Origin of the sequence: Lascolabacillus massiliensis, assembly GCF_001282625.1 — a bacterium.
Lineage (GTDB): Bacteria > Bacteroidota > Bacteroidia > Bacteroidales > Dysgonomonadaceae > Proteiniphilum > Proteiniphilum massiliensis.
The window spans coordinates 2,501-117,843 of sequence record NZ_CTEJ01000002.1 but is presented as its reverse complement, the minus strand read 5'-3'; the positions used below and the strand labels follow the sequence as shown (position 1 = coordinate 117,843).

Here is a 115,343-nt window from a genome sequence, read left to right as displayed (position 1 = left end):
TTTACTTAGCTAAGAGACAAAGGTAATAATTTTTTCAAAAACCATATGCTGCTTTTCGCATTTGTGCTTGAGATTTAAATGGTTTGGGAGGATTCAGATATCTTTCTAAAAATTTGTGCACAGTATATCTTATATCAGTTGCCTCCTTTGTATCAATCCTGTCAAAACCGTGACCACCTGATGCATTTTCGAAAATCTTATACTCAAATTTCTTATCATATATTTTCAGGGTTTCTATCATAAGTTTCACCTCTTCAACATAAACGTCATTGTCATTTGTGTTAGTGTAAATGAGTAGTGGTTTGCTCAAATTCTTAGCATAAGTTGTTGGGGATCTCCTCAAATACTCATCAGGGTTTTCATCTATCGATTCACCTATATGATATGGAGCAGTAAAATAATCAGAATAGCTCTTGTCATGCGATGCGAGTCTGTTCTCCAAATCACTAACCGGAACTCCTGCAAAAGCACAGCTATATTTATCGCCATATTGCAGGATTTGCATCAGCGATATCATGCCACCATGACTCCAGCCAACAATACCAACTCTTGTAGAGTCAACAATGTTATAATTTTCAATTATGTAATTACGGCTAGCCATAACATCATCATTTTCGCGTCCTCCATAGTCAATGTTCTCATAAGTTGCTTTACCGTAACCAGTACTTCCTCGATATTCAGCAGAAACTACAATATACCCCTGTGAAATAAACTCTCTTACAATATGATAGTAATAGGTTGAGAAGTTAGCATGAATGCCACTATGTGGTAGAACTATAAGTGGATATTTCTTTTTCCTGTTGATGTCTTTCGGAATAAACACATATGAATAAAACTGAAGCTTGTTTTCCGCGAATCTATCATTCTGATCTTTAGGTTTCCAGCGTGGACTGCTGGTTAGTCTAACTTTATCAATAAATGCTACATCACCCAGCCTCTCAAACCAAAGCAGATCATCTATCTGTTTTTCTAGTATATCAAAGCGGTGCTGATAATCCTCAACTGTTTTTTTTAATATGTCTATTGAATTGCGCGCAGAGTCATTTGTCAGAACCGGTGTTTGAGATGTAATCGTTAAACATACTTGTGTGAGTATTACTAAAATCAAGAGTTTTTTATTCATGGAACGATTTTATTATAAATGATTTAGCAAATATATAAATCAATGATAGCTTATGCAAAAAATTTATAAGGTATTTGAATATCAGTGTCATAAAATAATTTAGATATCTTTAACTAAAAGTTATAGTTTAAAAACTATAAGATATAGTTAATAAACTAATAATTATAGTTATGTTTGCATCTGAATTTATTTAGGAAAGTTTTTCTCAAGAAAAAGATAGTTTAAGTAAGTATACAAAATATAATATTATGCAGTCGATAAAAGAATTAACAGCCAAAGAAGAGGAGGTGATGCAATATTTTTGGGAATATGGACCACTGTTTGTTAAAGAGCTTGTTGAAAAATACCCTGATCCAAAACCCCACTTTAATACTTTATCAACTTATGTACGCTCATTAGAAGAAAAAGGTTATTTGTCACACACTACTTTTGGTACTACATACAGATATTTTGTTGTTATAAGTAAGGAAGATTACAGGAAAGGTAACTTAAAAAGTGTGATTAAAAAGTATTTTGATAACTCTTATCTGAGTGTTGTATCATCTTTGATTAAGGACGATAATATTTCGGTAGATGAAGTTCGAAAACTTCTTGATGAAGTTGAAAAATTAAGTAGTAAAACGTCTAAAAAATAATGATATGGAACCTGTTCTGTTATACATGCTTCGATCATCCATAATTCTGTCACTGTTTTATGGTTTTTATAAACTCTTCTTCTGTAAAAATACATTTCACACAGTAAATCGTTGTTTATTAATAATTATACTGTTTATTAGTGTAATACTCCCATTTTTTCATTTTGATTTTTTACCAAATAATGTGCAAGAAGGGAGTTCTTATATAATGGATTTATCTCTACTTGAAAGTTTTGATCAATTGGAGGTTAATCAGCACTCCACTGTAATTCCGTGGATTCTGATTATCTCTACAATATTATTGTCGGGAGCGCTATTCTTTCTATGTCGATACATTATTGGATTGATACAGATCATAAAGATAATTCAAGGTTCTGAGAAGCATCTGATTACTTATAATATAAATCTTTGTATTTCAGACAGTGAAGTGGCTCCTTTTAGTTGGTTAAATTATATTGTAATATCCAGACGGGATTATAACACCGACATAGATGGAGCTATTATTCGCCATGAAAAAGTTCATATTCTAAAGAATCACTCTGCAGATTTGATTCTTGTTGACCTCTTTACATGCCTGTTTTGGTTCAATCCATTTTCATGGTTGCTTAAACGCGAAATACAGTCAGTTCACGAATTTCAGGCTGATGAAGAGGTTATTAATAATGGCGTCGACATAAAACTATATCAACTTTTATTAATCCGCAAAAGCGTGGGGGAACATACGTTTGCTCTGGCAAATAATTTCCGTAAGCGCGATTTGCACAAAAGAATTACTATGATGATTAAAACAAAAACAAACAACCGAAAGAAATGGGCTTATACAGCTGTTTTGCCTGTTTTACTACTTTCTATGATTGTACTTTCAATTCCTAAACTTAATGCCCAAACAGTTGAAGAAGAGCCTGCAAAGCCAATTAAAGTGGTTAGAACTCTATCGATGGATTCTGTGTTAGTTGAAGTTGATACTGACGTTGTGAAAATTAGTGAAACAAAAATTGACACTTTAACAAGAGTCAGAAAAGAAATTCAAACAGAGATTCAATTGAGAGGAGAAGGTGTTGATAATCTACTTTATATTGTTGATGGTGAAAAGGTTGCAAAAGAGGCGATTAAAAAAATCAACCCAAATGATATCCTAGCAGTTAATGTATTGAAAAGCAAAGCATCAATAGAACAATATGGCGAAGAGGGCAAGGATGGAGTAATTATAATAACAACTAAAAGCAATCCGAATATAAGTGAAATTGAAATCAATGAGGGTGTTAAAAAAAATATTGAAAAACGTTTGATTATTATAGATGGAGAAAAAATGCCTAAGGATTTCGACCTGAATATTAAAGATTCAACAGATATAGAAAGTGTAACTGTTTTAAAAGATGAACCTGCAGTTGATAAGTATGGTGAAGAAGGTAATAATGGAGTGATTATAATTAAACGAAAAATCAAAAAACAAACCAAGTAAAAAAAATAATATAGAGGCTATCAATATAATCTTATACTATTATATCAGAAATAAACTAACTCTTGTTTCTTATTCCCGAAGAATATTGTCAATAAGTAACCACCATCTTTAAGAGGGTTTATAGCAGTTTGTTTCTCTATAATTTTTCTAGTTAAGTTATGCTTACTCAGGAAGTCTTTATCCTGACCAATTGTATAGAGGAGCTTTTTACGCTCAGCTTTACTGATATCATCAGACCAATATCCAGTTGGTCTGATTTTAAAATTTGAGTAATAATCTTCACGTAGAAAATCACAAGCATCAATTCCTTTGGATTTAAGAAACTGATCAAGATAGTTAAACAGATCCTCAAGCTGATACCCCATACGTGGTAAATTTTTTACTTTGTAATAATGCCCCATCTCATCAAAAAAATCGAAGTATTTGTCAAAATAGGGACCTTCAAACAAAAAATTCATTGTTGAAGCGAATCTACCGCTATTCCAAAACTTGTCAAGTGCCTCTTCAACATCTCTTATTCTTTCTAACTCTACTTCCGAAATATCATTACCAGAAATAATCTCATATGGTGCTTCATTGTAAAACTTATATCCATAAATCAAAGCATCTCTTCGTAGATTTGTACCTCTCAACAGCTTTAAAAATCCTAACTGCACCTCTTTTGCTCTCAAACGAAATACATCATTAAAAGACTTTCTGAATTGGTCAAAAGTCTCAAAAGGCAAACCCGCAATCAAATCTAAATGGAGATCAATAACATCTCCTTTCATGATTTTCTCTATATTGGAAGATAATAATGAGAAATTCTGATTTCTTTTTACAGCAACATTGGTAGGTTCATGAGTAGATTGAATTCCTATTTCAAATCTGAAATAGTTTTTAGGAACTTTGCTGTTCAGATACTCAATAGTTTCATCATTCAACAGGTCGGCATAAATTTCAAACTGGCAGTTCAGACCAGGTCTGTGATTTTCAATAAGAAAATCAAATACTGTCATGGTATTTTTTTTATTGAGATTGAAGGTGCGATCTAAAAACTTGATCTGTTTTACATCACTATCAATAAGGTACTTTAAATTCTCCACAATATATTCTCCGGGAAAATATCTCACTCCTTTTTCCAGCGATGACAAACAGTATTGGCAAAAGTATGGACAACCTCTTGAGGTTTCGAAATAAGTTATCCTGTTCCTGCGTTCATTATTATCAAATTCCAACCGATATGGAGATGGAAATTTTATCAGTTCAGTAATATCCGCCTGTGCAGTCTTATAACTGATGTTGTATTTTGATGAAACACTATCAATATTCAGGTTATTGCCTTTTTGCAAAGCATCAAGCAACTGCCCCAATACAAATTCACCTTCACCGCTTACTACATAGTCAACATCCCAGTTATTAATAAAAAACTGAGGTTCATAACTAACTTCTGGACCACCAGTAATTATTATTATATCAGGATTTTGCTCTTTTAGTATTTTGGCAAGTTCACGACTTTGTTTCACATTCCAAATAGAGACACTTATCCCTACAACATCATATCCTCCCTCCAAGATAGTATCTGCCACGACAGATACGCTCTCCTTTATAGTATATTCGCTAAAAGACAGGTCAAACCGGTCTTTATTTACAACATAAAGCCAGCGCAATGCCATAGATGTATGAATATATTTAGCATTAAAAGTGGTGAGATGAACTTTCATTGTGGTTTGTTATTTTACAACAACAAAGATAATGAAAACCGTCGCATGAAAGATAGCTTTTTCTTAATTGGTTCTTGATTCGTTCTTATCTGGTTCTTATATTCTCCTTTTATATAAGAGAAAATAGTGGAGTAGGAATAAACTTTTAGTGTCTGAAATAAGGCTAAGTTAACAATGAAGTTTTATGTTAAAAATGTTAATTGTGTTTGATTATTGAAAATAATAATTATATTTGTTAACCGTTAAACTCCTTAAATTACACAAGTTTATAGTTCGTACTGTTAAGGCATCTAACTATAAACATAAAACACCAACGATTATGATGAAAAACAGAGTCTATTTAAAGAAAAACGGAAGGCATCCTTTCAGAATTCCTTTGATGGTGTTGTTTGTCTCACTCCTAACTTTTAACATTACAGATGCTAAAGGCGATGATGTTAAACCAAATGGTAATAATATTACTGTCTCCGGCTATGTAACTTGTCAGGGTGAAAGAATTTCCGATGTTCTAATTGAAGCAGTGTCCACAAGTGAGGAAACAATCTCTGATAAAGAGGGGAAATTTTCTATTGAAGTAGTTAAAGGTGGTGTTATCACCTTTCAGAAAGATGGTTATGTAACTTATGAGTATCTTGCTGATGAGCCTCGTGACAACATGGTTATCTGTTTACAGGTTGTAGTTGAACCGGAAGAAAACAGTGAGGCTGTTATTATTATTCATACCAAGAAAGAGTAGGGAATTGATTAAAACTTTCCCGTAGTAGTATATGCATCGTGATAAAAAATCAGGGTGCGATTATCAGCTTTGGCTTTGTCCATAAATCGCTTTTTCTCCTCCATTGCAACAACCATACTGTTGTCGTATGCACATAACCAACTTAATTGCAGGTTTAGAGATGTAGGTACAACATCACCGGGGAAAGCATATTTACCATCCTCATTTTCAAACAATACGGCAATCTGTCCGGGGGTATGACCATCATACAGTTCTAACCTTATATTTTCATCTAATTGAATATCTTCGAGAACAAACTTCAATTGTCCAGCATCATATACAGGTTCAATATTATCTGCGAAAAATGACCCTTTCTCAAAAAGTGATGGCTTGCGATAATTATTCCACTGTTTTAGACTAACGTGATATGTGGCGTTCGGGTATGCAGGAACAGCTTCATTGTCATCATTTAATATAGTGCTTCCCCCACAATGATCAAAATGCAGGTGAGATATGATCACGTCTGTCACTTCTTCCGGCTCATAGCCTATTTTACGTATTTCATTACGAATATCTACTGTATTGTGTGGTTGAAAGAATTTTAATTTGTTATTGTGTTTATTACCCAGACCGTTATCAATTAGGATACGGCGAGATTCGGTTTCGATAAAAAGGCAGCGCATCGACATAACGCACATATTGTTTTCGTCTGTTTTATACTTGGCAGACCAATACTTTTTTGGTACAGCGCCAAACATAACACCTCCATCTCCCATGAAATATCCCGATTCAATAATATGATACTTGAGCATAATTGTTGTATTTTTGTAGCAAATTTAATATTTCGAAGTGATATTTGATTAAATGATTGTTTGATTTGCATGAATTAATCAGTAGCTGAACGAAAATTTGTAAGAATGAGAATTCCCGTAAAGAGAGAAAATATTGCAGAATATCTGCTATTTATGTGGCAGACAGAAGACCTCATAAGAGCATATAAACTTGATATAGATAAAATTCAACAATCAGTTATCGATTCTGTATATCAGTCTGTTGAAGAAAGAAAGAATGCCAGAGACTGGTACGAAGGTTTAATAATAATGATGAAGTCAGAGGGTGTCCAGGAAAAAGGACATCTTCAGATAAATAAAAATATCATTATTGATCTTACTGATATTCATCTACGTCTTCTGAAAGATCCTAAGGAATCAGAATATATTGGAGTGTATTATAACACTCTACCTTATATAGTTGAACTCAGATCTAAAACTACAGATAAAGAGGTTCCGGAACTTGAGACATGTTTCACAGCGCTATATGGTTATATGTTGCTAAATATTCAAAAAAAAGAAATTTCAAAAGAGACACAGGCTGCTATCACTCAAATTACTTCTTTACTCCGTCTGCTTTCAAAAAAATATAAAGAGATCGATCAGCAGGAGTAATGAGCTACATTTTATAAAGCAATAGGAATAAATTTTTTCATAATGGCAATAATTTCAGAGGCAATTAAATTGTTGGGTAGAACAGGTAAAGAGACCCTGAAGCAGCAGTTTTTTTATGGATTGATTGAGAAAAGAGTACTGGTAACAGGCGCTAATGGTCAGCTTGGTAAAGAACTTAAAGAAATATCACAACAGGTAAATATGCCTTTTAAGTTCTATTTTACTGATATGGACAGTCTGGATATTACAGATCGTGACCAGGTTGATGAATTTGTGAGTGTAAACAAAATAGAATATATAATCAATTGTGCGGCATATACTGCTGTGGATAAGGCTGAGTCCGACAGTGACAAGGCCTTTGCAGTTAATGTAAACGGTATTGAAAACATTGCAATAGCTTCGAGAAAATATAACATAAAGGTAATTCATATCTCAACCGATTTTGTTTTTGATGGTGAATCAAGAATCCCTTACAAGGAGAATGACTCTGTAAATCCATTATCTGTTTACGGTGAATCAAAGTTAGAGGGAGAGAGAGTTCTGCAATCAATGTCACCAGAGTGGATAATAATCCGAACAAGCTGGTTATATTCAACATATGGCGATAATTTTGTGAAGTCGATGATACGCCTCATGACCGAAAGGGATTCTCTCAAAGTTGTAGAGGATGAAATTGGGTCACCCACATATGCAGGTGATCTTGCAGAGATGATTATACATATACTTCAATATTCTGAAGAAAAAGACTGGAAAACAGGTCTTTACCATTTTGCAAACAGAGGAGAGGTATCGAGATTTGATTTTGCATTAAAGATAAAGGATGCAACAGGCATAGAGGATTGTGAAGTTTCTTCTATAACATCAAAAGAGTATGGTGCTCCAGCTAAGCGACCTGCATATAGCGTTTTAGATGTTACAAAAATTTCGGGTGCTTTTAAAGTGGAAATCCCAAACTGGGAGGAAAGTTTAATGCGCTGTATAGAAAAACTTAATAGCTATCAATAGAGATAAACAAAATAAAGAAAGAGAAAATAGAATTTAGAATAACCAGATGGACTTGAAAAAAGAGATATTAAAGAGACGGACATTTGCAGTGATTAGTCACCCCGACGCCGGTAAAACTACACTAACTGAAAAGCTTTTGCTTTTCGGAGGTGCAATTCATGTTGCAGGTGCTGTTAAATCAAACAAGATAAAGAAAACTGCCACATCAGACTGGATGGAGATTGAAAAGCAAAGAGGTATATCTGTTGCTACATCTGTGATGGGTTTTGATTATAATGACTATAAAATAAATATTCTTGATACACCGGGACATCAGGATTTTGCGGAAGATACATTTCGTACACTCACAGCAGTTGATAGTGTTATTGTTGTGGTTGATGTGGCAAAGGGGGTTGAGACGCAGACTCGTCGACTCATGGAGGTTTGCCGTATGCGGAACACTCCTGTGATGGTTTTTGTTAATAAACTTGACAGGGAGGGTAAAGATCCATTTGAAATTCTTGATGAGCTTGAAGAGGAGCTGCAGATAAATGTGCGACCCTTAAGTTGGCCAATTGATATGGGTGACAGGTTTCGCGGTGTATATAATATATATAGAAACAGTCTGGATCTGTATAAGCCCAGTAAACAGGTTGTTACAGAGTCGGTGCATCATGACATCGAATCTCCTGAACTTGAGAAACATATATCTGCCGATCTGGCAGGAAAACTGAGAGGTGAGGTTGAGCTTATTACTGAAGTTTACCCTGAATTCAACCGTGATGAATATCTGGCTGGTAAACTTGCTCCCGTATTTTTTGGTTCTGCTCTTAATAATTTTGGAGTAAAAGAGCTGCTGGATTGTTTTGTGGAAATTGCACCTTCACCCCGAAAAATTGAAGCTGTGGAAAGAGTGGTTGAACCACTGGAGGAGGATTTTACGGGCTTTATCTTTAAAATACATGCCAATATGGATCCAAACCACAGATCACGTTTAGCTTTTGTAAAGGTATGTTCAGGAAAGTTCGAGAGAAATGTAAACTATAAACATGTTCGTTTCAACAGAATGATGAAGTTTTCTTCGCCAACTGCTTTCATGGCACAGAAAAAAGAGATTCTTGATGAAGCATATGCCGGAGATATAGTTGGTTTGCCGGATACCGGAAATTTTAAAATTGGTGATACATTAACTTCCGGTGAAGAACTTCACTTCAAAGGTTTACCGAGCTTCTCTCCTGAAATGTTTAAATATATAGAAAATGCTGATCCTCTTAAATCAAAACAGCTTCAAAAGGGAGTAGAGCAGCTTATGGATGAGGGTGTTGCTCAGTTGTTTACTAATCAGTTTAATGGTAGAAAGATTATTGGTACAGTTGGTCAGCTTCAGTTTGAAGTAATTGAATATCGTTTACTTCATGAATACGGTGCGCAGTGCCGCTGGCAACCAATTCAGCTTTATAAGGCTTGCTGGATTGAGAGCGATGATAAGGAGCAGCTTGATGATTTTAAAAAGCGTAAGTATCAGTATATGGCTAAAGACAAGCAGGGTAGGGATGTTTTTCTAGCAGAGTCAAATTATATTCTTATGATGGCTCAGCAGGATTTCAAGAATATCCGCTTCCACTTCAGCTCTGAGTATTAGCCATATGCACTGTAACCTGCTGTAGGGAAGAGATCATGCCCTTGTCATACAGTTTCTTATAGAACAATTCCGTAAGATCATGATTTACTTCCCACAGATCTCTGCTTTTTGCCCATACCCTAACGGTGAATTCAAGCGATGTGGGATTTATTTTGGTCATTCTTGCAAATGGAGAGGGCTGCTTTAGTACTTTTGGGTGAGAACCAGCAATATCTTTAAGCAATGATTTTACCTCATCAATATTACTTCCATAGTCAACGTTAATCACAATGACAGTACGTAGTGTACCATCCATACTCCTGTTATTGATAATATTGCCTGTGGATAAAGGACCATTAGGAATATATACGGTCTTATTGTCACCTGTCCTGAGAATAGTATGTAAAATGCCAATGCTTTCAACTGTTCCCTCAAGGTTCTGTGTAGTTATATAATCACCACCTTTAAAAGGTTTGCTAAGCAGAATCATTACTCCTCCTGCAAAATTTGCCAGGTTATCTTTCATAGCCAGACCAATTGCCAAGCCAACGGAGGCGATTATTGCCGCAATTGAAACCGTTTTTACACCTACTGCATTAATAATTATCATGAATAGAACTGCATACAGGAATGTTTGAAGCACTGTTCTGAGAAATCCTTTTAGAACTGTATCCCAGGAACTTTTGCTTATCACTCTATTGAAGAAACCAACAATCTTTGATATTATAAAACGACCGATTATAAATATCAGAATTGCAACAAAAATGTATATTATTAATTCTATACTCCATGTAAGGGCATTATCAAGGATCTGATTGATATTACCCTCTTTTACCAATTCTCCAAAAGTTAGTGGAGCATTAACTACCAGGCTGTCGACCGGTATTATAGTCTGCAGTAGTGTAGACATTTACATCTATATTTTAAGGATTTGATAAATATTAAACGCAAAAATACAAAAAAACGTCTATTTTTGTTCTTAATATCCCTTGTATGATAAAAATGAAATATATAATTACCCTTTTACTACTCTGCTCAGCAACCCTAAACTCTTATGCACAATCACTTAGTTACATGGATTGGGTTGATCGGTCTGCTAAATATATCGAAAACAATAAGTTAGACAGTGCTGCCATCGCTTTGTACAATGCTATGTCACTTGAACCTGCACATGAAAGTAATCCTGTATTGCTGTTGAATTTAGGGATACTGCAGCGTCAGCTTGGGCAGTATGACGATTCCTATATCTCATTCACAGCTTCGCTTACGAACAATCCGATTCTTGATATTGTTCTACACAACAGAGCGTCTCTTTTGGTTGATATGGGCAGATATGAAGAGGCAATGGAAGATTATAATGCAATACTTGTGGATTTTCCTCATGATGTTGAAGCCTTTTACCGCAGGGGGGTACTTCATCTGGAAAATCATGACAGGGTAAAAGCAGAGGCTGATTTTAAAAGATCTGAGGAGATTGACCCTGACAATATGTTCACTAAACTGAGTAAGGCATTAATTTTAAAACTTGATGACAGATGGGAGGATGCAGAAAAGATTTACACTAATTTGATTAATAATGAACCTAATCCAGATCCTATTTTTTATATGAACAGAGCAGAGTGTTATGTGAATACTAATCAAATGTTTAAAGCATCTGCCGACTTGCGTTCACTTGGTGATACTCAAAGGAATAACCCATATTTTTACTTTTTAAGGGGGAGAGTGCGACTCGAACAATTTGATAAGGTTGCTGCCAAGGCTGACTTTGAAAAGGCTAAAACACTTGGTTATGACTCATCTATTGTGAACGAGTGGCTTAAGAAAATAGAATGAATATTCAGTATTAACTAAAACCAAACTTTATTTACTATGAAATGGGTCAGAAGAAACGATAGTGAAGCCAACTATGAAGACAGAAGAGGCAGGGGTAGTGGAAGAAAGGCTGCAATAGGTGGAGCAGGGGCTATTATTGTTGCTCTGATAGCACTACTGCTTGGTCAGAATCCTTTTGAGGCAGTAAATATGGTGAATAGTATTTCACCAGGGGGTGAATCGACCGAGATTGTTGATCCTTCAAGAGTAAATGAAAATGAAGAGCTAAAAGTGTTCACACTTGGAGTGTTTAATAGCGCAAATGAGGTGTGGAGTGAGATTTTCAGAACTCAACTGCAACAGAGTTATCAAAATCCAACTCTCGTAACATTTACTGATGCCACAATATCTGAATGTGGAGGAGCAACCTCTTCAGTTGGTCCGTTCTATTGTCCGGGAGATCAAAAAATGTATATCGACCTGTACTTCTTTCATCAGCTGAGAAATGATTTTGGAGCAAAAGGTGATCTGGCGATGGCTTATGTTACAGCTCATGAAGTGGGACATCATGTGCAAAAACTACTGGGCATTCTTGATCAGGTTAATCAGTACAGAGGTAGAATAAGTGAAACAGAATTCAACAAGTTAAATGTGAAACTTGAACTCCAGGCTGATTTCCTAGCCGGTGTATGGGTTTATCATGCACAACGTATGAACATAATTAAATTGGAGCCAGGTGACCTTGAGTCAGCAATTAGTGCTACAACTGCTGTAGGTGATGATACAATTCAAAAACGTTCAATGGGATATACTGTACCCGATTCATTTACGCATGGAACTTCTGCTGAACGTACTTATTGGTTCAGACTGGGTATGGAGACCGGTGATATAAGCAGAGGTGACACTTTTAATAATATCTGAAACTGATATTTCATATATTTTCAATTCTGCCTCTGAATGTGAAATATCAGAGTATATAATAATCTACGTTTGTTCAAACTCATCATAATCATTATAGATGACACTGTAATCTATTCGCTGTGGCTTTCCGATCATATATAATCTTATATCTCTCCCAGATATCTTCACCAATAGTACATACGCTGCTCATAATATTATCACCCTTGGTATGTGAAAAATGACTTGAAACTTTATAGAATGTTTACCAAAATATATTTCCATAATTTTGTAACAATCTTTAAGTGAGGGAGATAAATATCACATAACATACATGTGTGAACTGATCTATGCACTCTATGCCAATGATGCCATTTCGCACGGGAAAATAGGTATCCGTAAAATCAGCTCTATATTTCAAGTCCTCTTTCGTGTTTCACTGAATGACATCCATAACAGTTTCCACCGGATGAAAACCCGTGCTGGCTCACGGACATTGTTTTTGGATCAGCTAAAATTTAGTTTGGAGGAATATATGGACAGGGAAGATAATCTGTAATTCTTATCCCTCTTTTCGACAAATGTGTAATATCAATGAATGTGCAGTATCAATCAGTGCTGCACTTTTTCTGCCCCTTTGCCGACGTATTCCTTTAAATTGGACAGGCTTTCTAAAACAAGATGTATAACAGCTTCTACCCGTTGTATGGAACAATCTGCTTCAATCTCCAACTCGTTGATTGCCGTTTCCAGTTTAGAAAGTATTTCATTGTAAAATTTATCCATTCGGGTTGATTAGAAATCTTGATTTTTGGTTTTCAAAACAAACCTAATCTATCTGTTTCCGACTATCAATAAATATTCTAACGTTCAAGTAACCGGGTAAACGAAAGTGATCCCAATTTCCACTTGCCGTCTATCATTACATACACCTCTGTAACCATGAAAGGATTAACAACCTCATTCCCTCCGACAATAGCTGTTAGCCTGATCTTATCAAGAATGATGGCTGTCGTTCCAACAAATTGAACGGATGTTTCCTGTATATCCGCATGCTTGTACTGAATGCCAACGCTTCTGATAGTATTGAGTTCCTGTTCTTTGTTCATCGTAGCGCCCATATGAACGAACATGGCATTTTCGTGAAAGAGTTCATTGAGCGAGTTTACATCCTTTTCGGCCATCCATTGCCATTTTTGTTTGGAAAGGTTGATGAGTTCCTGTTTCGTTTGTTCATCAAACGTTGTCTGCTGCTGTGCATTTATTGCCTGAATGCTTGCCATGAAAAAGCCAAGTACGATAATAATAGTTTTCATACCAATAGTTTTACTTGTTGTAGCTGTAATAATCTTTATCACTAACCGGTTCGTACCATACCTCAGGCCCCATATTGCTACGGATTCCTATGGCGAGGTGCTCCATTGGGCTGTCGGGTGTTGCTCCGTGCCAATGGACGACATCGGATTTGATTTTTTATAATTCTGTGATTAAAAATTTATTTTTTGTTTTAATTGTTCTGTATATAAATCAATGCGGCGCATTTCATTTGGAATATCAATTGCCTGCGGACAATGCGGTTTGCATATATCACAGCCTATACAATGGTTTGATTGGCGCAACTTGGGAATGCTGCGGTCATACCCGATAAGGAATGCCCGGCGGGCTTCTCTATAATTCTTATCCTTTGCGCTAAGGAGCCTCTGCCCAGCACTTATTATACGATTGTAATGTCCGAAAACCCCCGGAATATTAACTCCATACGGACAAGGCATGCAATATTGACATTCGGTACATTCGATATAATCATCGTTCATCATGATATTCGTTACTTTTTCCAATGCGGTATATTCCGTTTCGCTTATCGGTTCGAGAGGGGAATAAGTACGTATATTCTCCTGTAAATGTTCCATATATACCATTCCGCTTAATACCGTAAGCACGCTTTCCGGTGTGCCCGCATACCGGAAAGCCCAAGATGCGGCGCTATCCTGCGGACGTAGTTCTTTCAGTAGATTTGCTGCGGGAGTACTTAAACGGGATAATCGCCCACCCAAAAGAGGCTCCATGATAACAGCCGGAACATTCTTCTTTTCTAACTCCCCTAACAAATATTCCGCATTGGTATTCCAACCGGAGGCATGCTGCCAATCTATATAGTTTAATTGTATTTGAACGAAATCCCACTGAATACCCATAGCCAGCAAGTAGTCGAAAACTTCAACTTCACCATGATAAGACCACCCCAAATTACGGATACGCCCTGCTTTGCGTTCTTCTAACAGGAAATCAAGTAATCCATTATCAAAAAAACGTTTTTTCAAATCGTCCATTCCTCCCAATCCAACACCATGAAGGAGGTAATAATCGAGATAATCTACCTGCAAATCATGCATGGATTTACGATACATCGCTATTCCCGCTTCCAACGAGCGGGAAGCGTCTGCTCTGTGATTGGACATTTTGGTTGCTATGAAAAATTTATCCCGTGGATGACGTTTCAGGGCAATACCCGTTGCAGTTTCAGACCATCCTCTTACATATACCGGTGCAGTATCAAAATAATTAACGCCATGAGCAATGGCATAGTCCACAAGGTCATTTACTGTGTCCTGATCGACCTCCTCCTCCCCGCTACCATCCGTTTTTTGACGCAAAGGCCAACGCATACAGCCATATCCCAAAAGGGAAACCCTGTCACCGGTATGAGGATTTACACGATAAGCCATTTTATCTGTCGGAACTTCGCCTATTGAACCCCCTTCGGCTGATACTGTATTGTTGGGTTTGCATCCGACAAAGGCAGTAGCTGTTACAACTGAACCTGCGCCTAATGTTTTGAAAAAATTCCGGCGGCTTAATTCTTTTCTGTTTTTATCTTTATTCTCCATATCAGATTTTATACTGCATGATGATTTACGTTTCCTTCCACGTAAATAGCACTGAACGGACGTGCGGGACAGAGGTTCTCACAAGCTCCGCACCCGATACATAGTTCTTTATCAATTACAGGAATTTTCAATGAATCGCTGAAATCAGGGTCGCGAGCCACTAATGTGATAGCACCCGTGGGGCAATGACGTTCGCAGTTATGGCATTGTACTTCATCGGTATTCACCACGCAATTGTCTTTAATCCAAACAGCCAGACCAATTGATATGGCAGATTTATCAGCAACTGTGATGGGTTTTATGGCATTTGTAGGACATACCTGGGAACACTCTACACATTCCGGACGACAGTATCCGTCTTCAAATGTCATTTCGGGTTGCATAAAAGCTGCCAGTTTACCTGAAGGAACTAATATATTGTTAGGGCAAGCCGAAACGCAGAGTTGACAGGCAGTACAATGATTCTTCATGTTTCTTGCACTCAAAGCTCCGGGCGGTACAATAGGTGTTTTCCTGTCGGGAGCCTTCTTGTCCGCTATCTCCGCCAGTCCGCCATCGACATGAAGTTGTTGCGCTTTCAACGTACTGTTGACAGCCAATATCCCCAATATGGAAAGCATATTGCGACGGGAAAAGTCTTCCGTACTATTTTCCATATTTGAAGAATTATCTATGAATATTGGTTTCAGTGCATTCTTTTTCGCTCTTGTTTTCACTGGAACATATTTCATCGCTCCGAATTTGCATTTTTCAATACAGTTGAAACAGGTTACGCAACGGCTATGATCAACACTCATTGTTTTCACATCTATACAGGAAGCCTTGCAACCTCGTTCACAGGCTTTACATTTAGTACATTTCTCTTCGTCAAAAGTTAGCCTGAAGAGGGAGAACTTTGACAGTAAACCAAGAAATGTTCCCACAGGACAGATGGTATTACAATATGTGCGCCCATGTCGCCATGCAAGAACGCCGATTATGATTGTTGTTATTGCTGCTACACCAAATATAATCCACCCTTTAATCCATATATCAGTTGAATAAAACGCATAACTATCTGCGCGTTCTGCAATTAAAGCCAGGATATTGTTCCCCATACGATAAAGTGGAGCAAAGAAGTTTGATGCTATACGACCGTATCCCGCATAAGGATCGAGTAATGAAACTACCACACTTATTCCTGCTATCGTTGCAATAATAAACAACGCCAAAACACCATATCGCAACCATGATTTGGCAACAGAATAGCGGAAACGGTTTTTCTTCCCTTTTCTTCGTCCTGATATATTCGATACACCATCTTGGAAAACACCCAGAGGGCAGACAACAGAACAGTAAATCCTACCGAAAAGCAAAGTCGGAACGATAAGGCTGAGGATCACAACTATATTTGTTGCCAGTATAGCTGGCACAAGCTGTATTTTAGCCATCCATCCAAACCACACATGAAATGTTCCTGTAAAATCAAGGAACAAGAGAGTTAGTAACAAAAACAATATAGAAGCGGTTATTCTTCTGATTTTTTTGAGCATGAAGATTTATATTATGGTTTATTCTTTAACACCAATTTTTTGAATCCACTTAACTACTTCATCTTTTGCAACAGCTAAATTGTTTCGTGAAACGCTGTAACCATCCAAGATTTTAGCTCCTTTTTCCAATTCAGTAATTGTCTTAATAGCTTGTGAAAATCGGCTACCTCCATGTGTACAAAATGGAACAATTGTTTTTCCGCTGAAATCATATTCATCGAAGAAAGAATAAAGAGGCATCGGCATATCATACCACCAATTTGGAAAACCAATAAAAATCACATCATATTTATCTAAATCTTTGATTTTTGTAATGAGCTTCGGACGAACCTTGGATTCATTTTCTTTTTTGGCATAATCAACAAGTTCTTTATGCGTTCCAGGATATTGTTGAACGGTTCTTATTGCAAACAATTCTCCTTTGGTAGCTTGTTGGATAATAGCTGCAATATATTCTGTATTTCCCTGCAGTTTACCGTCTGCAACGATACGGCTTGCTCCCGATGAAGTATCTACACCGTCGGTTTCAGGCATAGTAAAATAAGTGATAAGGATTTTCTTATCACTTTTTGACGATTGAGCCTGCATTTGCAAGCAATTTAAGAGCAGGATAGCTGTAGCTATCAATAATATTTTTACTCTCATTCTATTTTATTCTATATATTTCTTCCTGTTTCATAGGCTTCTTTGACGATTGGTTTCCCATAATAGGATAGGCTATTCAGCCTTGTAGCTGTAATAATCTTCATCACTAACTGGTTCGTACCATACTGCAGACCCCATATTGCTACGGGTTCCTATTGCGAGATGCTCCATTGCACTGTCGGGTGTTGCTCCGTGCCAATGGACGACATCGGGTTTGATAGGGATAATATCTCCTTTTTTGATTAACTGGATAGGTTTGCCTCTCTCCTGATAATATCCCTCTCCGGCTATAACAATCAGAATTTGACCTCCGGGGTGTGAGTGCCAACTGTTGCGGCATCCGGGTTCAAAAGTTACATTTCCAAGTGTACAGTCGAAATTTTCGGTATCAGTCATCAGCCATTGCAGGTAGGCAATTCCCTCGAAGTTGTTGTTGCTAATTTCTTCACCTTTAGGAAAAATCGCATTTAACTGGACATCATTACTACTTTCCATTGTACTTTCATTATTACCGGACTTGTTGCTGCATGCTGTCATGATAACTACAAGACATGCCGAAAAAATCACTTTTAATTTATTCATAATATTTCTTTTTAAAGGTTGGTTTGATAAAAGCTAACCAGTTTCTTTACTGCTTGTGATACATATTCGGGCTTCCAATAGGTTTGTATATGGGTAGCCCCATCAATCAGGAACAGTTCCTTATTTTTTGCATTAGTTGCCTTGCTGAATGCTTCATCCGTCATGTATTTGGTATCGGCCTTGCTACCTGCCATCATCAAAAGGGGTTGATTGATCATATCCATGTTCGTGGCGGCATCCCATGTCATTAAGTCAAGCAAACTGCTCATTGTATAAAGGAATGTTGAATTTGGATGTGCGTGTGTCCTGTAATAATACACATATCCCTCACGATACAGGTCTGTTGATGTTTTAGCGATTTCCTCATCGGTTATGCTTGCCACACCGGCATAAATTATCTCACCTCCGGCAGCTTCCTGTGCACGTGCTTTGGTAGCTTGTTCGAGACGTTCCTGAATGGTGTTCAATTGTGAGTTCTGAAAGCCGTTACGCCTAACCTCACCGGAGTTGAACATACTTAAAGTTGCGACGGCCTTGAACCGCTTATCCGATTGAGCGGCTTTCAGCGTATAACCTCCACCTCCGCATATACCTAATATACCCAGACGATCCGCATCAACCCCTGCGTATCGGGTAATAAAATCAGCCACACCGTGAATATCCTCCGTGCGGTATGCAGGATTATCGGTATGACGGGGTTCACCGCCACTCGCTCCCTGATAGGCTGCATCAGCAGCAATGGTAATATAGCCGTGTTCAGCTAACCGTTGTGCATATAATCCCGAAACTTGCTCCTTTATACCTCCATTGGGGTGCGCAACTACTATTGCCGGATATTTCTTCGATGGGTCATAGTCGGCTGGTGTATAGACATTGGCTGCAATATCTATCCCATTCAGTTTATAGGTAACCGGGTGAATATTCACTTTTCCTTTTTCATTTCGGGTTATTGCACCATCGTACACGAGGCCATAGGGGTTTTGTTGACGCTCATTCTGAACGGACTGTGCTTCTACCATATCTGTAGCTGCTATTGACGTTGCTATTGCGATTATTGACGTTATTTTCTTCATTCCTTTAAAATTTAATTTTTGATACACACTGATCCTTTTTATTATTTATCCAATCCTTTTTCTTTTAACCATCCGGATAACTGGTCGGCAATTTCAACATTGTTTAAATCGGAGAAAGGAAAATGTGTATTGCCTTTAATCCCAATTTCCGGCAAGTGCACCACGGTGGCATCACCACCGTGCTTATTGATGGTAGCCTCCCAGATCCTTGCCATCTCCAGTCCCGAACGCCAATGGTCTTTGTTCCATACGGTTGTCGGTTCCTCGGCAATGTTGTCCCCGTAGTATATGATGATGGGTATTTTCGTCAACCTCTTAAAATCGACAAGCGGTATTTCCACTCCATTCAATGCGCCAAAAAGACCGGATGATTGTATTGGTGAGGGCAATTCTCCCTCGGGGAATACAAAGCCGCTGTACGGCTCATAAGCTACTACCGCCCTGACCTTATCGTTTTTTATTGCCGTAAGCCAACCCGGGCCGCCTCCCTGCGAGTGGGTAACCAGAATACCATCACCCACCTTGTCGAATAACTGCGAAATGGCGTCGGTAACGACATTGGCGTCAAAATTACCCGTGTTGGGGGTCATCTGCCTGAAAAACTGTTCCAGCGAAGCATCATCTTTCGGAAACTGTACACCGGGGAAATAATCGGGATAGTTGCCTATCCTGAATTGTGTAAACCAGAACTGTTCATCAGGGGTAGGCATAATGGTGGCCTCTACGGAGCTTTTACCCGCCTCGCCACGTCTTGGCTGGTCGAGCAAATAAACTCCGAACCCTCTCCTTAGAAAGATATTCTGAAAACCCTCCCGCCCGTCGGGTGTTGTCTCCCACGTTTTCTTTGACTGTCCTGCCCCATGTAGGAAAATCAGGGGTAGCTTCCTGGCCTTTGGTGGAACCTGATAAAATACATAGGCATGGTCGCCGTGAAAGGTCTGCCCGTCGGGGTTCAACGGGTTTGCCAAATCGAAGTTTCCCGGTTCGGAAAATTTTGTTCCACCTACGGCAAAACTGCCTTGCATTTCAATAACCAAAGGTTCCTGTTTGCCTGTATCTTTTACGTTCTCTGTATTTGTACAGGCGGTCAAAGCTCCAATTAACAATAAAAATGATATTTGTTTCATAATACACTTACTCTCATTCTTTTTGTTTTTATTCGGGCAATTCAGAAGTACCTAACCATTTTACCATTGCAGGGTCTCTGTGGCTGAAAAACAATGTTTCTTTGGTGTCCAAAGTTTGGATTACTGACATATCGTCTGCCGATAGCTCAAAATCAAATACGTTAAAATTTTCTTCAATTCTTTCTTTACGCACCGATTTTGGGATTACTGCAACACCTCTTTGAATAAGCCAGCGTAACACTACTTGTGCAATGGATTTGTTGTACTTCTTACCAATGGAAGCCAATAGTTCGTTTTTAAAAAGGTCATTCTTGCCCTCTGCGAATGAAGCCCAAGACTGAATTTGTACTTTGTTTTCTTTTAGGAATTGCTGTGTTTCAATTTGCTGATTGAAAGGGTGCGTTTCTATCTGATTAACGGCCGGTACAATTTCATTGAATATAATCAAATCCATAACCCTGTCTGGGTGGAAATTGCTAACGCCAATAGCCCTTATTTTTCCTGCTTTGTACAGTTCTTCCATTGCCCGCCAAGAACTATGAATATCGCCTATTGGCTGATGAATAAGATATAAATCCAAATAATCCAACTGCAATTTGTTCAGGGATTTTTCAAAGGCTTTTTTTGTCTTTTCGTAGCCTGTGTCCGTTGCCCAAAGTTTGGTAGTGATAAACAGTTCATTTCTCGCCACACCGCTTTTTTTGATTGCATTGCCTACGGCTGTTTCGTTTCCGTAAACTGTGGCTGTATCAATTAGGCGGTAGCCTGTTTGTATTGCGGTTAAAACGCTTTGCTCACACTCTGCAAGATCTGTTACCTGAAAAACACCCAAACCTAAAATGGGCATTTTTACACCGTTATTTAATATTACTTCTTCCATTTTTTACTTTGATTTATGAGTTTTAATTACACCGTCCAAAACTTTCTGTGCTGATTTTGCTTCTTTTTTTCCTATGGTTGATTTAATGATATCTACAAACTGTTGTAACTGTTCGGGTGTTAAACCTACATTCAGGCAAATCGCCAAATGCGAACGGAGCATCGGCTCTGCATTGCCAATCGAGCTGATTACCGAAACTGTTACCAGTTCTCTTTCGGCATAGGTAAGTACATCCCTTTCAAAAATATCCGCGAACAGGTGTTCTTTCAGGAAAGTGTCTATGGTCGGTGCAAAAGCCGAATATCCCGAAAGTGTTTCGGGTTGGGGTGTTTGGGTGAGTTCTCCTAAAATCTTCTTACCCCTTTCATACTTGTTACCATCATCGTTTATGGGAGAGGCATCCGCACCCAATTCATCGGTAATACCGTTGGCTTTCCTCTCGTCCAGCACTTCCATGAAAGTTTGCAGTCCACGGATACTGCGGGGAAATCCGCAATAAGCGTAAAGATGTACCAATGCTTCCTTTATCTGGTTGACAGTAAGTCCGGCATCAAGTCCGGCATTCAGTTCTGTTTTTAACTTCTCCAAATCACCTTTAGCGGTAAGTGCGGAAATGGTGATTATCTTTCTTTGTTTCTCGTCCAACATTTTGTTTTGTGCATTTATATTACCGGATATACCCAGTAACAGCGTGATTATTGCTACGTATAAACTTATTTTCTTCATTTTCTTATATAGTACGTTTGTCTTCCTATTATTAATCCTCCAAAACCATGTTTGAAATCATTCTCTCAAGTTGTTCGATAGGTACATTGTAGAAACGTTGATCTTTATTCAATGAACGCATTACCCCCATCTCTGCATCGCTTAATGTAAAGTCGAATATTCGGATATTCTCCCTGATATGATTTGGATCAGTTGCACCGGGGATTACTGAGAACCCCTCCTGTGTGTGCCATCGAAGGATAACTTGTGCTATACTTTTGTTGTGCGCATCTGCAATTGTTTTGATAGCTGGGTCTGATAGCAGCTCTTCATTTCCGTGACCTAACGGATACCAACATTCCAAAATGATTCCATAAGGTTTTATCTTCTCCCGTATATCTTGCCGTTGGGCATAAGGATGACATTCAATTTGCAGTGCGACAGGTTTAATCTTCATACCATCTACGATGGCACGAAAACCCTCGTCGGTAGCATCAAAATTACTGATCCCTAATGAACGTACCTTTCCTGCTTCAACAGCCTTTTCCATCGCTTTCCAGGCACTTACATAGTCGCCTATAGGTTGATGAATATAAAGTAGGTCGATATATGTTGTTTGAAGCCTTTCCAGCATTTTATCTATTGATTCAAGAGTATTGCCATTGGCATAATCCGATGGCCATAATTTACTTGCAATCCAAAACTCTTCACGTGGAATACCACTTTCAATCATGGCTTCACCGAGAACACGTTCGACCCGATATACATGAGCCGCATCAACATGCCGGAAACCATTCCGAAAGGCTTCAAGACACGCTTCTTTTGCTATTTCCTGGGTTGGAATAGCGAAAGTTCCTATTCCTAATTGTGGCATTTCTAAACCATTATTTAATTTTATCATTGGAACAGTAGCACTCATATCCTGTGCGTATGTGCCATGCACGCTTATTATCTGTAAACCCAACAAAAGAAACGATACGATCAGGTATCTTCTTTTTAATTCTCTATTTCCCATGATGCAAATTTTTATAAATTAATTATTTACTGTTATTACTCCGATTTCATTCAGCCAATTTGTAACATCGGCATTCTTGTCTATTGTCCCAAATCCATCCAGATGCTTGGAATTAGGTGTTAGTTCTACTATTTTAGCCAATGTTTCATCCCTGTAGGTTTCTTCATAAGTACAAAATGGTATAATTGTTTTCCCGGAAAAATCGTAATTATCACTTTTCAGAAAAGACCATATCGCCATAGGTGCAGTATGCCACCATACAGGACAACCAACAAATACGATATCATACTCGTCCATATCTTCTACAACCGTTTTTAATTCGGGACGCACGCCTTTGTCCCGTTCTTCCCTTGCTACTTCGGTACATGTTTTATATTCCGTAGGATATGGTTTGACAGTTTCTATCCTGAACAAAGTACCACCAGTATGCTTTACTATATTTTCAGCAATCTGTTTTGTTGTTCCACCCCAACTAAAGAAAGCTACAAGAATTTTGTGGCCTGTAACCTCCGATGGTGTTTTGTTGTTATTTGTTTCTGAAAACGCAGCTGACGAAAATCCTATTAATGCCATAAGTATTATAAAATAAATCCTCATGATTATTTAACTAAAGCTATTTCCCGTAACCACTCTTTTACGTCCTCTTGTACTTGTTTCTCTTTTTCTCCTTCCATCACGAACAAAATTCCGTCCCTTTCGACACCGCCTTTGGTTGAATAACCCCCCAATAGGGTGCTATTGGGGCATAGTTCCTCTATAGTACGGAAACCGCTACCCACACCGTAACCGGCATGAGTATTAAAAGGAATGATAACCTTTCCGCTTAAATCATATTCGTTCAGAAAACTTTTCATCGGTGGCGGCAATTGCATCCCCCAGGTTGGGAAACCGACAAATATATAGTCGTAGGTTCCGATGTTATCAATCTTTGTTTTGAGTGGTGGCAGATAGCCAGTCCTGTTTTCTTCGGCTACCTGATTAACGGTTGTCTGGTAATGTTCGGGATAGGGGGTTACCAGTTCCAATGCGACCAATGTACCACCCACGTTCTTTTGGATCATTTCAGCTACTGCCTGTGTATTTTTAGTCCGTGACAAATAGACGATCAGTGTCCGTTCGGGATCTATTGTTGATTCTGAAACCGCCGGTTGATCGTCCCTACATGATGAAGTGAGAAGAACAGTCGCCAACCCTATTATATGGATAAATGATGTAAACATTTTCATTATTGTTATTCTTTTTCAGTTCAATCCAAATTCTTTTGTTTCAACCATTCTGACAATAAATCTGCTATTTCGATATTATTGAGGTCTGAAAACGGAAAATGGGTATTACCTTTAATCCCGATTTCAGGCAGATGCACTACTGTTACATCACCACCATACTTGTTTACTACATCCCTCCATTTCCTTGCCATTTCCAGACGGGTGCGCCAGCCATCGATGCCGGGGTTTTCTATCTGTTTTTCAGGAATAAAGTCGCCATAGTATATGATGATGGGGATTTTTGTGAGTTTCATAAAATCCTCCATCGATACACTATTGGCTGTAAGTGCTCCCGAGGAACCGGGTATAGGATCGGGCACTTCGTCCTCGGGGAATACAAACCCGCTTCCGGGTTCATAAGATGCGATAGCCTTTACATTGGGATTACCTATGGCGGTCAACCACCCGAACCCTCCCGAATGGGAGTGTGTTACAAGAACACCTTTACCTATTTTGCTGAAAAGTTCTGAAATTGAGGAAGTGATTACCTGCGTATCAAATTCTCCCATATTCGGGGTCATTTGCCGGAAATACTGGTTGAGTGTTTCTGGACTTCTGTCAAATTGTACGCCCTCGAAAAAATCAGGCCATACACCCAACCGGAACGTACTGAACCACTCCTGCTCGTCCGGGATCGGGTTTATGGTAACCGGTACGGTACTGCGCCCGGCATTGCCCCGTCTGGGTTGGGTAATGAGATATACACCAAAGCCACGACGCAGGAAAATATTCTGAAATCCTTCCCGTCCGTCGGGGGTTGTCTCCCATGTTTTCGAGAATTGTCCTATGCCGTGCCAGAACACCAAAGGCAGTTTGCGGGATTTGACAGGAATTTGATAGGTAATATATGCGTGATCACCGTGGAAAGTCTGTCCCTCCGGTGTACGGGTGATCGGGTTGAATGTCCCCGGATTGGTGATTACACTCCCGCCCACGGCAAAACTACCCTGCTGTTCAATTACCAGAGGTTCCTTTTTCGGATCGACCCACTTTTCAATCACGTCCAATCTTGCTTTCTTCGGGTCATGCGTTCCTGCAGCCGAACCGTCGAGACTGAACTCGATTATTTCGTTACTTTGAGGATTATAAAGAGGCCACTCGGGTAATCCGCTACCGTTAGGATTGCCGGTCTTTGCAAAGTTTGCCCAGTAGGTATTCATCATCCTTGCCACCTCCCTGTCTTCGGGTGTTGGGGTATCTGCGCCACGACGGGTTTCGAGTGTGTTAAAGACATAGGGAATTTCAGAGGCGTGTGGGGCTCCGTTCGGGAAACGTTCACGCATGGCGGCAGGAACGTAGGAGAAAAGATAAACATAGGCAGGTATATCTTTTACAGCAAAGGCTTTTGCTGTAAAACGGGCAGGCTCCGCCCAAACCTTGTCGGTGGTTACCATCGTCATCAATTCGGGAAAATCCCTTGTTCCATCGGGATCATAAGCGGCTATGGCTTCACCTTTCAGATTACCGAAAAGCGACAGCAATTCTTCCTTTGAATTGGCATTGATGAACCCTCCGGGAACTTCCGCACTATTCGAGCCGATAATAATCGGAATATTTGGCTGCCTGCCGCCTTTGTAAGCACTTTCTGCCGTTTCAACCACCAGTTTGCCGTCGAGTATCGGGCCCGAATAAATGGGGATTGAAGCGGAACCGTGGTGTTCTATTCCACCATCCACGATTTCCTCCACACTTAGCGAACGGAGTTTTGCGAGTGCGTTTGCGTCCGTACCGTCGATCCCGTGCTTGCGTGCAAAATTGATACCGATGGTTTCAGCCGAAACGGGATAATGCGGGTCGGCATTTTCCTCACGTATCGGCCTGCCGGTCAATACACCATCACGTCCACCACCGGATTCGATGATTGCTTTATGGAAAAGGCCTTTTGCCGATGGAATGGATAAAAGCGAATGTACCGATACACCACCGGCAGATTCACCGAAAACAGTAACATTATCGGGATCATCACCAAATGCGGAGATATTATCCCGTACCCATTTGAGAACTGCGATCTGATCCATGTAGGCATAGCTGCCTTTCGGTTCTTCGGGATGTTCTTCACTCAAAGCCGGGAAAGCAAAATGACCGAGGCGCCCCAGCCGGTAATTGAAAGTTATCAGGACTACTCCCTGACGGGCAAACTGTTCTCCCCAAGAGGAAGGGTCGGCTCCGCTTCCTCCCACGAAAGCACCGCCATGTACCCACACCATCACCGGAAGTTTCGCATCCTGTCCTGCTCCGGCCGGTAGCCAGATATTAAGGTAAAGGCAATCTTCCGATGATCCCTGCGCTATTTGTCCGGAACCACGTGGCCATCCGGCCTGTGCGCAGTTTGACCTGAACTCGCTGGCATCGAGTTCTCCCTGCCACGGTTGCACGGGTTGTGGCGGTCTCCAGCGGTATTCTCCCATCGGTGGTGCGGCATAGGGTATTCCTTTGAAACTGGCAACACCGTCCTGCGTAATCCCCCTGACAATCCCGGATGAAATACGGACAGTGGGAAACGAAGCCACAACATTGCCGATCACTCTGTTTTGCGCCTGCAAAGAACTTCCGATGATAATTATAAGAACGACAAGTACCTTTTTCATACGATTTTTTTATTTTTTCATTTCGGTGTATGGAACTCGCGATAATCATCATCTTGGGTGTAATGATGTTCATGCTCGTTTCATACTCTTATATATTATTTTATTGCATATACTTTTTATCAATTACAAATTTCGGGCTTTAGGATATTATAGTCGTATACGTATTACTGTTTGTTCTACCAATATTACTGATTATCACGTAAAAATAACTGATTGTCTGTCTGAATGATTAAATTTGTACTAACAAATTATGACGGCAATGAAAAAGGTTCTCAATTTTGATACAATTAGCAAGTATAATGATTTTAACAATCACGAAACGCTACATCCGTTAGTGAGTGTGATTGATTTCTCGAAAGCAAAGGAACGGACAGGAAATAAAATGAATTTCGGTATTTACTGTATTTTTCTGAAAGAGGTTGTTTGTGGTGATTTGAAATACGGACGTCATTATTACGACTATCAGGAAGGGACATTAGTCTTTATTTCCCCCGGACAGTTTATAGACGTTGAAAATAAAACGGACTTATACCAACCGATGGGGAATGCACTTGTTTTCCATCCCGACCTGATACGTGGCACTCCCCTTGCCGGACGTATGAACGATTATACTTTTTTCAACTACAACACCAACGAAGCGTTACACTTGTCGGCAAAGGAACAGCATCTGGTGTTGGATTTGTTTTCTAAAATAAATGACGAACTGCAACATTCGGTTGACAAGCATAGCAAAACGTTGATTGCCTCCAGCATAGAACTTTTCCTGAATTACTGCAAACGTTTTTATGACCGTCAATTCATAACCCGTGAGGATGTCAATAAAGGTATTCTGGAGAGATTTGAAAATTTATTGAACGGTTACTTTTCATCGGATAATCCTACGGAAATAGGGTTGCCTTCTGTGGCTTACTGCGCTGACGAACTTAACCTCTCTGCCAATTATTTTGGAGATTTGATCAGGAAAGAAACGGGAAAATCTGCGCAGGAATACATCCAAGCCAAAATCATTGACGTTGCCAAAGACAAACTTTTCAATAGTGATAAGACTATCAACGAGATTGCTTATGAATTGGGGTTTAAATACCCGCAGCATTTCAGCCGGATGTTTAAAAAAGCGGCCGGCACTTCTCCAAGTGAGTATAGGACAAAGAATTGATATGTGGTTTTAAAGATAATCGTTAAAGACCCCGAGGCATTTAATGAATTTGTTTCTAATAGGACTTTCCGCAATACTGCATATGAGTAATTTGGTATATAAAACAAACTACAGAACTGCCCTTTTCAACTGTTGATTATCCCTGCTGTATCAAATGCTGTAAGCCGGGGTCATTCTTGATACGCTCCAGTTCACTTTCTACAATCTGCATAACGTCCGCTTTAATCTGCCTGTAATTGGCTTCAATTACCTGTTTCATATTGTCGTTACCGTGTTCATTGGTAAAAGATCGTATCTCCGGTATTTTTTTGTAGGCTTTCATTTCGGCAATTACCTTATCATTGTCCACCACGATTTCAGCATGAAATATTTTCTGTTCGATACGCTCGTCAAAGTTATCCGTTACAGCTCCGACGAACTGCCCCTGTGAGAGTGTGGATATTTTGGATGCAGGTATCAGGCTATCCATTTGGGTGGATATGGATGTGGATTTATCATTGCGATTAATACTTATACTTTGACGTTTTTGCAATACCTTACCAAAACGTTTACTTAAATTTTTCGCCGTTTCACCCACTACCTGCCCGCTGAAAATATTTCCAACTATGTTCTGTACAACTCGTGCTTCTTTATCCCCATAGTCTCTACTCAATTGACTAAAATCTTGGAAACCAAGGCATACGGAAATAAAATTGGATCTCGCAGTTGCGATCAGATTGGAAAGTCCCATCCAGAATATGGATGAAAGCTCATCGACTATAACAGAGCACTTTAACTGATGCTTTTTATTGATAATTTTTACAATTCGGGAGTTGTACAAACCCAGAGCGGCGGAATAAATATTTTGTCTGTCGGGGTTGTTGCCTACACACAAAATTTTGGGTTCTTCAGGGTTGTTGATATCTAACGAAAAATCATTACCCGACATTGTCCAGTAAAGTTGCGGCGAAATTACCCTTGACAAAGGAATTTTTGCCGATGCGATCTGCCCCTGCAACTGCTCTGCGGCTCCCCCTTGCCATGCATCCATAAAAGCTGACAGGTAGTTTTCCAATTCAGGATATGAAGTAAGGATGGTAAATACGTCTTCATACTTTTTATTCAGTAGTTCTATCGTGTGCGGAAACGTACAATACTTCCCGTTTTCATAGATTTTCAAATACCAAATGATTGCAGTGAGCAGCACGATTGGGCTTTCCACAAAAAAATCCCCTTGCTTGCTTATCCACGTCCTGTTCAAGTTCAGCATGATGGTATAAGCTGCTTCATAAGCATCGGATATATCCGTCATAAAGGAGGGATTGATTGGGTTGCACCGGTGGCTTCGGCGTGGGTCATCGAAATTGATAACGTAAAATCGGGGTTTTACCTTATATTTATCGGCATGTTTGAGTAGGTGATTGTAGGCAATGGTTGAAAGGTCATCAAATATTTTATCGCTTATCCAACTTTCGCCGATTAATCCGTCAGGGATATTTTCATAGTCCTGAAACATAAATTCGGGGTCTGCCTCGTCATTGTGCAGTTCCCTGCAAGCGATGTAAAATTCTTCCTTGTCTGCATAGTCGGACAGGTTTAACCATTTTCCGAATATTGAACCTGCATTATATTTTCCGTATGTGCCGACATATATACTCGCTTCTGATGTGTTGATTTGATGTGCCATTTCTTTACTGTTTAATTGTTGATTGATTTTTTTTGATTTATTCGGCAATGAGAGGAGATGTTGTTTTGTTTCAATACCATTTTTCCAATGCTTTTAATCCTCATGCCTGACATTTTTTTTATTCGTGTAAAGAGCTGGAGTATGTTATGTTTCGTTTCGTGAGCATGAAAGGTTAGTGTTTAGGCGACAGAAGGTTTTGGAAAAAAAATACTACCCAACGGGCTGGAGATTTTTTTATCAAACTTGCTTGACCTTTTGTCGGCGTTAAGAACACGGTCATACCTTTGCTCCAGTGAAACGAACATAAACCATACAGGCTTTTTGCATAAAAATCAATCGTGGAAGCAATGAGGATGGCATTGGTAGAATGGTTCTAAAAAGGCAAACAAAGCCAAATAATTCTACTGAAAACCATTCTAAAACACACAGTTTATCAACTCTTTAAGTTTGTCGATGCGGAGTTTTCTCCATTTGTAACAAGCAAAAAGAGTTGAATATGGAAGATGATAAAACGAACGATTTAACTCCTGAAAGAGTAGTTCAAATCTTAAAAAAGAAAGGAACGGAGGTCGATATTGAGGAAGCGAAAATTATCTTGGTATTTGTCAAGAAAATTGCTAATATTGCAGTAAATCAATATTTAAGGGGAAACCTTTAGTCTTATAAAAAATGATGTGATGAGAAAAGCTGATTTATATATACGTGTATCCACCGATGAACAAGCAGACAAAGGTTATTCGCAACGTGACCAAGAAGACCGTTTAAGAAAATATTGTGAACTCAAAAGCATTTCAATAAGGAATATCTATGTAGAAGACCATTCGGCTAAATCTTTCAATCGCCCTGAATGGCAAAAATATTTATCAAATCTACGTAAACTAAAAAATAGTAAGGTCGGGACTTTGTTGCTTTTTACAAAATGGGACAGGTTCAGTAGGAATGCAGGTGACGCTTATTAAATGATTAACCAACTGCGGAAATTAGGTGTTACCCCCGAAGCAATAGAACAACCTTTAGACCTGACTATTCCCGAAAACAAAATTATGCTTGCATTTTATCTTGCCGCACCGGAAGTTGAAAATGACAGACGAGCGTTGAATGTTATTCATGGAATGCGCAGGGCGAGAAAAGAGGGACGGTATATGGCTACTGCTCCGTTGGGATATGTAAACAAGATGTCAGAAGACAAAAAGAAATATATTGCACTGCATGAGATTGAAGCCCCTATATTGAAATGGGCTTTTGAAGAATGCCGATGGAGAAATGGCAGATGATGATTTTAAGGAAGTAAAGAAACTGACCAAAGGGAAAATAGAGGTTTTAGAACGAAGATTGAACGACTTGGCAACAGTAGGAACAGAGATTAAGGATCTGATAGCGAGTGCTTTAAAAAAGGTTGCAAATATTGATAGACGGTATGAGAACGGGGATATAGAAGAAAAAAGGATTATATTGGGTTCGATGTTCCCTGATTTTTTGGAGTTTGACGGAACAAAACATCGAACCCCGAGACTAAATTCTGCGATTGCTCTTATCTATCAATCTAACAATAAGTTACAGAGCCAAAAAAACGGGACAAGTCTCTCTTTTTTTGACTTGTCCCGCTGGGTACACCCGGCGAGAATCGAACTCGCATCGTCGGAACCGGAATCCGGTATTCTATCCATTGAACTACGGGTGCATTCTATTTTATCATCTGAAGGAGGAGTTCTCCCATTTCAAAGTGATGGTGTCGCTCTTCAGAAATGGTGTTATTTCTGATATATGATTTTCAGGAAGATGATTTTTGAAATTAAATATCAGCAATAAGTCGCTGTTATACTTGTTTAATACAGCAGATATTGGCGAAATATCCGGCAAAGATAGAGCATATTTGTAATTTTCCGATTCTTTTTGGAAAGAATCAAAGAAAATTTCTGCTGTAATATCTGAAATGAAAGAATCGCTGTTAAGTTTTTCCCATTTATCAGTATAGAATGATATGTTACTATCACAAACATCAGCTTCTATCCCACCACAAACAGTTTTAATGACACATACAATTACAGAGTCGTTAGTCACAGGGAGTAACTTTATTTGAGTGTTTCCAATTCCTGAAGTCTCAATTTTGATGTAATCAGTGCCATGTTCAACCTTTTTTATCTCTCCAAGCATATAAGGTATGGTAGTTTCAGTTGAATCAACCAGTAACATGGTTTTGTTGCCTTCTGAAATTCCTGGCATTAGCTCTTCCGGCATTGATTTGAAAATTTCAGCCAAGTTTTGTGCCTGAATTGAAACTGTTAATAACAGACAGGCGAGTATCATTAATCCTTGTTTGTTAAGCATTTATTTTATTATCATTTATTGTTCTGGAAATAAAAATTATCTCTTTATTTTCTATTGAATATTATAATTTGGGTGCATAATATGCCCCAAATTTTTGAATATTAGCGTTGTCTCTTGTTTCAGTAATTGTTAATCGCAGTTTAGTTGCCTCTGTGTCAGGGAATCTGAGAAGTCTTTTGTACCCTATCGTGGTTCCTTTAGTAAGTTCTCTCCACTCGTTGTTTATTAACCCTTCTACAGTGAATTCTTCAACTCGCTGTCCCTTTTGAATATCTTCCTGTAGCATAACAGTATTTATTGTTTCGCCGGGTATCACATTATATTCTCTTGAATCGCCTGCACGTGCTCTCCATGTAACTTCTCCATCGGTTAGCTTTTCATCACTGAAAGTGTTGTTTATATATACACCAAACTGTCTGAGGCGTTCTGCATCAATTTCATGAATTCTGCCTCTTTTATCAGGAGGAACATTTAGAAGTAAAACAGAATTCATTCCTACAGACTGAAAATAGATATCAACCAGCTCGCGAAGAGATTTTACCTGTTGGTTCTCCTCTGCATGAAAAAACCAACCAGGACGAATAGATACATCTACTTCTGAAGGATACCAATAAATTGTTTTTGATTTTTCGATCAGATCCCTGCTGCCAAGATCTTCTGCGGTAGTTGTGATATTTAGTCGTATATTCTCATTTATTATGGCATCACTTATTCCTGGTTGAAGTGGAGTTACACTCCATTCGGTTTCTCTTCCCAAGCCACTTTCGTTACCAACCCATCTTATATCATTCCCCATTATTGCTTTTACTGCTGTTGGCTGCAGGCTATCAATAACATGATAGAAGCGTGACCAATTGTATTCCTGAACCTTACCATTTGGGCCCTCTCCATTGGCGCCATCAAACCACACTTCATGAATTTCACCATAGTTACTGAGCAGTTCTGTCAGCTGTTGAATGAAAAACTCGTTATATACAGGGGAATCTCCATAACTCTCAGCATTACGATCCCAAGGGGACAAATAGACCCCAAACTTCATGTTGTGTTTTTCACATGCATCACGAACCTCCTTTACGATATCTCCATTTCCATTTTTCCAAGGAGATGAAGCTACTGAATATGATGTGGTGTTTGTAGGCCATAGGCAAAAGCCATCATGATGTTTTGCTGTTAATATTATCATTTTAAAACCAGCATTTTGCAAAGTCGTAACCCATTGCTCAGCATCAAATGCTGTAGGGTTGAAAAGCTCAGGGTCTTCATTACCATCTCCCCATTCTTTTCCGGTAAACGTATTAATCCCAAAGTGTATAAATGCAGTGAGTTCAAGTTTCTGCCACTCAATCTGATTCTTAGTTGGTACGACATAAGCAGCTAACTTTACCTTTTGATCTTGTGTTACAAATTCAGGAAAAGATAGCTCTTTTTCAAAGTAAGTATTTGCTCTTTGACTGCAACCTGAAATAATTAATGTCAGGATAAAAATTAAAATTGCGATTTTCCTCATCAGTTCATCATTATCTGTGGTTAACAAAGTTACTATTTTTGCTCTAACAACAAATAAAAAAACCACCCTTTTGAGGTGGTTTCAACTAAGCAAGCATCTTTTTCTTATAGATTAGAGGCAGCTTCTTCAACAACTTGATTTAATGTGTCTGCAGCTGCTGCAGCTTCAGCTTCGATAACAGCCTGAATGCTGTCTGCCTGAGCTTGTAGGATGCTGTCTACTCTTGCAACTTCGGCAAGACTATCTTGTAGTGCTTTTTCAGCATTTACCTGTGCGTTGTTGCAAGAAACTAAACCCAATGTTGCAATTGTAGAAACCAAAAACAATACTTTTTTCATTTTTTGAAAATTTAAACGATAAATAATTTTGTAACAAAATTAAACTGTTCTTTTCGTAGCGTACTAATAATGAGTTTAACTAGCAGGTAGTCACTTTGTTATTAGAAAACGCTTGTGTAAAAACGATGCAAAAGTACATCAAAAACATGTTATATAGCATGCTTTATTGAAAAAAATGCAGTTAAATAATGTTATATTTTCTTTAAGGTTGATTTACATGCAATTGCAACTATCAATGCTCATGATTATGGGCAGCAATTCCCTCCTCCTGGGTGTGATGTACTGTGCTGTGAGGATGCTCAACAGGTGAGTATATTGAATACACCTTCAACGGTTCATCCGAATCATTTACAAGGTTGTGCCATTTTCCGGCTGGGATGAATATTGCGAAATCGTGCTCAACCCTCTCCTCAAAATTAAAAACACCTTCTTCGTCACCCATGTACATTATTCCGCTACCTGCCTCTACACGAAGAAACTGATCAATCTCAGGGTGCATCTCCTCACCTATATCACCACCAACAGGAATACTCATTACAGTCATCTGCATATTAGATCCTGTCCATATAGAGGTTCTGAAAGTTTCATTTTGCACAGTGTAGTCCTCGATATTAAATACAAATGGCTCTGGTCCGAAATCTCTGAATTCCACTTCTGCATAGGTCTCATGTACAGTAGATTCAACCTGATTTCGATCAGCTGTCTGTTGAGTACAGGAACCTAAAGTTAATAATGTTCCGATTAATAAAATCAATAATGTTTTCCTCATAATTACAATTTTTTTTTTAAGCACTAAAATAAAGCTGTATGTAGCTTAAATGCAGTTATTAGTTTTATTATCAATTAATTCAATAAAGATAGTAAAAACTTTCGGTATCAAAAATTCAGTTAATAATTGAGAATATGAGGTTATCTGTAATTATGGTAAGACAATTATCTGCAAATTACGAAAATGGATTTCTGATCCTTCTGCTTCTAAACAGATGTATCCAATACTTTGTGATGAGTTGGTTATTCCGTTTACAAATTTCCCATTTACAGAAAGTTTTATATTTCCATCAACACAAACTACATCATAAGTATTCCATTCTTTCTTACCGAGAACTCTGTTTTCAACTGACATGCTTCTTTTTCCGCGCGGATTTTCTGGTACAATCTCAACTCCTCCAACACCAAACAGTTCTCCATGTACGTAGGCAATAGGAGGTTCTACACCATCATGAGTATTAAGTTTTACCCATTCTAAATCTAACATCTGTACTTCTACTCCATCGGGTAGACGGTTTTCATCCGGCTCTGCTTTACTCCATACAAAGGTCCCAGAGTTACCTCCTGCTTCCTGATGACTCCATTCAATATGCATGATAAAATTTTCATATTGATGTTCACTTCTGATGACGCCGATTGGAATTCCTGTGCATTTTAAAATATCATCTTCGAGTTTCCAGGTCTCATCGTTTGTATTTACCTGATACCAATTTATGGGTTCAGCTTTGTGTAGTTCACCATTAAGTACATCCTTTAAATTAATAACTGTCCCAAATGATGTAACCAAATCCTGGGATGTTGCTTTTATGGGTATGGATATAAATACCATTAAAGCGCAGCAGAGTATAAAAAATTCTTTTTTCATGTTTATAATTTTAGTTAATAAACGGTCTTATCATTTATTACAAAGATAAACAATTGACACGATTGGTGAGTTTTTAATTTGCTGTTAATTAGTAATGTTATTGATACAGATACCTCTTTATGCTTTTCTTAGGAGTTTTCTCGAATTCATTTTCCATTATCTCAATACTGCTCAATCTTTCATACTTTGCAACAACTTTATTCAGTAAGCCTTTGTTGGTCTCCATTAACTCTATCAGTTTTTCAGCTGAAATATTGTCTGACTTTACGGCTTCTTTGTCGGGGTAAACAAGTGCTACTAATTTGTTCTCACGCAGAATTACCACACTATCAGAAATATAGGGAAGGTTATTTAAGCGGGATTCAATTTCTTCAGGGTATATGTTCTGACCATTGGCAGTTAGAATCATTGTTTTTAAACGTCCTTTTATAAATAGCCTGTTACCTCTCATGACTCCCAAATCTCCTGTTTTAAGCCAGCCGTCATCTGTGAATGCTGCTTTTGTAGCTTCTTCATTTCTATAGTAACCGATCATTACATTTTCTCCTCTGACCTGTATTTCACCAGGTATGTTTTCAGGGTCTTCGGAATCAATACGGGCTTCCATAATGTCTTTTAGAACTGAGCCGCATGAAGTTGGGATAAAATCTTTATTATTATCGTATGAAATCAAGGGAGCGCATTCTGTCATTCCATATCCAACTGTGAAAGGAAACCCCATTCTGTAGAAAAATGATTCAACCTCTGCACTCAAGGCGGCTCCCCCAATAATTACCTCTCTGAAGTTTCCTCCAAGTGATTTTGTTAGCGATTTTTTGATTTTATTCAATATAAGACTGTCCACACCTTTTATCTTTAAGAGGAATTTGATGGTTGGCTGACTAATGATTGGCAATATCTTTTTCTTATATATTTTCTCAAAAATAAGAGGTACGGTAATAATAATATTAGGTTTGACTTCGTCTAATGCACTTATCAGATTTTGAGGTGTTGGTGATACACCAAGTAGTGTAATATGAACGCCTGTTGCAAGTGAGTATAGGAAATCAAATGCACATCCATAAACATGTGCCATTGGTAAGAAAGCCAGAATTCGTTCGCCTGGAAATAGAAGATTCAACTTTCCAGCATAGGCTATATTTCCTGCGAAATTATTTGCAGTAAGCATTACTCCTTTACTGAATCCTGTAGTTCCTGATGTGTAGTTGATGCAAACAACTTCGCTGTTGTCTACATTTGGATATTTTATATCCTCTTTTGTGAAGCTACCGGGATAGGTTTGCTGAAATAATGTGTCTATTGAGTTGACTATGTTCTTAGTCTTGTCTTCTTCACTTTTGAGCAATTTGAATGATGGTGATACAATTGAGGTGACTTTTATATTATCAGAATTGAGATTGTCCCATAGGGTTTTGTTTATAAAAACCAGTTTTGAATTGGAATGATCTATAATTGATTCTATACTTTCTGGATTAAACTCGTGAAGTATTGGTACAATGACAGCTCCATATGTTATGGTTGCCATAAAAATTATCGACCAGGAGGAGTGGTTTTTACCGACCAGTGATATTTTATCACCTTTTTCAATACCAAGTTCTGAAAAAAGAAGATGAAATTTTGCAATTTCATGGGCTAATTCGCCATATGTATAAGATGCATCACCTTTGTAATCAGTTAATGCGGGTAGTTCCCAATTTTTTTTAAAACTGTTCTCGTATGTTTTAATTAAATTCTGCTCAATCATATTTTTCATTTAACGATTGCACACTTTTGCAAATCTTGAGCAAAAATAATCGGTAAATGTCTATTATCAAAGAAAAGATGGCAATAAATTGAGACAAAAATTGTAATTTTGCCGATTATGATCGATCATTCTATATTTCAAAATAAAACCGCTGCCTACTATACACTTGGATGTAAGTTGAATTTTGCCGAAACCTCGGCAATTGGCAGGCAATTGTACAATGCAGGAATTACTCGTGTACGAAAAGGCCAAAAGGCTGATATTTGTGTAATTAATACTTGTTCTGTAACTGAACTGGCAGATAAAAAAGGACGTCAGGCAATCAGAAAAGCAATTCATGAGAATCCAAATGCTTTTGTTGTGGTTACAGGATGCTATGCTCAGTTGAAACCAGATGATATTGCTGAGATAGAAGGAGTAGATTTAGTATTAGGGGCTGAACAAAAGCTCGACGTGGTTAAGTATCTCGATGACCTGAGAAAGAAGGATAAGGGAGAGGTTGTAACTTCTAAAACTCACAGAATAAGATCTTTTGTGCATTCTGTTTCGGCTGACGACCGAACACGATATTTCTTAAAGGTCCAGGATGGGTGTGATTATTTTTGTTCATTTTGTACTATACCTTTTGCCAGGGGCAGGAGCAGAAACGGATCAATTGCTGATTTGGTTAAGCAGGCTGAACAGGTAGTTCAGGAGGGTGGTAAAGAGATCGTATTAACAGGAGTAAATATTGGTGATTTTGGTCACACTACAAAAGAGAGTTTTATTGATCTTTTAAAGGAACTTGATAATGTTGAAGGTATTGAACGCTATAGAATATCTTCTATTGAACCTAATTTGCTGACAGATGAGATTATAGATTTTGTTGCAGAATCAAAAAGATTTGCACCTCATTTTCATATGCCTTTGCAGGCGGGTAGTGATGCTGTTTTATCGCTAATGAAGAGAAAATACGATACTGCTTTATTTCGTCATAAAATTGAGAAAATTAAAACTATTCTGCCTGATGCATTTATTGGGGTAGATGTAATTGTAGGTGTTAGAGGAGAAACTGATAACTGCTTCGATGAGAGTAAGAACTTTATAAAATCACTTGATATATCTAAACTTCATGTCTTTACTTACTCTGAGCGCCCAGGTACTCAGGCTCTTAATATAGATTTTGCAGTGGATCCGAAAACAAAACATGCTCGTAGTAAAGCATTACTGGATATTTCAGATGAAAAACATAGGTGTTTTATGGAGTCGATGAAAGGTACCAGAAAGAAAGTTCTTTTCGAACATACAAAATATGGAAAAAGTATGCACGGATTTACAGAAAACTATATTAAACTTTACTCTAATTACGATCCAGCTAATATAAACAGGGTTATTGAAGTTGAAGTGGGAGAGTATGATGAGGACGAAATGGCAATGAAAGCAATTTTTTAATGGACGACGGTGAGCGAAATAAAAAAAGTATAGGTTATTCACTGCTGTATGCAGTGGCATATCTACATGCCCTTCTGCCATTTTCTGTTCTTTATTTGTTATCAGATATTTTATACTTTTTTATCTATTACATTATAAGATATCGTAGAAAGTTGGTGAGAAGGAATATTAAAAATTCTTTTTCCTTTGAAACTGAGAAGAGAATCATTAGTATTGAAAAAGAATTTTACCATCATCTATGTGACTATTTTGTAGAGACCATTAAAACACTTCATATCTCGGATGAAGAGATACGGAAAAGGATGAAGTTTGAAAATCCTGATATGATTAACCGTCTTACTGCAAGCGGTAACTCATGTATTCTTAGTCTGGGACATTACTGCAACTGGGAATGGGTTACATCAATTGTAAATTATCTAACACCTGGAATAAAACAGGGATTGGTTTATAAAGAACTTCACTCTAAAGCATTTGACCACTTGTTTGTAAGGCTAAGAAGCAGCTTTAAGGCTATTCCGATTGAGATGCGTAGTGTATACAGAAAGCTTATTGAATCAAAGAATAAGGGGGAAACAGTGGTAGTAGGTTTTCTTTCAGATCAGCGCCCTCCAAAAAGCACTGGTCATTACTGGACTAGGTTTATGAATCAGGATACAGTTGTACAAACTGGTATGGAAAAAATTGCTAAACTACTTGGCTTTTCGATTGTTTATCTTGATATTACCAAAGTTAAAAGAGGTCACTATATTGGTAAGTTTTATGTTATTACTCCAGATGCTTCAAATGAGCCTGAATATGAGATAATGGAGCGATATATGAACAAACTGGAGGAAACAATAAAAAAAGATCCGGCATATTATCTTTGGTCACATAATAGGTGGAAATTTAAAAAAGAACCAGAGGAAAAACTATTGTCAGAAGTATATGAATTTGAATCATAATGTTAAGGCATCTGTAGTAATATTAAACTGGAATGGGAAAAGGCTTCTTGAGCAATTCCTTCCTATAGTCATTAAACATACTCAAAGTGATATAAGTAAGGTAATTGTTTCAGATAATGGGTCTACCGACGATTCAGTCAGGTTTATGAAAGAAAATTATCCGGAAATCCAACTTGTAACGCTTGATAAAAATTATGGATTTGCAGAAGGTTATAATAAAACATTACATCAGGTAAACTCTGAATATGTTGTTCTTCTGAATTCTGATGTTGAAACAACTGAAGGGTGGCTGCAAAATTTAATAACCTATATGGATAATCATCCGGAGGTAGCAGCTGTTCAGCCAAAGATTCTTTCATATAAAGAAAAATATAAATTTGAATATGCAGGTGCTTCAGGAGGATTTATAGATAGATATGGATATCCTTTTTGCAGAGGAAGAATCCTAGATAAAGTAGAGAATGATAAAGGGCAGTATGACAATGAGATACCTGTTTTTTGGGCTACCGGAGCATGTTTGTGTATAAGATTAAAAGATTATTTTGAAATGGGCGGATTGGATGGTAGTTTCTTTGCGCATATGGAAGAAATTGATCTTTGCTGGCGATTAAATGCAAGAGGGAGAAAAGTAATGTGTATTCCTTCATCTGTTGTATATCATGTTGGAGGAGCCTCTTTGAGTAAGGATAATCCTAAAAAAATGTATCTCAATTTTCGTAACAATTTGCTGATGTTGTATAAGAATTTACCTAATAGATCCCTGCCTGGTACTTTTTTAGTAAGATTTGTTTTTGATATACTTGCATATTTTCATCTTATATTTAAAGGAGAATTTAAAAACGCATATGCCATTATTGAAGCTTATAGAGATTTCTTTAATATATTTAATTCATATAAGCAAAAAAGAATAGATAACCTTAAGAAAACCACACAAAAGAGTATAGCCACCCAATATAAAAGAAGTATATTGTTGAAATTTTATACTGGAAAGAAATTATTTAATTCTATAATCTGGAAATAATTTATTCAAAATTTAAACAAAGTGTTATCATTCTGCTTTTGGCCATAGAAATTGCATTAGCATACTTAAGCAGTTCTTGATCCTTTAGATCACTCCTCTCTTTATCCAGAATATCTATTAATCCGAAGCTAAATTTTAATTCCGGTGCAAGTTTGAACATGGGTAAATATAGATCACAACCCGTGCCAATTTCAATTCCAAAATCATTTTGTTTCAGTAAAATAGCAAGACCTTTATTACGTGACAATTCTATATTGCTATATCCACCTATAAGCAAATAAGGACGGAAATTATCAGTTCTTCGTGCTGATATTTTAATCTGAGCCGGAATTGAAATATAGTTGTTTCTAATTCTAGTACTGAACTCTTTACCTGAAATCTGCTCTTTAAATATGAATAGTTTATCACCTAAATGTAAAGTTGGTAATATCCTAAAGTTAAGGTAATTACTTATATAAATATCACCTATTAACCCAACAGCAAATCCTGGCGAGTATTTAGGAATCTCAGCAAACCACATTTCTCCATTATCATTAATGTTACCTGAATGTGTCAGTATCAGATCCTGAGCATTCAAGCCAATAGTGAAACCAAGATGAAAAATTCTCCTGTCTGTATAAGGTAGATTTTGAAGTTTTCGGTACTGTGCATTGACACTTAAAGAAAGTGACAGTAACAATAAAATGGTTGCAATTTTAGTATTCATAGTGTTTAAACGATTTAGACTAAAAGATATTGTATTTTTTATATGGATACTTTATTCTAACAGATAAACTTAATATTCAATTGTAGTTATTGAGACCAGTTACAAATAACATAAAATAAATCATAAACATTTCTCTGATTAAATAAAAACAGTAACTTTGCAGAATATAAATTATTTTAATAACTAAACTTTTTATTTATTATGGCTTACGTAATAGACGACACTTGTATTGCTTGTGGAACATGTATCGATGAATGCCCCGTAGATGCAATCTCTGAAGGCGATATTTATGTAATCGACGCAGAAGTATGCACAGATTGTGGCGCTTGCGCTGATGTTTGTCCCACCGAGTCAATTCACCCGGCATAGATTACAAGTATTTAGAAATGAAGAAGCCGGTCATTGCTTGACCGGCTTCTTCATTTCTAAGGTAAATCACCTGAATAGATTACAAAAAAACTCCCTCGTAAGAGGGAGTTTTTAATTTATATAATCTTGTTATACTTATGCGTTAACAGAATTCATATGCGCGATAAGATCAAGCAGTTTTACTGAGAAAGCCCATTCGTTATCATACCATGAAAGTACCTTAACGAAGTTAGGACTCAACTGAATACCACCTTTTTCATCAAAGATTGAAGTGTGAGGATTACCAATGAAGTCGCTTGAAACAACTGCATCACTAGTATAACCAAGAACACCTTTCAATTCCCCTTCTGAAGCTTCTTTCATTGCAGCGCAAATTTCTTCATAAGTAGTCTCTTTTTCAAGACGAGCTGTAAGGTCTACAACAGAAACGTTAAGAGTAGGAACGCGAAGTGACATACCTGTAAGTTTGCCATTTAGTTCTGGTATAACTTTACCTACAGCTTTTGCAGCACCTGTAGAAGAAGGAATAATGTTGCCAGAAGCAGCGCGACCACCTCTCCAGTCTTTTGCTGAAGGACCATCAACTGTTTTCTGAGTTGCAGTTGTTGAGTGTACTGTTGTCATTAATGCTTCAACAATACCGAATTTATCGTGTAAAACTTTTGCGATTGGAGCAAGACAGTTAGTAGTACATGATGCGTTAGATACAAACTGTTCACCTTTAGTGTAAGTTTTGTGGTTTACACCAACTACAAACATACGAGTGTCGTCTTTTGAAGGACCTGACATTACAACATATTTTGCTCCTGCATCGATATGAGCCTGAGCTTTATCTTTTGATAGGAAAAGACCTGTAGATTCAACAACATACTCAGCACCAATAGCATCCCACTTAAGATCGGCTGGGTTTCTTTCTGAAGTTACACGGATTTCGTTACCGTTTACAATAAGTTTACCGTCTTTAACATCGATAGTTCCGTTAAATTTACCATGAATTGTGTCATACTTTAACATATATGCAATGTAATCCACATCTAGTAAATCGTTTATACCCACTACCTGGATATCATTTCTTTCTTGAGAAGCACGGAAAACTAAGCGTCCGATGCGACCGAATCCGTTAATACCTACTTTAATCATACTTTATTGAATTTATTTGTTAAAAGTGTTCTATTTTAAACCCTAAAATCTAATCGAGTTACAAAAATACAATTTCTTTTCTTTTGAATAAAATATTTTATATCAAAAATCTGAAAATTATAGTGCTAACCTCATCATTATACTTTCTCCTTCAATATCTTTTTCATATTTATAACCAAATCGATTATGTAACCTTATAGAGTTTCGGTTCTCTTTTAACATCTTGGAGTATATGGATTCAAGTCCTAAAGTTCTTGCATATTCGTGAATCATATTCATAACATCTACAGCAACTCCTTTTCCCCAATATTCTTTATTACCTATATAACCAAATATCTCTGCGTCTTTCTCCCCAATATTTTTAAGACCGCCTATAACTATTGGCTCTCCATTATGCCAACCTACAGTAATCCAGTAGTCTTTTCGATTCTTAATACTTTCAAACCATTTTTTTTGTTCATCCTTAGAGAAATCGGGTGTTATTGTAAGTCTCTTTATTTCAGGGTCATTAAGCCATTCCCAGGATTTTTCAAGAGCTACTTCATCCATTTCTCTCATATCCAGGTTTACAATTCGTCTGAATTCCATTTTTTTTGAATTTATTAAATTAAAATATTGATATATGCAAAATATAAACAAATAGTATTCATTTTTGTTGAAAATCATATAGCTATTACTACCACTTTTTCGATTCTTAAACTTAAACATAAGTCTCATTTAGAAACTAACATTTGTCTTTTCAAATTTATAAAGTGTAAAGTGCACTGAGTTTTATCTTAATCTAGGTTGAGAAACTTAATATTATTATGGGATTAAATATTTGATTGTTATAGACAGAATATTTCACTTAGTGTTCTTGAAATTATAGTCTTTCTTGTTTATGTATAGCTTATGTAAATGTATTAACTTCCTGACGAATCACTAAATTTAATTATCTTTGTACTCCAATTTTATACAATCAAATTTCACTAGAACAAATATTTAAATTCATATATGGCTGACGATAAAAAGATTATTTTTTCGATGGTGGGGGTGAGTAAAACATTTCCGCCACACAAGCAAGTACTTAAGGATATTTACCTTTCGTTTTACTATGGTGCCAAAATTGGTATAATTGGTTTAAATGGATCAGGTAAATCAACACTTTTAAAGATTATAGCTGGTATTGAAAAGGAATATCAGGGTGATGTAGTTTCTGATAAAAGCTTTACTGTAGGCTATCTTGAGCAAGATCCTAAACTTGATCCTGACAAAACAGTAATAGATGTAGTTCGCGAAGGAGTGAAACCAGTTATGGATTTACTTACAGAGTATGAGGATATAAATCTGAAGTTTGGTTTACCGGAATATTACGAGGATGAAGAAAAGATGAATGGGCTGTTTGCTCGCCAGGCTGAACTACAAGATAAACTTGATGCTTGTGATGCATGGAATATTGACAACCGACTGGAGCGTGCAATGGATGCTTTACGTTGTCCACCCGAAGATCAGTCTATAAGTGAACTTTCCGGTGGAGAACGTCGCCGTGTAGCTCTTTGTCGCCTATTACTTCAGGAACCTGATGTATTGCTACTCGATGAGCCTACAAACCATTTGGATGCTGAGTCAATCGACTGGCTCGAACAGCACTTACAACAGTATAGAGGTACAGTTATCTGTATAACACACGACCGCTATTTTCTCGATCATGTGGCTGGGTGGATCCTGGAATTAGATAGAGGTGAAGGTATTCCCTGGAAAGGTAATTACACCTCATGGCTTGAACAGAAAACAAAAAGAATGGAGCAGGAGGAAAAACAGGCCAGTAAACGAAGGAAAACATTAGAGCGAGAACTTGAGTGGATTAATCTGGCTCCAAAAGCACGTCATGCGAAGGGTAAAGCACGTATTAATTCTTATGAACAGATGCTTAATCAAGATCAGAAGGAACGTGAAGAAAAGCTAGAGATTTTTATTCCGAACGGACCGCGATTGGGTAATAAAGTTATAGAAGCTCATGGTGTATCTAAAGCATTTGGTGATAAGCTATTATTTGATAATCTTAACTTTATGTTACCTCCTAACGGTATTGTAGGAGTTATCGGTCCTAACGGTGCAGGTAAAACTACACTTTTCCGCTTAATTCAGGGTATGGAAAAGCCTGATGCAGGTAAATTCGAGGTGGGAGAGACTGTTGTTACTGCCTACGTAGATCAAGCTCATGAGGCTATTGATCCAAATAAGACTGTTTATCAAGTAGTATCTGGTGGATCTGATTTCGTGAGAGTAGGAGGAAGAGATATAAATTCAAGAGCATATTTGGCTCGTTTTAACTTCTCCGGAGCAGATCAGGAAAAACTTTGTGGTGTTCTTTCAGGAGGTGAAAGAAATAGGCTGCATCTGGCACTTACACTTAAAGCTGGTGCTAACGTTTTGTTGCTTGACGAACCTACAAATGATATTGATGTGAATACTTTGCGTGCATTGGAAGAAGGACTCGAGAATTTTGCAGGTTGTGCAGTTGTAATTTCTCACGACAGATGGTTTCTTGATAGAATATGTACTCATATACTTGCATTCGAAGGTAACTCAGAAGTATTCTTCTTCGAAGGAACTTACAGTGAGTATGAGGAAAACAAGAAAATGAGATTAGGTAATTCAGAGCCTAAGAGGGTAAGATACAGAAAATTGTAATGAATTAAAAAACTGAAATAGAATCAGTATGCCAAAAATAAGAATATTAGTGTATGTTTTGACTTGTGTTTTGAGCTATTCGGTTTATGGTCAGAATATTATGATAAAAGGCAAGGTGTTGGATGCTAAATATAAGACACCAGTACCATACGCAGCTATTTATATTCATAATACACCAAATGGTACAATTTCTGATAATGTAGGGGAGTTCTCTTTCGAGGCTCCCATTTCATTAAAAGAGAGTACACTTGTTATTGCCAGACAAAAATATAAACTTCAGTATATTGAACTTGTTAATCAATTGAATTCTGATTTTTTAGTTTTTCTGGAACCAGACAATTTTGAGTTATTATCTAAGAATCTTCAAGATAGTTTAAATGATAGGTCAAATAAAATAGCTAATACTATTAACAGTTTGGCAAATTTTGTGAAGGATGACTGGATTCCACTTGGTAATCCAGAGTCATATAAGTTTGATTTTGGACGTATACAAACATTGCCTACATATAACCCTATAGAAGGATTACGTCTGAGGATGGGTATTGCATCTAATGGAAGACTAAGCCCTAACATTTTTATAAATAGTTATATTGCATACGGGTTAAAGGATCATAAATGGAAATACAGAGGTGAATTATCATATTCTTTTGATAAGAAAGCCTATCACGAAAATGAGTTCCCAAAGAATAAAGTATCTCTGGTATATGAAAATGATATATATTCTCCCGGTGAAATGCATCCTCTCTCACCTAATAACATGCTTTTAATTACATTTAGAAGATCTGAGAATGAAGCTACTTATCGCAATTTTGGTGAGATTTATTATGAGAGAGAATATAAAAATGGAATATCGCATACATTCAATATTAGAAAATCAAGACTAGTTCCTCAAGGAAATTTAAGATTCGAGCAGTTAACAAGTGATATAACTTCACCTAATGGTGAACTAAGAAGTATAGATAATCAACTTAATACTTTAGAGGCAGGAGTCCATTTCAGATATTCAGCAAGAGAAGCATACGAACAGCAGAAAAGGAGAAGGAGGCCAATAGAGATGGAGAGTCCTGTTTTCTTTCTTTCTCACTCGGTAGGAACATATGAGCAATTTAACAAAACTCATAATTATCATCGCTCTGAGCTCTCAATACAAAAACGTTTTCAAATGGGTTCTGCAGGTAGAGTTGATGCTGTGGGTGAAGTAATGAAAGTGTGGAATAGCGTACCTTTTCCTCTTTTGGTTTATCCAAACCAAAGAATAAGGCATCATATTGAGAATAATGCGTTCTTTTTGAATCGAGCTCTGGAATTTGTTGCTGATGAGCAATATACAATGAGGTTTACTTTTGTGGGAGATGACCTGTTATTATCAAAGGTACCAATATTAGATAAGTTTAGTATGAAAGAATTAATGACAGTTCGTGCATCATATGGTAAACTTAATGATAGAAATAGGCCTACTAGTGGTGCTTTATATGATTTTCCTGAGAGATCATTCGAGTATGGCTCTGTGCCTTATATTGAGGGAGCAATCGGTGTTACAAATATTCTTGGATTAGTACGTATAGAATATGTTCACAGATTTACATACAGAGACCATCCTGAGGCCTTGCTAGGTAAAATCAGATTCGACGTAACATTATAATTCATTGTTCAATAGCTGAATTGATAATAATTTTGACATACTATAAATATTAACAATTCAAATGTCTAAGTTTAATGTGAATAATTCATATTTCTTAAATATTACTTACATTATAACGACTATTACAATTTAATCGAATATCGACAACTTTTTATGATGAGCCTCATAAAAGAAATAAAGAATAGTATCATTGAAGTTTGGATTAATATTTTCTGGAAAAGTCCGAATCATCTGTGGGCTCTGAAAGTTAGCATTTCAATTGCTGCTCTGTTAGTTCCTTCTATACTCATTTTTCAGGATTCTTTTATTGCAACTACCCTAGCTTTAGGAGTTGTTGCTATGGCACTTGGTGAAACAGATGTTCATCCCAGGGGAAGATTAAAATCAGCATCTATTTCACTAATATTGTTTTTTATAACAAGTAGTTTTGTTGAATTGTTTTTTGAGACTCCTGTATATTTCAGCTTGATAATCCTGTGCTCAGCTTTTTCATTGACTATTGCAGGAGGCTTAAATTCCAGAATGCAAGGAGTTACCTTTGGGACTCTTCTTATTTTTGTTTACACGATGTTAGGGGCTGATACTACTGAAATTTGGATCTATCAACCCATACTTTATACAATTGGTGCATTTGCTTATTCAGTTGTTTCGATACTTCTTTTGTACCAAAAGCCTTATCGTTTACTTAAAGAGCAGCTTGCAAGAGGGTTTCATTATCTTGGAGAATATATCGACTTAAAAGCGAGCTTGTTCCCAAGTGATCCGCAATCACAGACACCTATTAGAAATCAGCTTGCACAAAAAAACATTGATTTAGCTCAGCAAATCGAGAGTTGTAAGAATAATCTTTATAGTTATTCTCAGGAGAGTGGAGAAGATTGCCGCTCTGTGGTCAATGAATACTATAAAAAATGGTTTCTGCTGCAAGAGATGCAGGAAAGAGCAATTTCTAGTCATGAACAATATGATTTACTTAGTCGTGAGGTTAAAAATATAGAGCTTATAGAAGGATATGGGCAATTGATGAGAGAACTTGCAAGAGCGATGCATATTTATGCTGATTCACTTTTAACCGGACAGGATTATAAACATCCTCTTTCTCTGCAATGGACACTAAATGCAGTACAAAAGATGCTGGAAGAGGAAAAGGGTGAGCCGCATTACCTTACACTTTCTCTACTATATCGCAATTTATCAGGACTGGAGAGAAACCTGAGAGAGGAGGCGACCATAATTGCTCAGATTGATGTAACTGTTTTTAATAGTCGAAAACCTGAGAGAAATAACTTATCAGCTCTAATTAATCCAGAGCATCCACGTTTTAAATCAGCTTTGCGGCTAACAATTAGTTGGTTATTGGGTTACCTAATAATTCAATTGTTACATATCGATAAAGGTGCGTGGATTTTGCTTACATCACTGATAGTTTTTCAGCAAACTTATAGTGCAACCAGGATGCGACTTTTTAAACGTGTCTTTGGCACCCTGATTGGAGTAATAATGGGAGCTACTTTATCTCAGTTATTGCCTACGATTTCAGGTCAGATTTTACTACTTATAACATCAATTTATCTATTCTTCTATTGGTTAAAAAAGAATTATGTAGTTGCAGCTGCATTTATTACAATATATGTGCTGGCATCATTTAATCTAAATGACAGTCAGGGTCTTATAGTTATGTTGCCAAGGATTACAGATACACTAATAGGAGGAATAATAGCCTATCTTGTGGTTAGGTTTGTATGGCCAGACTGGCAGTATAAACAGTTGCCTAAGCTAATGTATAACGCTGTTTATAAAAATAAGCGCTACTTCGAGAGTATATATAAAGGGTCCGTTTCTGAGGAGGATTATCTTCACAACAGGCGCACAGCTTATAATGCAGACAATTCACTAACAGCTGCCTGGAAAGGTATGCGGCTTGAACCACGTAAGACACGTGTGTTTCAGGAAAGTGCATTTAATCTTACAAATCTAAATCATGCTTTACTCTCGTATATTTCAGCTTTTGGAGTTCATAAATATACTGAAAAATTAACGGTTGAGGAGCAAACCTTCTGCGAATCTGTGAGTTATATCCTTCAGTTTGTTGTCGATCTTATGAAAGGTGATGCAGATATTTCGCAGCTTAATGGTTTAATAACTTCAACAGCTTATTGGGATGAGGAACTTGAAAAAATGCAGATGAAACATGAAAATAAAAGAGCTGCACTAATTTATAATATTGCACATGTTACTCGACAATTGCTTATAGAATCGAAAGAGATAGTTTAATGTAGTTTCTACAGAAGAGATTGTTAATACTATTAGATTTAACTGTGAAGTCCACTCTATTTAAAAAGAATTCTTTTTTATATTATCTTTGTACAATATTATTTTCACTCTTTTACGATAAGTTTGATAAACAGAAAAGATGTTGATATTATAAAAAGTCTGTATAAAATAATAAAGAATATTATAAAAGGCCACTAATAAGACTGAAAATAGGAATATAAACGTTTGTAAAATAATGATTACAATATTAGGTATAGAATCTTCATGTGATGATACATCAGCTGCAGTAATTCGTGATGGAGTCATACTATCTAACGTAATTGCCGGTCAGGCTGTACATGAACGTTATGGAGGAGTTGTTCCTGAACTTGCTTCTCGAGCTCATCAACAAAATATAATTCCTGTTGTGCATGATGCTTTAAAGCAAGCTGGGGTTTTAAAAGAAGAAATTTCTGCAGTTGCTTTTACGAGGGGACCTGGTTTACTTGGATCTCTACTGGTTGGTACATCCTTTGCAAAAGGTTTCTCTTCTGCACTAAATATACCAATGATAGAGGTTAATCATCTGCAGGCCCATGTTTTAGCTCATTTCATCAAAGAGGATAAAGATGATTTAAACCAACCTGCATTTCCTTTTTTATGTCTTTTAGTATCTGGCGGTAATTCACAAATAATCTTAGTGAAGAATTATGATAATATGGAAATTATTGGAAAAACTATTGACGATGCTGCCGGAGAAGCATTTGATAAGTGTGCTAAGGTTATGGGATTGGGTTATCCCGGAGGACCTGTAGTTGACAGACTAGCCAAAATGGGTAACTCTGATAAATATATATTTAGTAAACCCCGATTAGAAGGCTATGATTATAGTTTTAGTGGGCTAAAGACCTCTTTTTTATATTTTTTAAGAGATGAACTTAAGCAGGATAGTGACTTTATTGAGAAGAATAAAAACGACCTGTGTGCATCACTACAGAAAACAATTGTTGATATTCTGATGGATAAGCTTCTTAAAGCTTCAGAAGATTTAGGAATTAAAGAGGTTGCAGTTGCCGGCGGTGTATCGGCCAATTCCAGCCTACGCTCTGCTTTCGAAGAATATAGTTTTAAGTATGGTTGGAGGATTCATATTCCTAAATTTGCATATACTACTGACAATGCTGCTATGGTGGCTATATCAGGATATTACAAATATCTGGATAATGAATTTGCAAACCATGATGTAGCACCGTATGCAAGAGTTCTTATATGATTAGGTGTAAATACTATGGATGTATACTCAATTATTTTCAATAAAAACTTAGTATACAAAATAGAAAATTAAAAGCTATAAAAATATCAGTATTCTTATATATATATATATATATATACTCAAATATAGTTGATATAAAGAAAAATAATAAATTACAGTGATGGAGGAAAACAGGAAAAGTCTCAATTTTATTGAACAGATTGTAGAGAATGATTTGAAAGAGGGGAAAAACGATGGTAGAATTCAAACCCGTTTTCCGCCTGAGCCAAATGGGTATTTGCATATAGGCCATGCCAAAGCAATTTGTCTGGATTTTGGTATTGCTGAAAATTATGGAGGTATTTGTAATTTAAGATTTGATGATACTAATCCTGTAAAAGAGGATGTTGAGTATGTCGACTCCATAATGGAGGACATCAAATGGTTAGGTTTTCACTGGGAGAATGTATATTATGCTTCAGATTATTTTCAACAATTGTGGGATTTTGCTGTAAAATTGATAAAAGAGGGAAAAGCGTATGTGGATGAGCAAACTGCCGAAGAGATTGCAATTCAGAAAGGTACACCTACCATACCAGGTACTAATAGCCCTTTTCGCGATCGTCCAATTGAGGAGTCTCTTGAACTGTTTAATAAAATGAACAGTGGTGAAATCCCTGAAGGTAAGATGGTTTTACGCGCGAAGATTGATATGTCTTCCTCAAACATGCACTTCCGTGATCCAATCATTTATCGTGTAATCCATATACCGCATCACCGTACTGGAACTACCTGGAAGGCTTATCCAATGTATGACTTTGCACATGGGCAATCGGATTACTTTGAAGGGGTAACTCATTCACTTTGTACGCTGGAGTTCGAAGTTCACAGACCACTATATGATTGGTTTCTTGATCAACTGGCTGATACTGACTATCGTCCACGTCAGATTGAATTTAATCGACTGAACCTTACCTACACGATGATGAGTAAGAGGAAACTACTACAACTTGTGCAAGAGAAGATAGTTTCAGGATGGGATGATCCACGAATGCCCACAATAGCCGGTATGCGTCGCCGTGGTTATACTCCCCGGGCTATACGTAATTTTATTGATTCGATAGGGTACACAAAATATGATGGAATAAATGATATTTCACTTTTGGAATTTGCTGTTAGGGAGGACCTGAATGCTCATGTAACTCGTGTTTCAGGGGTTATTGATCCAATCAAACTAATAATCACCAATTACCCAGAGGGAAAGGTTGAAGAGATGAGTACTATCAATAATCCCGAAGATGAAAGTATGGGTAGTAGAAACCTAAAATTCTCACGTGAGCTATGGATTGAACGTGAGGATTTTATGGAAGATGCACCTAAGAAGTACTTCAGACTAACTCCAGGTAGCGAAGTAAGACTAAAAAGTGCATATATAGTAAAGTGTACTGGATGTAAAAAGGATGAGGAGGGTAACGTAATTGAAGTGTATGCTGAATACGATCCTGATACAAAAAGTGGAATGCCTGAAGCTAATAGAAGGGTTAAAGGTACAATTCACTGGATTTCAGTACCCCATGCCATGGATGCGGAAGTAAGACTATATGATCGTTTGTTTTTAGTTGAAGATCCGGCAGGAGAAAAAGATAAGGATTTTAAAGAATTATTGAATCCTGACTCACTTATTATCAAGAAAAATTGTAAGGTTGAAGAGTTTCTTAAAGATGCCAAACCAGGCGATAGTTTCCAATTTCAACGTATTGGTTACTTTAATGTTGATATTGAATCAACCCCTGATAATCTGGTTTTTAACCGTACTGTGGCACTAAGAGATTCATGGAAAAAGAGTAATTAATGTGTTTTTTTAAGTAATGGATAAAAACGATTTAGATATAACATCGCTAAAACAAAAGTATGAAAATATGCGAGCTCTCGGCAAGAAAGTTTATTTCGATGCCGATGAGTTTGCATTGCTTGCAGAATTCTATAATTCAGAAGCTAATAATGCTGAGGCAGAATCAATTATTGAAGAAGGTCTCACAATGCACCCCGGAAGCTCAGAACTTATGATTTTGAAGGCAAAACAGCTTGTCCGTTCGGGTAAATTTAAAGCAGCACTTAGTTTTATTAGACATATGTCCGACGATAATGATCTGGATGTTCCATTAATCAAAATAGAAGCATACCTTCATCTTTCACTTTTTGATGAAGCTGATAATCTTATAAATAATATTATAAACAAAGATCTTACTGAAGAGGATTATTACTATTTTGTTACTGAAGTTGGATTTTTTCATAACGATGTTGATAAGTTTGATAGTGCTATTACCTATCTCGAAGAGGGATTAAAAATTAACAACTCTAATATTGAAGTTATTGCTGATCTTGCTTATTCATACGAAATGAAGGGTGATTTCGATAAAGCAATTGAGTACAACAACAAATTGTTAGATTTAAATCCCTATTCATTTGATGCCTGGCTTAATTTAGGTAAACTGTACACAATTAATATGCAATATGATAAGTCGATAGATGCCTATGACTTTGCATTAACTATTAAGGAAGATGATGTAACAACATTGAAATTGAAAGCATTTGCACTACATTTAAATGATAATGTCGATGAATCCACTGCATTATTTAGAAAATGCCTTGCTATGAATCCCGAAGATGATTCAATATATGATTCATTACTGTGTTTAAAAGCTTTATCAAAACAATATGATGAAATGATGAATATTTTAGATATTAAAGAGGAGCAGATGGGTAGTGAAGGTATATTAATAAGACGTGCCATAGTTTATCTACACAAGGGTGATATTGAATCGGCTAAATCCCTTATTTCTCAAATACCTGACGATAAAAAAGATACTCCGGAGTATCATATGTTTGAAGGAGAACTGGCTTTTATTAGGGAGGACTTTGTTGCTGCTGAGGCATCATATATCAAAGCAGCATTGCTTTATGGGAGGAATGAGGGAGTTGAGGAAATTCTTGACAAACTCGCAAATATATGTATTGTTCAGGAAAAATATAAACAAGCAGCTATTTATCTTGAAGAGTTGTTGAGTATATCACCTGAATATTATACAGCAAAAGCCAGACTGGCCTTTGTTCGTTTTGAGATTGGCTCTAAAGAACCTTTTGAGAATATAATGCAGCAATTCTCTGATAATGAATTACGAGAATTGCTGGCTCTTTTTCTGGGAAGAGATACATCCGATTTTAACAAACTAAGTAGAGAAAGTATTATCACTCGCCTAAACGAAGCTCGTGAAAGTAGGATTCTATTCAAAAATTTAAAATATTAATCAACTTTACAGACTTTTGTAATTTCAAACATTTCTGAGGATTTAAAGGTTCCAATAAATTATTTACCTTATTCTGTATGTCAATGAAAGATTAACCATTGGCCACCAGTTTAAAATCTCCTCAGAAATGTTCAGGTTTATATCTTCAGAAAATCTATTTAACCAGTCATCATCCAGATTATCTATATTAGGACTTGTTAATGAATACTTTCCTTGATACACTAATCCTAATTCAAATTTAAATCCCACCTTATTACGAGGAATTGTTCTTCCCAATCCAATTCCCAAATATGGTTTAAACAAATTTCCTACTTTAAGTCTACCTTCAAAGCGTCCATCACTATAAGGCGTTATAATAATATCCTCATAAATAAGCACTGGGTTTTCTCCCAAAAACTCAGCCAGCACTCTGTAGTCTTTGACTAAACCATTTGTTGAAGCTCTGTTTTCACCAATATAAAAACCAGCTGTAATACAGAAAATGCCATAATCGACAGGGTAATAATCAACTAAAGTTTTTAAGTTAGGGAAAACTATATCTGTTTCCGTCAGTTCTGCCTGAGTACTTCCTTTATAGCCACTATACTCTACATTAACATCAAACTCCTTTGTATCATTGTTAATAAATTTGAAATAATCATATCCAATTCTAATTTTAAAGTTAGGGGAGAGAGAAGTTGCTCCTTGAATTCCTATACCATATAATCCGGCGTTAATTCCGGCAGCCCAACTTTCAAAAGGTACATTTTGTGCTTTTAAATTAAAAATTGCAATAACATATATAATTAATGAGCAGTAAAACTTTCTTCGCATAATTGATTTTTTATTGTATTTGTAATAGTTTCCTGTTTCAACAGGTTGGTAGCTTATTTTGTTTATAATTCTTTAACTTTTTTACATGCAAGATTATCACCACATCTCTATTTAAGAGTCAGCAACGAATTAATAAAGGGTTGTAATAATTATTGATATTATGATAATATCTTAAGTTCTTTAGAAATTCAAGAAATAGATTAGTAACGTTAAATGAGATAAAATAAGAAACATATTACTAGTAACTTTTAAAAACTACAATTTTATGAAAACAACCAAATTTCTTTTAGCATCACTTTTTGTTATGAGCATGATTATTTTACCTTCATGTCTTGATGATGATGATTATGACATGAGTCTAAGATATCCCAATGCCCTGGTAACAGTTAAAGAGACTGCTGATGATAAACTCTTCTTCCAATTGGATGATCAAACAACACTACTTCCGGTAAATATAAATACCCATCCATACGGAGGAAAGGAAGTGAGAGCATTAGTAAATTATAAAGAAGTTGATGTTCCAAGTGGTGATTTTGATAAAGCTGTACACGTAAACTGGATTGATAGTATAAGAACAAAACCAATGGCACCAAATTTAGGAGATCAAAACGATGAAAAGTATGGAAATGATCCCGTTGAAATAGTACGTGACTGGGTAACTATTGCCGAAGATGGATATCTTACTCTTCGCTTCAGAACATTATGGAGCAATATGGGTGTAACCCATCACGTAAACCTCATTCCTACTAACAACCCTGAAAACCCTTACGAGGTGGAGTTCAGGCATGATGCAAAAGGTGATGTTGGCGGTAGAATGGGAGATGGTTTAGTTGCATTTAAACTCGATGATCTGCCAGACACAGAAGGTGAGACAGTTAAATTAAAATTAATTTGGAATGCATTTAATGGCGTTACCAAATCAGTGGAATTTGATTATAAAACACGTACTGCAACTCCGGGTACAAATGCTATTGCAGAACAAAGAAATGTGATCCCCTTGAATTAATCACTCACGCAAATATTAATACAATGCTTTCTTTTCAATATTTCATTTAAAAGTGTAAGGTTGTACCTTTGCAAAAAGGTACAACCTTTTAAACAAAAAAGTAAAATTAAAATGGTAATGTCCAGACCTAATCTTTAAATGAGAAAAGACGAAAGCAGAGAGCGTGAGCTAATTCAGCAAATTGTGCATGGTGACAAAGTTGCTATGAAGATGTTCTATGATACCTATTCCGGCTATCTAACAGCTGTATGCGCTCGTTACATATCAGATAAAGAGGATATTAAAGATGTATTACAGGAGAGTTTTCTTAAAATATTCAGAGCAATACATAACTTTAAGTACAGAGGTATAGGATCTCTAAAAGCCTGGTCAGCACGTATCGTCGTGAATGAGTCTCTAAAATTTATCAGGGAAAACGATAAAATGCAGCTGATGAGTTTGAATGACTGGGATATACCTGATGATAATGATAACATTGAACCGGATTTTGAAGATATTCCAACAACTGCAATTCTTGAGATGATTAGTTCACTTCCTGTCGGTTATCGTACAGTCTTTAACCTGTATGTGTTTGAAGAGAAAAGTCATAAAGAGATAGCATCAATGTTGAATATTGCAGAGAATAGTTCCGCCTCACAGTTTCATAGAGCCAAGAGGTTGTTAGTTAAAGAGATAGAGAAGTATAGGTTAAATAAAGAGAATAATGAGCGATATTTGGCAAAATAAACTCCGCAATCGTATAAATTCTTACGAAGAGACTGCACCCGATGGTTTGTGGGAAGAATTGGAGCGACAAATTGATTCCGATATAATGTTGGGAGAGGAGGATATTTCCGAAAACTATATTTCTGGAAAAGTAATTAATATACAAAATAGGAAATTGCATAGATTACGGAGTATCAGTATAAGTGCAATCGCCGCAGCAGCAGTAGTTGTTCTGTTTTATCTACTGAATATTAAACAAGACAATACTATACATGAACCCATTTTAAAAGAAAACAACATAGATATAGAATTTGCAGATAAAAGTGAGTTAGATTTAAATAAAGAGGTACCTGATATTATACTCGCTAAAAATAATATTAAACCAAAAGTTACTTCAAGTAATATATTAACAACTTCTGAAAATAAATCTTCCGAAACTGAGATAAATAATGGTATTACATTATATAACGAAGATATAGTAACTGAAAGAGTTGATGAACCCGTTGTTATAGAAGAACAGGTAGTAAATGATATAAGTAAAGAAAATCTTGAAGATTGGAACGAATTACTGATAGCTTCATCAAGCAACATAGACAACTTAAAAAGATCCAGATGGCAAACAAATGTTTCCATCTCAAATACTTCTTCCGGATCATCAGAAACATTCCCCGGATATGGTACATTTGCTCTTAAAGAGACAGTTAATCAGCAGTATGCATTCCTTTCAGAGTATTCGCGTGAAGGTGCATACACCGATATAAAACATGAGCAACCAATCACTTTAGGTTTAACTCTAAGATATAATATAAATGACAAATGGAATATTACGAGTGGTATAACATACTCATTGTTGTCGTCTAAATTGCGATCCCAGGGTGAAAATTATTATTATGATGATAATCAGAAGTTGCACTATATTGGTGTGCCCTTAAACATAGCATACAACTTCTGGCAAAATAACAACTTTCTTGGTTACTTTACTGCAGGTGCACATATGCAAAAGAACGTTTGTGGCAGACTTGTCTCAAACTATTATATAGACAATCAGCTTGAGTCAACCACTTCAGAAAGAATCACGGAAAAAGAGTTGCAATGGTCAGTTAACTCTGCTGTAGGAATAGAATACAGAGTATCTGATTATCTGGGTTTATATGCTGAACCAGGAATAGATTATTACTTCAAGAACAGTAGTGAATTAAAAACAATATATAAAGACCGACCTTTTAGTTTTAATTTAAGAGTAGGCATCAGGTTTACTTTTAATGACTGAGGCTATAAAAGTGACTTATAAAAGGATAACTCATATTTTAGCTGTTCTATTTCTGTCTGAAGCTGTTTTACCTTGCTAAGCATGTTCTGCAGAGCATCTATACCCTCCACATTGATGTCCATATCATAATACCAACGAATGAATTGCTCCAGATCAGTTAATTCATCGTATTCTATAAAACGTTCATCTTCATGAACCACTACATGAATCAAGCCCATATTGTGTAATGAGTCTATAAATGAATCCTCCACATCGTATATTTTCAGGCATTCACTATATCGTAATCTTTTCTCACTCATGATCTTCTGATTTTTGATAATTGGGTAAATAGCTTTTTCTCTTCATCTGTAAGATGTTCCGGTATTTGTACCCTTAGAGTAACATATAAATCACCAAAACTGTTATCCCTTTTATATACTGGGAAACCCTTGCCTTTAAGTCTTAATTTTGAACCCGGTTGTGTACCAGGTTTAATCTGCATTTTAACCTGTCCGTCAAGAGTATTCACTGTTACATCACCACCCAAAACGACAGTATATAAGTCAACTGTAACATCAGTATAAATGTCATCACCAAGTCGTTTGAACCGAGTATCATCCTCAATTATGAATGTTATATAAAGATCGCCGTTTGGCCCACCTCCAATACCTTCCTGTCCATATCCTTTAAGTTTAATTTTCTGTCCATCCGATACTCCGGCAGGAATGGTTATTCGCACATTTTTACCATTAATAGTTAAGGTTTGCTGATGTGTATTCATTGCTTCCCGGAGAGTCAGTCTCAATTCAGCCTGATAGTCAGCTCCCTTATATCTGTTTCGTCTGCCAGAAGTTCTAGTGCGATTTGTAAAACCATATCCAAACATCGAATGAAAAAAATCTGAGAAGTCATCATCAGAGAAATCGCCTTCTGTATAAAATGTCTGACCTCCCTGATTACTCCATTGCTGATTGTTTCCCCACTGTTGTTGATATTGTTCCCTGGCTTTCTCGAACTCCTCTCCATGTTTCCAGTTTTCTCCATATTTATCATACTTAGCACGTTTATCGGGATCACTAAGTACTTCATTTGCTTCATTCAGCTCCTGAAATTTTCTGTGTGCTTCTTTATCATTAGGGTTCAGATCAGGGTGTAGCCTTCTCGCCAGTTTGCGATAAGCCTTTTTTATTTCATCTGCAGATGCATTCTTGTCAACCCCCAATATTTTATAATAATCAATGTAAGCCATATGATTAAAAGATATATTGAAAATTAAATCACTGTTGTCTTTGAAGAATGTCTAACCATTTTAAAAATACCATTGAGTTCTTTATCAGTTAAATGTCTCCATTTTCCGATTGGAACATCAAGGTTAATATTCATTATCCTGTATCTTTCCAGTTCAACCACCTCATTTCCCAGATATTCACACATACGTCGTATTTGTCTGTTAAGACCTTGAGTTAGGATTATTCTGAATGTAAACCTGTCTATTTGCTCCACCAAACATTTTTTTGTCAATGTTCCAAGAATTGGAACACCATTGCCCATTTTTTGAATAAATGTTTTAGTTATTGGATGCTTCACTTTTACCAGATACTCTTTTTCGTGATTATTTCCTGCACGAAGTATTTTATTAACGATATCACCATCACTAGTAAGTAAGATCAATCCCTGACTATCTTTATCCAGTCGTCCAATTGGAAATATTCTTTCTGGATAGTTAATGAAATCAATAATGTTATTTTTCTCCCTCCTTATATCTGTAGTGCATACAATTCCTCGTGGTTTGTTAAGTAATAAGTAAACATGCTTTTTTTTCTTTCCATCAACATCTACCTTAGGTGATATAAGTTTCCCGTTAAGTCTAACTTCATCATTATAAGAAACCTTGCTCCCCATCTCAGCAACAGTGCCATTTATAGTAACACGTCTCTGTTCAATCAGTTTGTCAGCTTCCCTTCGCGAACAGTAACCAATTTCACTAAAATATTTATTTATACGAATTAAATCCTTATTTTCCATCTTTATAAATGCACCGTTTAATTTATCTGCAAAGGTAACTGATAAATATATATGAGACACTCTAATTCTTATTTGTTCTTCGTCTGCAGTCCGACTTTAATTTACTATATATTTCTAAATCAACAAAATGACTCCCCGATAGCAATTCACCGTCCCTTTCAATACCTTCTAAAATAAAGTTTAGCCTTTTAGGAATATTACTACTTGGTATGTTTCCTACGGCACACTTTATTTGTATTTTATTTATATTAAGCGCTTTAAATGCAAAATTGCATAAAATATCAACCGATTTTGTCATTATGCCCTTTTTCTGATACTCTTCAGATAGCCAGTATCCAATTTCTGTTTTCCTATTAACTTTGTCTGTATCTTTGAATCCTATAATACCTGCAAAATGACCACAATACCTTATAGTAAAAACATATTCAAAGTGATCTGCATCAGCATTAATTACTGAGTTAACATACATTTCAGAGTCAGTTATACTCTTTGTTGATTCAACAAAAGGTAACCATTTGCCAAGATAGTTCCTTTGCGAATCGATAGTCTCAAAGATATCTTTGGCATCAGAAAATTTTAACTGTCTCAGTTCAATATCTTTATCAATTTTTAAAATCATAAAACTGTGGAATTTTAATCATAAATTTATAATATTATTTTGTATAGTAAACTGTTTAGTTTATCACTTTTTTAACGGATTTGCAATATGCTTCAATTACACTATTATTATTACTACCGGGCAATCGTACACCAATAACACATTTCGCTATATCCCATGCTTGTGATTGCATGGCACACATATGTTTTACTATATCAACCGGCTCTTTCAGATTATGAGTTAGTAGCAGATGATTATAAAGACGCAGGTTAAGTAGCTCTGAATTATTCATATGGACTCATTTTAAAGTTCAAAATTACAATATAATTCTTGCTTATTTTATATATTTGTGTGTAAAGTAATTTGTTACACTCCAAATAAAAAATCAAATGAAGAAAAACGCAATTATAATGGTCTGCATTTTATTCGCAGTCACTGTCTATTCACAATCTAATCCTGTAATAAGCTTATTTCCTGAAGGTACAGTTTTATATGGCAATATATCCTATAATGACAATTCTCACGAAAAACATCTGCTAGATATTTATCTTCCTGCCAACGCAAAAGAAAAAGTCCCTGTACTATTTTTCATTCATGGTGGAGGTTGGTTAAGCAATGATAAATATGCCGACATGAACTATATGAAAGAGACAGTTAAAGAGGTAGTGGAAAATGGATTTGCGTTAGTCTCCATTGATTACAGATTCAGTACAGAAGCTCTGTTTCCAGCGCAGATTCAAGATTGCAACAAGGCTATTTCATATATTTATGATAATGCAGATAAATATGGAATAGACAATGACAAGTTTGCGGTGATGGGCTTTTCTGCAGGAGGTCATTTAGCATGTATGGTTGGACTATCAAAAAATAACAATATAGATGATTTCTTTTCAGAAAGAACAAACAGAAATTTCAATATAAATGCTGTAGTAGATTTTTATGGTCCCACGGAATTAATCCTTTTTCCAGGAGGTAATGATGAAAAATCACCTGAAGCAATTTTAATTGGAGCGACTACTGTTGAGCGTCCAGACCTGGCAAAGTTTGCTAGTCCAAACACATATGTTGATAAAAACGATCCTCCATTTCTTATTATTCATGGTGAAAAAGACAATCTGGTAGATGTTAAACATTCACAGGTACTTAGATCATGGTTAACAATTAATGATATTCCCAACGAACTAATCATTGTTGAAGGGGCACCACATTTTGGACCTATGTTCGATGCTGATTTTATTAGAGCGAAAGTGATAAGTTTCTTAAAGGAACATCTGCATTAAATGATTTATAATAAGAGTACTACAAAGAACAAATTACAATAACTGAAATATTTTAATATTATAAATTAACACCACTCATATTAGCATACCTGTCACCAGTATCTGTTCCCAAAGGAATAATTGATTCCAAAAGATCAATATTTTCCTGACTAAGTGTAATATTTGCAGCAGCTATATTCTCTTCTACATATTTGATCCTTTTGGTACCGAAACTTTCATTAATAATAGTCTCATCTGTTGTATTATTAGTTCCTGTTTTTAGAATTACAAGATAAAATATTTTCATACCATAATCATCACCTCCTAATTTTTCGGCAAGAAGTTTGTCATAATTAAGATTTGTAATTGTAGTATCATTCTGTATTACATCGGATGTGCTACTATAGGTGAAGTTTGCAACAAATAAAGAAATCAGTAAAATTGTGTATTTCATAAACAGAATTTATTTTTAAGTGAAAGAACTATATTTATAGTTTAAACACAATATTAGGAATTATTGTTTATTAGAATACTTTTTGGGATACAATTAATTCTTACCTTGCTCTTACCTTGCTCTTACCTTGCTCTTACCACTTCCTTATAAACATCTTTTGTAACTGAAGAAAATAACAGTTATTTGAGAATGCAGACTTGCCTTTATAAGCCTCGAGTCTTAACATACCTTCAATAAACAGCAAGTAAAAATATCTCTTGAATTATTTTTATTTATAGATTTCATATTTTTATTAATCAAACCTTAAAGCTTTTTTTTGTGTTATTGAGATATAGGTGTCGTAAATAAGAATTTTGGCATATGAAATTACAGCTATTATTTTTGTCTGTCCTAATTTTGTTTCTTGTTTTAGTAATTTCTTGCGAAAAAGATGAGAAGTTTTTTAGGGTTACAGATATATCTATAAATACGAATAACATTATTGTAGCAGAAGGGGATACTTTAACGCTTAATGCTATGATAATTCCTTCAAATGCATCTAATAAAAGTCTCAACTGGAAATCCAGTAACGATAATATTGTGACCATCGATAATAATGGGTTGTTAAATGCAAAAAATGTTGGGGAAGCAACTATAACGGTATCAAGCCATGATGGAAATGTTAGCAAAATTATAAATATACAAGTCGTTGAGAACTGGATATCACTTTCTAGAAATATAATTGAAACTTCACTCAATGGGGGTAGTTACCAAGTTAAACTAACTGCCAGCAGTTCATGGACAATAGTATCCTCTCCCCAATGGGTTACAACGTCTCTCTTGTCAGGCTCCGCAACAGGTTCTGACTCAGTTGAATTAGTTGTGGATGTTTCATTGTTTACTGGTACATCTCTAAATCGATCTGGTGATGTGATTTTCAAACTTAATAACAGAAACTACGCAGATACACTAAGGATTAATCAGATTAATTACCAATTAAGTGATGGTGAATATGTAAAAATACAAAGTTCTACGGCAGGTGATGGTATAGATATAGTGTTTCTGGGCGATGGTTATACTGTTGCTGATATTATTTCAGGAAAGTTCGAAGACAATCTGCTTGAAGCAATTGATCACTTCTTTGATATTGAGCCATATAGAACATACAGAAATTATTTCGATGTTTATATTGTTTATGCATATTCTGAGGAGAGTGGAATAAGTGATATTCAAAGAACCAGGAAAACGAAGTTCTCAGCAAAATTTGAGAGTGCCACATCAACAAGAATGAGTATCGATCATACATCTGTTTTTGAATATGCACAAAAAGTGCCACTAAGTTCTGACCTCTCAGAGACACAGATTGCTGTCATTGCTAACAGTACAAGATATGGGGGTACAAACTGGTCATATTCTAATGGTATGTCGATATCTGTTGTACCTGTATCAAATTTCAATTATCCTAATGATTTCAGGGGAGTAGTACAGCATGAGATTGGAGGACATGGATTTGGGCAGCTTGCAGATGAGTATACTGAAAATAATTCAACAATACCTCAATCTGAAAAGGAGGATTTGCTTAAATGGCAACAATGGGGATTTTTTGAAAATGTAGATCTTACAGATCGTGTGGAAGATATTTTATGGAGTCATCTTATAAATGATCCAGACTATTCTTATGTTGGAGTATATGAAGGAGGGTTTTATTATTCTAAAGGTGTCTGGAGATCTGAACCGGTAAGTCTGATGAATAATAATATACGATATATAAATGCACAAGGCAGAGAGCAAATTGTTATGAGAATTAAAGAACTTGCCGGTGAAACATACTCCTTTGAAGAGTTTAAACAAAAGGATGTCAGAGAAACTCAATCATTAACCAGGTCGGCCGTAATTTATGATAATGAAGAATTTAGATTACCACCTCCAATATTGATTGAGGTGAATTAATATCTATGATTTTATTTTAGTATTTACTGATCAACATAGATATTAATGATTATTGTTTGCCGTATATTTAATTCAACAAATAATATCATTTAATTTAGCAGGGTGATTTCTGATAGATCACCCTGCTATTTATGTGACTAATTTGTTTTTATAAATTCTACCCGACGGTTTTGTGCTTTGTTTGCCGGAGTGTCATTAGGAGCTATAGGTTTAGTTTCACCTGCACCATCAGTTTCTAAACGAGCAGCATCGATACCAAAAATATTTATTAACTCATTTTTTACAGATTCAGCTCTTCGTTTCGATAAATCAAGATTCATATTGTCATCTCCATCACTATCAGTATGGCCTATTATTTTCACTGTCACAGATCCGTTTTCTTTGAGTACATCAGCAATACTTTTAAGAGTGCCATAAGACTCAGGTTTTACATCAGATTTGTTGACATCAAAAGTGATTCCATATGTAACAAGTTTACCTTCAGTTATCAGCTTACTGCGCGTATCTGGTGATGCGGTTGTAATCTTAATGTTAGAAATAAATGGTTCACTGTGTCTGTCCCATCCGGAGAAACGTATACGATTGAATTTAACACCGGGATAAATATTAGTAGGCATATCCATTACTTTTTCATTCTGGTGATAAACTCTCACTCTCCGTTTTTGAATCCATAGAATGACGTGGTTTAACTTTTCTCTGATTACAGGGTTCTTGGAAGCACTACCTTCAATCCAATCTTCCCCATCCTTATAGCCTTTGCTTTCCCACCTTTCATTTCTCAGAACCAGATGGAGTCCTGCCTGTCCAGGATACAGGTCATTATTCAACTCTTTAGGATCACCTTCTCTTTCTTGATAAAGTGTAAACTGGATACCATAACCAAACTCTTCATCAGGTATTATATCAAATTCCACTATGAAGTTTTCAGGAAAATCTATCTCTTCCATGTAACAGTATACAGCATCTTCGCCATTCAAATGAAACCAGTTCCCCGGTGCAATATTGACTGTTTTAATTTCGCCACTGCCGTTTGAAGTCCACAATGCCGGGAAGTCGCCAATTGCATCTTGAGAGAAATCCTCAAAATAGAGAATCTGATCTCCCGGTACGAAATCATACCTGCTTGTACTTGATAATTTTTGCTGAGGCTCCTGTTTTGTGTTTTGAACTGAATTATCCTGAGATTCATTTTCTGACTCCTCATCATCAGTACTTTCACCATTTTTTTTATTTGCTTTTACATCCAAAGCTTTTTCAGTTACCTCTTCAGTTTTTTCAACCACATTACGTTCCACAGTATTTTCAACAGTCTCCTTAATAGATTTTCCCAACTTATTAAGAAAACTTTGAGCATCTGCCTGACTTGTAAATATCAGACAAAAACCAATCAGTAAAACAATTCTCTTCATGACATTCATTTTTTTATTATAAGCTAAAAATTACATGATACAGTTTCTATGTAGTACTCATTAGTTGGGCTTGTGTATTTTACTGAATGCTTCATAGTTTAAGATGTTTAATTTTTCAAAGATAATGAAAGATAAGTTATAATTGATTGAGTTGATTTGATTTTTTTTACCTTGATATTGAATGTTTTACAACTATAATTTTGAGGCATATTCTAACTACATTTTATTCAGATATGTACCTTTAATGAGGGTTAGATGAAAAATGCTTACTTTTGTTTTTTATACACAATTATAGAACAACACTTTTTTATGTCAATTAAACCCTCTGCATCGTTTACTGATACTAAACCACATTATCAGATACTCAACGGATTACGTGGCGTGGCCGCAATTATGGTAATATTCTATCATATATTTGAAGCTTTTGCAACAAGTTCAATGGATCAGAAATTTAATCACGGTTATTTGGCTGTCGATTTTTTCTTTGTTCTGTCAGGCTTTGTAATTGGTTATGCATATGATGACAGGTGGGGGAAAATGAATATTAGTGGTTTTTTCCGCAGAAGATTAATTCGTTTGCAGCCAATGGTTATAATGGGTGCATTTTTAGGTTTGATTACATTTCTTATTCAGGGCGGAGAAGCATGGGACGGCTCTAAAGTTTCGATCCTGATGATAGCTTCTGCATTTCTTCTGCACATTTTTCTGTTACCTGCTATGCCGGGTAGTGGTGTGGAAGTACGTGGAAATGGAGAGATGTTTCCTTTGAACGGACCTAGCTGGTCGCTTTTTTTTGAATATATAGGTAATATATTTTATGCACTTTTCCTTCGCCGCTTATCTACTAAGGGACTTAAGGCTGTAGTGATTTTGTCAGGAATCGGTCTTTTTACTTTTGCTGTTGGCAATTTTTCCGGTTTTTGGCACTTGGGGGTAGGGTGGACCCTCGCAGACAATAATTTCATTGGAGGAATGCTGCGATTGCTTTATACCTTTTCAGCCGGATTATTAATGTCACGTCTGTTTAAACCTGGAAAAATTAAGGGAGCTTTCATAATATGCAGTGTTGTAATAGTTTTTCTGCTTTCGATGCCCTTTATTGGAAGTAGTGATGAGCTATGGATAAATGGTTTATATGATGCAATTTGCACTATAATTGTTTTCCCTTTTCTGGTATATATAGGTGCATCAGGAAAACTAAAGAGTAAAACTTCGGAGCGTTTATCTAAATTTCTTGGAGATATTTCGTATCCTCTTTACATGGTACACTATCCATTTATGTATCTTTTCTACTCATGGGTATGGAAAAATGGATTAACATTTTCGGAGGTATGGCCAGTGGCAATAGTACTCTTGATTGGTAATATATTATTGGCCTGGATTATTTTGAAAATATATGATATACCTGTGAGAAAATACCTTTCAAAACGTTCTTAAAATTTGGGCATTGCACCTTGTTGACGACAAACAAATGCCGAAACTTCTACGGCTGATTTATGGGCTTCTTTTATTGGCTTGCCTTTAAGGTATGATGTTATAAAAGCAGCAGTAAATGCATCGCCTGCACCTACAGTGTCAACAACATTTACTTTGGGAGTATGCAGAAATGATATTTCATTATTACTGAATATAAAACTACCATTGGTACCTTTTGTAAGAATAACTATTTCAAGTGAAAACAGATCTTTAAGTTTGAGACAAATCTCCTGTTCTTTCATCTCTTTCATGTTATAAAGTTCTGCCATTACATTAATTTCATGATCATTCAATTTTAAAATATCAGCTTTTTCCAATGAGCCTTGTATAATGCTTTTACTATAAAAATTTTGGCGTAGGTTAATATCAAAAATCTTTATGCAGTTTTCAGGAACAGTGTTTAGAAATTTGTTGATTGTATTGTGAGATAAAAGGCTTCGCTGTGCTAAAGTACCAAAACATACTGCTGAGGTTTTTCTTGCCAGATCTTCCATTTCTTTGGTAAAAAGCATATTTTCCCAGGCCACATCTTCTACTATTTCATATTGCGGTTCACCGTAACTATTTAATTTAATATTCACAACACCTGTTGGATAATCGTTAATATCTATTATATAATTTAGATTTTTATCTTTAAGCAGGCTGATTATTTCACTACCAAACTCATCATTTCCAATAGAACTCACTATATAACCTTTATATCCCTGTTGTGAAACATGATATGCAAAATTGGCGGGGGCTCCACCTAAAACTTTCTGATCTGAAAAAATATCCCAGAGAATCTCTCCCAGTCCTACGATTATGTTGTTCATGGTTTTACTTTTTAATAAATTTATTTTGTTCTTATTCATTTATCAGTACAACTGTCAAGTCCATAACATTAGTTCCACTATTTCCTATTTTGACACTATCCCCTAACTTATCAAAGAAATTATATGAATCGAAATTCAAAAGGTAATCGTCTGGTTGCAAATTATTTTTTATTGAATGTGATACAGTGAATCCGTCAATTACTGCTCCCGCTGCGTCAGTCTGCCCTTCTAACCCATCAGTCCCTGCACAAAGTATGGTAACATTCTCTGCACCATTAATTTTAATTGCCAGATATAGCGCCAGGTGTTGATTGCGGCCTCCTCTACCATTGCCGGAAACATAAACAGTTGACTCGCCCCCAAACAGAAGACAGCGAGGTTTCTTATTATCTGATTTTATAACTATGTCTTTCGGTTTTTTTGAATTGATGGTTTTGAATATGAAATCAGCAACATATTTGTAATCTCCTTCCAGTCTGTCAGTTATTAAATATGTCTCGAAGCCTAATTCTTTGGCTTTTTCGGCCGCTCCATCTAAAGCTATTTTATTACTACCTATTATTAGATTTTCTACTTTGTTAAATACAATGTCATCAGGTTTAGCGGTCTCATCAATTATTCCTGCCATTCCCTTTCTCAGATGATTTATAAAAACTGAAGGAAAGGTTTCTATTAGATTGTACTTTTTTAAAACTTGTATAGCATCAGAAAATGTTGTGCAATCAGGTGCTGTAATACCAGATGCTATAACATCCAATTTATCACCTACCACATCTGAAAGTATCAGGCTGATTGTAGATGCAGGATAAATAGCTTTTGCAAGCTGGCCACCCTTAACACTAGATAAATGCTTTCTAACACAATTTATCTCTGAGATCGAAGCACCACTATTAATTAATAGCTCACTTGCTTTCTTCAGATCGTTGATTGTAGCATCTGTTGGATAGTCAGCCAATAATGCAGATGAACCACCAGAAATCAGACATAGTACCAGATCATTTTCTTGTGCCTTATCTGCTATATTAAGAACCAGTTTTGTTGCTTTCAATCCATTATTATCAGGTATGGGGTGACCCGCTTCAATTACTTTGAGTTTATCTAGTTTTCCTCCATTGCCATATGTTGTAATAACCACCCCATCGACAATTCTTTCTCCTAATATATTTTCAGCTTCTTTAGCCATTAAAAATGAAGCTTTTCCAAAAGCTAACAAATATATATTATTGAATTTGTCTAGTTGAAAATCTTTTCTTGAAAAAACTTTATTTACCAGTTTGTTGGGTAGAACATTATCAACTCCTGCCAGAAATATTTGTAAAGCTTTTTGTTTCATATCAGAGAAGATGAGGTTCATTAAAACATTAAAATTGTAATCTTTAAAATATTAGAATAAAGAGGGTTCTATTCTTTGCTTAATTTCAGGAATGTTTCTGTTAAATCTTGCATTGCCAGCGTTCTGAGTAATAGTATAGGCCGACATCAAATCATCTGGATATGGTTTCATCATGTTATTAATTTCATTGATACTAGTTGATGGATCAACCCAAGTTTCAAGTGCATATTTTGGTAATATCAGTGGCATTCGTTTTTTTGTGTTGTGAATAATCTCCATCAAGGGATTGGCTTCTGTAGTAATTATGGAGAATGTATCTCTGATCTCTCCTGTATTTTTATTTACCCAAGTGTTATATATGCAACCAAGGTAAAAGACTGTTTCATCAGTCGGATAGATGTAATAGGGTAGTTTTATTTTACCTGCTTGTTGCCACTCATAAAAACCGTCTAGTGGTAGAACACATCTGTTGCTTTTTATAGAGTTGCGGAATGATGGCTTTTCGTGAATGGTATCACTTCTGGCATTGAGAGTCATGTTGGCCAATTCATTAGCTTTTTCTTCATCAGTTACAAATGATGGTATTAACCCCCATTCTGATATATCAATAGAGTGCTTTTTTATTACAGGCAGTCTTGGATGGGAGAACCCGGATACAAGATAATAAACATCACTAAATTCTCCGTTCATCTTTAAATTCTTGTTATTTATAAGATGTTCTTTTACTGCTTTAATAGCCTTCCCTTCAAATGATACCGTGAAACACATATGATTTTATTAATTAAATCTATCTATTAAAACAACTATTATCTATAAAGTTACATCTATTGGAATAATTAATTAACCGTCAAATAATTTATTATAAATAAATCATTAAATATAACATTTTACAATATAATTTGCCTTATTAATTATAATCTTTTACATTTGCGGTCTGAAACAATTCCTGAAACAAACGTACTATTAAATCAATGTCTACAGTAACAGATAAAATTAAGATTTTATGTGCTGATAAAAAAATATCAGCTGCTGAACTTGCCGAAGGATCGAGTCTGTCTTTAGAGCAAGTAAACAGAATTTGTGAGAGTGATGAGATTCCATCTTTGTCATCTTTAATTAAAATATCAAGGGCTTTAGGGGTGCGACTTGGAACTTTTCTTGATGATAGTGAACAGATTGGCCCTGTCTTAAATCGAAGTGAAGAACATCATCAATCAGTAACTTTCACTAGTCATCAGACCAATAGTAATTCACACATGGATTTTATATCCCTGGCTTCAAGTAAAGCAGGACGTAATATGGAACCTTTTCTGATTAATATTCAAACTGAAAATGGCAATGAGACATGCTCTACTCACGAAGGGGAAGAGTTCCTTTTTGTGCTGGAGGGTTCTATAAAAGTTAGGTATGGTGCAGAGACCTATATTCTGAATAAGGGTGATTCTATATATTATGATTCTATTGTAGATCACCTTGTAACATCTATAGATGATAATGGAGCAAAGATACTTGCTGTTGTTTATTCTCCTTCATAATATAAAACAATAATGAACAGTGAATTTGATATAAAGTTGTCTGACAGGACATTGGGCGACTGGCTGGAATATTGGGCAAAAGAGTCTCCTGATAAGGAATATATTGTTTACTCAGATCGTGATCTGCGATATACATGGAAGAAATTCAACGATAGGGTGGATAATATGGCCAAAGGTTTAATATCTATAGGGGTGACTCGTGGGAGTAATGTCGGTATATGGGCTCAGAATGTTCCTGACTGGCTTACATTTCTCTATGCAACTGCCAAAATTGGAGCAGTTGCTGTAACTGTGAATACAAGTTATCGGTTGGATGAAATTGACTACTTGATGAAGAACTCGGATATGCATACTTTGTGTATGACTGATGGTGTTGCCGGAAGTTGTTACACAGATATTATATACGAGTTGATTCCTGAGCTGAAAACAAAACAGAGAGGTAAGCTAAAATCTGATCGTTTCCCGAAACTTAAGAATGTAGTGTATATTGGTCAGGAGAAGTACAGAGGTATGTATAATACAGCAGAAATTTTGTTACTGGGAAAGAATGTACCTGATAACGAGTTTAAAAGACTGAGGTCACTTACTAACTGTCATGATGTTGTCAATATGCAATATACTTCAGGTACAACCGGTTTCCCTAAAGGGGTTATGCTTACTCACCACAATATAGCCAATAATGGATATTTGACAGGAGTACATATGAATTTCACCAAGGATGATAAATGTTGTATCTGTGTACCTTTGTTCCACTGTTTTGGTGTAGTACTTGCAACAATGTGCTGTTTGACACATGGTAGTACACAGGTAATGGTAGAGAAATTTGATCCACTTTTGACATTGGTTTCAGTCCACAAAGAACGTTGTACTGTATTGCATGGGGTGCCAACAATGTTTATATCAATGCTAAACCACTCTATGTTTTCACTCTTTGATATGAGTTCTCTGAGAACTGGAATTATGGCAGGTGCACTTTGCCCTGAAGAGTTGATGAAGGAAGTGAATGAAAAAATGTATATGAATCTGACGAGTGTGTATGGTATGACTGAGACTTCTCCTGGAATGACGCAGAGCAGGGTGGAGGATCCCTTTGAAGTGCGCTGTACTACTGTGGGAAGGGAATATGAATTCACAGAGGTGAAAGTACTTAATCCTGAAACTGGCGAAGAGTGTGCTGTTGGCGAAGAGGGTGAAATGTGCTGCAGGGGTTACAATGTGATGAAAGGATATTATAAAAATCCTGTGGCTACTGCAGAAGTTATTGACTCAAATGGGTTTATGCATTCGGGTGATCTGGGAGTAAAGGACGAAAATGGTAATTTCAGAATTACCGGACGTATAAAGGATATTATTATTCGTGGTGGGGAAAATATATCTCCTAAGGAAGTGGAGGATTATCTTTATAAAATGCCGGGGGTGAAAGATGTACAGGTTGTAGCTGTTGCATCAGAACGGTATGGAGAGGATGTAGGAGCATTCATAATTCAAAAAGATGGATACGATCTAAATACTCAGGATGTTCGTGATTTCTGCAAAGGGCATATAGCTAAATATAAAATACCTCGTTACGTATTTATTGTTGATAGTTTTCCAATGACAGGAAGTGGAAAGATACAGAAGTTTCGTTTACGAGAAATGGCTTTGGAATTGTGCGAAAAGGAGGGTATCGAGATTAGATAATAAAAGCGGAAAGCTCATTCGCTTTCCGCTTTCTGATTAAATACATAAAAACTACGACTTCCAGAATATGTTTAACTTAAAAATCTATCTAAATAAAAGTGGAGCTAAAGTATTCAGGTAATCACGCCAGTTTGACCAGGTGTGTCCACCACCTGTTACATGGAATGTGTGAGTTAAGCCATTTCTTTCAAGTGCTTCATGAAGAAGTTTTGCTCCCGGATAGGCAAAATCAGCGTCACCACATGCCAGCCAGTATAACTTATAACCAGCTTTTTTCAGAGCTTGCAGCTGTTCGTCAATATCTTGTCCTTCTCTGATACCCATACTCATTGGTGCTATATAACCAAACATTCCGGGATAGTTGTTCGCAACATTCATTGTATGACCACCACCCATTGAAAGACCAGAAACGGCTCTGGAATCGCGTTTAGCAATTACTCTGTAGTTCTTTTCAATAAATGGTACGATATCTTTAGCTAAACTATGTATGTATAAGTTAGCAGTTGCAGGATCTTGATAATTAAAGGGTTTTTCTGGCAACATTAATGGTTTGGCTGCCTGCTGACCTGGATTTCCATTTGGCATTACCACAATCATTGGTTTAGCTTTACCCTGTTCTATAAGATTATCGAGTATCTGGCATGCACGCCCCATATTTGACCAGGCATCTTCATCTCCACCACCTCCATGAAGCAGATAAAGTACAGGATATTTTTCTTTCCCTTTTTCATAACCGTATGGAGTATAAACATACATTCTTCTGGTCATGTTTAAAGTGGGAGAGTCGTACCATACTTTTGTAAGATTACCTCGTTTATTTGCTTCTTTGTAATTGGCAGATTTTTCTCCATCTACTAACAACATGCTGAGGTATCTTGTTCCATCTCTCTGCATTAGAATATTATTTGCATCACTGATAACTACACCATCTACGATAAAATGATAGGTGTATATATCAGGATCCGGTGTTGGGATTGTTACTTCCCATACTCCTTCATTATTCTCTTTCAGAGTTTCAGTGTCGGAATAGTTAGCCATCCATGAGCCATAGATTTTTACATCTCTTGCCTTTGGTGCTCTTATTCGAAAGGTTACTTCGTTTCCTGCAATATCAGGAGATACAATAGGTGTTCTGTTCATGAAATTTGCCAATTCCTGTGCATCTATAAATGTACATATGAACAGAAAAAGGGATAGGTAAACAAGTCTCTTCATATCTTAATTATTTAAATAACATTGGTGCAAATTCAGATAAATATATTCTCCAGTTTTTCCATATATGACCTTCACCACTTTCTCTATAAGTGTAATTAAAGCCAATTTCATCCATCTTCTTCATGCTGTCAATTACACCTTGATAAAGAAAATCTGTATCGCCACATGCAATCCAATATAATTTATAGCCATTCTTTTTCTGTACTTCCAGTTTTTTTACAAACTCTTCAGCATATTTTGCTCTCTCACTATCATTGCGAGCCATCATACTGGCAATTGGAGGTGCAGAGAAAACACCTATATAGTTGAATGTGTTAGGATATTGTGCAGAAATAGCTGCTGAGTGCATACCACCCATCGACAATCCAGCAATAGCACGATTGGCTTTATCTTTTTTCACTCTGTAATTGCTCTCTACAAATTTGATGATATCACCAAAGCTGTCTTCCATACTGGCAACTGCTTCGCGTGGTCCACCACCCATTGCAGGTTTGTATTGTCTGAACGATTCAGTTGGAGCTGCAACATTTTGTGTATGACCATTAGGCATTACTACAATCATTGGCTTAGCTTTACCCTGAGCAATTAAGTTGTCAAGGATCTGTGCTGTACGGCCTAAAGCAATCCAGGCCTCTTCATCACCACCGGACCCGTGAAGCAGATAAAATACAGGATATGTTTCTTTGCTATTTTCATAACCTGGAGGAGTGTAAATTGTAATACGTCTCTGCTCTTTTAATGTTGGACTATCATACCAGCGTCTGGCAACTGTACCATGGGGTATATCTTTTACACTATACAGGTCACCTGGATTGCCGGGAATGATGAATATATTAGTTATTGAAGCAACATCACGAATCATATCTACGTTTGCAGGATCATTCATTCGTTGTCCGTCTACTATAAATGTATAACTATATAATTCTGATGCTAATGGTTCAGGAGTTGTATATTCCCAAACGCCATTTGCACCTTCTTTCAATTGTGCTGTTCCCGGGACATCAAATGTACCAAAATCAGTTTCAACCTTTTGTGGTGCCAGAAAATCACCTGTTATTTCTACTTTAACTGCTTTGGGTGATCTTAGCCTGAAAGTTACCGTGTTATCATCATGGATTTCAGGTGATACTATTGGCTCGCCACCCCATAAAGCTTGTTGGGCGAAAGTAATTGAACACATAAATAGTGTCACTAACAAAATTGTTACTTTTTTCATGTTTCTAAATTGTTTAAATTAATCTGTATTGTTCTGATATTTAAATCTTTATTTACTAAACGTGCGAGAGATAAATGGAAGGCTGATATAGAGTGCTGAGTGCCAGTATTCCCAAGTGTGACCACCATCACGAACTCTGAACTGAAATGGTATATCTGCTTTATGCATAGCTTGTATGAACTCAATATTCCGGTCCAGCAGAAAGTCATCATCACCGCAGTCTACAAACCATTTTACGGTTCTAAGCATCTCTTTAGTTTCATCGCTGGCTTCTTCTATAAATTTAATACAGCTGTTTTCAATAACTGATTTATTCAGAATTGCCATCTTGTCGTCGGGATTCTGAGGAGGTAATCCCCCAACATTTGGGATATTCATAAGTGCACTCATAGCATAAACTGCACAAAACATATCAGGATGTTTTTGAGCATAACTGGTTGATCCACCTCCTCCCATTGAAAGGCCTGCAATAGCACGGTTTTGTTTATCACCTTTAACTCTGTAGTTTTTTTCTATGTAAACTAAGAACTCCTTAAAGAAGAAATCCTCATAAGCCCAGCCAGGCATGTTGAAATAGCCATTCCATTCACCTGCATAAATATTACCCCCTGCATTTGGTGTTACAATAATCATCTCACCAGCTTCTCCGGAGGCAATAAGTTGATCCATAACATCTTTTAAATGACCTCTGGTTGTCCAACCCTGATTAGTGTCCATGACTCCATGTAAGAGATAGAGTATAGGATATTTCTTATCCTTATCCATTTCATAACTTTGAGGCAGAAAAATATTGTAAGTACGGTAAGCATCTAATATTTCACTATAAATGCTATCAGTAATTATTTTACTTTGTGGTCTGCCTGTTTGTGCTGAAACACTAATGCATATGAGAAAAGTCAGTGACAGATAAAACAGTTTTATATATTTCTTCATTTTAATGCTAATTTATATTCTCAGGGTCGAATACTATCATTGATTGACCGTTTGCAGCTATCTTTGGATTCTCGCATGAAATATCTAATCCCATATTAGGATAATCTTTTGCTTCGGAAAAATTTCCTTCACTTATTTCCTTCGCCAGAGTCTTCATATCTATAAGATAACTTAAATCCATTGGGCGCTTAACGTGAGGATAATGACCAACATAAAGTTTACTGATATTATGTTCATTCATTATCTTCTCCATCCTTACACAAGAAGCATAATATTCGGACATTGGGACATGTGGTCTCAGCTGCAACCATACCTGCCCTGATCCGAAAGCATCTCCTGTGAAAGCTGCATTGATTGATTTGTCAACAAATACTACAGACCCGGGTGTGTGTCCCGGCATCAGGTAAACTTCTATCTTTCTTCCACCCAAGTCAAAAACATCACCATCTGCCATCCATTTATATTCGCCTTCAAATTGAATATTTACGGCAACTGTGGTGTCAGAAGGATGCATATAAACTTGCTCGAAATAGTGAATATTTCCTGCATGGTCTTTGTGATTGTGGGTAAGCACTACAGTAAGAGGTTTCTGTGTTATTTCTCGTACTATCTTATCAAGTGATTTGCATTTTGTACCTGTATCGATTAACATCGCCTGGTTGTCACCTTCCAAGATATACATGGTTGTCAAATCATTTGTCTCTACTACCCATGTCTTATCCTCTAACTTGCTAATAGTTAATTCTTCGTTTTTAAATAGTTCCTGTGCAGCTGTTACTTGAATAACCAACATCAAATAGATAAAAGATACTATGATCTTATTTAACGAACATTTCCTTTTCATACTGTTTAGTTTAGAGATTAATGATTATTATAGTTAACATCTGCTAAAGATACATAATTATCTAATTGTGGCAATTTTTTGAGCAGGTTTCATTACATCGTTTACTTTAATTTTCTTAGAGCTGTTTATTTTATGCTCTACAGTACTTTTAACATCAGCTGCAGATGTTGCTATATGCCACAGATATTTTCCTTTTGCTAATTCCCAGGAGCTGGATTTGTCGTTAAAAGAGGACATATCCATTGTTTTCCATGTAAGAGTTAATGTTTCACTTTCACCGGGATTTAACTCCCTAGTTTTGCCAAACGCTTTTAACTCCTTACTAGGTTTTTTCAAACCTCCTTCAGGTGCTGTAATATATACTTGTACAACCTCTTTCCCAGATACATTTCCTGTGTTGGTTACAGTAACTTCGACTGAACAAATATCATCATTGACTGATGAGTTAATAACATTGTAGTTAAATGTAGTATAAGAGAGACCATGACCAAAAGGAAATGAAACATTTTTATTAAAAGTATCAAAGTAGCGGTAGCCAACATAAATGCCTTCTTCGTAAACAGTATAATCTATATTACGCACAGGCTTTACTTCCTGTGGCTCCTCATTTTCACCCTGTATGCTTAGACCTGATCCCATAAAAAATGAAGGCATCTTAAATTCATAATCAAATGGGAAATTTTTATCAGAAGCAGCATCACCATAATTTATGGCAAAGGTAACAGGTAGTTTACCAGAAGGATTTACTTTACCGATTAAGATGTCAGTTACACAATGTCCTACTTCCTGACCTGGCTGGAATGCACATATAATGGCATCAGCTAATGATTTCCATGATGCAGTTTCTACAGGACTGCAAATATTAAGGACTACAATAACTTTTTTTCCTGCAGAATGATAGGCATCAGAGACTGCTTTTAAAAGGGCAAGCTCATTTTCAGTCAGATAAAACTCTCTAACATGACGATCAACAGGTTCTGAACTTGCTCTGCCTATAGTAAAAATAGCTACATCATTTGATTTTACTTGTTCTGCCAACTCTTCTGCTGTTGGAATAAACTCGTCTGCACGTGGTGGTGGTGCAAGAGAGAATGGTGGTCGTCCATTTGGAAATAACCTTTTTTCTTCACTAGCAAGATGTGTCTGATATTTGCGGATAAGGTTTTTATCAACCTCATAGTTCGCATTGCGTAGACCTTCAACTAAAGATACAGTGTATCTTCCAAATGCCAAACTACCAAATCCCTGACCTGCCGGTACCATATCATAGGATGTAGATCCATAAAGAGCAACTTGATTCACTTTTTCAGAAAAAGGAAGTACCCCATTGTTTGTAAGAAGTACAATACCTTCAGTTCCTACCTTACGGGAAATAGCAGCATGAGCTTTTAGATCTGTCTCGTTTGGATAACTTTTATTATTAAAGGTATTACTTTTAACTACAAGCTCAAGAACTCTCTTTATGTTTCTGTCTAATATTTTCTCTTCGAGCTGGCCATTTTTAACTGCTTCATAGATTGCATTGTATTGTCTTTCTTGTCCAGGCTGTAACATATCGTTACCTGCAATCATAGAAGCTATAGCATCACTACCTGCATTCCAGTCTGATATTACTAATCCGTTATAACCCCATTCGTCGCGAAGAATAGTAGTTGTCAAATCTATATTTTCACTTGTGTGCTTACCGTTGATCTTGTTATAAGCTGTCATAATAGTCCAAGGAGATGACTCTTTGATTGCTATTTCAAAACCTTTTAGATAAAGTTCTCTAAGAGTACGCTGATCCATTTGAGGGTCATTGCTGTATCGGTTTGTTTCCTGATTATTGGCAGCGAAGTGTTTAATACTTGTACCAATACCCTGACTTTGAACACCGTTGATATAGGCTGCAGCTATTTTTCCTACTATAAGTGGATCCTCTGAATAGTACTCGTGATTACGGCCGCAAAGAACATTTCTCATAAGGTTAACTCCCGGTGCAAGCAATACATCCATTCCGTAGTCCTTGACTTCAGTACCAATAGCTTTACCAACCTCATATGCTGCATTGGGATTGAAAGTTGCAGCTACAGTAGATCCTGAAGGAAATTCTGTTGTGTAGTAAAAATTGCTATCAAACTCGCGACGAACACTCATTGCCAGTTTATGAGGTCCATCAGCAAAGTATACTGAAGGTATACCCAGTCTAGGTATTTCATAAGAACGCCCTGCTGTGCCGGGAAATTTAGCGTCAGGACCCGACATCCCACAGCCAATTACCATTCTTACTTTTTCCTCTAAGGTCATTGCATTTATCACCTCATCAATATTGTTTTTATTGAGTGTGATATTCTGTGAGAAAATATTATTCTGGCTGAATAATCCAGCCAGAATAATAATACAAAATAGTTTCTTCATTTTAATGTTTCTTTAAACTTGAAAATTTATGTCAATTACCATCCTTCATTTTGAACCATATTTGGATTCAATCTCATTTCTGTTGCAGGAATTGGAAGCAGATAATGCTTTGGTTTGAATCCATAACGGCTTGGGTCAGTATTATATTGTACATACTCCACAACAACATTATCTGGTTCATTCTGAGAACTTGATTTGTTGATAAGTAGTGGGGTAGTTGCACCCTGATTTTTCAGAAGTGCTTCAGCATCACCCCAACGGATAATATCTTGGTATCGTGTGTATTCACTGCATAGTTCCAGACGTTTTTCAAGTTTGATGGCTTCCAATGTTGCAGGTTTGAAAGGTAATCTTGCACGACTCCTTACTTCATTTAAAGCTGCATCAGCTTCAGATTGATTTCCTGCCATGAAATTTGCTTCTGCTGCAAGTAATAAAACTTCTGCATAACGCATCCAGCGATAGTTATTATATGAACACCAGAAAGTAATTGGTGCCTCAGATGATGAGAAGCGACGTTTCCACAAAAACACACCTTCATTTATAATACTTTTGCCTTTTTGTAGTTTAACTCCTAACTCATTCATTTGTTCATAAGTTTTCATAGTATGATTTAGACGATATCCATCAACTCCTTCTTCTGCAACAAATGCATCATAAAGTTTTTTCTGAGGAACCATAAATCCCCATCCTGTTTCTTTATAATCATAGAATTGTGCTGAGCTAGCAGCTAAATTATCCATGCGCCAGTGGTTCATAACTTCATAGAAGCTAAACTCATCCCAAGGATTATTCAAGTCAAGTATACGGTTACTTTCCAGCATACTTTCACTGTTACCTTCTGCAATGTAGGTAAGAATATTTTGATATTCGCCTTCATATAGTTTATACTTTCCGCTATTTCTAACTTCATTGAACACTTTTGCTGCTTCTGAATATTTATTTTGCCATAGAAGTGCTTTTCCAAGCATGGTTTGAGCTACTTGCTTAGTTACACGCCAAACACTATTATCATATGCGTCCTGTTTTTCGGCAAGATATCCAGAATTGATTGCATCATTCAAATCCTGTTCTACAAGTGCCCACAGTTCTTCTTTAGAAGCTTTAGGCATCTGATACTCATCAGGAGTTAGTTCGTGATCTACAAGTGGAACTTCTCCCCACATTGAGATTAGATCGAAATAGGCAAATGCACGGAAGAACTTTGCCTCAGCATGAGCTCTTTTCTTTACATCGGTGTCAGGTTCTATATGACCTAAAATTACATTTGCCTTATATATCAAACTGTAATAACTTTCCCAAACACCACGTATGAAACTTTGGTCAGAACCAAATGAGAACTCATTGCAACCTTCTAATTCAGCATTGTCATTTCGACCTCCACCTCCTGCCCAGACATCGTCAGACAGAGCATTTTTAAGCATGGTATAGTTGTAATATGTACCTTTTAATTCGATGTATAGTGCATTAGAAGCTGCTTCAGCATGCTCATCAGTTTGGTAATAAAAAGAATAGTCCAGAACACCTTTTTGCGGAATATCAAGTCTGCTTTCGCACGAAGTATTGCTTAGCGCAACCAAACCAACTATTAATAATAATAAATATTTATTTTTCATGTTGTTTAATAATTAATTTTAACTGAAATGAATAATTAGAAAGTAACTGCTAAGCCTACAACTACTTTTTTAGAATTAGGATAACTACCTTTATCCACTCCAAGTGCACTGCCAACTCCTGTTACTTCCGGGTCGAAACCTGGGTAATCAGTAAATGTGAAGTAATCTTCGAGTGAACCATAAATTCGTAAATTATCAATAGATATTTTACTCAAAAGATTTCTTGGTATTGAATAACCCAACTGTATCTGTTTAATTTTAAAGAATGAGCCATCAAATACTGAACCCGATGATGTCATAAACTTAGTAAAATCTGTTGCATACGCTCTAGGAGTAGTACCATTAGGATTATTTCTAGTCCATCTGTTTTCTGTAAAATAAGTAAGTTGATTCAAGTTATAGTCGACACGATTTAGACCCATATAAATATCATTACCATGTGAACCAGTTCCGAACACTATTAAGTCAAAATTTTTCCATCCGGCAGTTAATGTAATACCGTATGTTAAGTCGGCAATACCTTTTCCAATTTCTGTTTTATCATTATCAGTAATAGCACCGTCTCCGTCCTGATCTGCAAAAATAGGTTCACCAGTTTCCTTGTCAACACCAGTAAACTCATATCCATAAAAGTACCATGCAGGTTTTCCAACCTCAAAACGGGTTATAGCTCCATAAGTAACTAAAGATGTTCCATCAATTGCAGCCAGTGACTCATGTATATAGGTAACTTTGTTTTTAAGGGTTGATATATTACCTCTTACTCCATAAGAGAAATCGCCAATTCTATCTTGCCAGCCTAATTCAAGTTCAATACCTTTATTAGTAATGTTACCTGCGTTTACAGGAGAAAAAGTATTACCAACAACTGTAGAAGCTTTAATTCCTGATACAATTAAGTCTTTGGTTTCTTTATTGAAATAATCGGCAGTTAATGAGAGTCGATTATTCAAGAAACGAGCATCAATACCGATATTGGTTTGTTCTGATGTTTCCCATTTTAACTGTTCATTACCAGTAGCAGAGGGGGCATAACCATTTACATAGTAGAAATCATTATTATTACCTATAGCAATATGACCGGTTGAACCAACAGATACGTTCCAGCGGTAACCTCCTAGTGATGCAGTTGATCCATTCTGACCCCAACTGGCACGCAGTTTTAAATGAGTCATAAAATCATTTGATCCCTTGATAAAGTCTTCCTCTGAAATTACCCATCCAAAAGAAGCTGCAGGGAAATAGCCCCAACGCTTTTGTTTTGGTAATACAGAAAGGTCTGCAGCATCTGCACGTAAAGAAAACTGTGCAAGATATTTGTTCTTATATTCATAGTTCAAACGACCAAAATAGGCTAGCTTGCGTGAGAAATTTTCTTCTCCACCTGAAATATCCTTTGCAGCATCTGAAGTTGCATAAGCGAAGTACCAGAATAGGGGATCATCCTGAAGGAATCCTATGTTTTGATCGTCGCCACGTTTATTCCCGCTTACTCCAAAACTACGACTCTCACTAAATGATGTACCTAACATCAGAGTTGTATTATGATCTCCAAATTTACGATCATAGTTCATAAAATTTTCCCACTGCCAGTATGTTGGACTATAATCTGATGCGCTTACCTGTATATAATCCTGCTTTGCAGTACCATGATAATAATAGTCATGGCTCACTCCGTATGAAGAAGATGATGATAATCGATATCCAAGTCTTGAAGTGATAGTCAATGGTTTTATAGGTTTAAAGTTTATATATGTAGTACCATTGATATTGAAACCTCTGTTTTTAGTAAATGAGCGATCACGCATAGCAAGAGGATTTATAGCTTCAGCATTTCCTGTAAATGCTGATATACCATAAAGATTGCCTTTTCCATCCCCTAACATATTTGGATGTTGAGCATAAGTATCTGCCATATGTTGAGGTAAATTGTTTATTGGATATAAAGGTTTAGTAAGAGGATCAAGTTGTAGCACTGATAAAAGTAAACTTCCATATTCACTACCTTCAGCAACAGATTGAACTTTATAGTGTTCAATTTGATTGTTTGTTACTACTTCTAACCATGGTTTGATTTTCCAACTGGCATTAATCATACCGGTGAGTCTGTTATAAGTATCACTGTTTCCAACCACCATTCCATCATTATCCAGGCTTGACAATGATAAATAAAGTGCGCCACTTTCATTACCACCCTGGAATGTTAGGTTGTGTCTCATCATTGAACTATTTTCAAAAGCTACATCTGTCCAATCTGTATTTGTAACTCCATCCCAGTTCAAATTAAATGCACCTTCGGCAATTTTACCTGCTTCAATGAAATAGTCTTTATACTGCTGAGAGTTCATAACTTCAGGTATTCTGCCTAAACTTTGAGAAGTATGCTGAAGATTATAAGTTATTTTGCCACTTCCTTTTCCTCTTTTAGTAGTGATTAAAACAACTCCATTACCCGCAGCAGCTCCATAAATTGCTGCTGAGGCACCATCTTTTAATACTTCCATTGACTCAATATCATTTGGATCTATTCCTCCGATGTCGCTTGCAATTCTACCATCTATTACGTAAAGTGGTTCACTTGATCCATTTGAGCTGATACCACGAATTCTAACAGAAGGTGAAGAACCCGGACGAGCAGTTGAACTCAAAACCTGAACACCGGCAGTCTTTCCCTGAAGTGCCATCTCAGGACGAGCTATTGTTCTTGCTTCCAAGTCCTCTGATTTTACTGAAGATACGGCACCGGTGAGTGAACTTTTTCTTTGAACACCATAACCAATAACAACAACTTCATCCAATGCTTGCATATCTTCATCCATAGTTACATCAAGAGTATTGGCGCTTACAGTTTTTTCCTGGGTTATATAACCAATATAAGAAAAAACTAATGTAGCACCTTGTCTTACTGATATTTGATAATTTCCATCAATATCTGTAATTGTTCCATTAGTAGTACCTTTCTCCAGTACACTTACACCAATCATTGGTTCATTCTGAATATCCACAACTTTGCCGCTTACTTGTACAATGTTTTGTGCAAATAACAGGGGCACAGCAACCATTAAGGATAAAACTGACAAAATCAGTCGTTTAATTGAGTCTTTCTTGTTCATCTTCTTCTGTTTAGATAGTTAAATAGATTAATTTTTTTTATAATCCACGAATAGGGAAAAGACGGACTATATCCAACAAATCCTTATCATGTCCTTTTTTCAATTCACATTCATTATCGAAAATCATTAAAGATTCATTATTAAGGTTATATGGCTCCCAATGAGGCAAGCCTTCGGTGTTAGGATCACCGGTTTTTGCAAAATTGATCCATGCTGAACTCATAATATTTCCAAGATCTATTGCCTCAGATCCTCCGCCAGTCATATTTCCATGAAGCGTCACATTATTAAATACAAAAGGTAGCTCCAAACAATGCATACTTCTGAGAATTCCGTCCAGCACTGGGGATTCCCAAGTGAAAAGATATGTATATACTGGAGCGTTACTAAATGATGACATTATATTACTGAATTCAACTACACTGGGTCTGAAAATAAAGTCGACGTCAAATAAATCTTTAGGGGTATAGTTTGGATAGGCCTTTTTGAAAGCTTCAATATATTCATTAACTCTGTTTCCATATTTGACCTTCAATTTCTCTATAGCCTGTTCTTGTGTGATATTTCGTATTGAAGGGTTGTATGTACTGGTACAAAACTCATGAAGTGTTGTGCCAACTAAAATTGGAATATTTTTACTCTGCTCAGGTGGAGTGGGGTAGAATAACTTAGATGGCAGAATATTTCCATCAATAGTGGGTGCCCAACCAAAAATAAATGTTTTAAATCCTTCTTTATCTGCCTCGACTTTAACCTCGGCAACTGCCTTTTCACCGGCTTCAAGAAGCTGCTGGTAAGGAATATTCTGGATCTTATCAATATCTGAAGAATTTAAGCCAAGCTCCCGGACAACAGCTGTACCGATTCTCCTGGACCATTTTGACTCCATTGTATTCAACATCGCTCCACTCTGAATGATAGCTTTGTGAAATAAGCCTTCTGCAGAAGGTGTTGCTAATAGTGTTGAAACTTTACCTCCTCCTCCTGATTGACCAAATATTGTAACATTAGATGGATCACCTCCAAATGAAGAGATGTTCTTATTTATCCATTCAAGTGCAGCAACTATATCAAGTATTCCAACATTACCTGATTCTTTATATTTCTCTCCATAAGCAGACAGATCAAGAAAACCGAGCACATTTAATCGATGATTTAATGAGACAACTACAATATCACCCTTACGTGAAAGATTTGTTCCATCATAAGAGGGCAGTTCGTGTCCGGAACCGGCTGAATAACCCCCTCCATGCAACCATACCATAACCGGCCTTTTTTGATTGCCGTTAATGCCAGGTGTCCAGATGTTTAATCGTAGGCAATCTTCATCCTGGTAACCATCATTCCAGTCAAAAGCAAATGCTTGTTCATCACTGTACCAGCCCATTCGTTTGCCCTGTGGTGATGTTGGACCATATGAGCGACTACTTCTAACGCCATCCCATTTTGTAACTTTTGTTGGAGGCATAAATCTTTCTGCTTCTGCATAAGGAATACCTTTATATATGTATATCCCATTTTCAATATACCCTGCCACCTTTCCGTACTCAGTGTTAGCGGTTGTAGCTTGTAAAGAAGTAGTAATTTCACTTTGATTCTCACATAATGATTCAGCCGTTTTACTATTTCGACAACTTGAAAATATAATTATGGAGGTAATAAATAATGGTATAGAATAAAATCGCATATTATATCATGGCTTAAATGTTTATGCAAATCTATAATATCATATAAAACTATGTTTTCAGAACTGTTTAATAAATTTTCATATTTGTAGAATAGGGTTTTATGGATTGTCCAAATGTTTTCATATTTGTTTAATTTGGCTTTTAATAACCTTTTTGAAATTCCTTAATCTTATAAAGCATATTGAAATTTCCCATATATTCCCTATATTTGAGTCATGTAGTTGAATATTATAAAGACCATGAAGTTCTATGATAAATATCATCCTTATCATTTTAATTCTTTTTATTACATCATGTAATGCACCTGTAGACTTTAAAAATCCTGTTAAGGAGCAAACTCCAGTTATTGCGAATGATATTTCGAATCAGAAAATTACTGCGTTTGCAGAGGATGAACATGGACATATTTGGATAGGTACATTTAGGGGGTTAAATAAATATGATGGCAATGAATTCTATCAATTTTTCAGTACAGATGATTCTCTGGATTTAGCTGATAATAATATTACAGACTTGATCTTGGATTCTAAAAAAAGACTTTGGATAGCAACTGTTAATGGGGTTAGTAGGTATACAGAACAAGATAATTTCAAAAGAATTCCGATTAGAAACAGCAATCAGAATGGACATCAGTTAATTGAAACAAGAGATGGTAGAATTTTGCTTAACTTCTCATATATGCTAGGTGTTTATAATCCGGAAAATGAGAGTTTTGATAGATTTGAACCTTTCGATTTTAATAAAATACCTCTATTCGTTTTTATAGACGCAAGTAATGATATGTGGACTATATGCGAAAGAACAATTTACAGATATAATTCATTTACATTTGATATTAAAGATTCTGTAAACATAGACTTCAGTGTAATTACATCTTATCTATGGGGGAATAATGAATTATGGATTGCCGGAGATGATAATATTGCTGTTTTTGATACTCGTACGTGCAGATATATTAGTACACCTCAATGTATAGCAAATCATGATCTACTTATGCAAAGCACTGTGAAAAAGATTTATTCTTTAAACTCCAATTCTTTGCTTTTTGTTTCTGAAAATAATGGCTCTTTTGTATACAACAGAGGTGATCAAACACTGTATCATCAGGATGAGAGCGGTTTCCCATTTGTGGGAACTGAAAACAGTATTAGCACTATTTTCGTTGATACTCAACAAAATATTTGGTTGGGAACAGAGGATCAAGGCTTTTTAGTGCACTCCAGTTATAAGAACAGATTTAATAATGACAACTTTTTGAATGAGTATTTTCGTGGTAAACCAATATTGTCTGTGTCTGAAGATGATAAACGTAATATGTGGCTCTTAACATCCAAAGGAGAGTTATATATTTATAATCTAGAAAATAAGAAAATTGAAAATTTAAATGTTTCACAGTTACTATATAAAAGCATTCCACAGAATAACATTAAAGAGGTTTTGGTTAGCACATTGTTTATTGATAATGAAGGCAATCTGTGGTTAGGCTCAAAAGAAAATGGTAAGGTTTGGAAATGTATACTAACTGAAGATAAACTCAGACTAGTTTCTGATTATGATGTTTTTGGGCCGAATGTGTTTACACAAGATAATAATGGAACGATATGGCTTAGTACTACCTCAGAGTATGTTTATTCTTTAAAAAAAGGAGATTCTGATTTTGAACCACTCCAGATATATACGCCATTCTTTAATTTTGTTTCAGGATTCATAACACTTAGAAATGGCAAGATTATGGCTTCTCCTTTTTACCACAGACCTAAAATGATTGACCCTGATAGAAGAATTGTAGAGGAAATTATTTTTGATGAAGCACAATGGGAAAATTCTATTCCACGCTCGGTACTTATAACCAATGTTCTTTTTGAAGATAGCAGAGGTGAGGTTTGGATAGGAACTAAAACGAATGGACTGCTAAGATTTTTACCGGAAGATGGATATCTTGAACCTATTAGTGGTGCACCATGTATGGATATAGTATCAATAGAAGAAGATTTACATGGTAATTTATGGGTTGGAACTGAATATGGGTTAGGGAAATATGACCGTGATTTAAAGCTATTTACAAATTACTACGCTTCTTCCGGTATTGGAGGGAATCAGTTTATAGAACGTGCATCTTACCTTCTATCAAATGGTACACTTGTGTTTGGGGGAACGCATGGACTTACTTTTTTCAATCCAATCGATGTCCCGGAGAAACAAACTCTACCTTTATTATTTGAAAATTTAAAAGTTCACAATCAGATAATAAGACCTCAAGATAAAGGAAGTAGTATAGATAAACATCTTTCATATAAACCTGATATTAGATTAAGATATTTTGAGAATGGATTCAGTATTTCATTTGCTGCATTGGATTATAGTGAATATGATCGTGTAAAATACTATTATATGCTTGAAGGTTTTGATAATTATTGGGTTGATGCAAATAATAACCGTGAAGCATATTATGCCAATCTGCCCTCAGGTAAATATAAATTCTCAGTTAGAATTACTGATAATGATCAAAGTATAGTTGAAACACAAGAATCCATTAATATTATTGTAGAGCCTAAACCATGGTTAACATGGTGGGCGAAATGTATATATCTTATTTTGATTAGTGGACTAGTTTATTTAATACTTAGAGGATTGTGGCATATCCGTAAAGAAAGAGAATTGGCATATTTGGCTGAGATGCAAAAACAGCAAGAGCAGAAAACAAACGAAATGAATATGCGTTTCTTTACTAATATTTCACATGAATTCAGAACTCCTTTAACGATGATTTCTGGTCCAATCTCTCAATTAGCAGAAAGCAAGGATGTTCCACATAATGAGAAAGAGCTTATTGAAATAATTAAAAGAAGTGTTGTACGTATGCTGCAATTAATAAACCAACTTATGGATTTCAATAAGCTTGAAAATGACACTTTAAAGCTGAGAGTAAAAAAAGAAGATGTTACAGAGTTATTAAAGAGAATTATAGATATTTTTTGTATTAATGCGAAAAACAAAGGAATTGAGTTTAAAATACAAGGACTTGAGGATCGATTTGAAATGTGGATTGATGAAGATAAACTTGATAAAATTGTAAGTAATTTGCTTTCTAATGCTATTAAATTTACACCTCAAGGTGGAATAATATCAGTAGAAATTGATATTATAAGCGAACATGATGCATCCAGAATTTTTAATCTAGAACCAGATAAAAGATCATCTAAATATTTTAAACTTACTATTACAGATAGTGGGAAAGGAATCCCTGAAGGTGAAGAGGAAAAGATATTTAATCGTTTCTATAAAGCAGGAGATGCTGATGTGGATAATTATTATGGTACAGGAATAGGATTGTATCATGCACTAAGTTTGGCTAAATTACATCATGGATATCTAAAAGCCAACAATAAGAAAGGTAATTCAGGTGCCGTTTTTACTTTATTACTACCTATTAATGATGATTTATACAGTTCAAGTGAGCGTATTATTTCAGAAGATTTGGAAACTGAAAACTTACAGTTAAATTCAAAAAATGAATTTAATTATGATGAACCAGATTATTCTAAAAATCTAAAATCTATTGTAGTAGTTGAGGATGATTCTGAATTGGCTAACTTTATTCGAGTTGTACTTTCCCCTTTTTATAATGTGATTTGTTTTTACGATGCAGTTAATGCACTTGAGTACATGTTAGAAGATACTCCTGACTTGGTTATTTCAGATATAGTTATGCCGGAAAAAGATGGTTATAGTTTGTGTAAAGATATAAAAGATAATCTACAGCTTAGCCACATTCCAGTAATACTTTTGACAGCTAAATCTACATTACAAGACAAGGTAAAAGGGTTAGATACAGGAGCTGATGCTTATATAACTAAACCATTCGAACCACCATATCTGTTAGCGCTAATTAAATCTCAATTATCAAATCGAGAGAAAGTACAGATGATTCTTTCTGCAACTACAAAAGCTGAAGAAATAGATAATGACATCCTTTCTCCTCAGGATAATATCTTTATGAAAGAGCTTTATGACCTGATGGAATCAGAGATTTCCAATTCTGAACTTGATATAATAAAACTTACAGACATGATGAAAATATCAAGATCTAAATTTTATTATAAAGTAAAGGGACTTACCGGTGAAACACCGGCAGTTTTCTTCAGATCATATAAACTGAATAGGGCTGCGGAACTTTTAAAAGAGGGAAAGTATAATATCTCTGAGGTTGCAGATTTAACCGGATTTACATCCCTCTCTCATTTTTCTACCAGTTTTAAGAAGCAGTTTGGCATATCGCCAAGTGATTATAAATAGTAATTTTAAAGACCTTTAATATTTGTATCCAGCCATTCTAGTCGTTTCTCAACGAAGTATATCAGATATTCCACTTCTTTGTCATAAGAACCTCTAATAATACTTGTATTCCATTCAGGTTTCGTTATACTCCAACCAGCTCCATATGGTTTGGGGCTGAAATTTCTATCTTGTGATTCATCTAGTAATTTTGCATGCTCTCTAATAAAATCTGGAACCTTGTTTAATTCAGGTTTCAACTCGTTCCATCGATTTTTAAGTTCACTAACAAACTGAGGATCTTCGAATAAGCGATCAAACCATGGTGATTGTGTCTTAATATACCATCCATCCCATTCTCTGGAAAGAGCTCCTTGTTCCCAAGTAATATGATCCGCATTACCAAAGGCAAGATCAAAGTCCCATACTAGAGGGAATTCTATTTTTCCTTTATTTCGTAATGCCATATAACAGCTACCACGCAAATTACCATCTACATTTTTAGATAACTCCTGGACTATATAGTAGTTAATAAATGATGGCACATCGATATATTTCCTGTAACCTTCAACAGGGTCAGTAAAATTTTCTGAGTATAAAACCTCCTCTGCAGTATTAAAAAAGTCCCTAACGTAATCAAATTGATTGGTTGTGGGCTCTTCAGGATCTTTAAACATGATAGGTAGATTATTCCTATCTGTTTTGAATTTATATGGTTCATCGAAATGGAAGTCAAGCTCCAAGAAATAATCACCTGTTAATGCATCTCCAGAATTATCCTCAGGTGAAACTATATCCATATCTAATCTTTCGTCTGATATTCTCACATGTTCTGTAAGTGTATATACTCCACGATATGTGCCATTCATATAATAATCAACGCTTAGAGACTTCGGTGTCCAAGATAATTCTGCTATTTTAGAAATCTCGAAAGCGGTTATATTTCGTAATAGTGTTTTATCATAGTAATTTGCAAGTAAAGCCCAGTTTTTGTCATTACTCATACCTAGGAGAGAACTTTTTTCTTCCAGTTTTATTCTAAATGGTTTCTTAGGAACACCGTACCATGTTGAATTGCCTCTTCCCTTCATTTCTCCTTTAGCAATGAAATCTGTATTAGTGGTATAGTAGTTGTCAGAATCTAAAACACGTAATGTTATGTTTTTATAATTCTCTTTTTCGTCATCACTATATTCTTGATTACCCTCTACATTTACATAAACCTTTGGCAATCGTGGTGGTTTATTTGTTGCAGTAACAGTGTATTCAGTAATTTCACCATTACTACCAATTACCTTGTAGATAAGTTTTTGGCTAAAATCGTTTGAAGTTATATCGCTTATTTGCTCTATATTATTTACCTCAACCTTAATTCCAACGTAATTAAATGATACTACCAGATTATTGAGTGAGACTCTGTAAGGTACAGATAACTTAATTGTATTATCTGATATTTCTCCTACGACAACTTCATCTAAACTGCTATTGAATTCTGGTTGTAAAGTAAAAGAGTTTATAGTGGCTTCTTGTGTATTTTCCCCTGAATCATTGCAGGATGTTATTACTGATAATAGTAATATAAGTAGATAAAGAAGATTCTTTGTTTTAATTAAACTCATAAGGTTATTCTTTTAAGATCAAAATAAATTCCCACAAAAATAATCCATTTTTTTTCACTTAACAATTTAAATGATTTATATTAACAAACTCATGGATATTTGTGAGTGCAATAGTGTAATTTTGATTACAGCGATTTGAACAGTATCTTTGTACCGTTTAAACAAAATAATTATGACACAAACTCCTAAATGTATTAAATGTCAAAGTTCAGTAACTTATTTCGATGGTTCACTATTTCACTGTACTGAATGCTTTCATGAATGGACACAGGAAGATATGGAAGCAGCCGAAAAGTTTGATAAGGTAGTTGATAGTAATGGTAACGAACTATTTGATGGTGATGATGTTACAGTAATTAAAGACCTTAAGGTAAAGGGCTCGTCAATGGTAGTAAAAAGAGGTACCCGTGCACGTGGTATTAGATTATCATCTGATGATCCAACTCACGTTCAGGCAAAAGTTGATGGTCAAACAATATTTTTAAAGACCGAGTTTTTAAAGAAATAGTTTTTTTTAAATACCTATTCCATATCGATTTTATATTGATAGTTCTGAATATGACTAGTCCTAAATAAACGTTACAGTTTTTTTTACAATACTAGTTATTTTTATCCACAAGTTTGAAGGTTAACCTTCAAACTTGTGGATTTCTTTTTTACAGGTGCATATTTTAATATGGTTCTGTCCATCCATTTCCTCCTTTATTTCAACATAGAAACATTCATAGTATCAGTTTAAAGGCTTTACAACTTTAATAATCAAGATCAATAGTTTATAAGTTTATTCTATTGGATATATGAACATGTATTCATGTATATTTGTATTTTTGCATTGAATTTATTGATAGTTATACTATAAATTTCTGTGAATCTAACAAACAACACTAAAAGTATTTAAATGGAAAAAATTATTATTGTAGGAGGTGTGGCAGCAGGAGCTACTGCTGCAGCAAAGGTGCGTCGTCTTTCATCTACTGCAGCAATTACTATGTTTGAAGCAGGCAATGATATTTCATTTGCCAATTGTGGACTTCCATATTATATAGGTGGAGATATAAAAAGTCGATCAAAATTGATTCTGCAGAGTCCCGAAAGTTTCAAAGAGCAATATAAAGTGGATGTACATGTGAATACTCGTGTAACCAATATTGACAGGTATAATAAAAATGTTACCACGTTGAACATTAGAACAGGCGAAATCAATTACTTTAAATATGATAAATTGCTATTGGCACAAGGAGGACGACCAGTTATACCAAATATTGAAGGGGCTAATCTAGATCATGTTTTTACTTTGTGGACGCTCAATGACATGGATAATATTCATCGACACATTGAAGAAAGAGCACCCAAAAATGCAGTTGTTGTTGGTGGTGGATTCATTGGTCTTGAGATGGTTGAAGCGTTAGTAAAACGAGGTTTAAATGTACACTTGGTTGAAATGATGCCACACGTTATGTCGGTGATGGATGCGGAGACTGCAGGATTTATTGAGCATGAAATGCTTTCATACGGAGTGAATATTCATACAGGAAAGGGTGTTACAGCAATATCATCAAAATCGGTAAAACTAAATGATGGTACTATTATTAATGCCGATATGGTGCTGATGTCGATTGGTGTACGTCCAACCCTGCAACTTGCAAAAGAAGCGGGACTCGATATTGGTGAATCGGGAGGACTGCTGGTGAACGAATATTTGCAAACTTCAGATGAGCATATTTATGCAGCAGGTGATATGATAGAAGTAGAGAACAGAGTTTCAGGCAGGATGGTTAGGATTCCACTTGCGGGACCTGCAAATCGTCAGGGAAGAATTGCTGCTGAGAATATGTTGGGGGGAAAGCATGCTTACATAGGCGCAATGGGAACATCGATACTGCGTGTTTTTGAGGCAGTTGCAGGTATTACGGGACTTTCTCTTAAACAAGCTCGCTCACTTGGTCTTCCTGCAGATTCAGTGGTGATACATAAAGAACATCACACTTCATATTATCCAGGGGCAGAGAATGTCTCGGTTATGTTAATTTATAACAGTGAAACAGGAGAAGTGCTGGGCGGTCAAACTGCTGGTTATAAGGGCGCCGATCGTCGTCTGGATGTAATTGCAACGGCTATCGCTGGTAATCTTACAATTCATGATTTGGCAGATATCGATTATGCGTATTCTCCTCCATTGGGTACAGCAAACGATGCTATAAATATGGCTGCATTCGTGGCTGAAAATAATAAGAGCAGATATAGTTCGTCGATTACCGTTGGTGAACTCGATCAGTGGATAGTTGATCATAATCCTATTGTGATTGATGTTCGTGATGTATTCGAGTTTAAAAAAGGGAATATTAGTGGTGCATATAATGTGCCTTTAGAAATGTTGTACAACGATCTTAAGGCTATTCCTAAAGAATCATGTGTTTTGGTATATGATGAAACTGGTAAAAAGGGACACCAAGCTTTACGAATACTCAAGAGTATGGGCGTAGAGGATGTTTACAATATTTCAGGTGGATTTATATCATTGCAGAGACAGGCGTATGCGGTTGGCTTCCAAAATATACATGTTAATCTGCCTGAGCTCGAAAATAAAAAGATCAATGAAGGTAAAGGTGAAAAAGTTGCCGATAATATAAAAGAGACATCAATATCGGCTAATTTAAATACACCACTTGTGATTGATGTTCGCACTCCAGTTGAGTTTATGGGTGGGGCTTACCCAAATGCTATTAATATTTCGTTAGATGAATTAGAAAGAAGGGTAAATGAACTAGGTGATAAAGATCGTGAGATTACCCTATATTGTGCATCAGGTGCCCGATCTGCATATGCACAACAAATGCTAATACAAATGGGCTTTACTAATGTAGAAAATGGTGGAGGATTAATGAATATGATGAGAAGAAAGTAAAATGAAATAAAAAAGCCCTTAAAAAATATTATTTTTAAGGGCTTGAATATTGATGTGGAGAATATCGGAGTCGAACCGATGACCTTTTGACTGCCAGTCAAACGCTCTAGCCAGCTGAGCTAATCCCCCAATTTATAACTTATTGATTCAATAATTAACTTCATCATCTCAACAAGGCGGTGCAAAGATAGAGAATTTATGTATATTTGCAATTCAATTGTTGCATAAATTAAATAAAAAAACTCCTTTAGATGATTGTTTTCAACACAACTTTCCATATAGATGAAACTCTTCAAGATGAATTTATAGAATATATTCTTCAGGAGTTTATACCAATGTCAACAAAAAGCGGAATTTTAACTTCAGCAAGATTTGCCAGAATATATGGAAGTAATAAGGATGAAGGTTTATCATTCGCTATGGAATTTCAGGTTGAAACTATTGAACTGCTTGAAAAATGGAACAAAGAGGAGAGTAATTATGTATATAATCTGTTAATGGATAAGTTTAAAGAAAAGCTTGTGGGCTTTTCTACTGTATTACAGACTATTGACTATTAAACTTCATTATTTACCATGCAAAAAGACTCTATTCAAAAAGAGCGTATAATTATGGGAATTGACCCCGGTACACAGGTTATGGGTTACGGAATCCTTCGAGTTTTGGATAACAAACCCTCTATGGAAGCCATGGGTGTTATGAATCTTGGTAAATATGGTGATCATTATTTGAAGCTTGCAAAAATATATTCAAGAATAATAGGACTTATTGATGAATATCTTCCTGATGAACTAGCCATCGAAGCTCCTTTTTTTGGAAAAAATGTTCAAAGTATGCTAAAGCTTGGAAGAGCCCAAGGGGTTGCAATGGCGGCCGCAATATCAAGAGATATTCCTATTTTTGAATACGCACCTCTGAAAATAAAGATGTCCATTACAGGTAATGGTAGAGCTGCTAAAGAGCAGGTAGCATATATGCTACAAAAGATTCTACATATTCCGGATGATAAGATGCTTTTGCAACTTGATGCCTCCGATGGTTTGGCTGCTGCATTATGCCATTTTTATCAGTCAGGAGTATCAACAGTTGATAAGAAATATAAAGACTGGAAAGACTTTGCAAATAAGAATCCTGATAAAGTTAACCGTTAGTTAAAAAATGATGTTTTTTTTACTACATTTGACTTGATTTACCTCTATTTTTTTATCTTTGCCTTATGAACCGACTTGTTACACACATCGAATTCTTGCTGCACGAACACAATTGTGTAATTATTCCAGAACTTGGAGGGTTTGTTGTAAACACCAGTAACTCTCACAGAGATGGAATTTCTATCTATTTACCACCATCTTGTGAATTGGTCTTCAACAGGGATCTTACTTATAATGACGGACTTCTAGCAGAATCATATATGAAGACTTACAGCATTTCATTTGATGCTGCTATGCTTTGGATTGAAGAGGAAGTCTCTGAAATGAAGAAGCAATTAAGGGATCAACGTTCTGTAGAGTTAGGAAGATTAGGTTCTTTTATCTTATTTGATGATAACAGGTTTTCATATAAACCTGGAAGTTTTATCCGTCCCGCTTTATTTGGTCTGAGTATGGCCAGATTGAAACCATTGATTCAATTGCAGAAACCTGTAAGTCTTACTGAGGCTAACAGAGGGGTTGATTCAGATAGTAGTTACAATAAAAAACGTAGTTTAAGAACTGCAAGTGTTGCAGCAGCTGTTGTGGCTGCTGTAGTATTAATAATGTTCTTTATGCCAATGAGTGACAGGACTATTGAACGTCAATCTGCCAAAATATCTTATGAAACAGAATGGCTTACACCTAAAAACAATAGATCTAACGAAATAATCATTGAGAATAAAGCTACTAAAGAAGTTGTATTTCCTGCATCAGAAATTGTAGAGATAACTGATGATTCTCCAAGGTATTATATCATAATGGGTGTATTCAAAGGTGATAAGTCTGCCACACGACTTGCTGAATCACTAAAAGCAGATGGTTTTACAGGAACAAACTGGTTAGAGAGGCCTGAACGTATTGATGTTTATTCAGCGTCATTTGATAATGAAACGGATGCTGAAGAGTTTTTAAAGAAAGTACATAAACATTATCCAAAGTATTCGGATGCATGGATTCTAAAACGATAATTTTTTTATTATGTCTATCAAAAGGAGTATTGTATTAGGTTTTATTTTCTATTGGGTTTATGAAATGTACCATCATAGGAAGAGATTGGTACCACCTACTGACAGATTTAAATTCCCTGATTTTTAGAAAAAAATAATTATCCCCGAATAATAAACCTTCGGGGTTTTTTTATGCTTTTATGTACTTATTTTTATCTTTGTATTTAATATAATTTGTATTTCAGTATTTTATTATATTAGATTCATATATATGAATTATATTCTTTTATTTTGTTTTAGGTAAGAAGTATAAAATGGTAATTTAAATATAATGAATAAAATAAATCAGGTAGATAGGTTATTGAGTCTGAGTTATCCAAAACCAGATCCTTATGGATCTTTATCAATGCCGGTTTACCACGCTCTGGCTTATGAATTTTCTACTGCAGAAGAGATGGAGAATGCATTCTGTGGCAGAACTGACGAGCATACATATTCGAGAGTGTCAAACCCAACTGTACAATATTATGAAGAACGTGTAAAAATGCTAACAGATGCTTATAACGTTACAGCGCTTAATTCAGGAATGGCAGCAATCAGTAATGCGTTCTTCACATTAGCTTGGAGTGGTAGTAATATAGTCACCTCAAAATATTTATTTGGTAACACATACTCTTTTTTCATTAATACGTTAAAAGCTTTTGGTGTTGAAACACGCTTTTGTGATTTGACTAATCCAGCAGATGTTGCTGCTAATCTTGATGAGAACAGTTGTGCACTATTTGTTGAGATTATTTCTAATCCACAAATGGAGGTTGCTGATCTTAAGAAATTGAGCAGTGTAGCACATGAAAATAATGTTCCTCTTATAGCTGACACAACAATAATACCTTTTACTAATTTCAAAGCAAAAGATTTCGGTATTGATATTGATGTAATATCAAGTACTAAGTATATATCAGGCGGAGGAACTAGTCTTGGTGGTTTAATTATTGATTACGGTAAGTTTAACTGGAAGAATTCAGCCAAATTAAACTACTTATCAGAAATTCATGAATCAGCTTTTAATTTTAAGCTACGTAAGGAGATTCATCGTAATATAGGTGCTTATATGACACCAGAAGTGGCCTATATTCAGTCCCTCGGACTTGAAACATTAAGTGTAAGGTTTGATAGACACTCAACAACCTGTTTGGAGCTTGCTAAAAAACTCCAAGCGTTACCCGCAATCAAATCTGTTAATTATACCGGATTGGGAGATAATGTATATTATGAAGTGAGTAAACGTCAATTTGGTGAATACCCGGGTGCAATGCTCACGTTCGACCTTGAGTCTAAGGAAAAATGCTTTAAATTCATGAACAAACTTCAAATTATACATAGAGCAACTAATCTGTTTGATAACAAAACTCTAATAATTCATCCGGCAAGTACAATTTATGGAACCTTCACTTCTGAACAGCGTTCAGATATGGGTATAAAAGAAACCACACTCCGTCTGTCAGTAGGACTTGAGAGTGTGGATTCAATATTTTCAGATATAAAACAGGCTCTAGAATATATTTAGATATATGCTTTAAGATATTATCTACTCAATTTAAATTTAATATATTTAGATTAAATAAAAATCACTTTAACGATACTGATCATTCTTCCAAAAGAGAGTCAATCTGTTGATTGAATTCCTCTTTAAATTCCTCATAGAATAATCCTGTAGCCGGTCCGTTAAAACCTGTATGCACTTTACGTACTTTCCCCTGTTTATCTATATATATAGTTGTAGGGTAACTTGAAAAATTATCCAGTTCCGGCAATGCACCTGCAACATTTTCCCTGCCTACAGCACCTCCAAAAAGCAAAGTATAACCAGTATTGTATCGTTCTTTTAACTGAGTAAGAGCTCTTTTCCCATAATCGAAATCATCTTTTCTTTCAAAAGCTATACCAATAACTTCAACACCACGATCTCTGTTTTCCTCATACCATGGTGCAAGATATGCCATTTCATCGAGACAGTTGGGACACCAACTTCCCAGAATAGAAACAATAACCACTTTACCCTGATACTTTTCATCTTTGAGAGATACAATATTTCCATTAAGATCGGGCAATTCAAAACTTAAAGTGTCAAATCCTTTCTTTAGTCCTGCTAATGAATAAGGGTCAGCCAATTCAGCAGCATCATTTTTATTACCGATAATGCGTGTAGTTCCTCTTGCTGTATAGAAAATTCCCTCAAAACTATTTTCATCAATAAAATTAAAATCAAAATAATAAGGGGTTAAACCACTAAATGCAGAAAGTTGAACACCTTTTTCAGTATATGCTCCTTCCAAATATCTTAAATCTCCCGAAAGTGTAAGAATTGAACCAGTAATAATATTGTTATCTGTTTTAAAAATCCCAACATTATGTGTTGTATCCCTATTTTCACCTATAAAAAGCACATCCCATTTACCATCAATTCTCAATGATGTAGGATTATCAACAGGTTCAAATCTGTTCAGAACTCCAAAAGTAGCCCTAAAAGGTATACCCGGATCATTCTCTATATAATGCTTCAAGAATTTTCCTTCTATCTTATTGTCTGAAATTATACCTCTTAACTCTGCATCATATGCAATTATAGGGATAATCAGAGTGTCATTGATTAATGAAAATCCATTTAAGACAAACCTCTCTTCTCCGTTCAGCAGAATAACTGTTGCAGAGTCAGACGATACCTTGTTAACTTCAAAAAGAAATGGAACCTTTTTACCTTCAGCAACTTCTATTTCACCTAGCCAGATTCCGCTTTGCAGATCTGCTTTTTTGTCTTTTTGATTGCAGGAAAACATAACAATAAGCACTGCAAGTAATAATATCGTTTTGTATTTCATATTTTATTTAAATTGAGGATATTAATAAAAAATAGTTGTAATATACTGCTTCAACCAATATAATTATAAGGTCGTAAAATTACATGTTTTTATTTAAACACCCATAGTTTAGTTTCAATTACATCATTACCCTGTTTTGCAATTGCATCCTGATAACTAGTTAGATTAACAGATTGTTCTTTTACAGGATAATATAAACGAGATGGGACTCCTCCGTCACCAAATAATGGATTAAAAGTATATGTTACCTGACCTCCGTTTACCTGACCTGAATATATAATATCTCCTCTTTTAATAAGAAAATCAGGAAATCCGGTTCTGCGATACTCACTCCAACCTTCCAGAAACTGAGTAAATAGTGCAATATATTTCTGATTAAGAACATTTCTCTGATTGGCTACAGGTAGTGATGCTATATAATTTTCAACTTCAGAATCTGTTACTCCCCATTTCTCCAGAGATGCTCTTACACCATTAATATAGTCAGTTTGACTCCATCCATTATGTTCAGATTGAAGAAATGCAACCTCGGAATACTCCATAAGTACTTCTCCAAAATCAGGAGCACTGTAAATAGCACCTGGCAGACTAACTTCAGTTGCAGGAAAACTACCAGCTTCAGATTCAGTTAGTCCATACGGTAATCCTACATATTCACCCTTACTGTTTAGTGCTGCAAATTTGCTTAAACGAGGGTCTGCAAAAGGTATTTGTGGATTTTCTCCTTTAAGTAAATCGATAAAGGGTTTTGAAATAGCAAAGTCTCTTCTGTTAGCAGTTACTGTAGCACGATAATATGGGGCTTCATTAGGGGAAGCTGTTGAGTATTTAAAAATTGCATTATCTGCATTACTTGTGAATACACCTTTTGTCAGTGCATCTGTAAAATGAGAACTGTATAGTTCCGGATTCTTAACTTTTAATCTGGTAGCAAATCGTAATCTAAGTGAATTTGCAAATTTTGCCCACTTAAGATTATTACCTCCATAAATTATATCAGATGCCCCAAATGTTGTTTCGGCCTGATACTTAATTAAAGTATCACCTGCCTGTTTTAACTCATTAAGAATATCTGCATATATCTTCTCCTGAGAGGCATATGCCGGTGTTAAGTTGTTTGCTTCCTGTTGCAGAGCCTCAAATTCAGGATCATTGTTTCCATAAGAATGGTAAGGAACATTCCCAAAAATATCAGTAAGCGCATAAAAAGCATATGACTTTAATATTTTGCTTATAGCAATCTGGGTTGAGTTTCTTCCTGCGCCATCTGCTGTTACCAAATCTTTAGTTTCAGGGTTACTGTTAAGTATGATAATTTCCTGAAGGTTGTTCACTGCTTTGTAAAGACCATTCCAGATAGTCTCCGAATAACTGAAGGGGATGTCATAGCGTGACTGACTGGTATATGTTACCTGACTTATTTGTTGTGTAAACAATGCAGAGCTTCGAAGAGATGCTGGTTCACTCTTAACATTATCAACAAGCTGTTTTTGAGCAGTTACAATTAGTGATGTAGTCTGCACTGAGGATGGTCTGTTTGGATCTATATTAAGATTCTCATCTATACATGATGTAAAAAGGAATAATAATGGTAGTGATAATACTGTTAGATGAGATACTAGTGATATATTAAATAATTTCATAACTTATTCTGAATTAAATTGTTCATTAATCTTTTTTAAAACCTGAAACTTAAATTGATGCCATAAGTTAATGGTGTGGGCATATTACCACCTTCAATTCCCTGAACATTTCCACTGCTGTTGGTCAACTCTGGATCAATTGTTTTACTCTTTCTGTATAGATAAAATAGGTTACGCGCATATAGAGAGGTGCCAATACTTTTCACAGGACTATTTTCCGATAATTTAATATCATACCCAAGTGATAATTCTCTTAGTTTAATAAAGGTAGCATCAAAAATACTATATGCTGTAGGTCCGTTACTATAGTTCCTTGCCCATGCCTGAGCTGTTACATTTTTAGTATTAGGAGCAATATTTGTTACACTATAGGTGCCATCAGCGTTAAAGGTTACATCTGCTGTTACGCCATCAGAAACAACTCCTGTTTCACGAATGCCATTAGCTGCTGTTTCAGGAAGAATACCTGAATACATAGCCACAGAGTACGTTTGGGAAAAGAATTTTCCACCTACACGTGAGTCAACAAGAAAATTAAATCTAAGATTCTTATATCTTAATCCATTTTGAAAGCTCCAAAGAAAGTCAGGAAGTACACTGCCTAAGGGGACAATCTGCTGAGTCCTCATGTGAAGACCATTTTCACCCACAACTTTTTGTCCATCAGGAGCATAAACAAAATCGTAACCCTCTATCTGACCATAACTTTTACCTTCCTGTGCAGTGAGTGTTACAAGAGTTGTACTAAGATTTAATTTATTTACGGCATCAGAAAGCTCAATTATTTTATTTATGTTTCTTGAGAAATTAAACGTTGTATTCCAGTCCCAGTTTCTACTTTTAACCGGATTTATACCTAAAATCACTTCAAAGCCTCTGTTATTTATTTCACCTGCATTGATTAGCATAGAAGAATACCCAAATGCTGCTGATGTAGGTAATGAAATTATCTGATTACGGCTTGAGTTATTATAATATGTAAAATCAAGATTTATAAGATCTTTGAAGAATTGTAATTGCAAACCGGTCTCCAGTGAAGATGTAATCTCTGGTTTAAGATTGATATTATTTAATTGATTAGGTAAAGTGTATGCACTTCTGCCATTAATTGAACTTACCGCTTCGTATACTTTGTAAAGCTGATACGGATCTGTATCATTACCTACCTGTGCCCATCCTAATCTAAGTTTGGCAAAAGAGAGCCAGTTGCTGTTACGTAGCCCTGGTAGTTCGCTAAGTATAACTGATGAAGTAACAGATGGGTAGAAGTATGAATTGTGTTCAACAGGCAGTGTTGAAGACCAGTCATTTCTAAATGTACCATCCAGGTAAACTGTACCTTTCCATCCATAAGATATACTTCCATAAACCGATGAAAGCTGTTTTTTATATATACCTGTTGTTGGGTTTATAATAGTTGATGTTGCATTATTTAGGCTGTAATAGTTAGGTATAATCAAACCCCCAGAAGTGGAAATATCACTTATTCTTCTGTTTCTCTGTAGATAATTAGCTCCTACATTTGCAACAAAAGAGTGATCACTCCAAGATTTGTTAGCTGTAGCAAGCAATTCATAGTTAAATTCCTCATATTTTTGACTATATTCCTGGTACATAGATTGCGAACGCGAGTTATAAGCTATTCTGTCCTGATAATCATAATCATATATATCTGCATTTAAACGACCTGTTACAGATAGCCATGGAGTGGGGGTGAGTACAATGCCAAAATTCCCATAAAGCCTATCTCTGTCCTCTTCAAGATAACTTTCATAAGCCGACCAGTATGGGTTATCAATATATTTGGTTTTCTCATCAGCTACAGTGTTCTGATAACCTGTACGGTTCCATGCTCTTGGAGTACCATCTGGTCTTTTATATTCACTAAGTTTCTTATAATCAACCTGAACATGACCCCATTGAAAAGCTTCCAGAATAATATTCCTGTTGGAAGCACCTGTCCATGGTCGTCCAGTAGTTGAAGTTTTGATATAATTTGCACTTGCAAAAAACGATAGTAGATCACCTGTAATATTTCCTGAAATACTCAAACTGTTTTTACCCAATGATGAGTTTGGAATAGTTCCTGTTACATTCTTATTAGTAAATGATACCCTAAATACAGAATTATCATTTGATTTAGATAAAGATATATTGTTGGTATTTGCTAATCCGGTTTTAAAGAAATAATGAACATCATTTTCAGGATATACCCATGGCTCAGGATTTAAATAATCCTCAGGATATTCTGGGTCGAGGTTATACCAATGTAGTACAGGTGTGCCATCTAATTTTGGTCCCCAGCTTTCATCTCCTGCATAATCTACAATATTATATGTTGTACCATTGATCTGTGCTGTGCTGAAAGTAGTATTATACCCACCTCCATAAAGTTTTTGACGCTCTGGTAGTCTGACCACATTCTCCAACTCCAGACCTGTATTAACTTCTATGTTAATCCCTCCATCTCCGGTCTTACCATTTTTAGTAGTAATAAGAATAACACCGTTAGCAGCTCTTGAGCCATATAGAGCTGCAGCTGAAGGTCCTTTGAGAACATTAACACTCTCAATATCATCAGGGTTAATATCCTGAATTGTGCTTCCCATATCTTTTCCTGCACTACCGTTTATTGTGGATGAACTATTCAGTTCACTGTTATCAAGCGGTACCCCATCAATAACATAAAGTGGTTGATTATTACCGGTTATTGAGTTTATACCTCTTAATGTTATTCTTGAAGAACCACCAAGGTTACTTCCACCCGAGATTACCTGTAGCCCGGCTATTTTTCCTGAAAGTGCACTCATAGGATTTGTTGGTCTGGTCTGAAATGCTTCAGAGGAGACATCCTGCACTGCATAACCTAATGCTTTTCTTTCTCGAGGAATATTTAATGAGGTAATTATCACTTCATTCAAAGTGGTAGTAGACTCAATTAGTCTGACGTTGATTGTAGCCGATTTATCTATATTTATAGATTGATTTTCGAATCCTATATAAGTAAATTCAAGTGTATGACCAATATTTGTGCTAATCCGATAATTACCATCAATGTCTGAAACGGTACCATTTCCTGGATTAGTAATATCAATAATTGTAACCCCTGCCAGAGGTTCATTATACTGATCAATTACTTTTCCCGTTATAACTACATTTTGCAAATCTTGTGCATATGTACTAAATATAAGTAGTTGGATAAGAACTATAAAAGTTAATTTCATAAGTTTTAAATTATAATTATTAAAAGTTGATTTAATTATTCAAAAAAAAGCGGCTGATCTTTTGAATCAGCCGCCCCGTTTTATGATACCTTTTTTAATTTAGGTATACAGAGAGGGCTGATTATGAAGTTTTGTACAACAAACATTCATTGCTGACATATTCATAACCAACATTCTCTGCATGTTATTTAAGCCTGTAATCATTTCGAGGAATATTGAGTGTTTAAAAAGTATCAATCTTCAACCTTAGAAAGCTGTAATGGATATTCCTCAAAAGCATAAAGTACTGTGGATAAATAACGTTCACCTGTGTCAGGGAGTATCACAACAATATTTTTCCCTTGATTTTCTGGTTCAAGTGCTATTTGCAATGCTGCATATGCTGCTGCACCTGAAGATATTCCAACAAGTAAACCTTCAGTAGATGCTAACCTGCGACTCGTAAGAATTGCTTCATCATTGTTTACTTTATAAATGCGGTCTACTACTGATGAATTGTATGTTCCTGGAATAAAACCAGCACCTATTCCCTGTATTTTATGAGGACCGGGATTACCACCCGATAATACGGGTGAATCAGTGGGTTCAACGGCCACTACTTGTATTTTGGGATTATACTCTTTCAAGCGTTTTCCGGCTCCACTCACAGTTCCACCCGTACCAACACCGCTTACTAAGATATCCACTTTTCCATCAGTATCTCGCCAAATTTCTTCTCCTGTTGTAAGGTAATGAATTTCAGGATTTGCCTGATTTTCAAACTGCTGAAGAATAACTGCATTTGATGTCTGAGCCTGCAGTTCTTTTGATTTTGCTATAGCACCTTTCATACCTTCAGCTCCGGGTGTTAATACTAGTTCAGCTCCCAGTGCTTTGAGTAAATTTCTTCTTTCAATGCTCATCGTTTCAGGCATTGTTAGAATAAGTCTGTATTTCTTAATTGAAGATACAAATGCCAGGCCAATACCGGTATTGCCACTTGTTGGTTCAATTATTACAGAGCCTGGTTTTAATATACCCTTTTTCTCTGCATCTTCAACCATCGATAACGCGATACGGTCTTTTACACTGCTAAGGGGATTAAAACTCTCTAACTTGGCAATAATATTTGCCTTTGCTCCCTCTTTATCTCCATATTGACTTAGTCTGAGTAATGGTGTATTACCTACTAGTTCTGTTAAATTTGCTGCAATTTTTGACATATTGTTAATTTTTAATTTTTTATGAAGCAAAGATATTAGATGAAATATGAGATTGAAATAGCACATTCGTGGTATATTTACTGATATAGTGAGATAAATTATTAAATTTGTGATTGTAAAATAATAATTATTGTGAGTCGGAATTATATTGTTGCAGATAATCAGGATGTTACGCGAATAGGGCTAATATCAATACTCAGAGAGTATAATAAAGAAGCAAAGATTATTGAGGTGGAAAACTACAGTAAAATGCTTTTCATGCTTCGCCAATACCCTAATTCTGTTGTAATTGTTGATTATTCTTTATTTGATTTTTTATCAATAACTCACTTACTTAACATTAAGAGTGGAGCTAAAGCTTCATCATGGCTAATCTTTTCTGACGAACCTGATGTCCATTTTCTGAGACAACTGTTACAATCAGATCCCTCCATCAGCGTTGTTTTAAAACATAATTCCAAATCCTATATATTGGATGCATTAATGTGTGTCACAGAATATGAGGTATACTGGTGTGATTTTGCTGAATCTGTTATGAAAGCAGGTGTCCCCCAGCAAAATATTCCTGATAAACTTACGGTATCTGAATCTAATATTCTAAGAGAGATTGCTTTAGGTAAAACAACAAAAGAAATTGCAGTAGAAAAAAATTTAAGTTTCCATACAGTAAATACTCACCGACGCAATATCTACAGAAAACTCGGGGTTAACAGCGTAAACGAAGTAACTCGGTATGCATTGCAAGCCGGGTTAATAGATCAGATGGAATATTATATATAGTTCAGTCGTTGTTTATATATCTTACAAAAGCTATGTTTTTACCATCGGGCGACCAGCTATGAACATTTAATGTTCCTTGACCACCATAAAAAACAGGTGTAAGATCACGTATCTGTGAAGTTTCTACATCCAGCAATCTCAATTTAACATCTTTTCCAAATGGATGTCCTCCCTGCTGATCTTCTATATAGGCAATATATGCTATACTTCTGTTGTCAGGTCCCGGGTGTGGAAACCAATTATCATATTCATCATTGGTCAGTTGTGTCTGTTCACTTCCATCAGGCCGCATTCTGTAAATGTGCATTCTTCCGGTTCTGTTGCTATTAAAGTATATCCATTCTCCGTCATAGCTATACTCCGGACCATCATCCAAACCTTTTGCATCAGTAAGGCGTATCTCTTCATCAGTTATCATGTGAGATTTGTAAACATCCCATTCTCCATTTCTCATTGCGCAATAAACGACCCATTGATTGTCAGGACTTACACCATGCCAATAACTTGGTGCATTACCTGTGATCAACCTTGGTACACCTCCTGATAGCGGAAGAATAAAAATTCTAGAGTTTCCACCCTGTGCAGTTACAGTAGGGTCGTTATGACTCACAATAAGCCATTTGCCGTCAAATGATAAACCATGATCATTATTGCATCTGTTGGCAAAACCAGTGTCTATTATTCCTAGTTTTTCTCCTTTTACAGATACTTTTTCAAGCAATCCATTGCTATTTATAATAAGATATTTACCATCTCGCGACCAGTTAGGTGCTTCGAAATGTCTCTTCTCACGAAGGATTACTTTCTCCTTACCTGTTTTTACGTTCAGTAATACAAGTTCACTTTCAAGGTTTTGCGGTACCTGAGCAAATGTAGTTAGTGTGGTACATAATGCAATTAACAACAGTTTGATGTTTTTCATTTTCTGCAGTTTTTAAAATTATTCTATATATATCTCGAGTAATTTAGAAGATTCACTTGGTATAATTAGAAGATTATCTGTAGTAGCTGGTATGAGAACCGACTCGCCTTGATCAATAAAAACAGAGTTACCATTATTATCTTTCAATGTACAATGCCCCGACAGACACATATATATAATAAAGGAGTCTATTTCTTTAAAATTACGGCTAATTTGGATATCAATGTCTAGCAGATTGGTGGTAAAATAAGGGCATGAAACAAGTTTCACTGGCTGATTAACTTCTTTAGTATATTCAGTTTTATATGTATCATATATCTTAAAGTCAATGACATCTTTTGCCAGTTCAGTATGGAGTTCTCTGGTGTTACCGTTAGCATCACGACGATCATAATCATAAATACGATATGTAATATCTGATGTTTGCTGAATTTCTGCTATAAAACATCCGGCTCCTATAGCATGAACTCGACCTGCAGGTAGAAAAAACACATCTCCTTCTTCTACATTGTACTTTTTTAGTGTTCCTGTAAAACTTCCATCTTCTACACTATCTACATACTCATCTGGTGATATGCTTTTTTCAAAGCCTGAATAAAGAAATGCTCCCGGTGCAGCTTTTACAACATACCACATTTCGGTTTTTCCGAAAGAATTATGTCTTTCTCCTGCTATTTTATCATCAGGGTGAACCTGTATTGACAAATCGTCATTTGCATCTATAAACTTAATGAGAAGAGGGAAGGTGTCTCCAAATTTGTCATAAACTCTTTTTCCAACTAGCTGCTCTTTTTTATTAGAAAGTAGTTCATTTAATGATAAACCAGCGAGTTCTCCGTTGGATATAATAGAAACATTGTTTTTTACATCTGAGATTTCCCAACTTTCACCTATACCGTCAAGTGATGGCTTGATGTTTTTGAATTCAGTAATAGCTGAACCTCCCCATATAATTGATTTAAGAATCGGCTCAAATTTCAGTGGGTATAAAAAATCATTTTGACTTATTGTATTATTATTGTTCTTTGTCATTTCAGTAGTTTTTTCTTATTATTTATACTTAATAAAATTATCTTCTTACTTCTTTATTTTTAAAACCAGCGCCGTCCGAGCAGGCAGATAAAGCTTTATCCATCCTTTATTGTCTTTTGAGTGCAAAGGATCGAAATGTGTGAAGTGATTAATAGATGTGTCATTTAAACCAAAGCCTCCAAACTCTTTATCATCTGTATCTAATATAACTTTATATTCACCCTGAGGAACTAGTATTCCGTAATCACTGAATGATTTTTTTGGATTAAAATTATATACAAACAATAGCTCGTCTCTCATATAGGCAAGTACATTATCATCATCTTTGTCCCAAACCTTAATCAAAGGTTTATCCTGGAAATTGGGAACAGATTTAATTAAGTTAATCATTGATCTGTCGAAATCTCCAAGATAATGATACTTTAAATTTCCATCATCAGCCAATCTCCACTGTCTTCTTGCGTATTTATATGACCAGTTGTTGCCCTCCCTGGGAAAATCTACCCATTCAGGATGTCCATACTCATTTCCCATAAAATTTAAATAGCCTCCATTTATCGTTGTTGCTGTAACCAGTCTGATCATTTTATGAAGTGCTATTCCACGATCTACCCTGTGGGTACTATTTGTAAGTTTCGACATATACCAATACATGTCAGAGTCAATAAGCCTGAATATTATTGTTTTATCGCCTACCAATGCCTGGTCGTGACTCTCACAATATGATATTGTTTTCTCATCGGATCGTCTATTTGTTGTTTCCCACCAGATTGCTGATGGATGCCAATCCTCGTCTTTTTTCTCTTTTATGGTTTTTATCCAGAAGTCAGGTATATTCATTGCCATTCGATAATCAAAACCATAACCGCCTTCTGAAATTTTCATAGCTAAACCCGGCATTCCACTTACCTCTTCTGCAATAGTAATTGCATCAGGTTTTACTTCATGTATTAGCTGATTGGCTAGTGTCAGATAGCATATAGCGTCCCCATCCTGACCTGCATTATAATAATCACTATAATTCGAAAATGATTCACCTAAACCGTGACTGAGATATATCATTGATGTGACGCCATCAAATCTGAATCCATCAAATTTAAACTCTTCTAACCAGTACTTACAGTTTGACAGTAAAAAATGGAGGACTTCATCTTTACCATAATCAAAGCAAAGTGAATCCCACGCCTGATGATATCTTCGTGATGGGTCACTATGAAAATACAGATCATATGATCCATCAATTCTGGATATTCCTTCAGTTTCGTTTTTAACAGAGTGAGAGTGTACTATGTCCATTATCACAGATATGCCCATTCCATGGGCAGTATCAATTAATTCACGTAACTCTTCAGGTGTTCCGCTTCTTGATGATGGGGCAAAAAAACTGGACACATGATATCCGAAGGATCCATAATAAGGGTGTTCCTGAATTGCCATAATCTGAATGGCGTTATAACCAGCTTTTTTAATACGAGGGAGAATGTTCTCCCGAAATTCATTGTATGTACCCACCTTTTCTTCTTCACTCGACATACCAACATGTGTCTCATATATAAGAAGAGGGGAGGTGTCAGGTTTGAAATCTTTATATTTAAATGTGTATTTATGTTCAGGTTCCCAAACCTGAGCACTAAATATATATGTTTCAGGATCTTGAACAACTCGTTTGCTCCAGGCTGGAATTCGTTCGCCAGATCCTCCATCCCATGTAACATGAAGTTTATATAGATCTTTGTGATTAATGCGATTCAGTGGAACCTTAACTTCCCACACACCATTGCCAATAGGTTGCAATCGGAAAGACTCCAGATGTTGCCACTGGTTGAAAGTACCTACAAGAAAGATATCTGTGGCATTTGGTGCCCATTCACGAAACACCCACTTATCAGATGTTTTGTGTAATCCAAAATATAGATGTCCTGTTGCGAAATCAGATAATTTTATTTTACCATTATTCGTTAAATCAGATAATCTTTTCAGATAATAATCATGCCGACCGTTTATTGCTTTTGAATATGGCTCCAGCCAGGGATCATTTTTAATTATGTCTAACATCTTATTTTGATGTGTGATTTTAATATTATATGCATCGATAATAACAAAGATATAGAAATTGTGAAGATTTCATTTAATTTATTTGTTGATTTCTCATATCTTTGTCTATTGAGCACACATTTAGAAGATAGTACAATGAAACGAATTATAAATATTGTTTTTATTCTGTTATTAATTTCATTTAAATCCTTATCACAAGAAAACAAGATTACATGTGGTTTAGGTTTTAGTTTTGAAATCAGTGATGATAAAAGCTGGGGATATAAAGAGCCTGTTGTTGTGGAGATTACCCCTGGTTCACCCGCCGAAAGAGCTGGTTTAAAGATCAATGATATATTACTATCGGTCAATCATAATGGCACATATCTCAAATCTTACCAAACAATAATGTCCTGGTTCAATATAAACGAAACAGACATTACACTTGCAATTCGTAATTTCGAACACTCATTCAAAGAGATTACATTTTCGAAAGATTGCCGCAGCAGTAATGCTATTCCGGAAGCACAGCTTGCCCCGGTATTTGCATTTTATAGTTTAGAAAATGTTCAGAACAGGCGTTTTCTGATGCCTGTAAAGACCGTAACTAACGAGAACGCTCTATATCATAACTATAAAACTTTTGGGTTTGCAGCTTCTGATGAAAGTACCAGAGAGATAGATGAAAGAATAAATGCAATCTTTATACGTGCCTTATCAGAAAAGGGATTGGAGTACAATCCCACTGATCCAGACTTTATAATTCAAACATACTACAGTTTTGAAAGTAACCCTCTTTTCAAGTCTAATTCTTCAACATTTGGAAGTTATCAACCTGTTTGGAGGTATGATACAAGAAATAACAGAACCGTAAGAGTGCCTTTATATAATCCATCTGAGGGAGTTCGAATTGATGATATTGCCTATCAGTTGCAATTTGGAGCACGTTTCTATGATGTGAAATTTATGGAGGCAGGTGAGATGACACTTATTTGGGAGGGAGAGGTGAATGAGCGACTAAGTTCTTATTATAATCTGATTGATTACCTGGAAATGAATTTGCCTCTTATGCTATACAAATTTCCTTATGCAGGTAACAGATCATTTGCCACATTCCAGATTAAATATCTTAAGTACAATTATACAGGTATAGGCTATGATATGAATGATTTAAAAACAGTTGCTTCTGTTGATCCTGGCTCTCCTGCAGCGTTGGCTGGGATACGTCAGGGTGATGTGGTTATCAATATTCAGGGGCAAAGCTTTGATCACACTTCATCTCAGCAACTTACGGAGGGTTATCGTCGGTTTATTGCTGAAACTATGGAATTTAGGGATACGAACACTAGATATACCGATTCAAATGGCTTCAAGGATTGTATGTTCTGGAATATTGCTGATTATTTAAAAATATCAAACGCAATCTCAAACAATAAGAGATATAGAGCAGCTTTTTCATACCTGTTCAACTTCAATCAATATATTGACTGGAATACACCTGTTTCTATAAATATAGAGGTTGAGAGAAATGGAAATATTTTGAATTTTGCTGTTACACCTACTATTACTACAAGTTCACACTTACTGGCATATTAATAGAAGTATATACTTATAATAGATTATGTAGTTCTGTCATGTTTTTCTACTACTTAGTGGAAAAATATTTCAGATCTTGACATGCTTTTATTTTACTTTCATCTTACCTAAGCTCTTATCGTCTTCTTATATTCTTCTTATATTCTTCTTATATTCTTCTTATATTCTTCTTACCTGCTCCTTCTATATATGGGGATGGTAAAATAGTTGTAATAATAGTATATTATTTGGGCAAAGCTTTGGTATAAATTTTAGGGAGAATATTCTTGCAGACTAATAAGAATAGAACAGCAGGAGTATACTGGAATGGCAATTCTCTGTCATTGAATGTATTGTACTGTCAGTTACATTATAGGCAAGAAAATAATATGATGATTTTAGAAAAAAGTGATAGAAATGTTTGGAGCGTATTTATAATTTTCTCTATCTTTGCAATCCTTTTCCGCTCAATGTAGAATTCATTACAGAGGTTAATGATCGAAAAGGTTGAAAATCAATTTACATGTTGCAGAGAAAAAAATAAATTGAAAAATTATCTCGATTTATTTTGGATATTAAAAAATAGTCCATATCTTTGCACCCGCTTTTGAAAGGAACACCACCTGATAAGCGAAACGATAAGCGATCTTTAAAAAATTTACATACATTTTTTTTGACAAGCAAGTACAAGAGATATAATATTAAGATTATATTGAGGTACCCGTTCAATAGAATTTAAAAGGATATAAATCGTGAATCCGGGGGCAGTATAGAGGGATTGAAAAAGAACTTTTTTCGTTATCTTTTTGGTTATTTCCTAACCCTTATTTTTTTTAAGTCTGTCATATTTTATGGTCATATCAATCATAAGCTATCAGATTTGGGAAGTTTCAAGGATATAAAAATAACAAATTTACAACGAAGAGTTTGATCCTGGCTCAGGATGAACGCTAGCGATAGGCCTAACACATGCAAGTCGAGGGGCAGCACATGAAGTAGCAATACAGATGGTGGCGACCGGCGCACGGGTGAGTAACACGTATGCAACCTACCTTCCACAGGAGAATAACCCGTTGAAAAACGGACTAATACTCCATAATACAGGGGTCCCGCATGGGAATATTTGTTAAAGATTTTTTTCGGTAGAAGATGGGCATGCGTTCCATTAGCTAGTTGGTTGAGGTAACGGCTCACCAAGGCAACGATGGATAGGGGAACTGAGAGGTTTATCCCCCACACTGGTACTGAGACACGGACCAGACTCCTACGGGAGGCAGCAGTGAGGAATATTGGTCAATGGAGGCAACTCTGAACCAGCCACGTCGCGTGAAGGATGACGGCCCTACGGGTTGTAAACTTCTTTTATACAGGAATAAAGTGAGTCACGTGTGACTTTTTGCATGTACTGTATGAATAAGGATCGGCTAACTCCGTGCCAGCAGCCGCGGTAATACGGAGGATCCAAGCGTTATCCGGATTTATTGGGTTTAAAGGGTGCGCAGGCGGAAGATTAAGTCGGCGGTGAAATTTTGCAGCTCAACTGTAAAAGTGCCATCGATACTGGTTTTCTTGAGTGTGGATGAAGTAGGCGGAATTTGTGGTGTAGCGGTGAAATGCATAGATATCACGAGGAACTCCGATTGCGCAGGCAGCTTACTAGGCCATAACTGACGCTCAGGCACGAAGGCGTGGGGATCAAACAGGATTAGATACCCTGGTAGTCCACGCAGTAAACGATGATTACTCGCTGTTTGCGATACACAGTAAGCGGCTTAGCGAAAGCGTTAAGTAATCCACCTGGGGAGTACGTTCGCAAGAATGAAACTCAAAGGAATTGACGGGGGCCCGCACAAGCGGAGGAACATGTGGTTTAATTCGATGATACGCGAGGAACCTTACCCGGGCTTGAAATGCATCTGACAGGAGCAGAGACGCTCTCTCCCTTCGGGGCAGATGTGTAGGTGCTGCATGGTTGTCGTCAGCTCGTGCCGTGAGGTGTCGGCTTAAGTGCCATAACGAGCGCAACCCTCATCATTAGTTACCATCAGGTTAAGCTGGGGACTCTAATGAGACTGCCATCGTAAGATGTGAGGAAGGTGGGGATGACGTCAAATCAGCACGGCCCTTACGTCCGGGGCGACACACGTGTTACAATGGATGGTACAAAGGGCAGCTACATGGCGACATGATGCTAATCTCCAAAACCATTCTCAGTTCGGATCGAAGTCTGCAACTCGACTTCGTGAAGCTGGATTCGCTAGTAATCGCGCATCAGCCACGGCGCGGTGAATACGTTCCCGGGCCTTGTACACACCGCCCGTCAAGCCATGGAAGCCGGGGGTACCTGAAGTTCGTAACCGTCAAAGGAGCGACCTAGGGTAAAACTGGTGACTGGGGCTAAGTCGTAACAAGGTAGCCGTACCGGAAGGTGCGGCTGGAACACCTCCTTTCTGGAGAAACTTTTTCCCTTACCTGTTATGATCTGCTCTATGGTTATAAAGACAGAGATAAGAATAATTGGGTAAAACATCAGGGATGTGCCTTTAAGAAAGATATGAAGATTAGTTTTTTAATATCATTTTTATGCGGGCCTTCCGGAGCACACGGTTTTATTTTATTCTTTTACAGTCTGTTGAAGGGGTATTTCGGTATAACTGGATATAAAGGCTTTATCTTGCTTGGGGAGATATAAAAAAAAAGAGTGTATGTATAATTGATAAGCCATCTTAAAAGTTAAGTGACATCCCGTTTTTTTAGATGTTTTAGGCAAAATGAATAGAAGAGGGATGCCGACAGCGAACCAGCCAGTCCTATAGCTCAGTTGGTTAGAGCGCTACACTGATAATGTAGAGGTCGGCAGTTCAACTCTGCCTGGGACTACTAAAACAAGAGTGTTTAAGAATAAAACGGGGGATTAGCTCAGCTGGCTAGAGCACCTGCCTTGCACGCAGGGGGTCAACGGTTCGAATCCGTTATTCTCCACCCGGTAAAGATGGAAGAAAAGGTTTAACGAGCGAGTTAAGTCTTAAAAAAAAAGAAGTATTTAAAAAAGAATATGTTTGAAAGCCCGTTTGGGGGCAACAGCGAGTGATAAATGAATCTCGCTTTACGGTTCGAGACCGTCTCAGGCAGCTATCGAATGCTGGTTTTATATTATAAAGCCTGTTTTTCGAAGAGATCTTTGACATGATGAAGTAAAAACAAGAGCAAATACAAATAACAACTAATAAAGAGTTCATTTAAAAGAACAAAAGACGCTGGTATTTATCAGACCCGGTATGTTTGTATGTTCAATTTATTGGATATATGATCATCATCCGGTCGGCGAAAAGAAAGTGAATAAGGGCACATGGGGGATGCCTAGGCTCTGGAAGGCGAAGAAGGACGTGATAAGCTGCGATAAGCTGCGGGGATTGGCAAATACGAATCGATCCGCAGATTTCCGAATGGGGCAACCCGATATGATAGTATCGTATCATTCCGTTATAAGCGGAAGGCAAACGTGGGGAACTGAAACATCTAAGTACCCATAGGAGGAGAAAACAAATAGTGATTCCCGGAGTAGTGGCGAGCGAAACGGGAGAAGCCCAAACCGGTATTGTTTCGGCAGTATCGGGGTTGTAGGACTGAGACATGGCAAGACAAAAGTGAAGTGGAAGCATCTGGAAAGTTGCATCATAGAGGGTGAAAATCCCGTACACGACTCATTTTTTAAGCCTATCAGTATCCTGAGTAGCGCGGGGCACGAGAAATCTTGCGTGAATCCGGCGGGACCATCCGCCAAGGCTAAATACTCTCCAGAGACCGATAGTGAACCAGTACCGTGAGGGAAAGGTGAAAAGAACCTCGAACAGAGGAGTGAAATAGACCCTGAAACCATGTGCTTACAAGCGGTCGGAGTCCCCTTGAGGGATGACGGCGTGCCTTTTGCATAATGAACCTACGAGTTACTCTTGCCTGGCAAGGTTAAGTATCTAAGGTACCGAGCCGCAGCGAAAGCGAG

Annotated in this window: 94 protein-coding genes, 4 tRNA genes, 2 rRNA genes and 1 pseudogene (1 of these 101 cut by a window edge); 44 read left to right on the top strand and 57 right to left on the bottom strand. The window is 36.3% G+C overall.

Features of this window, described 5'->3' with window-relative positions; translation table 11 throughout:
* Positions 1–34: 34 nt before the first annotated feature.
* On the bottom strand, positions 35–1,123 hold the full coding sequence (locus tag BN1354_RS05240; protein ID WP_053826465.1) for a prolyl oligopeptidase family serine peptidase: 1,089 nt from the start codon (positions 1,121–1,123) through the stop codon (positions 35–37).
* A gap of 257 nt (positions 1,124–1,380) precedes the next feature.
* On the opposite strand from BN1354_RS05240, the gene BN1354_RS05235 reads away from it, so the two are divergent.
* Both BN1354_RS05235 and BN1354_RS05230 read left to right on the top strand, forming a co-directional pair.
* Positions 1,381–1,758: a BlaI/MecI/CopY family transcriptional regulator gene (locus BN1354_RS05235; RefSeq protein WP_045090857.1), complete on the top strand. Its 378-nt coding sequence runs from the start codon at positions 1,381–1,383 to the stop codon at positions 1,756–1,758.
* Positions 1,759–1,966: 208 nt separating this feature from the next.
* Positions 1,967–3,220, top strand: a complete 1,254-nt coding sequence (locus tag BN1354_RS05230) for a M56 family metallopeptidase (RefSeq protein WP_053826464.1) — start codon at positions 1,967–1,969, stop codon at positions 3,218–3,220.
* Positions 3,221–3,264: 44 nt separating this feature from the next.
* Here the strand turns inward: BN1354_RS05230 and BN1354_RS05225 are convergent, their stop codons facing one another.
* Entirely contained in the window at positions 3,265–4,923 is a 1,659-nt protein-coding gene (locus BN1354_RS05225) for a B12-binding domain-containing radical SAM protein (protein ID WP_053826463.1), read from the bottom strand.
* Between the two features lie 319 nt (positions 4,924–5,242).
* Between BN1354_RS05225 and BN1354_RS05220 the strand changes: the two genes are divergently transcribed.
* A complete protein-coding gene (locus BN1354_RS05220; protein WP_045089425.1) occupies positions 5,243–5,659 on the top strand; it encodes a hypothetical protein in 417 nt (138 codons plus the stop codon).
* An 8-nt stretch (positions 5,660–5,667) separates the two neighbouring features.
* Here BN1354_RS05220 and BN1354_RS05215 read toward each other — a convergent pair whose 3' ends face one another.
* Positions 5,668–6,450, bottom strand: a complete 783-nt coding sequence (locus BN1354_RS05215) for an MBL fold metallo-hydrolase (RefSeq protein ID WP_053826462.1) — start codon at positions 6,448–6,450, stop codon at positions 5,668–5,670.
* Between the two features lie 105 nt (positions 6,451–6,555).
* Between BN1354_RS05215 and BN1354_RS05210 the strand changes: the two genes are divergently transcribed.
* The 3 genes from BN1354_RS05210 to BN1354_RS05200 are packed head-to-tail and all read left to right on the top strand — an operon-like array spanning position 6,556 to position 9,709.
* Positions 6,556–7,083 (top strand): DUF4924 family protein, encoded by a 528-nt coding sequence (locus BN1354_RS05210; protein ID WP_045089427.1) that lies wholly within the window; start codon positions 6,556–6,558, stop codon positions 7,081–7,083.
* Between the two features lie 42 nt (positions 7,084–7,125).
* Complete coding sequence (gene rfbD / locus BN1354_RS05205; RefSeq protein WP_045089428.1) at positions 7,126–8,088, top strand: dTDP-4-dehydrorhamnose reductase; 963 nt, start codon at positions 7,126–7,128, stop codon at positions 8,086–8,088.
* 46 nt (positions 8,089–8,134) lie between these two features.
* Entirely contained in the window at positions 8,135–9,709 is a 1,575-nt protein-coding gene (locus BN1354_RS05200) for a peptide chain release factor 3 (RefSeq protein WP_053826461.1), read from the top strand.
* On the opposite strand, the gene BN1354_RS05195 is transcribed toward BN1354_RS05200, so the two are convergent.
* Complete coding sequence (locus BN1354_RS05195; RefSeq protein ID WP_053826460.1) at positions 9,693–10,598, bottom strand: mechanosensitive ion channel family protein; 906 nt, start codon at positions 10,596–10,598, stop codon at positions 9,693–9,695. The two genes, BN1354_RS05200 and BN1354_RS05195, sit on opposite strands and share 17 nt — an antisense overlap.
* Positions 10,599–10,690: 92 nt before the next feature.
* Here BN1354_RS05195 and BN1354_RS05190 point away from each other — a divergent pair, with 92 nt between their 5' ends.
* The 3 genes from BN1354_RS05190 (at position 10,691) to BN1354_RS11840 (ending at position 12,956) form a co-directional block, all read left to right on the top strand.
* On the top strand, positions 10,691–11,521 hold the full coding sequence (locus BN1354_RS05190; RefSeq protein ID WP_074010769.1) for a tetratricopeptide repeat protein: 831 nt from the start codon (positions 10,691–10,693) through the stop codon (positions 11,519–11,521).
* A gap of 36 nt (positions 11,522–11,557) precedes the next feature.
* On the top strand, positions 11,558–12,421 hold the full coding sequence (gene ypfJ, locus BN1354_RS05185; RefSeq protein ID WP_053826458.1) for a KPN_02809 family neutral zinc metallopeptidase: 864 nt from the start codon (positions 11,558–11,560) through the stop codon (positions 12,419–12,421).
* Positions 12,422–12,731: 310 nt separating this feature from the next.
* Positions 12,732–12,956 (top strand): RteC domain-containing protein, encoded by a 225-nt coding sequence (locus BN1354_RS11840; RefSeq protein WP_197272012.1) that lies wholly within the window; start codon positions 12,732–12,734, stop codon positions 12,954–12,956.
* A 53-nt stretch (positions 12,957–13,009) separates the two neighbouring features.
* Here the strand turns inward: BN1354_RS11840 and BN1354_RS11835 are convergent, their stop codons facing one another.
* The 14 genes from BN1354_RS11835 to BN1354_RS12190 all read right to left on the bottom strand — a co-directional run bounded on the left by BN1354_RS11835 (position 13,010) and on the right by BN1354_RS12190 (position 26,697).
* The gene (locus tag BN1354_RS11835) at positions 13,010–13,183 is read right to left on the bottom strand and encodes a hypothetical protein (RefSeq protein ID WP_231623078.1); all 174 of its coding nucleotides are present in this window, start codon (positions 13,181–13,183) and stop codon (positions 13,010–13,012) included.
* 77 nt (positions 13,184–13,260) lie between these two features.
* Positions 13,261–13,680: a nuclear transport factor 2 family protein gene (locus BN1354_RS05180; protein WP_262494909.1), complete on the bottom strand. Its 420-nt coding sequence runs from the start codon at positions 13,678–13,680 to the stop codon at positions 13,261–13,263.
* A 204-nt stretch (positions 13,681–13,884) separates the two neighbouring features.
* Positions 13,885–15,285, bottom strand: a complete 1,401-nt coding sequence (locus tag BN1354_RS05175) for an aldo/keto reductase (RefSeq protein WP_053826456.1) — start codon at positions 15,283–15,285, stop codon at positions 13,885–13,887.
* A gap of 8 nt (positions 15,286–15,293) precedes the next feature.
* Complete coding sequence (locus tag BN1354_RS05170; RefSeq protein WP_053826455.1) at positions 15,294–16,817, bottom strand: 4Fe-4S binding protein; 1,524 nt, start codon at positions 16,815–16,817, stop codon at positions 15,294–15,296.
* Positions 16,818–16,835: 18 nt separating this feature from the next.
* On the bottom strand, positions 16,836–17,462 hold the full coding sequence (locus BN1354_RS05165; RefSeq protein ID WP_074010736.1) for a flavodoxin: 627 nt from the start codon (positions 17,460–17,462) through the stop codon (positions 16,836–16,838).
* 72 nt (positions 17,463–17,534) lie between these two features.
* Positions 17,535–18,044, bottom strand: a complete 510-nt coding sequence (locus tag BN1354_RS05160; RefSeq protein WP_053826453.1) for a cupin domain-containing protein — start codon at positions 18,042–18,044, stop codon at positions 17,535–17,537.
* An 11-nt stretch (positions 18,045–18,055) separates the two neighbouring features.
* Positions 18,056–19,009 (bottom strand): alpha/beta hydrolase, encoded by a 954-nt coding sequence (locus BN1354_RS05155; protein ID WP_231623077.1) that lies wholly within the window; start codon positions 19,007–19,009, stop codon positions 18,056–18,058.
* Between the two features lie 149 nt (positions 19,010–19,158).
* Positions 19,159–20,244: an alpha/beta hydrolase gene (locus BN1354_RS05150; protein WP_053826451.1), complete on the bottom strand. Its 1,086-nt coding sequence runs from the start codon at positions 20,242–20,244 to the stop codon at positions 19,159–19,161.
* Between the two features lie 28 nt (positions 20,245–20,272).
* Complete coding sequence (locus tag BN1354_RS05145; RefSeq protein ID WP_053826450.1) at positions 20,273–21,124, bottom strand: aldo/keto reductase; 852 nt, start codon at positions 21,122–21,124, stop codon at positions 20,273–20,275.
* Between the two features lie 3 nt (positions 21,125–21,127).
* A complete protein-coding gene (locus BN1354_RS05140) occupies positions 21,128–21,850 on the bottom strand; it encodes a carboxymuconolactone decarboxylase family protein (protein WP_053826449.1) in 723 nt (240 codons plus the stop codon).
* A gap of 31 nt (positions 21,851–21,881) precedes the next feature.
* Complete coding sequence (locus tag BN1354_RS05135; protein WP_197272008.1) at positions 21,882–22,844, bottom strand: aldo/keto reductase; 963 nt, start codon at positions 22,842–22,844, stop codon at positions 21,882–21,884.
* A gap of 18 nt (positions 22,845–22,862) precedes the next feature.
* Positions 22,863–23,417 (bottom strand): flavodoxin, encoded by a 555-nt coding sequence (locus tag BN1354_RS05130; RefSeq protein WP_197272006.1) that lies wholly within the window; start codon positions 23,415–23,417, stop codon positions 22,863–22,865.
* A gap of 26 nt (positions 23,418–23,443) precedes the next feature.
* A complete protein-coding gene (locus BN1354_RS05125; RefSeq protein WP_053826448.1) occupies positions 23,444–24,070 on the bottom strand; it encodes a flavodoxin family protein in 627 nt (208 codons plus the stop codon).
* Positions 24,071–24,090: 20 nt separating this feature from the next.
* Positions 24,091–26,697: a carboxylesterase family protein gene (locus tag BN1354_RS12190; RefSeq protein WP_053826447.1), complete on the bottom strand. Its 2,607-nt coding sequence runs from the start codon at positions 26,695–26,697 to the stop codon at positions 24,091–24,093.
* A gap of 259 nt (positions 26,698–26,956) precedes the next feature.
* Here BN1354_RS12190 and BN1354_RS05115 point away from each other — a divergent pair, with 259 nt between their 5' ends.
* Positions 26,957–27,853 (top strand): helix-turn-helix domain-containing protein, encoded by an 897-nt coding sequence (locus tag BN1354_RS05115; protein ID WP_053827215.1) that lies wholly within the window; start codon positions 26,957–26,959, stop codon positions 27,851–27,853.
* 136 nt (positions 27,854–27,989) lie between these two features.
* On the opposite strand, the gene BN1354_RS05110 is transcribed toward BN1354_RS05115, so the two are convergent.
* Positions 27,990–29,519: a TraM recognition domain-containing protein gene (locus BN1354_RS05110; RefSeq protein WP_082331582.1), complete on the bottom strand. Its 1,530-nt coding sequence runs from the start codon at positions 29,517–29,519 to the stop codon at positions 27,990–27,992.
* Between the two features lie 496 nt (positions 29,520–30,015).
* On the opposite strand from BN1354_RS05110, the gene BN1354_RS12065 reads away from it, so the two are divergent.
* The 3 genes from BN1354_RS12065 to BN1354_RS12055 are packed head-to-tail and all read left to right on the top strand — an operon-like array spanning position 30,016 to position 30,793.
* Positions 30,016–30,177 (top strand): hypothetical protein, encoded by a 162-nt coding sequence (locus BN1354_RS12065; RefSeq protein WP_197272004.1) that lies wholly within the window; start codon positions 30,016–30,018, stop codon positions 30,175–30,177.
* A gap of 19 nt (positions 30,178–30,196) precedes the next feature.
* On the top strand, positions 30,197–30,478 hold the full coding sequence (locus tag BN1354_RS12060) for a recombinase family protein (protein WP_197272002.1): 282 nt from the start codon (positions 30,197–30,199) through the stop codon (positions 30,476–30,478).
* Positions 30,479–30,793: a serine integrase family protein gene (locus BN1354_RS12055; RefSeq protein WP_197272000.1), complete on the top strand. Its 315-nt coding sequence runs from the start codon at positions 30,479–30,481 to the stop codon at positions 30,791–30,793.
* Between the two features lie 335 nt (positions 30,794–31,128).
* On the opposite strand, the gene BN1354_RS05100 is transcribed toward BN1354_RS12055, so the two are convergent.
* From BN1354_RS05100 to BN1354_RS05070, 7 genes and pseudogenes are all read right to left on the bottom strand, one after another.
* Positions 31,129–31,200: transfer RNA gene (locus tag BN1354_RS05100), tRNA-Arg, on the bottom strand.
* A gap of 11 nt (positions 31,201–31,211) precedes the next feature.
* Positions 31,212–31,847: a DUF3256 family protein gene (locus BN1354_RS05095; RefSeq protein ID WP_045089434.1), complete on the bottom strand. Its 636-nt coding sequence runs from the start codon at positions 31,845–31,847 to the stop codon at positions 31,212–31,214.
* Between the two features lie 64 nt (positions 31,848–31,911).
* Positions 31,912–33,354: pseudogene (locus tag BN1354_RS05090) on the bottom strand (alpha-L-fucosidase); the annotation flags it as partial.
* A gap of 104 nt (positions 33,355–33,458) precedes the next feature.
* Entirely contained in the window at positions 33,459–33,692 is a 234-nt protein-coding gene (locus BN1354_RS05085) for a hypothetical protein (RefSeq protein ID WP_045089435.1), read from the bottom strand.
* Between the two features lie 232 nt (positions 33,693–33,924).
* Complete coding sequence (locus BN1354_RS05080) at positions 33,925–34,461, bottom strand: cupin domain-containing protein (RefSeq protein ID WP_053826446.1); 537 nt, start codon at positions 34,459–34,461, stop codon at positions 33,925–33,927.
* Positions 34,462–34,611: 150 nt separating this feature from the next.
* On the bottom strand, positions 34,612–35,325 hold the full coding sequence (locus BN1354_RS05075) for a 3-keto-disaccharide hydrolase (RefSeq protein WP_045089437.1): 714 nt from the start codon (positions 35,323–35,325) through the stop codon (positions 34,612–34,614).
* 97 nt (positions 35,326–35,422) lie between these two features.
* Entirely contained in the window at positions 35,423–37,069 is a 1,647-nt protein-coding gene (locus BN1354_RS05070) for an AMP-binding protein (protein WP_053827213.1), read from the bottom strand.
* Between the two features lie 117 nt (positions 37,070–37,186).
* On the opposite strand from BN1354_RS05070, the gene mtaB reads away from it, so the two are divergent.
* The 3 genes from mtaB to BN1354_RS05055 are packed head-to-tail and all read left to right on the top strand — an operon-like array spanning position 37,187 to position 40,462.
* Positions 37,187–38,500 (top strand): tRNA (N(6)-L-threonylcarbamoyladenosine(37)-C(2))-methylthiotransferase MtaB, encoded by a 1,314-nt coding sequence (gene mtaB / locus BN1354_RS05065; protein ID WP_053826445.1) that lies wholly within the window; start codon positions 37,187–37,189, stop codon positions 38,498–38,500.
* Positions 38,500–39,441 carry a lysophospholipid acyltransferase family protein gene (locus tag BN1354_RS05060; protein ID WP_053826444.1) on the top strand — a complete coding sequence of 314 codons (942 nt, stop codon included), beginning with the start codon at positions 38,500–38,502 and terminating at the stop codon, positions 39,439–39,441. Before mtaB ends, BN1354_RS05060 begins: the two co-directional genes overlap by 1 nt.
* Positions 39,425–40,462, top strand: coding sequence for a glycosyltransferase family 2 protein (locus BN1354_RS05055; protein ID WP_053826443.1), 1,038 nt, complete (start codon positions 39,425–39,427; stop codon positions 40,460–40,462). Before BN1354_RS05060 ends, BN1354_RS05055 begins: the two co-directional genes overlap by 17 nt.
* Before the next feature lies 1 nt (position 40,463).
* Here BN1354_RS05055 and porT read toward each other — a convergent pair whose 3' ends face one another.
* Positions 40,464–41,168, bottom strand: coding sequence for a type IX secretion/gliding motility protein PorT/SprT (gene porT, locus BN1354_RS05050; protein WP_053826442.1), 705 nt, complete (start codon positions 41,166–41,168; stop codon positions 40,464–40,466).
* Between the two features lie 201 nt (positions 41,169–41,369).
* Here porT and BN1354_RS11820 point away from each other — a divergent pair, with 201 nt between their 5' ends.
* A complete protein-coding gene (locus tag BN1354_RS11820) occupies positions 41,370–41,537 on the top strand; it encodes a DUF362 domain-containing protein (protein WP_074010733.1) in 168 nt (55 codons plus the stop codon).
* A 135-nt stretch (positions 41,538–41,672) separates the two neighbouring features.
* Here BN1354_RS11820 and gap read toward each other — a convergent pair whose 3' ends face one another.
* Together gap and BN1354_RS05040 are read right to left on the bottom strand one after the other, a co-directional pair.
* Positions 41,673–42,677, bottom strand: a complete 1,005-nt coding sequence (gap, locus tag BN1354_RS05045; RefSeq protein WP_045089442.1) for a type I glyceraldehyde-3-phosphate dehydrogenase — start codon at positions 42,675–42,677, stop codon at positions 41,673–41,675.
* A 117-nt stretch (positions 42,678–42,794) separates the two neighbouring features.
* Positions 42,795–43,265, bottom strand: coding sequence for a GNAT family N-acetyltransferase (locus BN1354_RS05040; protein WP_197271998.1), 471 nt, complete (start codon positions 43,263–43,265; stop codon positions 42,795–42,797).
* A gap of 405 nt (positions 43,266–43,670) precedes the next feature.
* Between BN1354_RS05040 and ettA the strand changes: the two genes are divergently transcribed.
* The 6 genes from ettA to BN1354_RS05010 all read left to right on the top strand — a co-directional run bounded on the left by ettA (position 43,671) and on the right by BN1354_RS05010 (position 53,805).
* Entirely contained in the window at positions 43,671–45,350 is a 1,680-nt protein-coding gene (ettA, locus tag BN1354_RS05035) for an energy-dependent translational throttle protein EttA (RefSeq protein WP_053826440.1), read from the top strand.
* 28 nt (positions 45,351–45,378) lie between these two features.
* Positions 45,379–46,992, top strand: a complete 1,614-nt coding sequence (locus BN1354_RS05030; RefSeq protein WP_045089444.1) for a DUF5686 family protein — start codon at positions 45,379–45,381, stop codon at positions 46,990–46,992.
* A gap of 153 nt (positions 46,993–47,145) precedes the next feature.
* Entirely contained in the window at positions 47,146–49,266 is a 2,121-nt protein-coding gene (locus BN1354_RS05025; protein ID WP_053826439.1) for an FUSC family membrane protein, read from the top strand.
* Positions 49,267–49,501: 235 nt separating this feature from the next.
* Positions 49,502–50,518, top strand: coding sequence for a tRNA (adenosine(37)-N6)-threonylcarbamoyltransferase complex transferase subunit TsaD (tsaD, locus tag BN1354_RS05020; RefSeq protein WP_045089446.1), 1,017 nt, complete (start codon positions 49,502–49,504; stop codon positions 50,516–50,518).
* A 160-nt stretch (positions 50,519–50,678) separates the two neighbouring features.
* Entirely contained in the window at positions 50,679–52,349 is a 1,671-nt protein-coding gene (locus tag BN1354_RS05015; protein WP_045089447.1) for a glutamine--tRNA ligase/YqeY domain fusion protein, read from the top strand.
* A gap of 16 nt (positions 52,350–52,365) precedes the next feature.
* Positions 52,366–53,805, top strand: coding sequence for a tetratricopeptide repeat protein (locus BN1354_RS05010; protein ID WP_045089448.1), 1,440 nt, complete (start codon positions 52,366–52,368; stop codon positions 53,803–53,805).
* 63 nt (positions 53,806–53,868) lie between these two features.
* On the opposite strand, the gene BN1354_RS05005 is transcribed toward BN1354_RS05010, so the two are convergent.
* The gene (locus BN1354_RS05005; RefSeq protein ID WP_045089449.1) at positions 53,869–54,618 is read right to left on the bottom strand and encodes a hypothetical protein; all 750 of its coding nucleotides are present in this window, start codon (positions 54,616–54,618) and stop codon (positions 53,869–53,871) included.
* 265 nt (positions 54,619–54,883) lie between these two features.
* Here BN1354_RS05005 and BN1354_RS05000 point away from each other — a divergent pair, with 265 nt between their 5' ends.
* From BN1354_RS05000 to BN1354_RS04990, 3 genes are all read left to right on the top strand, one after another.
* Positions 54,884–55,624: a NigD1/NigD2 family lipoprotein gene (locus tag BN1354_RS05000; protein ID WP_053826438.1), complete on the top strand. Its 741-nt coding sequence runs from the start codon at positions 54,884–54,886 to the stop codon at positions 55,622–55,624.
* A gap of 138 nt (positions 55,625–55,762) precedes the next feature.
* Complete coding sequence (locus tag BN1354_RS04995) at positions 55,763–56,350, top strand: RNA polymerase sigma factor (RefSeq protein WP_045089451.1); 588 nt, start codon at positions 55,763–55,765, stop codon at positions 56,348–56,350.
* Positions 56,328–57,599: an outer membrane beta-barrel protein gene (locus BN1354_RS04990; protein ID WP_053826437.1), complete on the top strand. Its 1,272-nt coding sequence runs from the start codon at positions 56,328–56,330 to the stop codon at positions 57,597–57,599. Before BN1354_RS04995 ends, BN1354_RS04990 begins: the two co-directional genes overlap by 23 nt.
* Before the next feature lie 2 nt (positions 57,600–57,601).
* Here the strand turns inward: BN1354_RS04990 and BN1354_RS04985 are convergent, their stop codons facing one another.
* From BN1354_RS04985 to BN1354_RS04965, 5 genes are all read right to left on the bottom strand, one after another.
* Entirely contained in the window at positions 57,602–57,898 is a 297-nt protein-coding gene (locus tag BN1354_RS04985; protein ID WP_052673126.1) for a chaperone modulator CbpM, read from the bottom strand.
* Entirely contained in the window at positions 57,895–58,827 is a 933-nt protein-coding gene (locus BN1354_RS04980; RefSeq protein WP_045089453.1) for a DnaJ C-terminal domain-containing protein, read from the bottom strand. The genes BN1354_RS04985 and BN1354_RS04980 overlap by 4 nt, the downstream gene beginning before the upstream one ends.
* 23 nt (positions 58,828–58,850) lie before the next feature.
* Positions 58,851–59,603 (bottom strand): 23S rRNA pseudouridine(2604) synthase RluF, encoded by a 753-nt coding sequence (gene rluF / locus BN1354_RS04975; RefSeq protein WP_045090863.1) that lies wholly within the window; start codon positions 59,601–59,603, stop codon positions 58,851–58,853.
* A 61-nt stretch (positions 59,604–59,664) separates the two neighbouring features.
* Positions 59,665–60,222 (bottom strand): GNAT family N-acetyltransferase, encoded by a 558-nt coding sequence (locus BN1354_RS04970; RefSeq protein WP_053826436.1) that lies wholly within the window; start codon positions 60,220–60,222, stop codon positions 59,665–59,667.
* A gap of 55 nt (positions 60,223–60,277) precedes the next feature.
* On the bottom strand, positions 60,278–60,493 hold the full coding sequence (locus BN1354_RS04965; protein WP_053826435.1) for a hypothetical protein: 216 nt from the start codon (positions 60,491–60,493) through the stop codon (positions 60,278–60,280).
* Positions 60,494–60,590: 97 nt separating this feature from the next.
* Between BN1354_RS04965 and BN1354_RS04960 the strand changes: the two genes are divergently transcribed.
* A complete protein-coding gene (locus tag BN1354_RS04960; protein ID WP_045089456.1) occupies positions 60,591–61,481 on the top strand; it encodes an alpha/beta hydrolase in 891 nt (296 codons plus the stop codon).
* Between the two features lie 58 nt (positions 61,482–61,539).
* Here BN1354_RS04960 and BN1354_RS04955 read toward each other — a convergent pair whose 3' ends face one another.
* Positions 61,540–61,914: a hypothetical protein gene (locus tag BN1354_RS04955; RefSeq protein WP_053826434.1), complete on the bottom strand. Its 375-nt coding sequence runs from the start codon at positions 61,912–61,914 to the stop codon at positions 61,540–61,542.
* 360 nt (positions 61,915–62,274) lie between these two features.
* Between BN1354_RS04955 and BN1354_RS04950 the strand changes: the two genes are divergently transcribed.
* On the top strand, positions 62,275–63,843 hold the full coding sequence (locus tag BN1354_RS04950) for a M64 family metallopeptidase (RefSeq protein WP_082331542.1): 1,569 nt from the start codon (positions 62,275–62,277) through the stop codon (positions 63,841–63,843).
* Between the two features lie 137 nt (positions 63,844–63,980).
* On the opposite strand, the gene BN1354_RS04945 is transcribed toward BN1354_RS04950, so the two are convergent.
* Positions 63,981–65,252, bottom strand: coding sequence for an OmpA family protein (locus BN1354_RS04945; RefSeq protein WP_053826432.1), 1,272 nt, complete (start codon positions 65,250–65,252; stop codon positions 63,981–63,983).
* 309 nt (positions 65,253–65,561) lie between these two features.
* Here BN1354_RS04945 and BN1354_RS04940 point away from each other — a divergent pair, with 309 nt between their 5' ends.
* Positions 65,562–66,689 carry an acyltransferase family protein gene (locus BN1354_RS04940; protein WP_053826431.1) on the top strand — a complete coding sequence of 376 codons (1,128 nt, stop codon included), beginning with the start codon at positions 65,562–65,564 and terminating at the stop codon, positions 66,687–66,689.
* On the opposite strand, the gene BN1354_RS04935 is transcribed toward BN1354_RS04940, so the two are convergent.
* From BN1354_RS04935 to BN1354_RS04925, 3 genes are read right to left on the bottom strand one after another with little or no spacing between them, the layout of a single operon-like run.
* A complete protein-coding gene (locus BN1354_RS04935; RefSeq protein ID WP_045089461.1) occupies positions 66,686–67,540 on the bottom strand; it encodes a carbohydrate kinase family protein in 855 nt (284 codons plus the stop codon). The genes BN1354_RS04940 and BN1354_RS04935 overlap by 4 nt on opposite strands.
* Positions 67,541–67,571: 31 nt before the next feature.
* A complete protein-coding gene (locus tag BN1354_RS04930) occupies positions 67,572–68,873 on the bottom strand; it encodes a glycerate kinase type-2 family protein (protein ID WP_197271996.1) in 1,302 nt (433 codons plus the stop codon).
* 51 nt (positions 68,874–68,924) lie between these two features.
* Positions 68,925–69,563, bottom strand: coding sequence for an SOS response-associated peptidase (locus BN1354_RS04925; RefSeq protein ID WP_197271995.1), 639 nt, complete (start codon positions 69,561–69,563; stop codon positions 68,925–68,927).
* A 281-nt stretch (positions 69,564–69,844) separates the two neighbouring features.
* Here BN1354_RS04925 and BN1354_RS04920 point away from each other — a divergent pair, with 281 nt between their 5' ends.
* Both BN1354_RS04920 and BN1354_RS04915 read left to right on the top strand, forming a co-directional pair.
* Positions 69,845–70,408 (top strand): helix-turn-helix domain-containing protein, encoded by a 564-nt coding sequence (locus BN1354_RS04920; protein WP_045089464.1) that lies wholly within the window; start codon positions 69,845–69,847, stop codon positions 70,406–70,408.
* A 12-nt stretch (positions 70,409–70,420) separates the two neighbouring features.
* Positions 70,421–72,088: an AMP-binding protein gene (locus tag BN1354_RS04915; RefSeq protein ID WP_053826429.1), complete on the top strand. Its 1,668-nt coding sequence runs from the start codon at positions 70,421–70,423 to the stop codon at positions 72,086–72,088.
* Between the two features lie 84 nt (positions 72,089–72,172).
* On the opposite strand, the gene BN1354_RS04910 is transcribed toward BN1354_RS04915, so the two are convergent.
* The 8 genes from BN1354_RS04910 to BN1354_RS04875 are packed head-to-tail and all read right to left on the bottom strand — an operon-like array spanning position 72,173 to position 85,109.
* The gene (locus BN1354_RS04910) at positions 72,173–73,303 is read right to left on the bottom strand and encodes an alpha/beta hydrolase (RefSeq protein WP_053826428.1); all 1,131 of its coding nucleotides are present in this window, start codon (positions 73,301–73,303) and stop codon (positions 72,173–72,175) included.
* Positions 73,304–73,310: 7 nt separating this feature from the next.
* Positions 73,311–74,519 carry an esterase gene (locus BN1354_RS04905; RefSeq protein ID WP_045089467.1) on the bottom strand — a complete coding sequence of 403 codons (1,209 nt, stop codon included), beginning with the start codon at positions 74,517–74,519 and terminating at the stop codon, positions 73,311–73,313.
* A 48-nt stretch (positions 74,520–74,567) separates the two neighbouring features.
* Positions 74,568–75,452 (bottom strand): alpha/beta hydrolase, encoded by an 885-nt coding sequence (locus BN1354_RS04900; protein WP_053826427.1) that lies wholly within the window; start codon positions 75,450–75,452, stop codon positions 74,568–74,570.
* 7 nt (positions 75,453–75,459) lie between these two features.
* Entirely contained in the window at positions 75,460–76,296 is an 837-nt protein-coding gene (locus tag BN1354_RS04895; protein ID WP_074010732.1) for an MBL fold metallo-hydrolase, read from the bottom strand.
* 57 nt (positions 76,297–76,353) lie between these two features.
* Positions 76,354–78,693: a beta-glucosidase gene (locus BN1354_RS04890; protein WP_053826425.1), complete on the bottom strand. Its 2,340-nt coding sequence runs from the start codon at positions 78,691–78,693 to the stop codon at positions 76,354–76,356.
* A gap of 35 nt (positions 78,694–78,728) precedes the next feature.
* Positions 78,729–80,309 (bottom strand): RagB/SusD family nutrient uptake outer membrane protein, encoded by a 1,581-nt coding sequence (locus tag BN1354_RS04885; RefSeq protein ID WP_053826424.1) that lies wholly within the window; start codon positions 80,307–80,309, stop codon positions 78,729–78,731.
* Positions 80,310–80,344: 35 nt separating this feature from the next.
* The gene (locus BN1354_RS04880) at positions 80,345–83,422 is read right to left on the bottom strand and encodes a SusC/RagA family TonB-linked outer membrane protein (protein ID WP_053826423.1); all 3,078 of its coding nucleotides are present in this window, start codon (positions 83,420–83,422) and stop codon (positions 80,345–80,347) included.
* Positions 83,423–83,459: 37 nt separating this feature from the next.
* Complete coding sequence (locus BN1354_RS04875) at positions 83,460–85,109, bottom strand: carboxylesterase/lipase family protein (protein WP_045089473.1); 1,650 nt, start codon at positions 85,107–85,109, stop codon at positions 83,460–83,462.
* 250 nt (positions 85,110–85,359) lie between these two features.
* On the opposite strand from BN1354_RS04875, the gene BN1354_RS04870 reads away from it, so the two are divergent.
* Complete coding sequence (locus tag BN1354_RS04870) at positions 85,360–89,406, top strand: hybrid sensor histidine kinase/response regulator transcription factor (RefSeq protein ID WP_053826422.1); 4,047 nt, start codon at positions 85,360–85,362, stop codon at positions 89,404–89,406.
* Between the two features lie 5 nt (positions 89,407–89,411).
* On the opposite strand, the gene BN1354_RS04865 is transcribed toward BN1354_RS04870, so the two are convergent.
* Positions 89,412–91,004, bottom strand: coding sequence for a CotH kinase family protein (locus tag BN1354_RS04865; RefSeq protein ID WP_053826421.1), 1,593 nt, complete (start codon positions 91,002–91,004; stop codon positions 89,412–89,414).
* A gap of 172 nt (positions 91,005–91,176) precedes the next feature.
* On the opposite strand from BN1354_RS04865, the gene BN1354_RS04860 reads away from it, so the two are divergent.
* Both BN1354_RS04860 and BN1354_RS04855 read left to right on the top strand, forming a co-directional pair.
* Positions 91,177–91,512 (top strand): zinc ribbon domain-containing protein YjdM, encoded by a 336-nt coding sequence (locus tag BN1354_RS04860; RefSeq protein ID WP_053826420.1) that lies wholly within the window; start codon positions 91,177–91,179, stop codon positions 91,510–91,512.
* Positions 91,513–91,902: 390 nt separating this feature from the next.
* Complete coding sequence (locus BN1354_RS04855) at positions 91,903–93,909, top strand: FAD-dependent oxidoreductase (protein WP_053826419.1); 2,007 nt, start codon at positions 91,903–91,905, stop codon at positions 93,907–93,909.
* A gap of 55 nt (positions 93,910–93,964) precedes the next feature.
* Here BN1354_RS04855 and BN1354_RS04850 read toward each other — a convergent pair.
* Positions 93,965–94,038 (bottom strand) — tRNA-Ala (locus BN1354_RS04850).
* A 122-nt stretch (positions 94,039–94,160) separates the two neighbouring features.
* Here BN1354_RS04850 and BN1354_RS04845 point away from each other — a divergent pair.
* From BN1354_RS04845 to BN1354_RS04830, 4 genes are all read left to right on the top strand, one after another.
* Positions 94,161–94,469 (top strand): DUF4286 family protein, encoded by a 309-nt coding sequence (locus tag BN1354_RS04845; RefSeq protein WP_045089478.1) that lies wholly within the window; start codon positions 94,161–94,163, stop codon positions 94,467–94,469.
* A 15-nt stretch (positions 94,470–94,484) separates the two neighbouring features.
* The gene (gene ruvC, locus BN1354_RS04840) at positions 94,485–95,060 is read left to right on the top strand and encodes a crossover junction endodeoxyribonuclease RuvC (protein ID WP_082057354.1); all 576 of its coding nucleotides are present in this window, start codon (positions 94,485–94,487) and stop codon (positions 95,058–95,060) included.
* Positions 95,061–95,125: 65 nt separating this feature from the next.
* Positions 95,126–96,070 (top strand): HU domain-containing protein, encoded by a 945-nt coding sequence (locus BN1354_RS04835; RefSeq protein WP_045089479.1) that lies wholly within the window; start codon positions 95,126–95,128, stop codon positions 96,068–96,070.
* A 310-nt stretch (positions 96,071–96,380) separates the two neighbouring features.
* Positions 96,381–97,616 (top strand): aminotransferase class I/II-fold pyridoxal phosphate-dependent enzyme, encoded by a 1,236-nt coding sequence (locus BN1354_RS04830; protein WP_053826418.1) that lies wholly within the window; start codon positions 96,381–96,383, stop codon positions 97,614–97,616.
* Positions 97,617–97,695: 79 nt separating this feature from the next.
* Here BN1354_RS04830 and BN1354_RS04825 read toward each other — a convergent pair whose 3' ends face one another.
* The 4 genes from BN1354_RS04825 to cysK form a co-directional block, all read right to left on the bottom strand.
* Positions 97,696–98,928 carry a peroxiredoxin family protein gene (locus BN1354_RS04825; RefSeq protein WP_053826417.1) on the bottom strand — a complete coding sequence of 411 codons (1,233 nt, stop codon included), beginning with the start codon at positions 98,926–98,928 and terminating at the stop codon, positions 97,696–97,698.
* A gap of 89 nt (positions 98,929–99,017) precedes the next feature.
* Positions 99,018–100,571 carry a SusD/RagB family nutrient-binding outer membrane lipoprotein gene (locus BN1354_RS04820; RefSeq protein ID WP_053826416.1) on the bottom strand — a complete coding sequence of 518 codons (1,554 nt, stop codon included), beginning with the start codon at positions 100,569–100,571 and terminating at the stop codon, positions 99,018–99,020.
* Positions 100,572–100,606: 35 nt separating this feature from the next.
* Complete coding sequence (locus BN1354_RS04815) at positions 100,607–103,795, bottom strand: SusC/RagA family TonB-linked outer membrane protein (protein WP_053826415.1); 3,189 nt, start codon at positions 103,793–103,795, stop codon at positions 100,607–100,609.
* Between the two features lie 233 nt (positions 103,796–104,028).
* Positions 104,029–104,997 (bottom strand): cysteine synthase A, encoded by a 969-nt coding sequence (cysK, locus tag BN1354_RS04810; RefSeq protein WP_045089484.1) that lies wholly within the window; start codon positions 104,995–104,997, stop codon positions 104,029–104,031.
* 132 nt (positions 104,998–105,129) lie between these two features.
* On the opposite strand from cysK, the gene BN1354_RS04805 reads away from it, so the two are divergent.
* Positions 105,130–105,777, top strand: a complete 648-nt coding sequence (locus BN1354_RS04805) for a response regulator transcription factor (RefSeq protein WP_052673131.1) — start codon at positions 105,130–105,132, stop codon at positions 105,775–105,777.
* A 1-nt stretch (position 105,778) separates the two neighbouring features.
* On the opposite strand, the gene BN1354_RS04800 is transcribed toward BN1354_RS04805, so the two are convergent.
* Genes BN1354_RS04800 through BN1354_RS04790 form a run of 3 tightly spaced genes read right to left on the bottom strand, consistent with a single transcriptional unit; the run spans position 105,779 to position 109,786 of the window.
* Positions 105,779–106,699, bottom strand: coding sequence for a TolB family protein (locus BN1354_RS04800; RefSeq protein WP_053826414.1), 921 nt, complete (start codon positions 106,697–106,699; stop codon positions 105,779–105,781).
* A gap of 18 nt (positions 106,700–106,717) precedes the next feature.
* Positions 106,718–107,731 carry a type I phosphomannose isomerase catalytic subunit gene (locus tag BN1354_RS04795; protein WP_053826413.1) on the bottom strand — a complete coding sequence of 338 codons (1,014 nt, stop codon included), beginning with the start codon at positions 107,729–107,731 and terminating at the stop codon, positions 106,718–106,720.
* 45 nt (positions 107,732–107,776) lie between these two features.
* The gene (locus BN1354_RS04790) at positions 107,777–109,786 is read right to left on the bottom strand and encodes an alpha amylase C-terminal domain-containing protein (protein WP_053826412.1); all 2,010 of its coding nucleotides are present in this window, start codon (positions 109,784–109,786) and stop codon (positions 107,777–107,779) included.
* A gap of 135 nt (positions 109,787–109,921) precedes the next feature.
* On the opposite strand from BN1354_RS04790, the gene BN1354_RS04785 reads away from it, so the two are divergent.
* The 5 genes from BN1354_RS04785 to BN1354_RS04765 all read left to right on the top strand — a co-directional run.
* Positions 109,922–111,361, top strand: coding sequence for a PDZ domain-containing protein (locus tag BN1354_RS04785; RefSeq protein ID WP_197271993.1), 1,440 nt, complete (start codon positions 109,922–109,924; stop codon positions 111,359–111,361).
* 894 nt (positions 111,362–112,255) lie between these two features.
* Positions 112,256–113,790 (top strand): 16S ribosomal RNA (locus BN1354_RS04780).
* Between the two features lie 356 nt (positions 113,791–114,146).
* A tRNA-Ile gene (locus tag BN1354_RS04775) sits at positions 114,147–114,220 on the top strand.
* A gap of 28 nt (positions 114,221–114,248) precedes the next feature.
* Positions 114,249–114,322: transfer RNA gene (locus BN1354_RS04770), tRNA-Ala, on the top strand.
* Between the two features lie 347 nt (positions 114,323–114,669).
* A 23S ribosomal RNA gene (locus tag BN1354_RS04765) occupies positions 114,670–115,343 on the top strand; it runs 2,223 nt beyond the window's last position.
* The 16S and 23S rRNA genes sit together here with 2 tRNA genes alongside, the layout of an rRNA operon.

Bases quoted from the DNA above. Each gene is read 5' to 3' on its own strand.
- BN1354_RS05015 (WP_045089447.1), top strand. From the start codon at position 50,679: ATGGAGGAAAACAGGAAAAGTCTCAATTTTATTGAACAGATTGTAGAG.
- BN1354_RS05070 (WP_053827213.1), bottom strand. From the start codon at position 37,069: ATGATTGAGCAGAATTTAATTAAAACATACGAGAACAGTTTTAAAAAA.
- BN1354_RS12060 (WP_197272002.1), top strand. From the start codon at position 30,197: ATGAGAAAAGCTGATTTATATATACGTGTATCCACCGATGAACAAGCA.
- BN1354_RS04950 (WP_082331542.1), top strand. From the start codon at position 62,275: ATGAAATTACAGCTATTATTTTTGTCTGTCCTAATTTTGTTTCTTGTT.
- BN1354_RS04995 (WP_045089451.1), top strand. From the start codon at position 55,763: ATGAGAAAAGACGAAAGCAGAGAGCGTGAGCTAATTCAGCAAATTGTG.
- BN1354_RS04900 (WP_053826427.1), bottom strand. From the start codon at position 75,452: ATGAAGAAATATATAAAACTGTTTTATCTGTCACTGACTTTTCTCATA.
- BN1354_RS04825 (WP_053826417.1), bottom strand. From the start codon at position 98,928: ATGAAATACAAAACGATATTATTACTTGCAGTGCTTATTGTTATGTTT.
- BN1354_RS11835 (WP_231623078.1), bottom strand. From the start codon at position 13,183: ATGGATAAATTTTACAATGAAATACTTTCTAAACTGGAAACGGCAATC.
- BN1354_RS12065 (WP_197272004.1), top strand. From the start codon at position 30,016: ATGGAAGATGATAAAACGAACGATTTAACTCCTGAAAGAGTAGTTCAA.
- BN1354_RS05200 (WP_053826461.1), top strand. From the start codon at position 8,135: ATGGACTTGAAAAAAGAGATATTAAAGAGACGGACATTTGCAGTGATT.
- BN1354_RS05030 (WP_045089444.1), top strand. From the start codon at position 45,379: ATGCCAAAAATAAGAATATTAGTGTATGTTTTGACTTGTGTTTTGAGC.
- BN1354_RS05230 (WP_053826464.1), top strand. From the start codon at position 1,967: ATGGATTTATCTCTACTTGAAAGTTTTGATCAATTGGAGGTTAATCAG.
- BN1354_RS04945 (WP_053826432.1), bottom strand. From the start codon at position 65,252: ATGAAGAGAATTGTTTTACTGATTGGTTTTTGTCTGATATTTACAAGT.
- mtaB (WP_053826445.1), top strand. From the start codon at position 37,187: ATGATCGATCATTCTATATTTCAAAATAAAACCGCTGCCTACTATACA.
- tsaD (WP_045089446.1), top strand. From the start codon at position 49,502: ATGATTACAATATTAGGTATAGAATCTTCATGTGATGATACATCAGCT.
- cysK (WP_045089484.1), bottom strand. From the start codon at position 104,997: ATGTCAAAAATTGCAGCAAATTTAACAGAACTAGTAGGTAATACACCA.
- BN1354_RS12190 (WP_053826447.1), bottom strand. From the start codon at position 26,697: ATGAAAAAGGTACTTGTCGTTCTTATAATTATCATCGGAAGTTCTTTG.
- BN1354_RS05215 (WP_053826462.1), bottom strand. From the start codon at position 6,450: ATGCTCAAGTATCATATTATTGAATCGGGATATTTCATGGGAGATGGA.
- BN1354_RS05095 (WP_045089434.1), bottom strand. From the start codon at position 31,847: ATGCTTAACAAACAAGGATTAATGATACTCGCCTGTCTGTTATTAACA.
- BN1354_RS05135 (WP_197272008.1), bottom strand. From the start codon at position 22,844: ATGGGAAATAGAGAATTAAAAAGAAGATACCTGATCGTATCGTTTCTT.
- BN1354_RS05085 (WP_045089435.1), bottom strand. From the start codon at position 33,692: ATGAAAAAAGTATTGTTTTTGGTTTCTACAATTGCAACATTGGGTTTA.
- BN1354_RS05055 (WP_053826443.1), top strand. From the start codon at position 39,425: ATGAATTTGAATCATAATGTTAAGGCATCTGTAGTAATATTAAACTGG.
- ypfJ (WP_053826458.1), top strand. From the start codon at position 11,558: ATGAAATGGGTCAGAAGAAACGATAGTGAAGCCAACTATGAAGACAGA.
- BN1354_RS05160 (WP_053826453.1), bottom strand. From the start codon at position 18,044: ATGAATAAATTAAAAGTGATTTTTTCGGCATGTCTTGTAGTTATCATG.
- BN1354_RS04925 (WP_197271995.1), bottom strand. From the start codon at position 69,563: ATGAACGGAGAATTTAGTGATGTTTATTATCTTGTATCCGGGTTCTCC.
- BN1354_RS05080 (WP_053826446.1), bottom strand. From the start codon at position 34,461: ATGAGGAAAACATTATTGATTTTATTAATCGGAACATTATTAACTTTA.
- BN1354_RS05115 (WP_053827215.1), top strand. From the start codon at position 26,957: ATGAAAAAGGTTCTCAATTTTGATACAATTAGCAAGTATAATGATTTT.
- BN1354_RS04910 (WP_053826428.1), bottom strand. From the start codon at position 73,303: ATGAAGAGACTTGTTTACCTATCCCTTTTTCTGTTCATATGTACATTT.
- BN1354_RS05195 (WP_053826460.1), bottom strand. From the start codon at position 10,598: ATGTCTACACTACTGCAGACTATAATACCGGTCGACAGCCTGGTAGTT.
- BN1354_RS04860 (WP_053826420.1), top strand. From the start codon at position 91,177: ATGACACAAACTCCTAAATGTATTAAATGTCAAAGTTCAGTAACTTAT.
- BN1354_RS04830 (WP_053826418.1), top strand. From the start codon at position 96,381: ATGAATAAAATAAATCAGGTAGATAGGTTATTGAGTCTGAGTTATCCA.
- BN1354_RS05225 (WP_053826463.1), bottom strand. From the start codon at position 4,923: ATGAAAGTTCATCTCACCACTTTTAATGCTAAATATATTCATACATCT.
- BN1354_RS11840 (WP_197272012.1), top strand. From the start codon at position 12,732: ATGTGTGAACTGATCTATGCACTCTATGCCAATGATGCCATTTCGCAC.
- BN1354_RS05180 (WP_262494909.1), bottom strand. From the start codon at position 13,680: ATGGCAAGCATTCAGGCAATAAATGCACAGCAGCAGACAACGTTTGAT.
- BN1354_RS04795 (WP_053826413.1), bottom strand. From the start codon at position 107,731: ATGACAAAGAACAATAATAATACAATAAGTCAAAATGATTTTTTATAC.
- BN1354_RS04890 (WP_053826425.1), bottom strand. From the start codon at position 78,693: ATGAAGAAACTATTTTGTATTATTATTCTGGCTGGATTATTCAGCCAG.
- BN1354_RS05075 (WP_045089437.1), bottom strand. From the start codon at position 35,325: ATGAAAAAAGAATTTTTTATACTCTGCTGCGCTTTAATGGTATTTATA.
- BN1354_RS05240 (WP_053826465.1), bottom strand. From the start codon at position 1,123: ATGAATAAAAAACTCTTGATTTTAGTAATACTCACACAAGTATGTTTA.
- BN1354_RS04980 (WP_045089453.1), bottom strand. From the start codon at position 58,827: ATGGCTTACATTGATTATTATAAAATATTGGGGGTTGACAAGAATGCA.
- BN1354_RS05060 (WP_053826444.1), top strand. From the start codon at position 38,500: ATGGACGACGGTGAGCGAAATAAAAAAAGTATAGGTTATTCACTGCTG.
- BN1354_RS04870 (WP_053826422.1), top strand. From the start codon at position 85,360: ATGATAAATATCATCCTTATCATTTTAATTCTTTTTATTACATCATGT.
- rfbD (WP_045089428.1), top strand. From the start codon at position 7,126: ATGGCAATAATTTCAGAGGCAATTAAATTGTTGGGTAGAACAGGTAAA.
- BN1354_RS12055 (WP_197272000.1), top strand. From the start codon at position 30,479: ATGATTAACCAACTGCGGAAATTAGGTGTTACCCCCGAAGCAATAGAA.
- BN1354_RS05220 (WP_045089425.1), top strand. From the start codon at position 5,243: ATGATGAAAAACAGAGTCTATTTAAAGAAAAACGGAAGGCATCCTTTC.
- BN1354_RS04955 (WP_053826434.1), bottom strand. From the start codon at position 61,914: ATGAAATACACAATTTTACTGATTTCTTTATTTGTTGCAAACTTCACC.
- BN1354_RS04820 (WP_053826416.1), bottom strand. From the start codon at position 100,571: ATGAAATTATTTAATATATCACTAGTATCTCATCTAACAGTATTATCA.
- BN1354_RS05145 (WP_053826450.1), bottom strand. From the start codon at position 21,124: ATGGAAGAAGTAATATTAAATAACGGTGTAAAAATGCCCATTTTAGGT.
- BN1354_RS05170 (WP_053826455.1), bottom strand. From the start codon at position 16,817: ATGCTCAAAAAAATCAGAAGAATAACCGCTTCTATATTGTTTTTGTTA.
- BN1354_RS04965 (WP_053826435.1), bottom strand. From the start codon at position 60,493: ATGAATAATTCAGAGCTACTTAACCTGCGTCTTTATAATCATCTGCTA.
- BN1354_RS04930 (WP_197271996.1), bottom strand. From the start codon at position 68,873: ATGAAACAAAAAGCTTTACAAATATTTCTGGCAGGAGTTGATAATGTT.
- BN1354_RS05110 (WP_082331582.1), bottom strand. From the start codon at position 29,519: ATGGCACATCAAATCAACACATCAGAAGCGAGTATATATGTCGGCACA.
- BN1354_RS05140 (WP_053826449.1), bottom strand. From the start codon at position 21,850: ATGAAGAAAATAAGTTTATACGTAGCAATAATCACGCTGTTACTGGGT.
- BN1354_RS05005 (WP_045089449.1), bottom strand. From the start codon at position 54,618: ATGCGAAGAAAGTTTTACTGCTCATTAATTATATATGTTATTGCAATT.
- BN1354_RS05000 (WP_053826438.1), top strand. From the start codon at position 54,884: ATGAAAACAACCAAATTTCTTTTAGCATCACTTTTTGTTATGAGCATG.
- BN1354_RS04785 (WP_197271993.1), top strand. From the start codon at position 109,922: ATGAAACGAATTATAAATATTGTTTTTATTCTGTTATTAATTTCATTT.
- rluF (WP_045090863.1), bottom strand. From the start codon at position 59,603: ATGGAAAATAAGGATTTAATTCGTATAAATAAATATTTTAGTGAAATT.
- BN1354_RS05125 (WP_053826448.1), bottom strand. From the start codon at position 24,070: ATGAAAATGTTTACATCATTTATCCATATAATAGGGTTGGCGACTGTT.
- BN1354_RS04915 (WP_053826429.1), top strand. From the start codon at position 70,421: ATGAACAGTGAATTTGATATAAAGTTGTCTGACAGGACATTGGGCGAC.
- BN1354_RS05010 (WP_045089448.1), top strand. From the start codon at position 52,366: ATGGATAAAAACGATTTAGATATAACATCGCTAAAACAAAAGTATGAA.
- ettA (WP_053826440.1), top strand. From the start codon at position 43,671: ATGGCTGACGATAAAAAGATTATTTTTTCGATGGTGGGGGTGAGTAAA.
- BN1354_RS05165 (WP_074010736.1), bottom strand. From the start codon at position 17,462: ATGAGAGTAAAAATATTATTGATAGCTACAGCTATCCTGCTCTTAAAT.
- BN1354_RS05130 (WP_197272006.1), bottom strand. From the start codon at position 23,417: ATGGCATTAATAGGATTTTCGTCAGCTGCGTTTTCAGAAACAAATAAC.
- BN1354_RS04935 (WP_045089461.1), bottom strand. From the start codon at position 67,540: ATGAACAACATAATCGTAGGACTGGGAGAGATTCTCTGGGATATTTTT.
- BN1354_RS04960 (WP_045089456.1), top strand. From the start codon at position 60,591: ATGAAGAAAAACGCAATTATAATGGTCTGCATTTTATTCGCAGTCACT.
- BN1354_RS04875 (WP_045089473.1), bottom strand. From the start codon at position 85,109: ATGCGATTTTATTCTATACCATTATTTATTACCTCCATAATTATATTT.
- gap (WP_045089442.1), bottom strand. From the start codon at position 42,677: ATGATTAAAGTAGGTATTAACGGATTCGGTCGCATCGGACGCTTAGTT.
- BN1354_RS04835 (WP_045089479.1), top strand. From the start codon at position 95,126: ATGAACCGACTTGTTACACACATCGAATTCTTGCTGCACGAACACAAT.
- BN1354_RS04880 (WP_053826423.1), bottom strand. From the start codon at position 83,422: ATGAACAAGAAAGACTCAATTAAACGACTGATTTTGTCAGTTTTATCC.
- BN1354_RS04985 (WP_052673126.1), bottom strand. From the start codon at position 57,898: ATGAGTGAGAAAAGATTACGATATAGTGAATGCCTGAAAATATACGAT.
- BN1354_RS04855 (WP_053826419.1), top strand. From the start codon at position 91,903: ATGGAAAAAATTATTATTGTAGGAGGTGTGGCAGCAGGAGCTACTGCT.
- BN1354_RS04865 (WP_053826421.1), bottom strand. From the start codon at position 91,004: ATGAGTTTAATTAAAACAAAGAATCTTCTTTATCTACTTATATTACTA.
- porT (WP_053826442.1), bottom strand. From the start codon at position 41,168: ATGAATACTAAAATTGCAACCATTTTATTGTTACTGTCACTTTCTTTA.
- BN1354_RS04790 (WP_053826412.1), bottom strand. From the start codon at position 109,786: ATGTTAGACATAATTAAAAATGATCCCTGGCTGGAGCCATATTCAAAA.
- BN1354_RS11820 (WP_074010733.1), top strand. From the start codon at position 41,370: ATGGCTTACGTAATAGACGACACTTGTATTGCTTGTGGAACATGTATC.
- BN1354_RS04815 (WP_053826415.1), bottom strand. From the start codon at position 103,795: ATGAAATTAACTTTTATAGTTCTTATCCAACTACTTATATTTAGTACA.
- BN1354_RS04970 (WP_053826436.1), bottom strand. From the start codon at position 60,222: ATGATTTTAAAAATTGATAAAGATATTGAACTGAGACAGTTAAAATTT.
- BN1354_RS05150 (WP_053826451.1), bottom strand. From the start codon at position 20,244: ATGAAACAAATATCATTTTTATTGTTAATTGGAGCTTTGACCGCCTGT.
- ruvC (WP_082057354.1), top strand. From the start codon at position 94,485: ATGCAAAAAGACTCTATTCAAAAAGAGCGTATAATTATGGGAATTGAC.
- BN1354_RS04800 (WP_053826414.1), bottom strand. From the start codon at position 106,699: ATGAAAAACATCAAACTGTTGTTAATTGCATTATGTACCACACTAACT.
- BN1354_RS05025 (WP_053826439.1), top strand. From the start codon at position 47,146: ATGATGAGCCTCATAAAAGAAATAAAGAATAGTATCATTGAAGTTTGG.
- BN1354_RS05190 (WP_074010769.1), top strand. From the start codon at position 10,691: ATGAAATATATAATTACCCTTTTACTACTCTGCTCAGCAACCCTAAAC.
- BN1354_RS04845 (WP_045089478.1), top strand. From the start codon at position 94,161: ATGATTGTTTTCAACACAACTTTCCATATAGATGAAACTCTTCAAGAT.
- BN1354_RS04990 (WP_053826437.1), top strand. From the start codon at position 56,328: ATGAGCGATATTTGGCAAAATAAACTCCGCAATCGTATAAATTCTTAC.
- BN1354_RS04920 (WP_045089464.1), top strand. From the start codon at position 69,845: ATGTCTACAGTAACAGATAAAATTAAGATTTTATGTGCTGATAAAAAA.
- BN1354_RS05040 (WP_197271998.1), bottom strand. From the start codon at position 43,265: ATGGAATTCAGACGAATTGTAAACCTGGATATGAGAGAAATGGATGAA.
- BN1354_RS04895 (WP_074010732.1), bottom strand. From the start codon at position 76,296: ATGAAAAGGAAATGTTCGTTAAATAAGATCATAGTATCTTTTATCTAT.
- BN1354_RS05175 (WP_053826456.1), bottom strand. From the start codon at position 15,285: ATGGAGAATAAAGATAAAAACAGAAAAGAATTAAGCCGCCGGAATTTT.
- BN1354_RS04940 (WP_053826431.1), top strand. From the start codon at position 65,562: ATGTCAATTAAACCCTCTGCATCGTTTACTGATACTAAACCACATTAT.
- BN1354_RS04885 (WP_053826424.1), bottom strand. From the start codon at position 80,309: ATGAAAAATAAATATTTATTATTATTAATAGTTGGTTTGGTTGCGCTA.
- BN1354_RS04905 (WP_045089467.1), bottom strand. From the start codon at position 74,519: ATGAAAAAAGTAACAATTTTGTTAGTGACACTATTTATGTGTTCAATT.
- BN1354_RS05210 (WP_045089427.1), top strand. From the start codon at position 6,556: ATGAGAATTCCCGTAAAGAGAGAAAATATTGCAGAATATCTGCTATTT.